This is a genomic window from Alteromonas gilva (genome assembly GCF_028595265.1).
GTDB lineage: Bacteria > Pseudomonadota > Gammaproteobacteria > Enterobacterales > Alteromonadaceae > Alteromonas > Alteromonas gilva.
Genome location: NZ_JAQQXP010000002.1, coordinates 288,358 through 403,700 on the forward strand (window position 1 = coordinate 288,358; position 115,343 = coordinate 403,700).

Annotated in this window: 104 protein-coding genes, 1 tRNA gene and 1 CRISPR repeat array (1 of these 106 running past the window's edge); of the genes, 49 read left to right on the forward strand and 56 right to left on the reverse strand. The window is 48.8% G+C overall.

Going from position 1 to position 115,343, the window contains the following annotated elements:
* Positions 1-307 precede the first annotated feature (307 nt).
* The 12 genes from OIK42_RS14920 to rpsQ all read left to right on the forward strand — a co-directional run bounded on the left by OIK42_RS14920 (position 308) and on the right by rpsQ (position 6,674).
* A complete protein-coding gene (locus OIK42_RS14920) occupies positions 308-1,267 on the forward strand; it encodes a rhomboid family intramembrane serine protease (RefSeq protein WP_273641833.1) in 960 nt (319 codons plus the stop codon).
* Positions 1,268-1,736: 469 nt separating this feature from the next.
* Positions 1,737-2,048 carry a 30S ribosomal protein S10 gene (gene rpsJ, locus OIK42_RS14925; protein ID WP_006012796.1) on the forward strand — a complete coding sequence of 104 codons (312 nt, stop codon included), beginning with the start codon at positions 1,737-1,739 and terminating at the stop codon, positions 2,046-2,048.
* Positions 2,049-2,066: 18 nt separating this feature from the next.
* A complete protein-coding gene (gene rplC / locus OIK42_RS14930; RefSeq protein ID WP_273641835.1) occupies positions 2,067-2,705 on the forward strand; it encodes a 50S ribosomal protein L3 in 639 nt (212 codons plus the stop codon).
* Positions 2,706-2,723: 18 nt separating this feature from the next.
* Positions 2,724-3,329 (forward strand): 50S ribosomal protein L4, encoded by a 606-nt coding sequence (rplD, locus tag OIK42_RS14935; protein WP_273641836.1) that lies wholly within the window; start codon positions 2,724-2,726, stop codon positions 3,327-3,329.
* Positions 3,326-3,625: a 50S ribosomal protein L23 gene (gene rplW, locus OIK42_RS14940; protein WP_273641837.1), complete on the forward strand. Its 300-nt coding sequence runs from the start codon at positions 3,326-3,328 to the stop codon at positions 3,623-3,625. Before rplD ends, rplW begins: the two co-directional genes overlap by 4 nt.
* Positions 3,626-3,639: 14 nt before the next feature.
* On the forward strand, positions 3,640-4,464 hold the full coding sequence (gene rplB, locus OIK42_RS14945) for a 50S ribosomal protein L2 (protein WP_273641838.1): 825 nt from the start codon (positions 3,640-3,642) through the stop codon (positions 4,462-4,464).
* 15 nt (positions 4,465-4,479) lie between these two features.
* On the forward strand, positions 4,480-4,755 hold the full coding sequence (gene rpsS, locus OIK42_RS14950; RefSeq protein WP_273641839.1) for a 30S ribosomal protein S19: 276 nt from the start codon (positions 4,480-4,482) through the stop codon (positions 4,753-4,755).
* Between the two features lie 11 nt (positions 4,756-4,766).
* Positions 4,767-5,099: a 50S ribosomal protein L22 gene (gene rplV, locus OIK42_RS14955; protein ID WP_273641840.1), complete on the forward strand. Its 333-nt coding sequence runs from the start codon at positions 4,767-4,769 to the stop codon at positions 5,097-5,099.
* Between the two features lie 9 nt (positions 5,100-5,108).
* The gene (gene rpsC, locus OIK42_RS14960) at positions 5,109-5,813 is read left to right on the forward strand and encodes a 30S ribosomal protein S3 (protein WP_273641841.1); all 705 of its coding nucleotides are present in this window, start codon (positions 5,109-5,111) and stop codon (positions 5,811-5,813) included.
* Positions 5,814-5,815: 2 nt separating this feature from the next.
* Positions 5,816-6,226, forward strand: a complete 411-nt coding sequence (gene rplP, locus OIK42_RS14965; protein WP_273641842.1) for a 50S ribosomal protein L16 — start codon at positions 5,816-5,818, stop codon at positions 6,224-6,226.
* A complete protein-coding gene (gene rpmC, locus OIK42_RS14970) occupies positions 6,226-6,417 on the forward strand; it encodes a 50S ribosomal protein L29 (protein ID WP_273641843.1) in 192 nt (63 codons plus the stop codon). The genes rplP and rpmC overlap by 1 nt, the downstream gene beginning before the upstream one ends.
* On the forward strand, positions 6,417-6,674 hold the full coding sequence (gene rpsQ / locus OIK42_RS14975) for a 30S ribosomal protein S17 (protein ID WP_273641844.1): 258 nt from the start codon (positions 6,417-6,419) through the stop codon (positions 6,672-6,674). Before rpmC ends, rpsQ begins: the two co-directional genes overlap by 1 nt.
* Before the next feature lie 588 nt (positions 6,675-7,262).
* Here the strand turns inward: rpsQ and OIK42_RS14980 are convergent.
* Complete coding sequence (locus tag OIK42_RS14980; RefSeq protein ID WP_273641845.1) at positions 7,263-8,249, reverse strand: proline iminopeptidase-family hydrolase; 987 nt, start codon at positions 8,247-8,249, stop codon at positions 7,263-7,265.
* 287 nt (positions 8,250-8,536) lie between these two features.
* Here OIK42_RS14980 and OIK42_RS14985 point away from each other — a divergent pair, with 287 nt between their 5' ends.
* From OIK42_RS14985 to OIK42_RS14995, 3 genes are read left to right on the forward strand one after another with little or no spacing between them, the layout of a single operon-like run.
* On the forward strand, positions 8,537-10,102 hold the full coding sequence (locus OIK42_RS14985; protein ID WP_273641846.1) for a type IV secretory system conjugative DNA transfer family protein: 1,566 nt from the start codon (positions 8,537-8,539) through the stop codon (positions 10,100-10,102).
* A 12-nt stretch (positions 10,103-10,114) separates the two neighbouring features.
* On the forward strand, positions 10,115-11,257 hold the full coding sequence (locus OIK42_RS14990) for a Card1-like endonuclease domain-containing protein (RefSeq protein WP_273641847.1): 1,143 nt from the start codon (positions 10,115-10,117) through the stop codon (positions 11,255-11,257).
* Positions 11,254-11,580 carry an STIV orfB116 family protein gene (locus tag OIK42_RS14995; RefSeq protein WP_273641848.1) on the forward strand — a complete coding sequence of 109 codons (327 nt, stop codon included), beginning with the start codon at positions 11,254-11,256 and terminating at the stop codon, positions 11,578-11,580. Before OIK42_RS14990 ends, OIK42_RS14995 begins: the two co-directional genes overlap by 4 nt.
* A gap of 118 nt (positions 11,581-11,698) precedes the next feature.
* Positions 11,699-12,348: a CRISPR direct-repeat array (repeat unit 35 nt; unit sequence GTCTCTACAGCTTTAATCAGCTGGGTATTTCTCAC).
* Between the two features lie 256 nt (positions 12,349-12,604).
* Here the strand turns inward: OIK42_RS14995 and cas2 are convergent.
* Entirely contained in the window at positions 12,605-12,898 is a 294-nt protein-coding gene (gene cas2, locus OIK42_RS15000; RefSeq protein WP_273641849.1) for a CRISPR-associated endonuclease Cas2, read from the reverse strand.
* Positions 12,883-15,891 (reverse strand): CRISPR-associated endonuclease Cas1, encoded by a 3,009-nt coding sequence (gene cas1 / locus OIK42_RS15005; RefSeq protein WP_273641850.1) that lies wholly within the window; start codon positions 15,889-15,891, stop codon positions 12,883-12,885. Before cas1 ends, cas2 begins: the two co-directional genes overlap by 16 nt.
* Positions 15,892-16,058: 167 nt before the next feature.
* On the opposite strand from cas1, the gene OIK42_RS15010 reads away from it, so the two are divergent.
* Genes OIK42_RS15010 through cmr6 form a run of 7 tightly spaced genes read left to right on the forward strand, consistent with a single transcriptional unit; the run spans position 16,059 to position 25,110 of the window.
* A complete protein-coding gene (locus OIK42_RS15010; RefSeq protein ID WP_273641851.1) occupies positions 16,059-17,840 on the forward strand; it encodes a hypothetical protein in 1,782 nt (593 codons plus the stop codon).
* A gap of 44 nt (positions 17,841-17,884) precedes the next feature.
* Entirely contained in the window at positions 17,885-19,189 is a 1,305-nt protein-coding gene (gene cmr1 / locus OIK42_RS15015; protein WP_273641852.1) for a type III-B CRISPR module RAMP protein Cmr1, read from the forward strand.
* 1 nt (position 19,190) lies between these two features.
* A complete protein-coding gene (gene cas10 / locus OIK42_RS15020) occupies positions 19,191-21,515 on the forward strand; it encodes a type III-B CRISPR-associated protein Cas10/Cmr2 (protein ID WP_273641853.1) in 2,325 nt (774 codons plus the stop codon).
* On the forward strand, positions 21,512-22,843 hold the full coding sequence (locus OIK42_RS15025) for a type III-B CRISPR module-associated Cmr3 family protein (RefSeq protein ID WP_273641854.1): 1,332 nt from the start codon (positions 21,512-21,514) through the stop codon (positions 22,841-22,843). The genes cas10 and OIK42_RS15025 overlap by 4 nt, the downstream gene beginning before the upstream one ends.
* 1 nt (position 22,844) lies before the next feature.
* On the forward strand, positions 22,845-23,744 hold the full coding sequence (gene cmr4, locus OIK42_RS15030) for a type III-B CRISPR module RAMP protein Cmr4 (protein WP_273641856.1): 900 nt from the start codon (positions 22,845-22,847) through the stop codon (positions 23,742-23,744).
* The gene (gene cmr5, locus OIK42_RS15035) at positions 23,734-24,159 is read left to right on the forward strand and encodes a type III-B CRISPR module-associated protein Cmr5 (RefSeq protein WP_273641858.1); all 426 of its coding nucleotides are present in this window, start codon (positions 23,734-23,736) and stop codon (positions 24,157-24,159) included. Before cmr4 ends, cmr5 begins: the two co-directional genes overlap by 11 nt.
* 12 nt (positions 24,160-24,171) lie before the next feature.
* The gene (gene cmr6, locus OIK42_RS15040) at positions 24,172-25,110 is read left to right on the forward strand and encodes a type III-B CRISPR module RAMP protein Cmr6 (RefSeq protein ID WP_273641860.1); all 939 of its coding nucleotides are present in this window, start codon (positions 24,172-24,174) and stop codon (positions 25,108-25,110) included.
* A 39-nt stretch (positions 25,111-25,149) separates the two neighbouring features.
* On the opposite strand, the gene OIK42_RS15045 is transcribed toward cmr6, so the two are convergent.
* The gene (locus OIK42_RS15045; RefSeq protein WP_273641861.1) at positions 25,150-26,229 is read right to left on the reverse strand and encodes a glycosyltransferase; all 1,080 of its coding nucleotides are present in this window, start codon (positions 26,227-26,229) and stop codon (positions 25,150-25,152) included.
* Positions 26,229-27,266 (reverse strand): lipopolysaccharide heptosyltransferase II, encoded by a 1,038-nt coding sequence (gene waaF / locus OIK42_RS15050; RefSeq protein ID WP_273641862.1) that lies wholly within the window; start codon positions 27,264-27,266, stop codon positions 26,229-26,231. The genes OIK42_RS15045 and waaF overlap by 1 nt, the downstream gene beginning before the upstream one ends.
* A gap of 94 nt (positions 27,267-27,360) precedes the next feature.
* Here waaF and waaA point away from each other — a divergent pair, with 94 nt between their 5' ends.
* The gene (waaA, locus tag OIK42_RS15055; RefSeq protein WP_273641863.1) at positions 27,361-28,662 is read left to right on the forward strand and encodes a lipid IV(A) 3-deoxy-D-manno-octulosonic acid transferase; all 1,302 of its coding nucleotides are present in this window, start codon (positions 27,361-27,363) and stop codon (positions 28,660-28,662) included.
* 294 nt (positions 28,663-28,956) lie between these two features.
* Here waaA and OIK42_RS15060 read toward each other — a convergent pair whose 3' ends face one another.
* The gene (locus OIK42_RS15060; RefSeq protein WP_273641865.1) at positions 28,957-30,780 is read right to left on the reverse strand and encodes a cation:proton antiporter; all 1,824 of its coding nucleotides are present in this window, start codon (positions 30,778-30,780) and stop codon (positions 28,957-28,959) included.
* A gap of 309 nt (positions 30,781-31,089) precedes the next feature.
* Between OIK42_RS15060 and OIK42_RS15065 the strand changes: the two genes are divergently transcribed.
* Positions 31,090-31,989, forward strand: a complete 900-nt coding sequence (locus OIK42_RS15065; RefSeq protein WP_273641867.1) for a hypothetical protein — start codon at positions 31,090-31,092, stop codon at positions 31,987-31,989.
* Positions 31,990-32,057: 68 nt separating this feature from the next.
* Here OIK42_RS15065 and OIK42_RS15070 read toward each other — a convergent pair whose 3' ends face one another.
* From OIK42_RS15070 to thpR, 3 genes are all read right to left on the reverse strand, one after another.
* Positions 32,058-34,232 carry a M3 family metallopeptidase gene (locus tag OIK42_RS15070; protein ID WP_273641868.1) on the reverse strand — a complete coding sequence of 725 codons (2,175 nt, stop codon included), beginning with the start codon at positions 34,230-34,232 and terminating at the stop codon, positions 32,058-32,060.
* 126 nt (positions 34,233-34,358) lie between these two features.
* Positions 34,359-35,213, reverse strand: a complete 855-nt coding sequence (purU, locus tag OIK42_RS15075; protein ID WP_273641869.1) for a formyltetrahydrofolate deformylase — start codon at positions 35,211-35,213, stop codon at positions 34,359-34,361.
* A 69-nt stretch (positions 35,214-35,282) separates the two neighbouring features.
* A complete protein-coding gene (gene thpR, locus OIK42_RS15080; protein ID WP_273641870.1) occupies positions 35,283-35,882 on the reverse strand; it encodes an RNA 2',3'-cyclic phosphodiesterase in 600 nt (199 codons plus the stop codon).
* A 232-nt stretch (positions 35,883-36,114) separates the two neighbouring features.
* On the opposite strand from thpR, the gene hrpB reads away from it, so the two are divergent.
* Positions 36,115-38,598 (forward strand): ATP-dependent helicase HrpB, encoded by a 2,484-nt coding sequence (gene hrpB, locus OIK42_RS15085; RefSeq protein ID WP_273641871.1) that lies wholly within the window; start codon positions 36,115-36,117, stop codon positions 38,596-38,598.
* A gap of 161 nt (positions 38,599-38,759) precedes the next feature.
* Positions 38,760-39,482 carry an acetoacetyl-CoA reductase gene (phbB, locus tag OIK42_RS15090; RefSeq protein WP_273641872.1) on the forward strand — a complete coding sequence of 241 codons (723 nt, stop codon included), beginning with the start codon at positions 38,760-38,762 and terminating at the stop codon, positions 39,480-39,482.
* A gap of 87 nt (positions 39,483-39,569) precedes the next feature.
* On the opposite strand, the gene OIK42_RS15095 is transcribed toward phbB, so the two are convergent.
* The 7 genes from OIK42_RS15095 to OIK42_RS15125 form a co-directional block, all read right to left on the reverse strand.
* Entirely contained in the window at positions 39,570-40,871 is a 1,302-nt protein-coding gene (locus OIK42_RS15095; RefSeq protein WP_273641873.1) for a lytic murein transglycosylase, read from the reverse strand.
* Positions 40,872-40,934: 63 nt separating this feature from the next.
* Positions 40,935-42,152 carry a polyhydroxyalkanoate depolymerase gene (locus OIK42_RS15100; protein WP_273641874.1) on the reverse strand — a complete coding sequence of 406 codons (1,218 nt, stop codon included), beginning with the start codon at positions 42,150-42,152 and terminating at the stop codon, positions 40,935-40,937.
* Positions 42,153-42,352: 200 nt separating this feature from the next.
* Complete coding sequence (locus OIK42_RS15105; protein ID WP_273641875.1) at positions 42,353-42,691, reverse strand: phasin family protein; 339 nt, start codon at positions 42,689-42,691, stop codon at positions 42,353-42,355.
* Positions 42,692-42,717: 26 nt separating this feature from the next.
* Positions 42,718-43,335 (reverse strand): phasin family protein, encoded by a 618-nt coding sequence (locus OIK42_RS15110; protein ID WP_273641876.1) that lies wholly within the window; start codon positions 43,333-43,335, stop codon positions 42,718-42,720.
* Between the two features lie 167 nt (positions 43,336-43,502).
* On the reverse strand, positions 43,503-43,931 hold the full coding sequence (phaR, locus tag OIK42_RS15115) for a polyhydroxyalkanoate synthesis repressor PhaR (protein ID WP_273641877.1): 429 nt from the start codon (positions 43,929-43,931) through the stop codon (positions 43,503-43,505).
* 133 nt (positions 43,932-44,064) lie between these two features.
* A complete protein-coding gene (locus tag OIK42_RS15120; RefSeq protein WP_273641878.1) occupies positions 44,065-45,849 on the reverse strand; it encodes a PHA/PHB synthase family protein in 1,785 nt (594 codons plus the stop codon).
* Between the two features lie 18 nt (positions 45,850-45,867).
* A complete protein-coding gene (locus OIK42_RS15125) occupies positions 45,868-46,110 on the reverse strand; it encodes a DUF6489 family protein (protein WP_273641879.1) in 243 nt (80 codons plus the stop codon).
* 200 nt (positions 46,111-46,310) lie between these two features.
* Here OIK42_RS15125 and mrcB point away from each other — a divergent pair, with 200 nt between their 5' ends.
* Positions 46,311-48,638, forward strand: coding sequence for a penicillin-binding protein 1B (gene mrcB / locus OIK42_RS15130; protein ID WP_273641880.1), 2,328 nt, complete (start codon positions 46,311-46,313; stop codon positions 48,636-48,638).
* Between the two features lie 552 nt (positions 48,639-49,190).
* Here mrcB and OIK42_RS15135 read toward each other — a convergent pair.
* Both OIK42_RS15135 and OIK42_RS15140 read right to left on the reverse strand, forming a co-directional pair.
* Positions 49,191-50,105: a DUF808 domain-containing protein gene (locus OIK42_RS15135; protein ID WP_273641881.1), complete on the reverse strand. Its 915-nt coding sequence runs from the start codon at positions 50,103-50,105 to the stop codon at positions 49,191-49,193.
* 11 nt (positions 50,106-50,116) lie between these two features.
* Positions 50,117-50,833 (reverse strand): hypothetical protein, encoded by a 717-nt coding sequence (locus tag OIK42_RS15140; RefSeq protein WP_273641882.1) that lies wholly within the window; start codon positions 50,831-50,833, stop codon positions 50,117-50,119.
* 255 nt (positions 50,834-51,088) lie between these two features.
* Here OIK42_RS15140 and glnK point away from each other — a divergent pair, with 255 nt between their 5' ends.
* From glnK to OIK42_RS15160, 4 genes are all read left to right on the forward strand, one after another.
* Positions 51,089-51,427 carry a P-II family nitrogen regulator gene (glnK, locus tag OIK42_RS15145; protein ID WP_273641883.1) on the forward strand — a complete coding sequence of 113 codons (339 nt, stop codon included), beginning with the start codon at positions 51,089-51,091 and terminating at the stop codon, positions 51,425-51,427.
* A gap of 36 nt (positions 51,428-51,463) precedes the next feature.
* Positions 51,464-52,708 (forward strand): ammonium transporter AmtB, encoded by a 1,245-nt coding sequence (gene amtB / locus OIK42_RS15150; protein ID WP_273641884.1) that lies wholly within the window; start codon positions 51,464-51,466, stop codon positions 52,706-52,708.
* Positions 52,709-52,921: 213 nt separating this feature from the next.
* Positions 52,922-54,610 (forward strand): gamma-glutamyltransferase, encoded by a 1,689-nt coding sequence (gene ggt, locus OIK42_RS15155; RefSeq protein ID WP_273641885.1) that lies wholly within the window; start codon positions 52,922-52,924, stop codon positions 54,608-54,610.
* Positions 54,611-54,640: 30 nt separating this feature from the next.
* Entirely contained in the window at positions 54,641-55,573 is a 933-nt protein-coding gene (locus tag OIK42_RS15160) for a Dyp-type peroxidase (protein ID WP_273641886.1), read from the forward strand.
* 11 nt (positions 55,574-55,584) lie between these two features.
* On the opposite strand, the gene OIK42_RS15165 is transcribed toward OIK42_RS15160, so the two are convergent.
* From OIK42_RS15165 to OIK42_RS15175, 3 genes are all read right to left on the reverse strand, one after another.
* Positions 55,585-55,797 carry a hypothetical protein gene (locus OIK42_RS15165; protein ID WP_273641888.1) on the reverse strand — a complete coding sequence of 71 codons (213 nt, stop codon included), beginning with the start codon at positions 55,795-55,797 and terminating at the stop codon, positions 55,585-55,587.
* 71 nt (positions 55,798-55,868) lie between these two features.
* Entirely contained in the window at positions 55,869-57,149 is a 1,281-nt protein-coding gene (gene hemL, locus OIK42_RS15170) for a glutamate-1-semialdehyde 2,1-aminomutase (RefSeq protein ID WP_273641890.1), read from the reverse strand.
* Between the two features lie 7 nt (positions 57,150-57,156).
* Positions 57,157-58,167: an aspartate carbamoyltransferase gene (locus OIK42_RS15175; RefSeq protein WP_273641891.1), complete on the reverse strand. Its 1,011-nt coding sequence runs from the start codon at positions 58,165-58,167 to the stop codon at positions 57,157-57,159.
* Between the two features lie 513 nt (positions 58,168-58,680).
* Between OIK42_RS15175 and OIK42_RS15180 the strand changes: the two genes are divergently transcribed.
* Positions 58,681-59,370 carry a DUF2982 domain-containing protein gene (locus OIK42_RS15180; protein ID WP_273641892.1) on the forward strand — a complete coding sequence of 230 codons (690 nt, stop codon included), beginning with the start codon at positions 58,681-58,683 and terminating at the stop codon, positions 59,368-59,370.
* Here the strand turns inward: OIK42_RS15180 and OIK42_RS15185 are convergent.
* The gene (locus OIK42_RS15185) at positions 59,353-62,505 is read right to left on the reverse strand and encodes a hybrid sensor histidine kinase/response regulator (protein ID WP_273641893.1); all 3,153 of its coding nucleotides are present in this window, start codon (positions 62,503-62,505) and stop codon (positions 59,353-59,355) included. The genes OIK42_RS15180 and OIK42_RS15185 overlap by 18 nt on opposite strands.
* A gap of 252 nt (positions 62,506-62,757) precedes the next feature.
* Here OIK42_RS15185 and parC point away from each other — a divergent pair, with 252 nt between their 5' ends.
* Positions 62,758-65,007: a DNA topoisomerase IV subunit A gene (gene parC / locus OIK42_RS15190; protein WP_273641894.1), complete on the forward strand. Its 2,250-nt coding sequence runs from the start codon at positions 62,758-62,760 to the stop codon at positions 65,005-65,007.
* Positions 65,008-65,179: 172 nt separating this feature from the next.
* Here the strand turns inward: parC and OIK42_RS15195 are convergent, their stop codons facing one another.
* From OIK42_RS15195 to rpe, 8 genes are all read right to left on the reverse strand, one after another.
* Positions 65,180-65,986, reverse strand: coding sequence for a DUF1338 domain-containing protein (locus OIK42_RS15195; protein ID WP_273641895.1), 807 nt, complete (start codon positions 65,984-65,986; stop codon positions 65,180-65,182).
* A gap of 97 nt (positions 65,987-66,083) precedes the next feature.
* Positions 66,084-67,556 (reverse strand): succinylglutamate-semialdehyde dehydrogenase, encoded by a 1,473-nt coding sequence (gene astD, locus OIK42_RS15200; RefSeq protein WP_273641896.1) that lies wholly within the window; start codon positions 67,554-67,556, stop codon positions 66,084-66,086.
* A gap of 53 nt (positions 67,557-67,609) precedes the next feature.
* On the reverse strand, positions 67,610-68,647 hold the full coding sequence (gene astA / locus OIK42_RS15205; RefSeq protein ID WP_273641897.1) for an arginine N-succinyltransferase: 1,038 nt from the start codon (positions 68,645-68,647) through the stop codon (positions 67,610-67,612).
* 17 nt (positions 68,648-68,664) lie between these two features.
* Complete coding sequence (locus OIK42_RS15210; protein WP_273641899.1) at positions 68,665-69,873, reverse strand: aspartate aminotransferase family protein; 1,209 nt, start codon at positions 69,871-69,873, stop codon at positions 68,665-68,667.
* Positions 69,874-70,221: 348 nt separating this feature from the next.
* Entirely contained in the window at positions 70,222-71,382 is a 1,161-nt protein-coding gene (locus OIK42_RS15215; protein WP_273641900.1) for an HDOD domain-containing protein, read from the reverse strand.
* 102 nt (positions 71,383-71,484) lie between these two features.
* Entirely contained in the window at positions 71,485-72,135 is a 651-nt protein-coding gene (locus OIK42_RS15220; protein WP_273641901.1) for an anthranilate synthase component II, read from the reverse strand.
* Between the two features lie 17 nt (positions 72,136-72,152).
* Complete coding sequence (gene trpS, locus OIK42_RS15225) at positions 72,153-73,160, reverse strand: tryptophan--tRNA ligase (protein WP_273641903.1); 1,008 nt, start codon at positions 73,158-73,160, stop codon at positions 72,153-72,155.
* 10 nt (positions 73,161-73,170) lie between these two features.
* A complete protein-coding gene (rpe, locus tag OIK42_RS15230) occupies positions 73,171-73,866 on the reverse strand; it encodes a ribulose-phosphate 3-epimerase (protein ID WP_273641904.1) in 696 nt (231 codons plus the stop codon).
* 409 nt (positions 73,867-74,275) lie between these two features.
* On the opposite strand from rpe, the gene OIK42_RS15235 reads away from it, so the two are divergent.
* The 3 genes from OIK42_RS15235 (at position 74,276) to OIK42_RS15245 (ending at position 75,607) form a co-directional block, all read left to right on the forward strand.
* Positions 74,276-74,992 (forward strand): TorF family putative porin, encoded by a 717-nt coding sequence (locus OIK42_RS15235; protein WP_273641905.1) that lies wholly within the window; start codon positions 74,276-74,278, stop codon positions 74,990-74,992.
* A gap of 156 nt (positions 74,993-75,148) precedes the next feature.
* Positions 75,149-75,394 carry a hypothetical protein gene (locus OIK42_RS15240; RefSeq protein WP_273641906.1) on the forward strand — a complete coding sequence of 82 codons (246 nt, stop codon included), beginning with the start codon at positions 75,149-75,151 and terminating at the stop codon, positions 75,392-75,394.
* A gap of 18 nt (positions 75,395-75,412) precedes the next feature.
* On the forward strand, positions 75,413-75,607 hold the full coding sequence (locus OIK42_RS15245; protein ID WP_273641907.1) for a DUF2970 domain-containing protein: 195 nt from the start codon (positions 75,413-75,415) through the stop codon (positions 75,605-75,607).
* Here OIK42_RS15245 and OIK42_RS15250 read toward each other — a convergent pair.
* The 9 genes from OIK42_RS15250 to pilM form a co-directional block, all read right to left on the reverse strand.
* Positions 75,604-76,449 (reverse strand): Dam family site-specific DNA-(adenine-N6)-methyltransferase, encoded by an 846-nt coding sequence (locus OIK42_RS15250; RefSeq protein ID WP_273641908.1) that lies wholly within the window; start codon positions 76,447-76,449, stop codon positions 75,604-75,606. The genes OIK42_RS15245 and OIK42_RS15250 overlap by 4 nt on opposite strands.
* A gap of 257 nt (positions 76,450-76,706) precedes the next feature.
* Positions 76,707-78,152, reverse strand: coding sequence for an SPOR domain-containing protein (locus OIK42_RS15255; protein WP_273641909.1), 1,446 nt, complete (start codon positions 78,150-78,152; stop codon positions 76,707-76,709).
* A 46-nt stretch (positions 78,153-78,198) separates the two neighbouring features.
* Positions 78,199-79,266: a 3-dehydroquinate synthase gene (gene aroB, locus OIK42_RS15260; RefSeq protein ID WP_273641910.1), complete on the reverse strand. Its 1,068-nt coding sequence runs from the start codon at positions 79,264-79,266 to the stop codon at positions 78,199-78,201.
* A gap of 22 nt (positions 79,267-79,288) precedes the next feature.
* Positions 79,289-79,804: a shikimate kinase AroK gene (gene aroK / locus OIK42_RS15265; protein ID WP_273641911.1), complete on the reverse strand. Its 516-nt coding sequence runs from the start codon at positions 79,802-79,804 to the stop codon at positions 79,289-79,291.
* Between the two features lie 299 nt (positions 79,805-80,103).
* A complete protein-coding gene (locus OIK42_RS15270; protein WP_273641913.1) occupies positions 80,104-81,870 on the reverse strand; it encodes a type IV pilus secretin PilQ in 1,767 nt (588 codons plus the stop codon).
* A 15-nt stretch (positions 81,871-81,885) separates the two neighbouring features.
* Complete coding sequence (locus OIK42_RS15275; RefSeq protein ID WP_273641914.1) at positions 81,886-82,410, reverse strand: pilus assembly protein PilP; 525 nt, start codon at positions 82,408-82,410, stop codon at positions 81,886-81,888.
* Positions 82,407-83,018, reverse strand: coding sequence for a type IV pilus inner membrane component PilO (locus OIK42_RS15280; protein ID WP_273641915.1), 612 nt, complete (start codon positions 83,016-83,018; stop codon positions 82,407-82,409). Before OIK42_RS15280 ends, OIK42_RS15275 begins: the two co-directional genes overlap by 4 nt.
* Positions 83,015-83,596, reverse strand: coding sequence for a PilN domain-containing protein (locus tag OIK42_RS15285; protein ID WP_273641916.1), 582 nt, complete (start codon positions 83,594-83,596; stop codon positions 83,015-83,017). The genes OIK42_RS15280 and OIK42_RS15285 overlap by 4 nt, the downstream gene beginning before the upstream one ends.
* Positions 83,584-84,654: a type IV pilus biogenesis protein PilM gene (gene pilM, locus OIK42_RS15290; protein ID WP_273641917.1), complete on the reverse strand. Its 1,071-nt coding sequence runs from the start codon at positions 84,652-84,654 to the stop codon at positions 83,584-83,586. The genes OIK42_RS15285 and pilM overlap by 13 nt, the downstream gene beginning before the upstream one ends.
* 140 nt (positions 84,655-84,794) lie before the next feature.
* Here pilM and OIK42_RS15295 point away from each other — a divergent pair, with 140 nt between their 5' ends.
* Together OIK42_RS15295 and OIK42_RS15300 are read left to right on the forward strand one after the other, a co-directional pair.
* Complete coding sequence (locus tag OIK42_RS15295; RefSeq protein ID WP_273641918.1) at positions 84,795-87,467, forward strand: penicillin-binding protein 1A; 2,673 nt, start codon at positions 84,795-84,797, stop codon at positions 87,465-87,467.
* Positions 87,468-87,638: 171 nt separating this feature from the next.
* Positions 87,639-89,330: an NAD-dependent malic enzyme gene (locus tag OIK42_RS15300; protein ID WP_273641919.1), complete on the forward strand. Its 1,692-nt coding sequence runs from the start codon at positions 87,639-87,641 to the stop codon at positions 89,328-89,330.
* A gap of 125 nt (positions 89,331-89,455) precedes the next feature.
* Here OIK42_RS15300 and OIK42_RS15305 read toward each other — a convergent pair whose 3' ends face one another.
* From OIK42_RS15305 to argC, 7 genes are all read right to left on the reverse strand, one after another.
* The gene (locus tag OIK42_RS15305; protein ID WP_273641920.1) at positions 89,456-90,346 is read right to left on the reverse strand and encodes an alpha/beta hydrolase family protein; all 891 of its coding nucleotides are present in this window, start codon (positions 90,344-90,346) and stop codon (positions 89,456-89,458) included.
* Positions 90,347-90,486: 140 nt separating this feature from the next.
* Complete coding sequence (argA, locus tag OIK42_RS15310) at positions 90,487-91,797, reverse strand: amino-acid N-acetyltransferase (RefSeq protein ID WP_273641921.1); 1,311 nt, start codon at positions 91,795-91,797, stop codon at positions 90,487-90,489.
* A 5-nt stretch (positions 91,798-91,802) separates the two neighbouring features.
* The gene (argH, locus tag OIK42_RS15315) at positions 91,803-93,185 is read right to left on the reverse strand and encodes an argininosuccinate lyase (protein ID WP_273641923.1); all 1,383 of its coding nucleotides are present in this window, start codon (positions 93,183-93,185) and stop codon (positions 91,803-91,805) included.
* On the reverse strand, positions 93,185-94,396 hold the full coding sequence (locus OIK42_RS15320; RefSeq protein WP_273641924.1) for an argininosuccinate synthase: 1,212 nt from the start codon (positions 94,394-94,396) through the stop codon (positions 93,185-93,187). Before OIK42_RS15320 ends, argH begins: the two co-directional genes overlap by 1 nt.
* 13 nt (positions 94,397-94,409) lie before the next feature.
* Positions 94,410-95,321, reverse strand: coding sequence for an ornithine carbamoyltransferase (locus OIK42_RS15325; RefSeq protein ID WP_273641925.1), 912 nt, complete (start codon positions 95,319-95,321; stop codon positions 94,410-94,412).
* Position 95,322: 1 nt separating this feature from the next.
* Positions 95,323-96,114 (reverse strand): acetylglutamate kinase, encoded by a 792-nt coding sequence (argB, locus tag OIK42_RS15330; RefSeq protein WP_273641926.1) that lies wholly within the window; start codon positions 96,112-96,114, stop codon positions 95,323-95,325.
* Entirely contained in the window at positions 96,107-97,126 is a 1,020-nt protein-coding gene (gene argC / locus OIK42_RS15335; protein WP_273641927.1) for an N-acetyl-gamma-glutamyl-phosphate reductase, read from the reverse strand. The genes argB and argC overlap by 8 nt, the downstream gene beginning before the upstream one ends.
* 495 nt (positions 97,127-97,621) lie before the next feature.
* Between argC and OIK42_RS15340 the strand changes: the two genes are divergently transcribed.
* The 4 genes from OIK42_RS15340 (at position 97,622) to OIK42_RS15355 (ending at position 100,110) form a co-directional block, all read left to right on the forward strand.
* Positions 97,622-98,038 (forward strand): methylglyoxal synthase, encoded by a 417-nt coding sequence (locus OIK42_RS15340; protein WP_273641928.1) that lies wholly within the window; start codon positions 97,622-97,624, stop codon positions 98,036-98,038.
* Positions 98,039-98,107: 69 nt separating this feature from the next.
* Entirely contained in the window at positions 98,108-99,085 is a 978-nt protein-coding gene (locus OIK42_RS15345) for an alpha/beta fold hydrolase (RefSeq protein WP_273641929.1), read from the forward strand.
* A gap of 94 nt (positions 99,086-99,179) precedes the next feature.
* The gene (gene trmL / locus OIK42_RS15350) at positions 99,180-99,644 is read left to right on the forward strand and encodes a tRNA (uridine(34)/cytosine(34)/5-carboxymethylaminomethyluridine(34)-2'-O)-methyltransferase TrmL (RefSeq protein ID WP_273641931.1); all 465 of its coding nucleotides are present in this window, start codon (positions 99,180-99,182) and stop codon (positions 99,642-99,644) included.
* Positions 99,645-99,888: 244 nt separating this feature from the next.
* Positions 99,889-100,110, forward strand: a complete 222-nt coding sequence (locus tag OIK42_RS15355; protein WP_273641932.1) for a DUF2061 domain-containing protein — start codon at positions 99,889-99,891, stop codon at positions 100,108-100,110.
* 62 nt (positions 100,111-100,172) lie between these two features.
* On the opposite strand, the gene gpsA is transcribed toward OIK42_RS15355, so the two are convergent.
* From gpsA to OIK42_RS15375, 4 genes are read right to left on the reverse strand one after another with little or no spacing between them, the layout of a single operon-like run.
* On the reverse strand, positions 100,173-101,174 hold the full coding sequence (gene gpsA, locus OIK42_RS15360; RefSeq protein ID WP_273641933.1) for an NAD(P)H-dependent glycerol-3-phosphate dehydrogenase: 1,002 nt from the start codon (positions 101,172-101,174) through the stop codon (positions 100,173-100,175).
* Positions 101,175-101,182: 8 nt separating this feature from the next.
* Positions 101,183-101,692, reverse strand: a complete 510-nt coding sequence (gene secB, locus OIK42_RS15365) for a protein-export chaperone SecB (protein WP_273641934.1) — start codon at positions 101,690-101,692, stop codon at positions 101,183-101,185.
* A gap of 34 nt (positions 101,693-101,726) precedes the next feature.
* Positions 101,727-101,984: a glutaredoxin 3 gene (gene grxC, locus OIK42_RS15370; protein WP_273641935.1), complete on the reverse strand. Its 258-nt coding sequence runs from the start codon at positions 101,982-101,984 to the stop codon at positions 101,727-101,729.
* 20 nt (positions 101,985-102,004) lie between these two features.
* Positions 102,005-102,430, reverse strand: coding sequence for a rhodanese-like domain-containing protein (locus OIK42_RS15375; RefSeq protein ID WP_273641936.1), 426 nt, complete (start codon positions 102,428-102,430; stop codon positions 102,005-102,007).
* 371 nt (positions 102,431-102,801) lie between these two features.
* On the opposite strand from OIK42_RS15375, the gene gpmM reads away from it, so the two are divergent.
* The 4 genes from gpmM to OIK42_RS15395 all read left to right on the forward strand — a co-directional run bounded on the left by gpmM (position 102,802) and on the right by OIK42_RS15395 (position 107,008).
* Positions 102,802-104,337, forward strand: a complete 1,536-nt coding sequence (gene gpmM / locus OIK42_RS15380) for a 2,3-bisphosphoglycerate-independent phosphoglycerate mutase (protein ID WP_273641937.1) — start codon at positions 102,802-102,804, stop codon at positions 104,335-104,337.
* A 9-nt stretch (positions 104,338-104,346) separates the two neighbouring features.
* Positions 104,347-105,504, forward strand: a complete 1,158-nt coding sequence (locus tag OIK42_RS15385) for a murein hydrolase activator EnvC family protein (protein ID WP_273641938.1) — start codon at positions 104,347-104,349, stop codon at positions 105,502-105,504.
* A 102-nt stretch (positions 105,505-105,606) separates the two neighbouring features.
* Positions 105,607-106,434 carry a divergent polysaccharide deacetylase family protein gene (locus OIK42_RS15390; RefSeq protein WP_273641939.1) on the forward strand — a complete coding sequence of 276 codons (828 nt, stop codon included), beginning with the start codon at positions 105,607-105,609 and terminating at the stop codon, positions 106,432-106,434.
* A 157-nt stretch (positions 106,435-106,591) separates the two neighbouring features.
* Entirely contained in the window at positions 106,592-107,008 is a 417-nt protein-coding gene (locus tag OIK42_RS15395) for a MerC domain-containing protein (RefSeq protein ID WP_273641940.1), read from the forward strand.
* A gap of 30 nt (positions 107,009-107,038) precedes the next feature.
* Here OIK42_RS15395 and OIK42_RS15400 read toward each other — a convergent pair whose 3' ends face one another.
* From OIK42_RS15400 to rsgA, 4 genes are all read right to left on the reverse strand, one after another.
* Entirely contained in the window at positions 107,039-107,737 is a 699-nt protein-coding gene (locus OIK42_RS15400) for a glycerophosphodiester phosphodiesterase (RefSeq protein WP_273641941.1), read from the reverse strand.
* Between the two features lie 5 nt (positions 107,738-107,742).
* Entirely contained in the window at positions 107,743-108,618 is an 876-nt protein-coding gene (locus OIK42_RS15405; RefSeq protein WP_273641942.1) for a DMT family transporter, read from the reverse strand.
* Entirely contained in the window at positions 108,618-109,484 is an 867-nt protein-coding gene (gene asd, locus OIK42_RS15410) for an archaetidylserine decarboxylase (protein ID WP_273641943.1), read from the reverse strand. Before asd ends, OIK42_RS15405 begins: the two co-directional genes overlap by 1 nt.
* A 107-nt stretch (positions 109,485-109,591) precedes the next feature.
* Positions 109,592-110,641, reverse strand: coding sequence for a small ribosomal subunit biogenesis GTPase RsgA (gene rsgA, locus OIK42_RS15415; protein WP_273641944.1), 1,050 nt, complete (start codon positions 110,639-110,641; stop codon positions 109,592-109,594).
* An 88-nt stretch (positions 110,642-110,729) separates the two neighbouring features.
* Between rsgA and orn the strand changes: the two genes are divergently transcribed.
* Together orn and OIK42_RS15425 are read left to right on the forward strand one after the other, a co-directional pair.
* Positions 110,730-111,275 (forward strand): oligoribonuclease, encoded by a 546-nt coding sequence (gene orn, locus OIK42_RS15420; protein WP_273641945.1) that lies wholly within the window; start codon positions 110,730-110,732, stop codon positions 111,273-111,275.
* A 99-nt stretch (positions 111,276-111,374) separates the two neighbouring features.
* A tRNA-Gly gene (locus tag OIK42_RS15425) sits at positions 111,375-111,450 on the forward strand.
* 373 nt (positions 111,451-111,823) lie between these two features.
* Here OIK42_RS15425 and OIK42_RS15430 read toward each other — a convergent pair.
* Both OIK42_RS15430 and OIK42_RS15435 read right to left on the reverse strand, forming a co-directional pair.
* Positions 111,824-112,981, reverse strand: coding sequence for a hypothetical protein (locus tag OIK42_RS15430; protein WP_273641946.1), 1,158 nt, complete (start codon positions 112,979-112,981; stop codon positions 111,824-111,826).
* A gap of 555 nt (positions 112,982-113,536) precedes the next feature.
* A complete protein-coding gene (locus OIK42_RS15435; RefSeq protein WP_273641947.1) occupies positions 113,537-114,706 on the reverse strand; it encodes a hypothetical protein in 1,170 nt (389 codons plus the stop codon).
* A gap of 410 nt (positions 114,707-115,116) precedes the next feature.
* Between OIK42_RS15435 and OIK42_RS15440 the strand changes: the two genes are divergently transcribed.
* Positions 115,117-115,343, forward strand: the 5' portion of a protein-coding gene (locus tag OIK42_RS15440; RefSeq protein ID WP_273641948.1) for a hotdog fold domain-containing protein. The gene runs 250 nt beyond the window's last position; the window shows 227 of its 477 coding nt (coding positions 1-227); the start codon lies at positions 115,117-115,119; its stop codon lies off the right edge, out of view.

Genomic DNA, 115,343 nt, shown 5'->3' on the forward strand with positions numbered 1-115,343 from the left:
AACAGGCCCTAGAACTTGTCTTACCGTTAACCATACTGCTAAACAAGGGCTTCGCTACCTACACCTTATACGCTGCGGGTCATTGCAGCAATACTGTAAAAGTAAGGTTTGCGCAGCAAATTAAAATTAACACCGCGATCTTGCAAGTATCAGCAGCTTAAAGGCGCCCCGGCACCGATAAACCCTTTCTTCGGTCAGTTACCGGCAGGTTGTTCTTTGCGTAACCTTAAGTTTGATTCACAGTCTTTTGCCGCAGCACGTCGCTACTTTGGGTGTCGTGCTACTGCCTCTTGAGTGTTGAAAGAATATGAGAATAATGCAGCCCGGTTCTTCGCCCGTTGATATTAAAAACGATGCGCAATTCATTAAAAAATGGCGGCCCCTAGAGGGGTGGTTAGTTGCTGACGGCGATGATTTTGTGTTGCCGACGCACCACCCTGTATTCGCGCGACAGTTTTACGCGTCATACTGCAGAAAGGCGCATCGGGACATTATTGTTACTATTATTTTTTTCGTTTTGATACTGTCGTTGCTGGTAACAAAGCCTGTCGAAGCTTCATCAATGTACCTGGTGGTTTTTGGCCTTTTATTTTTGTTTGCCGTGATCGATAAAAAGATGAGCACAATGTCTCTGCATAACTGTCAGCAAAAAGTAGAATTTCTGTACAATACTAAAACAGCTGTAAAGCATATGGCCGTCGCCTTATTGCCCTGCTTTATCGCACTCTTCGCAGTGCAAGTTTGGATGACGCATTATTTCGATGGGTATGAAAACCTTATTGTCCACGCAGGCAACTATTATCCTAACGTCAGTTTGATATCGTCGTGGCGATTCATTACCGGACCATTGATTCATGCAGATAGCCAGCACCTGATCATCAATGCAGTGTTGAGCGTGTTATTTGCTTCAATGATTCCGCGCGCAACCAGGAGAAACGTATTATCCCTTTTAATAGCGGGCGCAGTTGTATCTCATTTTTCAACATACTTATTTGCGCAGTATTTCCACTCATCCTTTGACGCCTTGTTGGGCATATCTGGTGGGTCGTTCGCACTGCTTGCCTGTGCCATTATTTGCTACTTGCGAATGCAACGTATTAACACGGCGCTCTCGCTGCTCGCTATTTTTGTGTTAAGTGAATTAAGCCTGGGGTTATTGTCGAATAATGTAAGCCATGTCGCTCATCTAAGTGGATTTTTGCTGGGAATAACAGTGGCGATTGGGGTATCGCCAGTTGAGAGCAGGCAGGTACGAATCAAAAGCTAACCGGGCAGGGGTGATTGCCAACCAATAAACCCTGGGCGCCCCCCTGTTGGTGCATACCCAGCGAAGTTGTTAAGCTGGTTTTGTACATACAAAGGAAATATACATTCGCTGGAGTTAAAGCCACTGACTAGCAGAAATCCACCCAAAAGATGGTTTAGGTGGTTAATATGCCGTGTAATGCAAAATAACCGCGATTAAAGCTTGCGCAGGGCGGGTAAATCTGTATAATTCGCGCCCACTTGCCCATCATAATACTTGCTGGAGCATGGTTTTCGACCGCAGCCACACTGCTTTTAGGGTGGCAGCCAAAGCTACAATAACGAACTAAAAAACGTAAGCGTAGCGGGCGTGTTAAAAACACAAACAAGATTCCGATTGGGAATCACTAGTTTATAAGCACATCTTTTCATCCCGGAAAAATTGGGAGTGAGAAGATGATTTTTTTGTTCTTTCGATTGGAGCTTAATCGATGCCAAATCAAAGAATTCGTATTCGTTTAAAAGCGTTTGATCACAAGTTGATCGATCAGTCTACGGCTGAAATCGTTGAAACGGCGAAACGTACTGGTGCTCAGGTCAGCGGTCCTATTCCACTGCCTACTCGCAAAGAACGCTATACAGTATTGACATCTCCACACGTAAATAAAGATGCGCGTGACCAATATGAGATTCGTACTCACAAGCGTTTAGTAGACATCATTGAGCCAACTGACAAGACTGTTGACGCTCTGATGCGTTTGGACTTGGCTGCTGGTGTTGATGTTCAAATCAGCCTGGGCTAACAAGAGAGGGTAATAACAATGGCGATTGGTCTAGTCGGTCGTAAAGTGGGTATGACTCGCATCTTCACTGAAGATGGTACGTCTATCCCTGTGACTGTTATTGAAGCGACCCCAAACCGTGTTACTCAGTTACGCACTGAAGAAACTGACGGTTATCGCGCGCTGCAAGTTACTGCAGGTACCAAAAAAGCGAACCGTGTAAACAAAGCTTCAGCAGGTCACTTTGCTAAAGCAGGTGTTGACGCTGGTCGTGGTCTTTGGGAATTCCGCCTGGAAGATAACGAAGGTGGCGAAATTGAAGTAGGCAGTGAAATCACTGTTGAAATCTTCAATGACACCAAAAAAATTGACGTAACTGGTACGTCTAAAGGTAAAGGTTTTGCCGGTGCTATCAAACGTTGGAACTTTAGTTCACAGCGTATGACTCACGGTAACTCTTTGTCTCACCGTGCACCAGGTTCAATTGGTCAGAACCAATCACCTGGTAAAGTATTCAAAGGCAAGAAAATGGCTGGTCAGCTTGGTAACAAGCAAGTGACTACGCAGTCTTTGGAAGTAGTACGTGTAGACGTAGAAAACAACCTGATTCTGGTTAAAGGTGCCGTACCTGGCGCAACTGGCGGCGACGTTGTCGTAAAGCCAGCTGTTAAAGCGTAACGTCTGGGGAGTGAACTGATGGAATTAACATTGAAAGATGCGCAAAGCGCTCTTGAAGTATCCGATGCGACCTTTGGACGTGAATTCAACGAAGCCCTGGTTCACCAGGTAGTTGTAGCTTACGGTGCAGGTTCTCGTCAGGGTACAAAAGCGCAGAAAACTCGCGCTGAAGTTCGTGGTGGTGGTAAGAAGCCATGGCGTCAAAAGGGTACTGGTCGTGCCCGTGCCGGTACAATCCGCAGCCCAATCTGGGTTGGTGGTGGCCGTGCGTTTGCTGCTAAGCCGCGTGACTTTGACCAAAAAGTTAACAAAAAAATGTATCGCGGTGCGATCAAAAGCATTTTGTCTGAACTGATTCGTCAGGACCGTCTGGTTGTGGTTGAGAAGTTCGGTGTTGATACACCTAAGACAAAAGCGCTGGTTGCTAAGCTGAACGAACTGGAACTGAACGATGTACTTATCGTGACGCCAGAAGTTGAAGAGAATCTGTTCCTGGCGGCACGCAACTTGTACAAAGTTGACGTACGCGACGTTGCAGGTCTTGATCCGGTCAGCCTGATTGCATTCGAAAAAGTGTTAATCACTGCCGATGCAGTGAAACAACTTGAGGAGGCGTTAGCATGAACGAAGAACGTCTACTGAAGGTGCTTAAAGCACCACATGTTTCAGAAAAGTCTACGCTGACTGCTGAAACAGGCAACACGGTTGTATTTAAAGTAGCTAAAGACGCGAACAAAGCTGAAATCAAAGCAGCAGTTGAGAAACTGTTCGAGGTTGAAGTGGATTCAGTTCGTACTGTAAACGTTAAGGGTAAAACCAAGCGTCACGGTATGTCTTTCGGTAAACGCAGCGACTGGAAAAAGGCCTACGTGGCACTTAAAGAAGGTCAGGACATCGACTTTGTCGGTGGTGCTGAGTAAGAAGGGGATTAGAAATGCCATTAATGAAAGCTAAGCCAACTTCTGCCGGTCGTCGTCACGTCGTTCAGGTTGTTAATCACGATCTGCACAAAGGTGCACCTTATGCACCGCTGCTGGAAAAAAACAGCAAGTCTGGCGGCCGTAACAACAACGGTCGTATTACGACACGTCATATCGGTGGTGGTCACAAGCAACACTACCGTATTATTGACTTTAAGCGTAATAAAGACGGCATCCCAGCAAAAGTTGAGCGTTTAGAATATGATCCTAACCGTTCTGCAAACATCGCATTAGTGCTGTATGCTGACGGTGAGCGTAAGTACATTTTGGCACCTAAGGGTATCCAAGCTGGTGATGCTATCCAGTCTGGTACAAACGCGCCGATCAAAGCGGGTAACGCTATGCCTATGCGCAACATGCCTGTAGGTACAACTGTACACGCGATTGAAATGAAGCCTGGTAAAGGTGCACAGATTGCACGTTCTGCCGGTGCCAACGCTCAGATCCTGGCCCGTGACGGTAACTACGTTACCTTACGTCTGCGCTCTGGCGAAATGCGCAAAGTATTATCTGATTGCCGTGCCACCATTGGTGAAGTCGGTAACGCGGAACATATGCTTCGTTCATTAGGTAAAGCAGGTGCGAGCCGCTGGCGCGGTGTACGTCCTACCGTTCGTGGTGTTGCCATGAACCCGGTTGATCACCCACACGGTGGTGGTGAAGGTCGTACGTCAGGTGGTCGTCACCCAGTAACTCCTTGGGGTACTCCTACCAAAGGTAAGAAGACCCGAAGTAACAAGCGTACCGATAAGCTTATCGTACGTCGTCGTAATAAATAATAGCGAGGATTCACCATGCCACGTTCTCTCAAGAAAGGTCCATTTATCGACCTTCACTTGCTGAAGAAGGTAGAGGCTGCAGTGGAAAAGAACGATCGTAAACCAATTAAAACCTGGTCACGTCGTTCTATCATCATCCCAGATATGATTGGGTTGACCATTGCAGTCCATAACGGCCGCCAACACATTCCTGTTCTGGTTTCAGACGAAATGGTCGGCCACAAGTTGGGCGAATTTGCGCCAACGCGTACTTACCGCGGCCATGTCGCGGATAAGAAAGCTAAACGTTAAGGGGTAGGAAGATGGAAGCATTAGCTAAACACCGTTTTGCCCGCACGTCGGCTCAAAAAGCACGCTTGGTAGCGGATCAGGTTCGCGGATTGCACGTAGAAAAAGCACTAGAACTGCTTACGTACAGCCCTAAGAAAAGTGCTGCGCTGGTTAAGAAAGTTTTGGAATCAGCAATCGCTAACGCAGAACATAACGAAGGCGCAGACATTGATGAACTGCGCGTCGCTAAGATCTTCGTTGACGAAGGCCCAACTATGAAGCGTATCAAGCCACGTGCCAAAGGCCGTGCGGATCGTATCTTTAAGCGCAGCAGTCACATTACTGTGGTTGTAGCGGATAACTAGGAGAAGATAATGGGACAGAAGGTACATCCTACAGGTATACGCCTGGGTATCAGTAAACCATGGACTTCAACCTGGTACGCTAATACCGCAGATTATGCAGATAACCTGTACAACGATCACCAGGTACGTCAGTACCTGACTAAACAACTTAAAAACGCTTCACTGTCTAAGATCGTGATTGAGCGTCCTGCTAAGAGCATTCGTGTGACTATTCACACTGCTCGTCCAGGCGTCGTTATCGGTAAGAAAGGTGAAGACGTTGAAAAGCTGCGTAACTATGTGTCTAAGCTGGCCGGCGTGCCTGCGCAGATTAACATTGCCGAAGTACGCAAGCCTGAGCTGGATGGTCAGTTAGTTGCTGATAGCATTTCCAGCCAGCTGGAACGCCGTGTTATGTTCCGTCGCGCCATGAAGCGTGCGGTTCAAAACGCAATGCGCCTTGGCGCAAAAGGTATCAAAGTAGAAGTTAGCGGCCGTTTGGGCGGTGCAGAGATTGCACGTTCTGAATGGTACCGTGAAGGTCGCGTACCACTGCACACTTTCCGTGCAGATATCGATTACGCGACATCTGAAGCGTCTACTACTTACGGTATCATCGGCGTTAAAGTATGGATCTTCAAAGGTGAGGTTCTAGGCGGTCTGCCTACAAACCAAGAGCCGGCTGCGCCAGCTCAACCTAAGAAGAAAGGCCGCAACGCTAAGCGAGAGGGCTAATCATGTTACAACCAAAACGCATGAAATTCCGTAAAATGCACAAAGGTCGCAACCGCGGCATGGCTGCGGGAAGCAGTGTAGCCTTTGGTACTTACGGACTTAAAGCGACTGGCCGTGGTCGTATGACTGCACGCCAAATTGAGGCTGCTCGTCGTGCTATGACTCGTCACGTTAAGCGTCAAGGTAAAATCTGGATTCGGGTTTTCCCTGACAAGCCAATTACTGAGAAGCCTCTTGAGGTTCGTCAAGGTAAAGGTAAAGGTAACGTTGAGTACTGGGTATGCCAAATTCAACCAGGTCGTGTTTTATACGAGATGGAAGGGGTTCCTGAGTCTCTGGCACGCGAAGCGTTTGAATTGGCAGCGGCTAAACTGCCATTTAAGACAACCTTTGTAACTCGGACGGTGATGTAATGAAAGCAGCTGAACTGAAAGAAAAAAGCGTAGAAGAGCTGAATGCAGAGTTATTAAACCTGCTACGCGAACAGTTCAACTTACGCATGCAGCACTCAACTGGCCAGCTTGAAAAATCAGACCAGTTGAAGAAAGTGCGTCGTAACATCGCGCGTGTTAAAACCATCCTGACTCAAAAGGCTGATGCGTAATGACTGAACAAAATATTCGTACAGTACAAGGTCGTGTGGTTAGCAACAAAGGTGATAAGTCTATCACTGTTGTTGTAGAGCGTTTCGTTAAACACCCTATCTACGGGAAGTTCATCAAGCGTACTACTAAGCTACACGCTCACGACGAAAGCAACGTGTGCAACGAAGGCGATACAGTAACTATTCGCGAATGTGCACCAATCTCTAAGACTAAGTCCTGGATGTTGGTTGACGTTGTAGAAAAAGCCGGCGTTTAATCGCTAGTTTTTACTAATCGTTATATAAAAGCCGCTCTTTTGAGCGGCTTTTTTGTAGCCCTCTACCGGCACCCATACCCGCCAAACCTGCTAACTTCAACCACTATCACCATCGCCATCGCGCAGCCACTATTCGCTATAAATTAATCAATACCAGTTATCGTAATGAGATTGGTAAAATAGATAAAAACTGCCATTAAGCAGGATAAGCGCTGTAATTTTGTTTGAACTACTTAAATATAGCGAATGGTTAGTTTAAGTAATTGATTGAACGCTCTATTAAAAATTAAGTTCTGCATAAAGGTGACTGTGTTAGGCCTTGTTTTACTCACTTAGCCTGTTAATTCGGATACTTCGATTATTCCGCCGTAATAAAAGCGTGCTGACTAAGTTGCTGTCACCCGCTGAACCAAGGGTTATCAGATGGATTTATGTAACGTATTGATTAATAATAAATAAATTCAAAAAGATCGGCGTTTGCCTGGTTGGTTCAAAAATAAACAGTTACTCAGTTTTCTATTGAACATGCAGTAATGCTATCACCGCCGTGGTGAATGCGCTCAAAAACGCATTCACCCTTTTACTGACCTATTTAACATCATGGCGGCGTAACCAGTCTCTGAGTATCGCTTCTGTAACCAGCGGCCGGTCACTGTAAAAACCATGGGCACCGCCGGGTACTACCGCGAGCTCAGCCCCCGGTGTTAATGACAGGTAGTCCTGAACCGTATCAATACGGGCTGAGTCGTACTGACCAATCATGAACAATGTGGTAGCCGGGTTAATATCGGCTAATAAGTGCGTCGCATCATAGTGTTGTAATACGCCGGTAGATGAAAACTCACTTGGGCCCCACATTTTTTTGTAAATAAGAGGGTTAAAGCCGTTACCGCCTACGCTTTCATAATAAGCCTGGGCGGCCTCAGAGCGGGTAGCAGGTTGGTAATGCTCAGAATACAGTACGGTGTACGCATTGCTGCATTCCTCGTCATCCGGCGGGGTGTCAGACTCGCATTTAACCAGGGTGTCCTGTACAGCCTGCGGTGCCGCTTTGACAAGCAGCTTTGCATCCATTATCCAGTGAGGCGTAGAAATAAAGGTACCGCCTAAAACGGTTGATACCACTTTGTCTGGATACTGCGCGGTATATTCCAGTGCCAGCGCTGAACCCCAGCTATGCCCCACTACGTGCCAGCGATCAATGCTGAGGGTTTGGCGAATTGTTTCCAATGACTCAACAAAGCGCTCAACGCGCCAGTTAGCCGGATTGTTAGGTTGATCTGATTTACCGCTGTCGAGCTGATCGTACATGATTACCATGCGTTCAGTGGCCAGCCCAAGCATACTCGCAAAGCCATTATGGGTGCCGCCTGGGCCGCCGTGTACAAAGATAACCGGCGGCTTTTGCTTGTGGCTGATGCCGTTTATACGCACATACACCTTGCCGCCTTCCACCGGCACCATTAACTCTTTCTCTGGTGGTGCAAAGGGGGCAGTTGCGCCGCTACTCAAACGGGGTAACGTAGCGGTAATGGTAATAAATAATGCGGTAAGTAAAGTTCGATTAAGAATCAACAGTAAAAGCCCTTAAGTCGGTGTTTAGTTAACGAGTATAAAAGTGTTTAAGGCAGGACTCCAGCGTACACTGCACCCCGCACTTCTTCCTGCAATCGCCCCCATATTAGCGCTGATATATTGTGAGGTTGATTCAGCGTCATATTCACTAGCCGTTATATTGGTAAACGTTAATATCTGCAGGGATGAAATACTCAAGGTGAGTAATTGTTAACCAGTGTGATTACTATTATAGTAATAATATAACTGAATTTTATTAAGCTACACAATTGTTTAGGGAAGAACATATGGCTGTAACCAAAACAGCACCGAAAGCCATAAGTCAGGATAGCCTGTTATTGTCGTGGTCTTTGGAGCAAGACCATCCACGCCAACCAATAGGTTTTACTTTTGACTCTGAGAAAACCGAAGACACACTCAGTAAACGCAAACTCGATCCAATATTATTAAGCGCGGGCGGTCACGTTGCTACCATCGCGCCTACCGGCACGGGTAAAGGAGTAAGTTGTATTATTCCTAACTTACTCAACTATAGTGGCCAAACACTGGTTGTTGATCCCAAGGGCGAAAACTACGCGGTAACCGCTGAATTCAGACGGTCGTTAGGGCATCGCATTGTAAAGCTAGACCCGTTTAACGTTACCCAAACTGGCGACGGCGATTCGCTAAATGCACTTGATCTTATCCCGGTTGATAAACCGGGGATGGCAAGTTTGCCAGATGAGTGCTTATCGCTGGCAAGGGTGTTGATTGAATTAGAAGGCAAAGATAAATTTTGGGACAGCAGCGCGCAATCGCTAATTGCCGTTATGATTGGTTTAACCGCAATAGAACATACCGACAATCGCAATTTATTGTCGGTGACGAAAGGATTGGGGGCAACATCCAAATCACTGTTTCATAAGTTTAGTGACTTTAACCAACGCACAAACTCACTATTTTCTGCATTAATTGCACCGTTGTTAAGCGCACCGCCAAATACGTTAGGCAGTATTCTTACCGTGGCACGGCATCAAATGAGTGCGTTTAACCATGGTGCTGCCAGCCAGTGTATAGAGCGAAGCAGTTTTTCACTGTTGGATTACATTGCCGGTAAACCTATGACGATTTACCTTATTTTGCCGCCGGATAAATTGCACTCGCACCGAAAATTGCTGCGCCTGTGGATTTCAACCTTTATAAAATTAGCATTAAAGCGTCAGGGCGCTCTGCCGCAACCCACGTTGATGATGGTTGATGAAACGGCGCAACTTGGCACGCTCGATGAGCTCGCCCAGGCTATTACCCTGCTCAGAGGGTATGGGGTGCAGCTATGGACATTCTGGCAGGATCTCGACCAGCTCAAACACTTGTACCCCGATCAATGGCGCACCTTGCTGAATAATTGCAAAGCGATCCAGGCGTTTGGTTTGCCCAATCGCATGGCGTGTGAGCAGGTAACGGCGATTACCGGTAAACCTGCCATTGCTGATGTACTCGATTTAGATCGCGACGAAATGCTGCTGCAGTTAGCCGGCGATGATGCCGTAGTAGCACAAAAGCCAAACTATTTAGCCGATGCGACGTTTGCAGGCAGGTTTAACCCCAATCCTTATCATACTGAGCATAATGCGAAAGGCTTTTTACCGGTAAACCCTCAGCGTATCTATGTCAGGAAACCTACCGGAGAACTGCCACCAGGCGTTAAAGCCTTGCCCGAACCATCGGCTAGTTTGTTTGCCACGGAGACTGAACCAGCCAAAAAAAGAACGGGCGGAGTACTAAAGCGGCGCTTACCTACTACAACAGACATAAAAGACGGGCAAACAGACGATGCCAGCAAAAATACCCCCTCAGACTCTGGCACTAAATAAGACGTTGCAAGTATGAGCCAGGTAATACATGTATGCATAGTAGGCAATGATCCAATTAGCGTACTTACCCCCATTATTGACACATCGATCCCCAGCGATCATGTTGTGCTGGCATTTCGAGAACATGACAGAGCCGCGTTTAATATAGTAAAGCGGGTAGCCGGTTCGCGTGGCTATAAGGTAACAGAATGGCAACTACCGGATTCGCACGATACCGCAGAGGCCAGCTTCAGCTTTCAGACATTGTTTGACCGATTCTGTGACGGTACTGCAACCGTGTGGTTTAACGCCTCAACCGGCAGTCGCCATCAAGTGCTGGCGGCGGTTGAAGTCGCCAGAGCGTATGCCGTAGATATTTACGTAATAGAGCCCGCGCTAGATAAGCTATTTTGGTTATCGCCCATGGACAGACCGTCGGTACCCGTAAAAGATAAACTTACACTCAAAGAGTTTTTCCAGCTTTATGGGTGCCGGGTTGAAAGCAGTCACAACCAGGGCTTGCCTCATGAATACGAGCAGGTAGTGTATGAATGGGCGGCCCGCGGTAACCTCCTTAAAGACGGGCTAAGTAGCCTCAACTACCTCGCCACACGGGCAAGTGGCAGCAATTTTGAATCGCCCGTATTAAACGCCAGAATGCACAAAAACCAGGCGCTGCAGTATCTCATTGGCACGCTCGAACAGGTAGGGCTGGTAACGTACCACAATAATGCCCTGCAGTTTTTAACAACCGAAACACAGCGCTTTGCCAATGGTGCGTGGTTAGAGTATTTGGTATTCGCGCAGTTGCGCGAGTTAAAAAAGACTCTGCCGGCGCTTCAGGATATTGGCCATGGCATTGAAGTGAGCCGAACGATTAACGGGCAAAAGGTGCAAAACGAACTGGATGGACTGGCACTGCATAACAATACCTTGCACATTATAGAGGTAAAAACCCGCCGCTTTGACCGCACAGAAGCTAACAAAACCTTGTATAAGTTATCGTCGCTCAGTGACCGACTAGGTGGCCTCAAGTCGCACTGTGCGTTGATCTCCTATTACCCGCTGCGGCACAGTGAGCTGGCCAGGGCTCACGACCTAGGCATACAGGTAATTGCCGATGGCGCCATACGGCACTTAAAACAAGCACTACAACAATGGATGGAGCAGCAATGACACTGTACGTGCTAAACAGCCCGGTATTAACCGATTACGGCAATTACACTTTTATCGGGCCAGTATCAGTGCCGCAAGCACAAGACTTGTTGCTTAAGCACGAGTTTGTGTCGGCCATTGGCCATCAGGCAACAGCTGACTTATTAAGTGCCATTTTAAACGTAGCCATTCCTCATAACCGCGTACATATAAAAATGAAACCGGGTGATCAGGCCTTGGTATTCCGGTTACTGAGCCGCATGCCAGACGGCGTAATACTCGATCAACATACCATTAATGAACAGCAATACGAGTTAGCAATACTCACCAGAACACTCGATTAGTGACAGCGTATTGTTGTAACAATAACTAATCGCCAACACTACGTGGGCCAAACAAACTACAGCTTTAATCAGCTGGGTATTTCCACAATTCTCTCGAACCATATTGAAGTTGGCAGTCGTCTCTACAGCTTTAATCAGCTGGGTATTTCTCACACGTTTTAGCTACAACTTACCCTGTAGATTGTAGTCTCTACAGCTTTAATCAGCTGGGTATTTCTCACACTATCAATTCTACTTCTAAAAAAACTGTGGTAAGTCTCTACAGCTTTAATCAGCTGGGTATTTCTCACTATTTAGCAGAAAATACGTTTGGTGAGTTATTCGGTCTCTACAGCTTTAATCAGCTGGGTATTTCTCACCTTCACCTGCCAAAGCTGACCTATCTTCGGGTGAGTCTCTACAGCTTTAATCAGCTGGGTATTTCTCACCTTCACCTGCCAAAGCTGACCTATCTTCGGGTGAGTCTCTACAGCTTTAATCAGCTGGGTATTTCTCACGCCTTATATTTTCCCTAAAGATGGATTCATAAGGTCTCTACAGCTTTAATCAGCTGGGTATTTCTCACAACCAAAGCACAAGGTAATGCGAGCAAGCAGATAGTCTCTACAGCTTTAATCAGCTGGGTATTTCTCACTTAGTGGTTGTTTTATGCTCGGGCTGCTCTGGTCTCTACAGCTTTAATCAGCTGGGTATTTCTCACGAAGGATAAAGAATGCTTATTTTTAATAAGTGTGTCTCTACAGCTTTAATCAGCTGGGTATTTCTCACAGCACCCTTTCGGGGCCAAATAAAACAACGCGCAAAGCGACACATTCGGCAAACCTACCTCTCAGTTTCATTGTTTATCCTTCTGTAAGGTCAATGTAAAGCAAAAAATGCGCTAACTCTTTGTTTTATAAGAGTGGCAAACCTTTAGCGCATAATTTTACTTTACCAGCCGTTTAATCGTTTGAAAAGGTTGAATTTCGTACTACTTCGGTGATGCCCTGGCGATGAGTGGCACAAAGGTTTGCCATGTGCGTACTTAGCTGACTAAAATTGCCGCAGGCCATTGCCCAATCTGAGCACCTGACAATGACTGTGATGCGCTTCGACAGCTTCGGCAAAGGCGGTAAAAACGAATATCGTCGCCCTCTTCCATAAAGGGTTTAAGGCAGCTTATTAAATCCTGTAACTGACTGACTCGTTTAAAGGCAACCTCAAAAACAGAGTATTGTACTCTGTCACCGTATTCTAATAAGGCCTTGCCTACATTACGCCGGCTTCTATCGTCGCTGATGTCAAAACACACTGCGTAGATAATCATCGGGTTCGCCATACATTAAATTCACCTTTAGCAAAACATTGCTGAACCAGCGACAACGCTTGCTGGTACAAGTGCTGGTGGATCGATGCGGGCTGCTGCGAAGCCAATGACTTCACAGGTGTCTCCAGTATGTTGAGTAACTCTGCTAAAAACAACGCCTTTGCTTTTTGAGACATACGACAACCATTATCGGTATGAGTAAAGTCAGCATCACTGAGCTGGCGTCGATTCACCAATTTAAGTACACAACGTTCAACTAAATGCCGAAACGGTTCCATCAAATCTGATGCAAGCGCGGCGTGGCTGCCTTTGGGTTGGTGGTAAACCCCTTGCCAGGGCAACAGTCTGACACTGCGCAAAATACTATCACTGTAACCGTATAGCAGAGTGTAACCGAGAGATAGCAACGCATTAGCAGGGTCTGGCGGCGGTTGGCGCTGCCGACGTTGAAAGCCCATCCATTCTGGTAATATATCGCGTAACGCGGCGAAATAAATCTGTCCTGAGGCGCCTTCGTATCCTCTTAACGTTGCAATACTGCTGGCGTGTTGGATCTGATAAGTACGATCAGCCAGTAACTTGCCAGAGGGGTGCTTTTGTTTACGCAACAGATTCTGACAATGGCGAACCCTGGCCATTACCAGCTGCCGGGCAATGTGCAGCTTTACGTCATCACTGAGGCATTGCTGGTAGTGCCACAGCGTTTGGTCGGCACTATTGGTGTCGGCAGCCTGACTCACGCCAAGGTATCGCCCCATTGCAGTGGCATAATGCACCGCGATGTTGTTTTCAAGTAAGTGATGTAAACAGTAACTGGTAACTTGATGGTGACCAAACAATATTATGCTGGCAATGCCGCTAAAAGGCTGATTAACGATTTGTTCGCTCTCTCTGTGCACGATCAGGCGCCGTTGCTGACTGTGCAAAACACAAGCACTACCAGTAACACATAAAACCGTTCCGAGTGACGTTCGCTCTCCGGTGCTATTCGTAAACGCTAAATCAGGCGCAACAGCGCTGGCGAATTTCATAGCTATAGGCGTTTTTGCAGCAACTACGCTTACCGGCGCGGGATCGGAGGTAGAAACTGGTTTGTATTCTGAATCATGCTTATGAGCTACAAGCGGTGCCTTATTGTCGTGCGTATTGCAGTCAGGTTTAACCGGTATACTCGTTTTGCGTTTGTTAACCTCTTGCTGTGCATAATAGCTGGCAAGCCACGAATCGGGGGCGATTGCTGGCCCTGAGCCATATGATTTCGTTTTACTTTCAAGCGCGAGTTCACCAACAAATAAATAACCAAGAAAGTGAAAGCCCTTATCCAGATGTGTGATTGCTGTTTTATTTTTATTTAATGTCAGGCCATGCTCAGCCAACGACTCGGCAGCTGCAGCTTGGGCTAAATGCGCCCGTTGCTCGTTTTTGCACAATACAATAAAGTCATCAGCATAGCGTACTAACCTAAACCCTTTGCTTTGCATATCGTTGTCGAAATCATCCAGTACCAAATTAGCCAGCAAAGGGCTTATAGGACTGCCCTGAGGAAGACCTTTGTCACGGACAATCCGTTGACCATAGTAGTCAACGGGTGCAGCCACCCACGCCATAATAGTTTTTACTAAATCAGAGTCCTGATAAACGCCCATGAGTCGCCTGGCAATATGCCGATGATTAACTGAATCAAAGTAACTGTTAATGTCAGACTCAAACACCCATTTATAGCCTTGTTGATATGCTTTACGGATATCTAAAATGGCATTTAAACGCGAGCGATTTGGCCGGTATCCATAGCTACAGTCATACATTATGGCTTCCAGGCTGTGCAATAAGCCTTGTTGCACCACGCGCTGCAGTACTTTATCGCGCAAAGGCGGAACGGCTAATGGCCGGTACTTTATATTTTCTGCATCAGCCCCTGCTGCTTTTTCTATTACACGGCCTTGCAAGGCGGGAACAGAGTATGTGCCACTGCCAAGTGTTGAAAGGTCGTATTGCACTTGCTCAGCGCTCGGTAGAGTCTCTAGCTTGGTTGCGTGGCTTTTTTGTAACGCTTGGTGGATTAGTCGGGGGGCCTGTAAGTGCTCAAGCCAGCTTTTGGCTGGTGAAGGCCGTGGCGGCAATATTAGCGCTTCGGTTAGCAAGCAGAATCGCCCTAGCCCAAAACTGCGGTTTTGGCCAATGCCCAGCCAGGATGCCAAAACAAGATACTCTGCCCACTTTGTGTCCCACTTTTTGAATAGCAAATTAGCTTGTCCGAGCATTCCACCACAATATTTGCTGCGACCGGGTTTACTGCTGTATTGATTATCGAGCCAAAACCAGTGCTCATCATTTAGTACCACACCGGTTACCGGAGGGCAGGCAGTGCGGCCCCGTTGAGTATGTTGATGTATTAACGTATCTAACCCTGTATATACCCGCTCCAAGAGCAACTCAGCAGTTATATCCTGCGCATCACGACAAAAACGCGCCTCCCCTTTACTGTTTTGCCTCATCGCGATTGGTTTAAGTAAACGACATGGAGCACTAAAACGCCAGGTAAGTGAGTGATGTTGCCGTAGTACTAATGCGTCAGCCTGCACGTGCTCTAATGTTACAGGGCTTAAGTGTTGAGGCGATTGCACCACACGCCCTGAGAGTACGTCGGTCAACTCAGTTAGTACCAGATTATTGTTGAATGCGGCATAGTCAGGCAACACCCTAGCAGACTGAGGTAATGCCTGCAGCTGACTGAACAAGCGCGTAACCAAAGTATAGGGAGGATTGCTCAAGATAATACGTAACTGGTAATAGTCGCCTTTTTGGTATGACACACGGCTGGATTCCGGCGTATCCAGGCATAGAAAGCGCGATAATTCTTCGTCGGTTTGCAATAAATTTCGTAACCATGCATAAACCAATGGTTGATGAAACGGGGAACAGTTAACGTCTTTGAGCCATTGAAGTCGAACATCCACTACGTATAGCGGTAATAGCGCATCAAGGGGCAGTCCGTTGTCAGTCATAACGCAATCCATGTCCAATAATATTTGACAATAATGTCTATTTGTCAGTACTTTATCAACTTGTGTTGAAAAAGTGTTCAGTTTTGCCATTGTTGAACCGACATTTCATTGGCTGAATTACACTTTCATTTGGACGGAATCATAAACCAATCGTAGGGAAGCGTATAATGACGAACGTTAAGTCAACTCTCACCGAGATCGGCTTTGTTTTGTTATCAATTCTGTTAGCACTGTCAATCGGCTGGTTTTCGAAATCATTACTGCTGTTATGGTTTGGAGAGCTGGTTTCCATTGAGCCAAATAATTTAATCGATGTTTTACAGTATGCCGTCATTGGCTTACTGGTTTTTTTATTGATTAAACTTTTCAAAACTAATCAGCTTCTGCTTGATAAGAAGCGCGCCTTCGAAGAAAAACAAGGTAAAGCCTCTGGTGCCATACTCTTATATGTATCAATAGCGTTGTTTGTTGTTGCGTCAAATTGGCTAAGCGACGCAAGCTATGAAATGTTAAATGAATATTTACAAGTAAAAGTGAGTGGTTCAACATACTGGCATTGGTTAGGTTTAGCACTGGTATTGTTTGTATCAGGCCTAATTCAAAGCTGGCAAAAAGCGCCTCGTAAAAAAGCATTTTGGAAGCGACCACAGCCTTATTGCGTAGCTGCTGTAGTTCCTGTCCTAATCGGGCTTCTGGCCTTAATAGACATGTTTGTTTATTCTTTTTCAACTAATGCACAAATTACTGCTATCTATTTATTACTTGCAGTCTTTGTTGGCCTGCACGTATTTTTGCTTATTAAACAGCACAGTACACCTCGCAATTTAATTAGCAATAAAAACGCCATTGGAGATTTTAAGCACATGGTGTTGTTTATTTCGGCACCAATGCCTTTTAAAAAGTCTGAAAAATATGATTTAGCGGAGGACGATAAAGCGCTAAAAATTATTTGTGCAGCACTACTAAAGCAATCAAATATATTTGCTGATAATAAAAATAAATATAAAGACACCAGAAAGTGTATAGCTCTCCGCAAAGGTATAGTAAAGAAAACCGTTAATAACGTGCCTAAGGTTGAAGAAATTGCAGGTGTGCTGGCAATGGTTTTAGCGCTTCGATTGTGGCTTGGTGATAATGATGAGGTGGCAACGCCAGACGAGATAGATTTTGATAAAGTAGAAAAGCGCCTTAAGTCTTTAACTGATTCTGTCAATCGCGAAAATACTAAAGGTCACAATAACCCTATTTTGCTCTGTCTTTTTGTTGAGCTATTTGAGTTTATAGTCCGCCCAGCCTGCCACAACTTTACTACCAGCTTTAGTGAGCTTGTTGGTATTCATGATGAGTTAAATAAAAAGCTGGAGACTTTAGATGGTACACGGTCTGAACGCTCAGTTTGGCGCATGCCATTGCTGGCCCTCGAACAACATTTGAATAAACCTGAGTGCAAACTGGAAGCCTGTACTTTAGTCTTTTCCAAGGACCGTGAAGCACGCAACGCGCACGGTAATAAAAAAGATGGAAGCCATGTTTGGGCTCCAGAGTTTTGTGCACTCATTCAAACTTTTTTTAGTTACATGAAGCTCAGGGACGACAGGCTAGAATGGTTTTACTACCACTCCAGTGAGGAACAACAGCCAGAAGAAAAAAACCTGCAGTCATTCAGTTTTAAAGATATTAGATCTATTTATAACAATAACACCAATCGCGGCGTTGCGTTTCATGACTTACAAGATTGCCGCAACGTAATTGTGGATATTGTTAAAGAGAGTGAGTTTGACCCTAAAGCAACCGTGGTTGACTTTACCAGTGGCACAAAGGTGACATCTATTGCTGCGGTACTGGAAACTACCAGCTCGGACATTCGTTCTCAGTATGTCGATACTAATAACTATGACATCAAGCTATTTGATTTTCGCTATTACAGCCTGGAAGACTTTTTTGGTTAGTAGCAAAAAGATACTCCGGTCATTGCGTCATAAGGATATGTACTATGGAAGACACTGCAGCTAATACCAGTAAACACCCCACGCTTTTGCAACGCATCAAAGAGCGTGCTAACTGTTACAGCGCTGAATTTGAACTGACTACAACCGCTCTAATATTTGGCGGGCAAAAAGACTGTGAACTCCGGGAGCCCAGTGTAAAAGGGGTGCTGCGATTTTGGTGGCGTGCGTTGTACTGGGCAAAGGTACGCAAGTACCTTATTGACATAGAAGAGATATCCGAACCAACACATGACCAAATCCTGTGTCGGTTACATGAGCTGGAAAAGTTAATTTGGGGCAGTGCTACCGAAGACACGCAGGCTTATAGCGGTAAATCTTGTGTATCACTTAAAATACACCGCCCTCGTAGCTGGCATTACAACAACCAAATGGATTTGGAGCCAAGAGATCCGCTTGCGCACTTAATAGGGCAACAGCATGCGCCGTGGAAAAAGAACAAGAGTAAACATGAGATAGCCACACCTAATCTGGCTGGTGGGCAACAGTTTACATTGCGGCTATATGTTTATCCGAGGCGTTATCTGCAACACCCTTTGTTTAGCAAGCATTTTAGCATTGAAGAGCATATTAGCTTAGCCGTTGCCTGTTTAGGCACATTTGGTGGTATCGGTGCCAGAGCACATAATGGACTGGGGTCATTAAACTTACTCAGCTTTACTGACGCTGCTAACACCAATTGTACTGATCAGGCCATAGCTGAACTTAAATCTCACATAGAGTCAGCTCAACTGCAGATTACTGAATTGCCGCCCATTCCCGCTTTTTCGAGTTACACACAGCATAAAGGTTTTTTTGAGAGCCAGGGCGCAAACCGCAAGGCCGAAGAAGCCTTAGCCGTTTTGGCAAAAGAGTATCAATACTGCCGTCAAAGCTATCAAAATCAGGAATTGAGTGATTTTGCGAATTGGGCTGCCACGCATCAACAACCAGCGCAAATTCCCGACAGGTTTTATTTAGGACTTCCTATTGTTTGGAAGGTACCCCAAAATAGTTTTACCAGCTTAACTCAAGACTATCAAATAAAGGGGGCGTTGCCTGGTCATGACAGGCGAGCGTCTTTATACTTTCTTCATATACGCAAGCATGAAAATGGTTTTTCTCCCGCGGTGTTATTGCTGGGCTCTCAATATGGATGGGTGAGTGCCAGCCACGACACATTGAGGGCGAAATTTACGATAAATGGCCTTCCTAAAGATGTAAAACACTATGAGCCAGAATTTAGCAATGCAGATGCCTACATAGCGAATGAAACTTTTGTCAAAAACTTAATCAATCAGTTGGGTATTTAAGATGGCCGAAAAAAACAAGGAACAGTGCTTTTTCCATTTTTCTATTGGCCCTGTACATCGCTTTGTTACCCAGGCTCGGCGCACCCGTGATTACTGGGCGGGCTCATTTTTATTGTCGTGGTTAACGGCAGTTGCAATGCGAGCCGTTGAGAAGCAGGGGGGAACTTTAGTTCTACCCTTGTTGGACGAGCAATTTCGGCATGCAATGGCAAACCCGCTTGAGCCAGGACCGCGCATAGCGCGTTTACCTAATCGTTTTAGCGCCAGTTTTGAAGGTAAAGCTGAAGATAGAGTCAACGAATTTACCCAGGTTGCTACAACTGTGCGTCAAATGTGGTTGTTTTTATGTGAGCAGGTTTGGGCGCATAGTGTCTCGCCTGCATTTCAGGGCGATACACCAGTTAGCGCACAACTGGTGTGGGAACAGCAAACAAAGTCCTTTTTTGATATCCGCTGGGTTGCAACCCCTACTTTAGCTGAAGGGCATTCAGCGATGGCTGCGCGTTCCGGGTGGCGCAACAACACACTGCAAACAGGAAATACTGCCAACGGGCTACAATGTGCTTTAATTCAGGGCCTGCAGGAGCTCTCTGGTTACACCGAAAATGGCAGGCACAGCAGTCTAAAACGCAGGGCAAAAGAAGAATTCTGGCAAGTACTTCGCAACTATCGTTTTACGGATAGTGCACGCCCCATCCCTCTTACTTATGATCTTCGAGAAGGGGAGTTTTTATCTGCCATCGCGTTCATAAAACGTCGCTTTATTTATATTTTTGATGATCTGCTGTTAACGGCAGACATAGAAGAACGGCTCCAAAATCCGTCATCAGTAGGAAGCTTACGAGAATATTTATCGGGATACTGGAATAAACTGGCGAGGAAGCCCATAGAGCAGGATTCTTCGACTCCGGAACCAAGTGACTACGATATTAGTGGTTGGCGTATTCAATCTCGTATCCCGTCTCTGGCATACATTGCTGCGTCCGACTGGTTAAAGCGGGTAATTATCAAAATTGATAGCATTAATGATAACGACATTCGCCAAAAATTGCTGAGGGACTGGGCGGAACTTGCAAGAAGCTTTGGCCAAATGGTTACAGACAATGCACGAAAAGAAGATAAAAATGTTCTATGCGTATTAAACAGAACAATTGGCACTTGTAATCATCAGGATGTAAGCGATGTATTTGCAGACATCGTTGGTTTGGATGGTACGGCTTTCTATAAAACGGAGTTAGTAAATAAAAATAACTATTCTGATTTGATGCCTGAACAGTTTAATAGATTGAGTAAAGCGCCAGTCAGTAACCTAACAAACTTATACTCAGAATGGCTTACACCATCACCTTATTATGCTCTGTTAGCCATGGATGGTGATAAGTTTGGTGATTACATCACTTCCAATCTTTATAGCGCTAAATCCAAAAGTGATGAAAATATTGAAGAGTTCAACCAAAAGCTTAATGCTTTTACCCAAAAAGCAGAAGCAATAGTTGAAAGTCATCATGGCGGCTTTTTGGTATATGTGGGGGGCGAAGATATTTTAGCGCTATTACCGGCAGCTAATGCGTTAGCCTGTGCCTGTGACCTGCGCGAGCACTTCTGTCAGACTTTTAGACAGAACCAGAATCTTTCAGTTTCTGCAGCCGTGAACTTTGCCCATTTTAAAGTTCCTTTTGGAAAGATGATCCGTGAAACCGAAAGTATGCTGGGAGATGTTGCAAAAAATCAAGCCGGCCGGGACAGCCTGGCGGTTAGTCTTTGGAATCAGGGTAATTGTCAGTTTCAATGGTTTAGCCGCTGGGATTCTATACCTCAGGATGCTCAATCGGAATTATCCTATGTATACTCGCGCTCGAACTGTAATGAAACTGACTCACCAAGATCACTGATAGACAATAATTCACTGCGAATAACTCAGTTATGCGACCAAATAAGGGAATTGAAAATAAGCCGTCGAGGGCTTTATCAGGCGATTCGGAGGCTCGAAAACAGTAATAGCATTACAAAAAGACCGTTTGGCATATCCCGTGAAGAACTGCTCGCGCCCAATATTACGCCACACAATCAGAAACTGGATGCCAACATACTTAACAGCCTAATCGAAAATGATTTTGCACGAGATGCAGAAGGCGCTGATCGTTTGGCACTTAAGGGGTTTGCCAAGGCTTTAATTGATTTTAGTCAATGTCGTATTGGAGTAGAAATAGTAAATAACGATAAAACAAAAAGCTTAACAACTCGAATCTGCCAAGGGTATCTCAATCCTGAGGCCATTAAGTTTTTATTATTTGTGCTAAGCGATTATAAAGAGGTAGAAGCATGATTCACCGCCAGATTAGCCTTACCCCCTTAGACAGTTGGTTTTTTCGTGATGGCAGAAACCACGAAGAGCTTGGCGGTTTAGAAATCAATAGTCTGCCTTTACCAAGTCAACGCACGCTATATGGCGCATTACGCGCAAAACTGTGGGATGCCGTACCCGAAGAGTTGCGTTCAGGATCGCTTTTTGATCCAACAGAAGCATTTAACCAGCAAGTATTAATTGGGCCTGCAACACTACGATTTACTGATACAGGCCCGCTGTATTGGCCTTGCCCGATTGATTTAATTCAATTTAAGACTACAAAGTCAAAATACGTTTATAGTTTTGCTAAGTGGTATCAAGAAAAAAAGCAACTCAATAAAAGGCTGCAGAAAAAATTAAAGCTACAAGCGGAGCAAGCATACCTTACTACCATATCTGATCTTGGACCTGTGCCTTTCTTACATGCAAAACCAAATGACGATAGTGACAAACGGTGTGCTCATCAAGGGCAAATGCTCAAATCAATAACACTTAGCAAGGAGTGGTTTACTTCTGACGCGAGAGGTTTGAAACCTGACAATTTTGAGAGTTTGGCAATGTTTATCGAGCGGGAACTCAGATTAGGGATTGAGCTTAAAAATCGAGTAGCCGCTGACGGCCAGTTGTATGTTACTCAACATATTCGATATAACGAAATAGGTAATAAACAACAGGGTCGTAAACAATTGAAGCTGGTACTGATCATATCTTTTGCTGAGAAGGCTGTTTGTGAAGCGTTTGAAAAAAGTGTATCGCAGCAGCCGGTTATTCGATTGGGCGCTGATGGGCGGGGTGCATACGTAGACACTTCCGAAGTTAATAACGACCTTTGGCCTTCATTGCCTGACCCTGCTGTTTCCTCAGAGCCCTCCAGAGCAAAAGGTAAAGGAAAGAACAGCAAAAATAACACTAATTCTTCTCAGCAGCTTATGGTGACCTTACTAAGCCCGGGTACCTGGCAATGTGATGCCGGTTATGGTTTCTTGCCCGGAACCGAATCGAATATTGGCGGCGGTGTTTGGCAAGGCTCCTGCTCAGTTCGGATGGATAACCACCTCGAAGAAAAGACGTCGCTGGATTTTACATTATTGAGTGCTCTGGTCGATAAGCCTTTTTACGAAGGGGGCTGGGATATGAGCGGAAAAGGAAAACCCAGAGCAACCAGAATGTTTTACCCCGCAGGCAGTTGCTTTCTGATTGAAGCCAATCCAGAAAGTTGGAGTACGCTTCAAGGTGGTTTTATTGGGGATTTAAATCACATGGGCTATGGCAAAATTGCAATCAAGCCCTTTAAGCAAGGACAGTAACATGAATCAGTTTATTACCCTTTTTGCCGAAACCTATATACACGCTGGCGCTGGCATAGGAGCGGGCTTTGTTGATTTACCCATTATGCGCGAAGCTCATACCGATTGGCCGTGCATATTTGGTAGCGCCATAAAAGGAGCGTGGCGTGCTCATGCCGTAAACAAGCTTAAAATGAGCGATGGCGGCGAGCTTAATGATGACCTGATAAATGATTTGTTTGGGCGTGAAGATGCAACGGCAGCAGGCAATATGCTGGTGTCAGATGCCAGGCTACTCTGGTTACCGGTACGAAGCCTGACAACCCACACGCTTTGGATAACCTGTCCCGCAATATTGCGGCGTTTTAAGCGTGACTTATGCCGGGCAAGTGATAGCGAGTTAAATTTTACCGAGCCCTCTGTTTTTGAGCCGGATAGTGTCATTGTTTCAGAGGAACTGGCTAATCGCGCGGATCAAAACATGCTGTATATAGAAGAACATGGTTTTAAGTGCAAGAACGATCAATTGTCACTCTTTAAAAGTTTGACTGAGATGCCAGAACTAAAACAATTCAAAGATGAAATAGAGCGAAAGTTAGTAATATTGAGCGACGATGTATTTGCACACTTTTGTCGTACTGCTACGCCAGTAACGCCCCATATCAAAGTAGGTAAGTACGACCCGGATGCTCAGAAGCGCCATGACAATAACCTTTGGTACGAAGAAACATTACCACCTGAAACTATGATGTATCTCACACTTAGTTTAATGAACAAAGAAAATGATACAGAATTAAACACGCTGCTGGAAAGCTCTTCATACTTGCAAGTTGGTGGGAATGCAACAGTTGGCATGGGTTGGTTTAACGTTTCTACTGCTGAAGATGAAAGCGCTGGTCGAGGAGCACATCATGACAATTGATAATCGCCAGCAAAAACTAGCCAGACACGTATGGGAATGGTTGGAGGGCAAGAAAGTAGATACTGGTAAAATTTCAAACACCGCTAATGGTCTCCCTGCCATGTTGCAGAACGGCGGATTAATTCAGACTATTGCTTATCTTCGTTCTAAACACCCTTATGTGAAGGGGGCAAACGTCGACAAAGGGGATAAAAAACACTTCCTACAACTCGCTACTTTTTTGCTTGTGCAAACAAAGTCGCCCGAGGTGTTGGGCGAGCAAGAGTGGAGCGAGGAGAACTTTAAAGAATTGTTTTCATTAGATTTTAATCAATTACGTATTCGCGAAGCGTACGCCCGAAGTTATCTCGACTGGATTAAACAGCTGGCTAGATCAACAGCTAACAGTGACACTACATCGGCCAAAGCACAATAAGGATGTTTGAACATGTCTTCAGGAAATGCCATGGAACTGAAAAACTCGGCGGATATCGATAGCTACAACGACTTAGCTAAACGCGCCCATCCGGGCCTGATTTTCGATAAAATTTTTCCAGTATCTATATCAATACATGATAAACAGGGCAAAGTTAACAACCGAAGTGAAAAAGGCGTTCTTTTTAACGCGCTTGCGGATGCGAACTCCAACGCAGAAGTATTCAATAATGAATTACTGATTTTGCCGGCTTCACTCAAGCAGGCGTTGCAAGCAAAACCCTCGAAACTTGATAATAGCAGTGCTACAGGCGATGCGATAAAACGCCAGGTAAAACTTGTTAACTCTTTGCGGGGAAAAACATTTCAGGTGAAATCCAATTGGCGGTTTATCACAGGCACGGGAAATGCACATCGCTCAGAATTAGGTATGACTTTTCATCATCAATTAGGCGCGCCCTACTTGCCGGGTTCTGGTGTAAAAGGGATGCTGCGCGCCTACCTGGAAACACTGGCAGAAGAGTTCGAAGATGAAGATAGTAATGAGTTATTTTCATTAATAGACAAAGTGTTTGGTAAAGCAAATAGCGACAGTGATGACACGCAACCAGGGTGTGTGTGTTTCTTTGACGCACTACCTACGAAACGTCCTAAATTATGCGTGGACGTAATGACACCGCACTTTGATAAATGGTACGAAAAGGGCGGAAATGAAACTCACGCACTTTCCAATACACCTAATGAATGGAGTGATCCTCTTCCAGTACAATTTTTGTCAGTGAGCGATATTACGTTACAGTTTGCTATTGCACCTTCCCCAAATACGACTGAACAGGTGTCTGATGATGAACTTGTGTTTTTAGTTGAGATGCTCAAAATGGCTTTGTCAGAGTATGGTGCAGGCGCTAAATCATCTGTCGGGTATGGTTTTTTTGAGGCTTGCAGTATTTAACCGTTTTAGAAAAGTTAAATTATTTTGCCTGCAAATGATTCAGTTCTTTAGCTCGTTATAAAGCTCGATGTATTCCCTGGCCATCGCTGCTGTAGAGAAGTGAGTGCTGACATGGTCATATAAATTCTGGCCGTATTGTTGGCGTAATTCAGCTGAATTAAGCGCATTAGCAATCGTATCGCCCAGGAGTTGCGAATTCCCTGCCGGTGTTAACCAGCCGGTTTGCCGATCAATAATAATCTCTGGAATACCACCCGACGGACTGGCAATCACGGGTACTTTGCAGGCTCCGGCTTGCAATAGTATTACGCCGAGCCCTTCGGCATGGGCCGGGTGTACCAGTAAGTCGATATTGGGCAGTATTTTAGCCACCTCGTTAGTGAACCCACATAATCGCACGTGTTGCTGTAGTCCTGCACGGTCTACCTGGCGCTGGTATTCAGAGTGCATCTTGCCTTTACCAAACAGTAAACACAGGGTGTTGGGGTGATGTTTTACAACCTCCTGCATGGCGCTAATTAGCTCGCTTTGCCCTTTACGGGTAATAAGCTGGGCAAAATTGGCAATCACCTTAACTCCGCTCGGAATATCAAATTTGTGGTAAAACCACGCTTTATCGGCACTATAGTTAAATTCAGCCAAATCAACCGCAGAATGAATGACCTGCTGATGCACCGTGGCCGGGCAGCGGGTTGAAACAACCTTTTTAACCCCTTCAGAAATACTGATCACCGCCTTGTACTGTGCATATTTAAACTTGCTCAGTGCGCCCTCAACATTATCAACCCGCCGCGTACACACTGCCGGAATATTGCAATTGCGCGCCACTAACGCGCCCCATACATCGGCGCCTCTGCGGCTGTGAGTGTGAAAAATGTCGGGCTTGTGGTTGCGGATAAGCGCTGAGAGTCGCCACACCAGGGAAATATCCGCTTCACCGGCGTAAGGCAGTGGTATCACGTTGCAACCCGGCAAATCGAGCCCGGCGATATCGCTGCCAGCGGCGCACACCAGCAGTTGCTCGGCGTTACTTTGCTGATGAATAGCGTTGATCAGGTATTCAACCTGTTTGGCCCCACCATATAAATGGCGGCCCAGTTCCAGGTGTAAAATACGCATTAGCGCAGAAGCTCCGTGGCAGTGTGGATTACACGTTGGGGCGTTAATTGTTGCATGCAGTCGTACCTGCCATGGCATACCGGATGACGTTTACATGGTGCGCATGCCATTTCGGTATACAGCACTCGGGTGGTGGTAGTGTGAGTCCGGGTGTAGGGGCGGGTAGAGCCAAACAACGCGACAGCCGGGCGGTTAAGTGCAATAGCCATATGGGTCAGGCCGGTATCCACGCCAACTAAAAGGCGGGAGCGTTCAATCGCGGCGGCACTGCCTGTCATACTCAACTGGCCAGCCAGGGCATAACAGCGGTCATAGTCACTACACAGCCGTTCTGCCTCGGCTTTATCCTGAGGCCCGCCAAGTATTACAACCGTGTACTCTTGCTCGAGAAATTGCTTAATAAGGCAATGCCAGTGGGCGTTCGTCCAGTGTTTTTGCGGACGGGTGGTATACGGCGCAATACTGATAACATTACCGTTAATGCCGTGCTTGCTGAATGCCTTGTCTACCTCATTGCGATCCTGCACGGTTAGCGGCATAACCAATGTATAAGGCATATCACTAAACCTCGCACCCAAGTAAACATATTCACTGCTGATTTGACTGGATAAAGGTTTGTTATGCGACTCGGTGAGCAGCCAGTGACTATACTCTTTGCTTTTAAAGCCGATGCGTTTGCGGGCACCGGTCAGCCACGCCAGCAGTGCGCTTTTTAGCAGGCCCTGGGCATCGATTACCAGGTCGAACCGGTACGCGCGAAGCTGCTTTCGAAAGGCGATTATCGACTTTACTAAGGTAACATAATGGCGCAGCCTGAGCAGTTGGCGCCAGTGTTGTTTTGGCCAGCATATAACCCCATTTACGTCGGGATGGTTTTCCACCAGCCCTTTATAGGGCGATTCCACCATCCAGATAAGCTGAATGTCAGTGGTAAAGTGCTTTTTTATAGTGGACGGCAGACCTGAGGCCATTACAATATCGCCCATTGCACTTAGCCTGATAATGAGCACGGCGGGTTTGGCACACGGTTCTGACATAATAACGTAAACTAACAGACTCTATACTTAGTTGACGCTATTTAAGCAGGCAAACACGACACTTTAATGACGACGCGGCGAGTTGTGAGGCAGTATGAGTAAACACGCGACAGATTATTCCCCTAAGTGGTACCAGGATGCCTTTCGTTGGTTCTATTCATTGCTGCTGGTACTGATTATCCCCTTTGCCTTTGTTAATTTGGTCCGGCGTGGCTCAACCCGCTCACAGGAGTACAACCGACGCCGTTTCGAGCGGTTTGGTTTTGTGGCTCACGCGCCCAAACCTGATGGCTATTTATTTCACTGTGTATCGGTAGGGGAAGTGGTGGCCGCCTCTGTGTTGATCAAGCGGATCATGGCTGAGCAACCCGAACGGCAAATTACGGTAACCACCACCACACCAACCGGTTCAGCGCGGGTGCGGTCAATTTTTGGTGATACCGTGCACCATTTTTACTTACCCTACGATTTACATATGGCCATGGCTGGCATGCTAAAGCGCATTGAGCCCAGGGCTGTATTCATTACCGAAGTAGAGCTCTGGCCCAACTTTATTCATGCCTGCTGGAAACGTGATATTCCGGTGATGGTGGTGAATGCGCGCATGACCGACCGCTCAGCCAGTCGTTACCATAAATTCCCCATACTGTTTGAGCCGATGCTATGTAAACTCAGCCATGTTTGCGCACAGGGCGAACGGGACTATGCTAACTACCGGTTTTTGGGGATGCCAGAGACTAAGCTTACACTCACTAACAACATTAAGTTTGATCAGGCCTCAGCACAGGGTTCAGCGCCGACTGGATTCCTGCAGTTAGAGCACAGCCAACGCAAAATTGTGGTTGCTGGCAGCACCCACGATCCAGAGGAAACGCTGTTGTTAGGCGCTTATCAGACACTTAAACGGCAGCATCCGACATTGTTGCTGGTGCTCGTGCCTCGCCACCCTGAGCGCTTCGAGCAGGTAGCACGGCTGATCGGTAAAACGGGGCTTTCCTTTACTCAAAGTGCGCAGGCGAACGAGGTGAGCAGCAATTGTGATGTGTTACTGGTAAATGAGATGGGTAAACTCAACGCCGTGTATTCAGTGGCCGATATGGCATTTGTCGGCGGCAGTATAGCCGATCGTGGCGGTCACAATGCCCTCGAGCCTGCGGCCTATAAACTGCCGGTAATCATGGGGCCGAATACCTATAATAACCCGGTGATTTGTGCCAGGTTAGCAGAGGCCGGTGCGTTGCACATTGTTGATAGCCAGCAAGCCATAGAAGCATTACTGGGTAATTGGCTAACCAACCCCCAGGCGGCGCGAACCGCGGGTGATGCCGGGTTCCACGAACTCAGCAAAAACAGTGGGGCACTGAATAAAACCATGAACGTTATAAACCGGCTGTAAGGGCTTTTAAGCGATACCCTCCTGACGCTGAATCAAAATGGTGCATGGCGATATAAATGTGCGCCATAATGGGCAATCGCGACTTTTCATTGTTAATGGATTTGTAAAATAGTATACGAAAATCGTTTATAAACAGGGTTTTAAAATTTCTGCTGCAGTTGGCCTGTTGTTTGCTTAGTTAGACGCGACGTTGTAATTGAGTATAACAATAATAATTACGGTTGCACCTAACGGCCACTTGATTCCTCGTTTTCCAGGGAGAGGCGCCCTGTCAGTGACAGGGCGCTGTTTTTGTTAGTTTTCTGCTGCACCCGCGACTTTTTCTTCATCCAGCATTTCCGGTTCCACCAAACTAATCACCTTGCTTCCTGCATGGGGGATGGTTTCATCAGAGCTTAGCATCACGTGCATGTGATTATTCTCATCAATACACATCAGCGGCGTGGCTTTATCGCCATACTTACGCATGTAATCTTTAAAGGTAAATTGCGGTGTCAGAGGCGTGGTTTTGATTTGTGCGCCTCTGTTTACCGCGCTGGCGAGAAAGCCATAGGTGACACCCTCATCAAACAGCGAGAGCTTTTTTGCGTAATCCTTTGACACCTGATGGCTTGGCCGGGTTGAGAGCTCGTTGCTGGTCAACCCCCACACCTTGTCCTTGCCCAGGGTGTGTTCAAAATGATAGCCCACCATGGGGTTTAATTGCTTGTAGGGCGACAACAGCAGTACCGTGCCTATGCTGTTTAGCTCTAAGTGTATGGCCGCATGTTCAGACATAGGGTTGCCAAAGTAGACTGGAATGTCCTGCATTCTCGCTTCCCGGATTGCGTCCCAGTTGGTGTCGGCTACCCGCACCGATACATCATGACGAATGAGCTCTTTAGCCAGCATACGGCTAAACTGACTGGCACCAAATAACAAAAATCCATTGGGCACGGGCGCGCGGACTTTGAGTAATGCCGCGACTGACTTCGCGGTTAATCCCTGCACCACAACGGTAGCAATAATCACCAGAAATACCAGTGGTACCATAATCTCTACGCCGTCGTAGCCGAGCTCCTCCAGTTTTAGCGAAAATAGCGCTGATACCGCAGCAGCGACGATTCCCCGCGGCGCCAACCAGCTCAGTAAGGCAAGTTCGCGAAGGTTTAAGTTGGTTCCGATAGACGATATAAAAACGGCCAACGGGCGGGCAACAAACATAATCGATACCAGCACTATCGCAGCGGCCCAACCCACATCAATCACCGCGCCAAGATCCAACCGTGTCGCCAGTAATATAAACAGACCAGAAATGAGCAGTACGCTGAGGGTCTCTTTAAACTCCAGAATATCTGATACATCGACATTGCGCATGTTTGTCAGCATAAAGCCAGCTACGGTAACCGTTAACAGGCCGGATTCGTGAGCGAAATAGTTAGAACCGGCAAAGGCCGCCAGGATAATGGTTAACACGGCAGTGTTGCGTAAATAATGCGGCACCAGGTTGTGCCGCAGTGTGACGCCAAGAAAATAGCCCACGGCCAGACCAAAACCTAAGCCGATACCAATGGTTTTACCAAAGGCGAATAAGGTGTTAGACATGGCGCTTTGCGATGAAACAATATATTCGTATACCAATACGGCCAGCAATGCCCCGATAGGATCAATGATGATACCTTCCCAGCGCAAAATGTTGCCCAGGTTTGTTGTGGGCCGCACGGTTCTTAACATAGGAACAATCACGGTGGGGCCTGTCACGGTAACGATTGCACCAAATAAAAAAGCCAGCTGCCAGGAAATATCCAGCGCATAATGGGCAACAGTGGCCGCGATGAGTCCGGTAACCAGAACGCCCACGGTACAGAGGTTACGAACCATGTTGCCATGACCTGCTATGTCCTGATACTTAAGCGTTAACGCGCCCTCAAATAAAATGATGGCAACGGATAAGGAAACGATAGGGAAAAGCAGATCGCCAAATAATGAATCGGCGTCGAGCACGTTAAACACCGGACCAACTAAAATCCCTACAACCAGTAGCGGTAAAATGGCGGGTAAACGGATCTTGTAAGCGAGGTATTGGCAGCTTATGGAGAGTAACCCAACGGAAACAAGAGCAATGGTGGGATCTGACACTAGCACTTCCTTATTAGTTTGGCGGACTATTCCGGTAAGAACATTAATTCTGGTTCAAACCAATTATGTACGCTGAAGTCGTCAATATTGTTCATATCAACAACGAGCGTTATTTTTTGAGTCTGTATCTGTTATAACATGGTTACGCTGAATAACTAATAATGATAGCGTGAGTTAGTGGTATTGTAAGCTTCGTCATTCTCCCGCGTTAAAGGCTAAGTTACACTTTTTGGGCCCGCGGCTTTATTGTTTTCAATTGCTGTTTTTCTCACAAGGAAGTCAATGTTTTATCAATACAAGGTAGTCTCAATGACTCAACTCATCTCCACGATAGGTAAACTTATCCTGCTTTTTCCGGCGCTATGCCTGCTTTCTTGCAGCGCTGCGGCGCTTTCGCCTACCGACACTGCAGAGGTGCTGGCTGAATATGAATTAGCACCTCAGCTCAGCGAAACATCCGGCTTGTTTTGTAATCAAAACGGTCAGTTTACGATTAACGACTCTGGTAATGAGCCGGTGATTTATCAGCTTGATCAACAGGGCGGTGTCACCCGGCAACATGAATTATCGGTGTTAAACAGAGACTGGGAGGCCATCACCGGTGACCAGGACTACCTGTATATCGGTGACTTTGGTAATAATCGGGGCAAGCGGAAGTGGCTGCAAATTTATAAGGTTGCTTACGATAAGTGGTCAGAAACCGCAAAGCTTGTATTTGGTTATAGCGATAATGTCGTTGCTGAAAATATCATGTATGAGCATGACTTTGACGCTGAGGCGATGGTGGCAAGAGAAGATAAGCTCGTTTTATTTTCAAAAAGCTGGCAAACCCAGGTGCTAAAGGTTTATCACATTGATAAAAACGAGAAAAAACAGTTGCTGTCGCAACCGGCCAGTGAAGTTGGTGGACTACCCGGTGTGATAACCGGCGCCGACTGGGATAGTGCTAACCGGCAATACGTATTGGTTGGCTACGGCACCGGCTTATTTGGTATTACTCACCCTTTTATCGCAACTTTGTCAGAGACTTACGAGCTACAGCGTGTTGTTAAGCTGGTAGGGTATGGACAGGTAGAAGGTATATGCGCAATGCCCGATAACGAACTGTGGCTGACTCAGGAAGGCTCTTCACTGGCAGCGGCCAGGTTAATTAAGCTTAAGTTGCTCAATTCAGACAGCGCCGGTAATAAGACCTCTGCTAACCACTAACCTGCGCGGGTGTTGTTCTCTAACCTCACAAGCAAGGAGGTTAGAGAACGTGGGTATTTAATGACCCTTTAGTTATCTTCTGAAGTTACCGGGAAACCGCGGTCACGCATCAGCGCTTCAACGTTTGCGTCGCGACCACGGAACTTACGATACGCTTCGGCTGGGTCCATGGCATTTCGTACCGAGAACAGGTATTTCACCAATCGCTCCGAAACTTCTTCGTCATAAAAACCACCGGGTGCATTTTCAAAGGCTTCGGCGGCATCGGCAGTAAGCACTTCTGCCCACATGTAGCCGTAATAACCTGCCGAATAACCTTCACCAGAGAAAATGTGCCCAAAGTGCGGGGTGCGATGGCGCATTACAATTTCTTCAGGCATACCCAGCGCCTTGAGTTGTTCACGCTCAAAAGTATCAGGCTCAATGTTGGCTGGATCGGTGGTGTGATACAGCAAGTCCATAATGGCTGACGCCATATACTCGGTGGTTTTAAAACCTTCATTAAATGTTGAGGCCTTTTTGATTTTGGCAATCAGGCTAGCCGGGATTGGCTCACCGGTTTCATAATGCACAAGGTATTGGTTAATCACTTCATCAGTGGTTAGCCAGCGCTCCAGTAATTGCGACTGAAACTCCGTATAGTCTCTAACACCTGAGTGAGAGGTTGGATATTTAACCGACGCTGAAAGGAAGTGCAGTGCATGGCCAAACTCGTGGAAATACGTCTCCGCATCATCCCAGGATATTAGCGTAGGTTCACCGTCCGGGCCTTTCACAAAGTTAGAGTTATTTGACGACAACACATTCTTGTCACCGTCAAAAGTGGTATGGCTGCGATAGGTGGTGGCCCAGGCGCCGGAACGTTTGCCTTGTCGGGCGAAAGGATCGAGGTACCACAAACCTATCAACTCACCGGAATCTTTATCGGCCACTTCCCACACTTTCACGTCAGGGTGGAACACAGGCACACTGCCAGCCGGCACGGGTGTAAAGTCGAAGTTGAACAAACGCCCGGCAACATAGAACATGGCTTCGCGCAGCTTATCTAACTGCAGGTATTGCTTAACTTCATTGGAGTCCAGGTCATACTTGGCAATGCGCACCTTCTCGGCATAATAGCGGTAATCCCAGGGCTTAATAGTAATATCATCACCCAGCCCATCGGCAATGGCCTGCATATCCGCCACTTCTTCTTCTACCCGGGCCAGCGCCGCCGGCCAGACCTTCATCATTAAGTCCATGGCGTTTTCGGGATTTTTGGCCATGCGGTCTTCTAAGCGCCACTGGGCGTAGTTGTCATAACCCAACAACTTAATGCGTTCATGGCGCAAGGTAAGAATTTGCTTAATGATGGCGTTATTGTCAAACTCATCACCATTGTCGCCACGGCCGTAATACGTGCGCCACACGGTTTCACGCAGATCCCGGTGGGTTGAATAAGTTAAAAACGGGTCCATCGACGAGCGCGTGTTGGTAATCGCGTACTGGCCTTCTTTCCCACGCTGCGCGGCTGCAGCAGCAGCGGCCTTTACAAAAGTATCCGGCAGACCATCGAGCTGGTCTTTACTAATGTAAGTGACGTAGTTCTCTTCATCGGCCAGGACGTTATTGGAGAACTGCGTGTGCAAGCTGGCCAGTTCTTTGTTGATTTCGGCGTAACGGGCTTTTGCTTCACCTTCAAGGGTGGCGCCATTGCGCGCAAAACTATTATAAATCAACCAGGTTATACGCTGCTCTTCAGCAGTCAGCGTTGCCAGTTCATCACTTTCGTAAACGGCTTTAATACGCTCAAATAATTGCGTGTTTTGATTTATCTGGGAGCGATAGGCAGATAATTTCGGGCTCAATTCACGTTGAATATCGCGAAATTCCGGGCTCGATACATTGGAGCTCCAGATACCATAATAGGTATAGACCCGGCCAATGGTGTCGCCTGCCTTTTCGTAGGCAACAATGGTATTGGCAAAGGTGGGGGCTTCTTCATTGGTGGCGATCGCGTCAATTTCGCGTAAGTGTTCTGCCATTGCGGCTTCCATGGCTGGCATTAATAGTTCCAGTTGCATGGACTCAAAAGCCGGAACGCCGCCATAAGGCCCTTTGAAAGGCTCAAGTAAAACGTTGTCAGAGGTGGGCGCTACAGCTGCTGGCTGTGGGGTCGGTTCGGTCGCAGTCGGTGCTTCACTGCAGCCTGCCAACGCCAGCACTATGGCTGACGCAGTCAGGGTTTTTTTTATAGTTAGCATAGAGTTTCCTGTCGTTTATCGATATTTTATAAGCCAAAGTAAGTTTACGCAGCAACACCAACCAGCAAAAGGTTGCTGGTCGGTCAGAATTATCCACAGAACGCGTATGTAGCGGTGGCTCTCAGATTAGGCGAAAACCACGGTCTTGTTCTGATGAATGATAACCCGGTCTTCCAGGTGACAACGTACGCCGTTGGCCAGTGCGTTTACTTCGCAGTCTTTACCTTTACGTACCATGTCGGCCACTGTATCACTATGGCTGATGCGTTTTACGCTCTGTTCAATGATGGGACCTTCATCAAGATCGCTGGTCACATAATGACAGGTTGCGCCAATTAACTTTACACCGCGATCGTAGGCTTGTTGGTAGGGGCGTGCACCGGCAAAAGAAGGTAAAAAGCTATGGTGAATATTGATAGCCTGCCCGGCCAGCTTGCGGCACAGTGCATCAGGCAGAATTTGCATAAAGCGGGCGAGTACCGTGAGATCGATGGCATACTCATCAAGCAGTACTTCAATTTGTTTAAACGCGTTCTCCTTGCCGAGACTCTTAAAATCCACCCAGTGGAACGGCACCTTATACCAGTCGGCAAACTGTTTCATTTGTGGGTGGTTGCCGATAATACAGGGAATATCGCACTTTAACTCGCCAGTATGCCAGCGATGCAAAATGTCGACTAAACAATGGGACTCGACGCTGGTTAACAAGGCTACCCGTCGACGTTGGTTAGAATCGGTGAGTTTCCATTGCATTTGAAATTCGTTAGCCAGCGGTGTGAACGCCTCGAGAAAGTGCTCGTAGGAAAGGGTCAGCGAATCGGTGCTAATCTCATGACGCATAAAGAAACGCCCGGTTTGAACATCGGTATGGTGGCTGGCTTCCAGGATAGAGGCTTTGTGATCAGCTAAGAACTGAGCAACACCGGCGACCAGACCTACCTGGTCCGGACAATCTATAATAAGTCTGAAGGTTTGATGCATGGTACTGTGAAAAAATTAAGTGATGTGCCTTTTTACCGAGCAGTGACGGTGCTGTAAAGGGGCAATTGACTAAAAATGCCCATGGAGCAGCTTTTCTCTGACCGAATTGCCCGCCGAAAGTGACCAACTGCAGCGAATAGGATAATGCACACCTGAATTTCCCGACACCGATTCGAACAGGTGAAACTGGCTAAACCGGCAGGTTAGCTGAGGTACAAACAGTGGCGCTGGAAAGTCGCTTTTAACGTTTCTGATCAAGGTGACGTGTGGCCGGTATTCACGACGCTCGACTCCAATACCGGCACGCCGTGCCACCGAGTGGGTCTGACTGGCAAGGTGGGTGAGTGGTTCAGGTATTACCGAGGGGGCAACGTGAAATATCTTTGGGCCCGACCAATATCCGGTGTTGTCGAAGGTCAGTTCAAAGGGCGCTGCCGTAACGTCATCGAGCAGCTGACAGGTTTTTTCAAGCTGGCGCGGCGATATCGAACCTAAAAAACACAAGGTGACATGATAGTTCGCGGGGGGCACCGGACGTAAGTGTCGCTCGGGTTGCTTCGATTTGGCAGGTGGCTTGTTGTACGGCATTTCCGGCAGGCTCTTGTCACGCCAGTTTTCTAAAGCAAGTTTGTCAGCGGGGGATAAGTCGAGTCCGATAAAATAACGCATGGCGGCTCCGCAATGTCGGTGAATACTGGTAAGAACAAGTGAATGTGGGTACGCCTTGCTACCCAACGTACGCTTGTCCTGCTAACTGTTTGGTTAACTTCTGGTTTAAGTCTAACCTGCTGCTGGCTATACTGCTGACCAGTTTGCACTGTCTTTCAATACTGTAGCAAACTATCACGGTTATAAATCTAAGAATAATAATTCTTAATCAATAAGGTACGTTCTCTTCGTTATGGCATCATTACCCGTTGAAAGCATTATTCCGGCGCTGCTTACGCATCTTAATAACACTGATGTGTTACTGAGTGCCCCGCCGGGCGCGGGTAAGTCGACCGCAGTACCTATGGCACTGCTGGCGGCAGGTTCGGGACGCCCTGAAAGTAAAATAGTATTGCTGCAACCACGCCGGGTTGTGGTAAAACAACTTGCCCATTATCTGGCAACCCAATTGGGTGAAACCGTTGGTCAAACCGTCGGGTTTCGTATTCGCGGTGAGCAAAAAGTCAGCCCGCAAACCCGACTGGAGATTATTACCGAAGGCATTTTAACCCGCCGATTGCAGCAGGATCCCGAAATTGCTGACGTGGGTATTATCTTATTTGATGAGTTTCACGAACGCAGTTTACACAGCGACTTTAGCCTGGCGCTTGCCATTGAAGTGCGCCAAGCCCTGCGGGACGACTTACGGTTAGTGGTGATGTCGGCAACGCTGGATATTACCCCGCTGCAAAAAATACTGCCTGATGCCGCCGTACTCAGCAGTGCCGGCAGGCGCTTTCCGGTCAGCGAGGTGTATCTTGGCGCGTGTCAGACTCAGGCGTTGAGCGCTACCGTCGCCACGACAATCACACGGGTACTCGCCGAGGAAGAGGGCGATATCCTGGTATTCCTGCCTACGGTAAAGCATATCCATCAGGTGCAGCAGCGATTAACGCCAGCGGGTAATGAATTACTTATTTGTCCGTTGTACGGCGCCTTGCCCCTTAGTGAGCAACAAAAGGCTATTCAGCCTGCGCGGGATAATAAAAGAAAGGTCATTCTTGCTACCAATATCGCTGAAACCAGTTTAACCATTGAAGGCATTAAACTGGTTATTGATAGCGGCCGGGAACAGGTAGCCGACTATCACCCGGGCACCAGAATGACTGAGCTGTCGCTAAAAATGATTTCTCAGGCGTCCGCTGAGCAGCGTAAAGGGCGTGCCGGCAGGGTCGCCTCCGGCATTTGCTATCGTCTGTGGGGACAAGAAGCCCATGCCCGCCTGGCAGAGTTTAGTACCCCGGCGATCCGCAGTCAGGATATTGCGCCCATTGCATTGCACGCCGCTGCGTGGGGTACGCCCATTCCAGCGCTGCCACTGTTAGAAATGCCCAGCGGTGCACAGTTGAGTGCGGCACACGAGGAGTTATCGGGCCTTGGCTTAATCAGCCCCGATCAGCAAATCACCCGCTTAGGTAGTGCAGCAATACAATTGCCGGTAGAACCTAAATTTGCCAGTATGCTGTTGCGCCTGCAGGAGGAGGCCGCGCTAACTGACGATACCGGTGTGTTGCTGGCGGGCTGCCTGGTCGCTGCGCTGGCTGAGGAGTCACCTAAAACTGAGCAGTGGGTGGTGAGTGACATTATACGTACTTTGCCAGAGCCGGTGCGCCGCGCAGTCAGCCGGCAAGCTCTGCGTTATGCGTCCTTGTTAGACATCAAAACCAGCGCTGATGCATTATTCTCGGTATCGCCCTCAGCCATTGCACTGGCCATTGCCATGGCGCAGCCTGCCTGGCTGGCGAAGGCTAAAAATGACCGCGAATTTAAACTTGCGATGGGAACGGGTGCAGAGCTTGGTGCCGATGAGCGGCATAACCATGCGTGGCTAGCGGTACTAAACGGCCAGCGCCGGGGCACGAACCTGATAATCAGGTTAGCCGAGCCAATCCGTGAAGCACTCATCCGCAGCCACTTTAGTGAGCAGATTTCGCATCAGGAATGGCTCAGTTACGATCCGGATACAGACAGCATTCGCGCCGAGAAAAGACAATATTTTCAACACGTTTTACTCTCCAGTCAGCCTCTTTCGCGTTTGCGTGGTGAGCAGTTGGTTCGCTGTTGGCAAGACTGGTTACAACCCCAGGAAATTCAAGACTGGCCGTTCTTTGGTGAAATTGAGGACATTTTACAACGCGTAGCCATGGCCAGAAGGCTAAAGCTCGAAGCGAGTGGCTATGCGGCGGAAACCACTGAGTGGCCAGACATTACAAGCCAGTGGCTACTGCAAAGTGATGCGGTACACGCTGGATTGGCCCAGTGTCGTACCCGCGCACAGCTTATCAGGCTCAATTGGCCTGAGTTAATTTTGCAATCGCTGACCTGGCCCCAGCGTCAGACGCTCGAACAACAGTTACCCGGTAAAATCAAAGTGCCCAGTGGCAGTCAGCGGCCGTTGCGTTATGAGTCTGCTGAGCGGGTTGTGTTGTCGGTAAAAATGCAGGAAATGTATGGCAGCAGCCAGCCGATAACCGTTGCCAACGGGCGCCAGCCTGTCACCGTAGAATTACTGTCCCCGGCCGGACGTCCGATTCAAACCACGAATGATCTGCCGCGCTTTTGGCAAGGCAGTTACACGGAAGTGCGTAAGGATATGAAAGGCCGCTACCCCAAACATTACTGGCCGGAAGATCCGACCACTGCTTTGCCTTCTACCAAAACAACCAAGAATAAATAACTGAATACTATAGTTAAACTGCCATATAACCTGCATAGCATAGTGCTTAATAATCGCAGTATTTGATCCAGATCTTATTTTCCGGGTGGCATAAAGCGTTTAGAGATGATTATATAGTATTTGGTTGTTAATTGAGCAACTGCAATGAAGAAGGAAAACACATGAGCAGAGTAGCACTTGTTACAGGTGGCACACGAGGAATCGGTGAAGCAATTTGTACGACACTGAAGGATGCAGGGTATACCGTCGTCGCCAACTATGGTGGCAACGATGAGGCAGCAAAAGCGTTCACTGAGAGAACAGGCATTGCTGCGATGAAGTTTGATGTATCGGACTTTGATAAAACAAAAGCTGCTATAGAGCAAATTGAGTCAGACTTTGGTCCGGTTGACGTGCTGATCAACAACGCGGGTATAACGCGGGACGGCACCATGCATCGCATGTCGTTTGAGCAGTGGAATGCGGTTATTCAAACCAACCTGGCGTCGTGTTTTAACACGTGCAGAGCGGTGATTGAAGGCATGCGTGAACGCGCATTTGGTCGTATCGTTAATATCGGTTCAATCAATGGTCAGGCCGGTCAGTACGGACAAGTTAATTATGCGGCAGCCAAGTCAGGTATTCATGGCTTTACTAAAGCTCTCGCGCAGGAAGGTGCAGGCAAGGGCATTACCGTAAATGCCATTGCCCCCGGCTACATCGATACCGATATGGTGCGGGCCGTCCCCGAAGACGTGTTAAAAAAGATTGTCGCGAGAATACCGGTGGGTCGGTTAGGCAAACCTGAAGATATCGCTGATGGCGTATTGTTTTTGGTAAAAGATGAATCAAGCTTTATTACTGGCTCGACGTTGTCAATTAACGGCGGCCAACATATGTATTAATAGCGCAAGTCTTGCCGTATGGTAGGACACGCTGCATTAAAAATGCCGGGCTAAGCCCGGCATTTTTAATGCCTGAAATATTGCCAGCTAGGCCGCTGGCGCGATATTGATGCCGAGTGCTTCCATCACAGCCAGTGAGGGAAATCCGTCGGCGACCATGTCGTTACGGCGCTGAAATTCACGAATGCCTTCACGGGTTGCAGGGCCTAAAATACCGTCTGCACCGCCCACTTCTATGCCCTGACTGTTGAGGGTTTGCTGAAGTGCCTTGATATCGTCGCGACGATAGTTAGGCAGCGGCGGCAGCTCAGCAACCAAACCGGTATCGCCGGCAATGCGATCGGCGAGCCGGCCCACAGCAATGGCGTAAAACTCCGAATTGTTCCAGCGCATGATGACCCGAAAATTCGGGTAGGCTAAAAACGTCGGCCCCTGATGACCGGCTGGCATAACCAGATACGCGCTCATATCGCTGTTACCTAACGACTCGCCGTTAGCGCGCATAACGCCCAGCTCGTGCCAGGCGGTTACTGACTGTCGGTTACTATAACCCAACTGTGAAAAATCAAACCCGGCTGGTAGCTTTACTTCACGGCCCCAGCGAAAACCGGGTTGCCAGCCTAACTGTGATAAAAAGTTAGCGGCAGAGGTCAGCGCGTCGGCTTCACTGTCCCACAGGTTGATTTGTCCGTCACCGTCGCCGTCTACCGCGTAATTGGCATACGCTGAGGGCATAAACTGGGTATGGCCCATGGCACCGGCCCAGGAGCCGACCATTTTGTCCTGATCAAGGGACTGCTGGTCGAGCAATTCAACAGCGGTGAGTAATTCTTTGGTAAAAAAGGTGCTGCGACGTGGATCGCAGGCCAGGGTGGCCAGGGAGTCAAGCACGCGCATTGTGCCCTTGTAACCACCGAAATTGGTTTCCAGGCCCCAAAACGCCAGTAAATACTGGGCCGGGATACCGTAGGTTTTGACCAGCTCAGATAACAGTTCCTGATGCTCTACGGCATACTGACGGCCTTTATTAATACGCCAGTCGTTAACCCGTTTAGTGAAATAGCCAGGAAATGTCTGCACAAATTCAGGCTGACTGCGGTCCAGTTCGACCACCCGAGGCTGATAGTTAATTTTGGCAAATACAGCCTTTGCTACATCGGCTGGGATGCCTTTATCTATGGCGGCTTGTTGCAGGGTGTCTTTGCACTGCATAAACGCTTGCAATGCTTCAGGTTGCGAAGTCGTTTCGGCCCGCGCTGGTGAGCTCAATAGCCCTATTGCCAGAACACCTGCGAGAGGCAATGCCAGACTGCCATTGAAAAAAGAATTGCGCTCTTTACCGGCTAATTTTGCACGGTCGGTAGATCGGCGGCGGGGAATAAGCTGCATGTACATCTCCCTGAATTATTTTCGCCCATGCTAACCCAAAGTGCTGGCATGGGCGAGATATCATCAGGCGTATTTGTGAATAAAATCGGTAATTAGCGGTCGGATGTGTTTGCGGAACTGCGAACCACTAAAAATACCATAATGCCCTGCACCTGGCTGAACATGGTGAATACGTTTTGACTTAGGAATATTTTTGCATAAATGCTGAGCAGCCTCGGTTTGACCCAAGCCACAAATATCGTCATTGGCGCCTTCTACCGTCATCAGTGGCGTATTTTCGATGGCCTCAAAGTTAACCGGCTCGCCTTTATAGGTAATGGCACCGCGGGCCACTTCGTTATCTTTGAAGATCCGCTCAATAGTTTCAAGGTAAAACTCGGCGGGCATATCCAGTACCGCAAGATATTCATCGTAAAACGCACGGAAACGATCGGCATCTTCTTCTTCGCCGTAAATCAGATTCTGATAAAAATCCATGTACTTTTGCATATGAGACTGCTGGTTCATGCTAATAAAACCGCCCAATTGCATAAAGCCAGGGTATACCTTACGCCCTTCTCCCGGGTAACCGTGCGGTACGGTCATGATTGCCACGTTTCTAAACCACGACATCGGGCGCTTGCGGGAAAACTCATTCACGCGCGTAGGATTTTTACTGGTATCAATGGGACCGGCCATCAGCGTCAGCGTGTGGGGCACCGCCGGGCTCTTTTTTTCAGCCATGACAGCAGTGGCAATCAACGCCTGCACGGTAGGTTGGCAAATGGCAATTAAATGGGTATTCGGACCCAGGTATTCCATAAAGTTGATCAGATATTCCACATAGCAATCGAAGCTGAAGGGGCCTTCATCAAGGGGGACCTCGCGGGCGTCAGCCCAGTCGGTAATGTACACCTCATGGTCAGGAAGCAGGGCCTCAACGGTGCCTTTCAGGAGTGTCGCAAAGTGACCCGACAAGGGCGCAACCAGTAATACCTTGTGATCGTCACGAACACCCACCCGGTTAAAATGCACCAGGTCACAAAATGGCATGCTAAGCGCAACTTCTTCCTTGACCGCGTGATATTTACCGTCAATGGTAATTTCATCGATATTAAAACCTACTTTCTCATAGCGGCGTGTGAGGCGCATTGCGGTCTCCAGACCTGCTTTGCTTATTCTGCCAGAGATAGTATGGGAAAAAGGGTTGGATGGGTGGCTTGCTATGTCGTTTAGCAGACTAAACCCTTCGTGCATGATTTGTGCACCGCGAGCCATGTAGTCATATGCTTGGTAATTCATTCCGTCACTCCCGAAGGTACTACTTAATTGAGTGATAGGTGGACCTGCTTAATTTCAAAACGTTCCACGAAGGTTCCACATATATCATAAAATGTAATACGTTTAATAAAAAAGGGCCATTAAATAACAGCCCTTTTTTGCTGGCTCTGATGCGCAGGGCTGACATTCAACCCTCGCGCACTAAGCCTTGATGTTGGAGTTTACTTTGCAGTAAATTTCGCTGTCATTTCTTCGCTCATGCCTTTGAGCATATCACCTGCTTTCTGCTGGGTTTCGCTGATCAAAGTGTAGCTACTTTTTGCCGATTCAGTCATCTTTTCCTGAACGCCTTCAAAATAGGACTTTTGCATTTCAGCCAGGCTCATCAGATCTTTTTGCTGACTTGCACTCTCAACAAAAGACATGCCATCAGACATTAAAGAAGAAAACAGTGAATTTTGCTTTTCAGCTAATTCCTGCATGGTGTTCATGTTCAATGTTGCCAATTCAGTTACCGGCTTCATTGCAGTTTGAAATTTTTCAGTCATTTGCTCAAGCATTTGTCTCTCCTTAAAAGAGTCGTTAATTAATTAGTTGATTTTGTTGCCGCTGCCTTGGTAGACGCCGGCTTTTTCGCTGTTGATGTTGTTTTCCGTGTACCTGTTGACCGTTTTGCCGCGGTTTTGGCGGCCGGTTTTGCCTCAGAAGCTTTTACTTCTTCAGGAGCGGCCGGTGCCGGTGTTTCTTTTGCGGCGGCAGGTGCTGCTTTTTCCGGAGCCTTGGGCGCTGCCTTGGCGGCGGGTTTCTTAGCCGCCGTTGGTTTGGCTGCCGGAGCCGGTTTTTCTGCGGCTTTGGTGACTTCCCTGGTGACCTCTTTAGCCGCTACAGCGGTGTCTTCTATCGATGACTTAACAACATCTTTCATCTCTGTCTGCACGTGGCTGAGCGTTGAGTAAGCCCCTTTTGAGGCCACTGCAAAGCGATCTCTCATCGCTTCGGCAAGTTCAGAATTCGCCGCAAATACACCTTTCACCCCGGTTTGTACCGACACTGTTTCGATGTATTTAACGCTGTCACTTAGTAAGCCGGTGAATAACTCGGTTTGATTTTGCGACAAGTCTTCCATCAGCTTGGCATTCATTGCCATCCAGGAATTCACTGGCTTTGAAGACTGCTTAAATTGTTCTGAGAATTTGCCAAACATATAACACTCCCGTGCGAAGTTTATACTTGCTGCGTTGCAGCATTCGTTGGTTATATATTAGACAGTTGAAGGCGGGTAGGTCAAGTGCATTTTGTTGCAATGCAGCAAAATGCCTAGAACATAATCGAATAACGATACATCTTTTTATGCTGCGATGCAGCAAGTGGTTATTTCTTGGTGTCTTTCGAGGCTTTGGTCCAGGCGTCGATGTTCTGCTCCATGATTTTACTGAACATGCCAAGCGGGCTGGTATCGACCATGTTTTTCATCATTCCCTGCAAATTATCCTGCTGCTCCATAAAACTGATGAGGCTCTGTTCGAGATACTCGCGCAAAAACAGCTGCATGTCTGAATCGTAAAAACGTATTAGCTGTTTAAGCAGCTTGTTAGTCAGTAGTGACTGGTGCTCGTTAGTTTCTGACTCACTGATTATCTGCAGTAAGATAGTTTTGGTTACATCGTCGCCGGTTTTCGAGTCCACCACGTTAAACTCGGTGCGTTCGTTGACCAGAGTTTTAATATATTCCATGTTGACGTACTGGCTCTTCGAGGTGTCGTACAGCCTGCGGTTAGGATATTTTTTGATGGTAACCATGGTTTAACTCGTTGTGCTTTTTTTGCAATGTAGCGCACAAAGGGTCGTCAGAGCAAATCAGGCTGGGCGGCTGAAGCGAGTATCAGCCGCCTGTGATTAAAAGGGCAGGGGGGAGTCCTGCGTTAAACCGCAATTATCCCAGACGGCGCTTAACGTAACTGCCCGGGGCCGCCTCGATTGCCGGGTAGGCTTTAAGCTTGCCGGGTTTTGGCGCCGTCACCTGTTTGGCATTGTGCGACTGCAGCCAGTTGTGCCAATCCGGCCACCATGAGCCCTCATGTTGGCTTGCGCCATCAAACCATGCTGCGGCGTCGGCGGGTAGCTCGGTATTGATCCAGTGTGGATACTTGCCTTTGGCTGGTGGATTAATAACGCCGGCTAAATGGCCAGACCCGGCGAGTACAAAACGGGTATCGCCACTGACTAGCTGAGTGCCTTTGTAGGCCGCTTGCCACAGCACAATATGATCAGCGATGGTCGACAAAAAGTATACCGGTACGTCAATGTTCGACAAATCAATCGGCACGCCGTCGATCACTATCCCGCCCGGCTCTCGCAGCTTGTTTTCCCAGTACATAGTGCGCACATATTGTTTAAAGCAGGCGGCGGTGATGTTCGTGGCATCACTATTCCAATATAAAATATCAAAGGCAGCAGGGTCTTCGCCCTTCAGGTAATTATTAATGAAATACGACCAGAACAGGTTGTTTTCACGCAGCAAACTAAAGCTCAGGCCCAAAATTCGGCCATCGTAAACGCCCTTGATGTCGGCGTTTTGTTCCATAGCATTAAGACTTTCTTCGGTAAGGTAGTTACCGATTTCACCGGGCTCGCTAAAATCCAGCAACGTGGTGAGCAGAGTAAGTGATAACAGGCGCTCGTCTCCCTGGGCCCTTAAAAACGCCGCGGTCATCGACGCCAGGGTACCACCCACGCAAAAGCCGACCATGTTAATCTTGGGTTGTTTAGTGATATTGCCAACAACCTCAAGAGCGGCGAGGGGACCATGCTTCATATAACTCACCAGATCGTGGTCAGCCAGTGACTTATCCGGGTTCACCCAGGAAATCATAAAAACACTAAAACCACTGTCGAGTAAGCCCTTCACAACCGATTTTCTTTCATCCAGGTCGAGAATGTAATACTTGTTGATAAACGGCGGCACAAACAAAATGGGTGGCGCAAAGGTTTTAGCCTTTCTGGGGGTATAATGAATGAGCTGTATCAGGTCGTTCTGATAGACGACCTTACCGTCGGTGGTTGCCAGGTTTTCGCCCAGTTCAAAGGCTGACATGTCGGTCTGGGTAATCTTAAACGCTTCCAACGGGCTTTGTTCAAGATCGCTCATGAAATTCTCAATGCCTTTGATCATGCTCTGACCTTTGGATTTAAGTATTTCTTCGCACACTTCAGGGTTAGAGAATAAGTAATTAGTGGGCGCCACAGAATTAATATACTGGCGTGTGTAAAACTTCACCTGCTCAGCCGATTTCGGATCGGCAAAAGTCATGGAGTCCATCATGCCCTGAAGCATTTTTGAATTAATCAGGTACGCTTGTTTTAAGTAGTTAAATACCGGGTTTTCATTCCAGTCGGTATGACTGAAACGCTTATCGCCGGAAGTTTCCGTTGCCACGACGGCGGCTTTCTCGCCAAACATCGACTTGGTTGCCTGCTGCCAGAGTTCAGTCTGCTGGCGCATAAATTCCATTTGGTTCTCAACCAGTTTACCGGTGTCTACCTCAACATTATCGGCAAGCTTAGTGGTTAACAACTGCTGTAAGTGCTGCGGGTCAAACATGGCGGCCGAATCACTGGCGTCAGCCTGACGGGTAAGAATTTTCTGAACCATAGTATTAAATTGCTCGGCATACTGGTTCAGCGTGTGCAAAATTTCGTCTTTGTCCTGTTGCTCCACAAGTGCTCCTTGGTACGATTATTTTTTGCCAGAGGCAGCGCTGGTTGCGATGCCTTCCATCATTTTCTGGTAAAATGAGAATGCTTGCTGACTGCCATCCAGGTAGGGTTTCAGCATACTCATCATGGCTTCCTGATTGCCGTTTTTAAGCTGTTCAGTAAACATAGAAATGGTTGTTTCGTGCACTTTTGTCATATCTGGCCAGCCCAATAACTCACGCGCTTCAGATGGCGACAGATCAATATCGACAGAAATTTTCATGGTAAACTCCTTACATTGGGCAGTATTATGTTGCCCTGGCGAATAGCGCAAAGGGCAAGCGGCAGCGCGAAGACACCCCGGTCACTACAGAGTAAAAAGTGAACAATCACTTGTCCAGTCTGATGAGCCGAAAGTCTGATATAAGTTAACGCTACTGCAATCGAGCCAGTTATACCAGCAGTGTATCTACAGGAAGCAATGTGACAGCAAAAAAAACCAAGCAAGCCAACACTCCTACCCGTAAATCCTGGCTTTGGAATCTGTTCTGGAAGTTATCGCTACTGTTTCTAGTGTTGCTGGCCGCTTACGTGATTTACCTCGATGCGCAAATCAAACAGCATTTTTCAGGTAATAAATGGCAGGTGCCGGCACAAATCTATGCCCGGCCGCTGCAATTAGTCCAGGACCAGGAAATTACCCGTAAAGAAGTACTCGATGAGCTTAAGTTGCTGGGCTATCGTCAGGTTTCGGCTATTTCGGGCAGCGGCGAATACAGTGTAGGTAAGGGCGTAATAAACGTGTACCGGCGCGCCTTTCACTTTCCTGACGGTTTTCAACCGTTGCGGCAAATCCGTTTGCGCTGGCAAGGTTCACGGATAGTCTCCATCACCGATTTGCAAACCGAAGAAACCCTCAGTCAGATTCGGCTGGAGTCGTGGCTGGTTACACGCTTAGCCAGTAGTAGCCGTGAAGATCGCATGTTAATTACACTGGATGACGTGCCGCCGCTGCTAGTGACAGCACTGACGTTGGTTGAAGACCGCGACTTTTATCAGCACCACGGTGTGGCACCGCTGTCTATCCTGCGGGCATTACTTGCCAATATTGCCGCCGGACGCACAGTGCAAGGCGGCAGCACGCTTACTCAACAATTGGTCAAGAACCTCTATCTTACCCGTGAGCGCTCGCTGGAACGGAAAGTAAAAGAGGCACTGATGGCAATCATTATTGATGCCCGTTACGGCAAAGATGAGATCATTCAGGCCTATCTCAACGAAGTGTTTCTGGGCCAAAGTGGCGACCTTGCCGTGCATGGCTTTGGTCTGGCGAGTTATTTTTATTTTGACCGGCCCATCAATGAACTGGACGAAACTGAAATTGCCCTGCTGGTGGGCATGATTAAAGGGCCATCGTATTACAATCCACGCAAGTATACTGACCGTACCATCGAACGGCGCAACCTGGTACTACGGGTACTGCTGGAAGCCAATGAGCTTACCCCTGAGCAATACGAAATGGCGGTTTCCCGTCCGCTGGGGATAGCCACTGGCGACAGTCTGGCTACGGGCAAGCATCCGGCCTTTATGGCGCAGGTGCGTAAAGAGCTGCAAACCATTTTGGCCGATCCTAATATTCGCGAGTCTGGCGTAAAAGTATTTACCACCCTGGATATCTACGCGCAGCGCCGGGCAGAGCAAGCTCTCACTACAACGCTGACACGCTTACAACAGCAGCGCAGCACTGAACTGGAGGCTGCAATGGTGATCTCGGATATCAGTAGCGGTGAGGTGCGGGCGTTAGTGGGCGGTAAGCAAGTAGGCTTTGCTGGCTTTAACCGGGCTCTGGATGCGGTGCGCCCGATTGGTTCGCTGGTAAAGCCGGCGGTATATTTAACCGCCCTTTCACAACCGGCATCATATAATCTGGCTACCCCACTAGAGGATAAGCCGCTGGCACTGGATGATGAACAAGGCGATACCTGGCGGCCGCAGAATTTTGATAAAACCTATCGTGGTACAGTGCCGTTAATCGACGCTTTGAGCTTATCGCTTAACGTGCCGACGGTGAATCTGGGGCTGGAAGTGGGCATCGATAATGTGGCCGCAACGCTGCGTGATTTAGGCGTAAAAAGAACAATCCCTCACGTGCCGGCACTTACCTTGGGGGCACTGGCACTGACCCCTTTTGAAACCAATCAGATGTACCAGACTATTGCTAATAACGGCGCATACCGACCGCTACACACGGTGGATGCCATTGTGAGTGTTAATAATCGGCTGATGTGGCAGCAGGAAGAATACGGTGAGCAACGGGTCAGCGAAGAATCTGCTTATTTGCTTAACTACGCGCTGTATAAGGTGGCTACCGAAGGCACCGCGAAAGCAATTGGCGCTAAGTTCAAAACGATTAATATGGCCGGTAAAACCGGCACCACGGATGATTACCGTGACAGTTGGTTTGCTGGCTTTGATCGCAATAATCTGGCCACAGTATGGGTGGGTAATGACGATAATGGCTCAACCGGGCTAACCGGTTCAACGGGAGCCCTGCCAGTATTTATGGCGTATCAGGCGCTGCAAGAGCCCAAATCATTATCACGCCGGTTTCCTGCTGGTCTGGGTATAGCTCATTTTGATGCAACAAGCGGTGTGGCCGTACGACCGGGTTGTCCGGACAGTGTAAGTGTACCGGCGGTTTTAGATGCGTTGCCCGTAGCCCAGCAGGACTGTACGGGGCCACGAACCAATCGATCTGAACAAACCAAAAAGAAAAAAACCTGGTGGGATCGACTTTTCGGGGGCGAATAAAAAAACTCAGGAGATTGCACCTTTGGTGCAATTCCTGAGAAGGGCACTACGGGAGTGTCCAGGGTACTAAAACCGTGCTACGTGAACGGGTGATTGCATCGCTAGTTAAGTAGCGAGTCACTGGTAAACAAATAACGAATACCGTTGATAATGCCTAAGGCAACAACGTAGGCCAGCACTGGGCCTAGCAATAACCAAATTAAGAAACTGTATGTGATCATAATCGTGAACCTCGCTGTTCATTTCGGGACACCAGAAAGCGGCGACAACTTTCCACCCTGTATCCAGTAAACGCTTGAAGCACTGATGTGTTTTGCGGCACTTCGAAGCTTGCTGTATTACTAAGTCGCTATAGGCTTAGCGATAGTTGTGCCAATCTCAAAATAAATTTTAAGTCATTGATTTTAAGTTATTTATCTTTTTTTGTGAGAGGAGAGAGGAAATGTTGTTGGAGTTCAATGACTATTATTTAGTGAAATTTGCAGTTTAGTGGCGAAAATAGCCACACTGCAGATAGTGCCTGCCGTGTGGCTGTGCTGACTTAAACGTGAGTTATTTGCGAAGCTTTGCTATGGCGGTCACTGCCAGCGCTACAATAACACCGGCGATTAATCCGGCGATACCGTCAAAGGCGATGCTCGCGAGCAAAGAGACCCCCGGGAGCCAGGCAATGACGCTCGCGGCCATATGATGTAAAAAACCAATACTGTGAGTAAGAATACCGCCACCGACCAAAAACATGGCAATCGTCCCTACCACTGACAGGACTTTCATAAGAATCGGCGCTGCCGACAACAAAAAGCGCCCGATCAGACGTTGTGCACTGTTATAGGAGCCGGTCAGCGATTTGCGCAATAAATACAACCCTAAGTCGTCCATTTTGACAATGCCTGCCACCAACCCGTAAACACCAACGGTGAAGGCAATACTTAAGCCGCTTAATACCAGGATTTGAGTGGTTAAATCGGCGCCCTGCAAACTGCCCAGAGTAATAACCACAATTTCGGCTGACAGGATAAAGTCGGTGCGGATTGCCCCTTTAATTTTGTCCTTTTCGAGTTGCACAATATCAACCGACGGGTCCGACAGGGTATCAAGTCTTGCAGCGGCGTCTGCGCTGGAGTCGGCGTGAGGAATAAAACGGTGAAGCAGCTTTTCGGCGCCCTCAAAGCACAGATAAAGGCCGCCTAACACTAATAAAATCGTAATCAGTACAGGCACAAAGGCACTGATAACCAGTGCTGCCGGTACCAGTATCAGCTTGTTAATGAATGACCCTTTGGCGACCGCCAGCACAACCGGAATTTCCCGATCGGGCTTGACCCCCTGCACCTGGTTCGCATTGAGAGCAAGATCGTCACCGAGTACGCCGGCGGTTTTCTTGGCGGCCATTTTCGACATCATAGCGACGTCGTCGAGCAAGGTGGCAATATCATCAATGAGTGCTAGTAAGTTGGCTCCGGCCACGGTCTGCTCCCTTATTGTTTAGGCTTATGCTGACGTTTATCGATGAACTGTTGAAATTCATTGCGTTGACTGCACTTTACATTGCCTCCTATTAGGCCCGCAACCATTGCCAGCTTACTATTGATACCTTTATCACAATTTATCTGGTATTCGCCAATTTGAGGTTCGGGTGGTACGTACTCACCAATGCGCAAATCCGGTGAGCTTATCTCAGTACGCCGTTGCCTGGCCTCCTCGGCCGCAAGGCTATTGAGTAAACGTTGTTGCTGGCGGGTGACCGCGGCGGCCACAGATTGTGTAATTGAGCGGCTGCTGGGGGCCGGGCTGTCTTCTGCCTGGGTCAGAATAGCGCCGGAAGAAATGGGTGTGGTGGGTTGTACTTGAGGCGTCGACTCGCTCTGCGTTGCAGTAGGGGGAACAGCATCCGGTGTTGCCGCATCGTTCGCTGGTGGAGTAGCTTGCCCGGCTGGCGCTGGTGCAACTGATGCGGGTTCAGAGGCTTGTGCTGGTTGCGGCGTGATGACTTTGGGCGTATATAAAATTGCCTGTACCGGGGCCTGAGTGACAACCTGTTCGGGCGGCGCAGGAAAGGCCAGCAGTGCAATGACCACGGCGTGCAACAGGGCTGAAATCACCACCATGCCAGCCAGATACTTGCGTTGTTGCGTTGTTCGCCTGGCAGGGGCGAAGAGCGGAGGCCCGGAAAAGGTTAAATCCATTTTTTTCATGCCAGATAGACTCACCGGCTAAAAAATAGTTCCCTGCGATAAATAGCCCAACTTTATAGATGAAATTAACTGGCACCAAGTTGGTGCAATATGTTGTGAGTGCATTTTTATGGTGCGAAAAAATGTAAGAAAATGCTACGAAAAACTTGTTACTTGTTGTTTATAAAGGGTTTTAACTTTTGGCACAGGTCTTGTTCTATTTACACTCGCATAACATGAACACTGGTAAGCAAACCACTATTTTGGGAGCAACACATGAAACTAGTCACAGCAATCATCAAGCCGTTTAAGCTGGATGATGTTCGTGAAGCCATTTCTGAGATCGGTATCGACGGTTTGACCGTGACCGAGGTGAAAGGCTTTGGACGTCAAAAAGGACATACCGAATTATACCGTGGAGCCGAATATCAAGTCGACTTCCTGCCTAAAGTTAAACTGGAGATTGCCGTTCAGGATGACCAGGTAGAACGTTTGGTTGAAGCCATCGTAGGTGCTGCGAAAACGGGCAAAATTGGTGACGGAAAGGTTTTTGTTTATGACCTTGAAGGTGCCGTTCGGATTCGCACAGGCGAAACAGATACCGACGCACTTTAATTAGCCGTCGACGAGAAATTTGCGGAGATAAGCATAATGGAAACAACTTTTGAATTAGGGTACGCATTAGATACCTTTTACTTTTTGATCTGTGGCGCACTGGTAATGTGGATGGCTGCAGGTTTTGCCATGCTGGAAGCAGGCCTTGTTCGTGCTAAAAACACCACTGAAATTCTGACCAAAAACATCGCTTTGTTCGCGATTGCCTGCACCATGTATATGATTTGTGGTTACGGCATCATGTATGGCGGCGGTGACTGGGCACCTTTCCTGGGCGGCATCATGGCTGACGGCGCAACAGGTGTTGCTGAAGATCCGGCAACTTATGCACCATCGGCTGACTTTTTCTTCCAGGTAGTATTCGTTGCCACGGCAATGTCTATTGTCTCGGGCGCAGTGGCTGAGCGTATGAAACTGTGGGCTTTCCTGGCCTTTGCAGTTGTTATGACCGGTTTCATCTACCCAATGGAAGGTGCCTGGACCTGGGGCGGTGCGTCTGTCTTTGGTATGTACACGCTGGGCGACCTGGGCTTCTCTGACTTTGCCGGTTCGGGTATCGTTCACATGGCCGGTGCGGCAGCTGCGTTAGCGGGTGTGCTGGTACTGGGCCCTCGTAAAGGTAAATACACTGCCGACGGTAAAATTAACGCGATTCCTGGCGCAAACCTGCCACTTGCTACACTGGGTACATTTATCCTGTGGATGGGTTGGTTTGGTTTCAACGGTGGTTCTGTGCTGGCGACAGCAACAGTGGAAAGCGCCAACTCAGTGGCAGTGGTCTTCATGAACACTAACGCTGCGGCAGCCGGTGGTTGTATTGCGGCACTGATTGTTGCTCGCATCATGTTTGGCAAAGCTGACCTGACCATGGCCCTTAACGGTGCACTGGCTGGTTTGGTTGCCATTACTGCCGAACCTTCTACACCAGAACCGCTGACAGCAACCTTATTCGGTGGCCTGGGTGGTATCCTGGTAGTATTCAGCATCGTTACGCTTGATAAGCTGAAAATCGATGATCCGGTAGGCGCGATTTCTGTTCACGGCGTGGTTGGTTTGTTAGGTCTGTTACTGGTACCAATCACTGGTGGCGCGACCTTTATGGGTCAAATCTACGGTGCACTGACCATCTTCGTATGGGTATTTGTTACCAGCCTGGTTGCCTGGTTAATCATCAAAGCAATTATCGGTGTACGGGTAACGGAAGAAGAAGAATTTGAAGGTGTTGACGTGAGCGAGTGTGGCCTTGAAGCCTATCCTGACTTCACCGGCGGCCGTTCATAATTCTTGAAGGTAAATTAATGATTAGGCAGCGATAACAATTTTAATAAGCCTATATCACTTCAACTCAGACCCCGCTTTGGCGGGGTTTTTTATATCTGTCATTTCATCGCCGTAAAAGTTGCCGGCCAACGGCGACTGCTGTGCACAATACTTCTCACTGCGATGAATAGCAGGTATGCTGGTACTTAAATTAAACAGGCAAAAAGACCAACAATGAAAATAGTCTGTAACGTATTGCTGCTCTTAGTATGCAGCACCCAATTGGCGGTAGCCTATGATCGTATTACTGGAGCGCCCTTCGCCAGCCGCTCTGAAGTGATCGCCAGCAATGGTATGGCCGCTACCAGCCAACCACTGGCCACACAGGTGGCACTGGATATTCTTAAACAAGGCGGCAATGCCGTGGATGCCGCTATCGCAGCAAATGCGATGCTTGGGTTAGTTGAGCCAACTGGCAGCGGTATCGGTGGTGACTTGTTTGCCATTGTATGGGACGCCAATACTAAGCAACTGTATGGCCTGAATGCCTCAGGGCGCTCGCCGCTATCGCTAACAAAAGATGAATTTACCCAACGCGGTCTGACTAAAATCCCCAGCTTTGGCCCTTTGCCGGTATCGGTACCAGGTGCTGTGGATGGCTGGTTTGAACTGCATAAAAAGTTTGGCAGCCTGCCAATGACCACGATATTGGCCCCTGCCATCGGTTATGCCAGAGAAGGATTTCCGATAAGTGAAGTGGTGGCGTATTACTGGCAAATGAATGTGGACAGAATTGGTCATTATCCGGGCTTTGCCGACGTATTTATGCCGGGTTGCAAGGTGCCGCGCAAAGGCGACATCTTTAAAAATCTAAGCCTTGCTGCCACCTACGAAAAAATCGCCACAGGTGGCCGGGATGCGTTTTATAAGGGTGATATTGCTCGAGCTATCGCGGCGTATATGAAAGAGCAGGGCGGCTTTTTATCGTATGACGATCTCGCGCAACACACCTCTGAGTGGGTCACGCCCGTGGCGGCTAACTATCGCGGTTACGACATATGGGAACTGCCGCCTAATGGGCAGGGCATTGCTGCACTACAAATATTAAATATCCTCGAACAATACGACATTGAGGGCATGGGCTTTGGCTCAGCCGACTATATTCACACCTTTGTTGAAGCTAAAAAACTGGCCTTTGAAGATCGCGCAAAATACTATGCCGACCCGGCCTTTAATGATATTCCGGTCACGCAGCTGATATCCAAGGAATACGCCAGTAAGCGTCGTAAGCTCATTGACCCTCAACAGGCAAGTAAACGCCTGGACGCCGGGGTTGTCGACGGTGATACTATTTATCTCACTGTGGCAGACAAAGACGGCAACATGGTGTCGTTGATTCAAAGTAATTACCGCGGCATGGGCTCAGGTATGACGCCGCCTGAATTAGGTTTTGTACTGCAAAATCGTGGCGAGCTGTTTACGCTGGAGCCGGGTCACAATAATGCGTACAAGCCCGGTAAACGCCCGTTTCATACGATTATTCCGGCCATGGTTACCCGTAACAGTAAACCCTGGCTGAGTTTTGGTGTAATGGGCGGCGCGACACAGCCACAAATGCACGCGCAAATTATTGTAAACCTGATTGATTTTGGTATGAATCTGCAGGAAGCGGGCGATGCCCCCCGGTTTATTCACGTTGGCTCGAGCAGCCCCACCGGTGGGTTAATGAAAGACGGTGGTGCCATTAGTCTGGAAAACGGCTTTGCGCCGGTACAGGTTCGCGAGCTAATGGAGAGAGGCCATCAGCTCCACAACATACTGGGCATTTACGGTGGCTATCAAGCCATTATGTATGATGCCGATAAGCAGATATACTATGGCGCATCGGAAAGTCGCAAAGATGGTCAGGCCGCGGGTTATTAACCACTACAACGACAATACAACGGGAAAATTATGCCGCAACCACAGTCACAACCGCAAAAAGGGATTTGCGCTGAGCCAAATTTGCATGCGCAGTATTTGTTGTTCAATGTGGTTGATGAAGATTGTCAGGCAGTAAGAGCAAAGTTAGGTCGGGTGCTGGAAGTACTTGACTACTACGACAACGAACACTACGAAGCCATGGTGTCGGGCGTTATTGCCATTGGTAGCCACTACTGGAGTGAGCTATATCCGGGTCCGATCCCCGTGGAACTCACGCCCTTTCCGGAGATGCAAAGCGAAGACCGGGTGGCGCCGCACACGCCGTTTGACTTGTTTATCCAGATCCGTGCCGACCGAATTGATATTTGCTACGCCATTGGCCTGGAAATAATGGAACTGTTACGCATTCATGTTGAGCTGGTGGAGCAAATTCAGGGCTTTCGCTACCTGGATGGGCGGGATCTGAACGGCTATCTCTATGCCCAGGATAATCCTCGCGGGTTACAACGGGCTAAGGTGGCCGTTATCAACGAGGAGGACAATGAATTCAATGGCGGCAGCTTTATTCATGTGCAACGTTTTCGGCACGACTTACGGCGCTGGCAGAGCTTGTCGCAACGTCAGCAGGAACAAATCATGGGCACCACGAAAGAGCATAATCTGCCCAGCGTAGAATGTAATGCATCGTCACATTCTGTCCGGATAAGTCTTAATCCGGCCGAAACCGGCAGCCAAAGCGATCTGCTAAAACAGGGCATGCCGTATGGTGACATGTCGGCCCAGGGGATGTTTTCGGTTATTTGCGCGGCAAGTTCGCAGCCATTTAAGCGCATGCTGCATAGCCAGATTTATGGCAACTCAGACGGCGAGTACGATCGCTGGCTCGACTATACTGCGGCAGAAACCGGCGGCTCTTTTTTTGCGCCTTCCATTCAATTTATCAAAGCCCACGCCAAATTCTGACAGACGCCTGATCAGGATGACTCAGACCCGGCGATGTCTGGCTTAAACAGCAGCACAAGCAAATAGACTAATGCCACTATGGGGATGATCCCGGATACCCCCAATGAGATAGCAGTCAGCAATGGCTTGCCGGTTTTCTTTTTGCCCAGATAGTAGCCCACAATGGTCAGTATAAGCATTGCTGAGAGTATGATCTGAACCAGCAAGGTTGTGTCTATATTCATAATTACAACTACTCTGATGGCTGTGAACTGAGAAAGAAGGGCAGGCTCAAAATAACCTGCCCCAAAATAGGTCAGAGGTTGGCAAATACCTTGCGGGCAGCGTCTAAGGTTGCTTCAACAATTGCCTCATCATGCAGTTTCGATACAAAACCGGCTTCGTAGGAGGCTGGTGCCAGGTAAACGCCTTCGTCCAGCATGCCATGGTAAAACTGTTTAAACTGAGCCTGATTACAGTTAATTGCCTGTTGATAATTGACCACCTTGTCGACGTCGGTAAAAAATAAACCAAACATAGAACCAGCATGATTAGTGGTAAAGGGGATGTTGTTTTCATTGGCAATCGCCTGAAACCCGTCGACCAGTGCCTTGGTATTAGCAAAGATGCTGTCGTACAACCCCGGCTGGGCTAATTGATCGAGGGCGGCTAAACCGGCTGCCATGGCAATAGGATTGCCCGAGAGAGTGCCGGCCTGATACACCGGACCAGTAGGGGCGATGTGGGTCAGAATTTTCTTTTTACCGCCAAATGCGCCAACCGGCATACCGCCACCGATCACCTTGCCCAGACAGGTCAGATCAGGAGTAATGGCGTAGCGCTCTTGTGCGCCACCGCGGCTTACACGAAACCCTGTCATTACTTCGTCAAAAATCAGTAAGGCGCCATGCTCATCACAGATATCGCGAAGGCCTTGCAGGAACCCGTCAACCGGCGGGATGCAGTTCATATTGCCCGCTACCGGCTCAACAATAATGCAGGCAATGTCATCGCCGCATTCAGCAAAGATTTGTTTGACGCTGTCGAGATTATTAAATTCAACTGTCAGCGTGTGCTTTGCCACATCATCGGGTACGCCCGGTGAACTGGGCACGCCCAGGGTTAATGCGCCTGAGCCCGCTTTGACAAGCAGAGAGTCGGCATGACCATGATAGCAGCCTTCAAACTTAACCAGCTTATTTTTACCGGTGTAGCCCCGGGCTAAACGTATTGCCGACATGGTTGCCTCGGTGCCGGAGTTCACCATGCGAACCATTTCCATGGATGGCACGAGTTCACGGACTTTTTCGGCCATGAACACTTCCGCTTCGGTGGGTGCACCAAAACTTAAGCCCGATGCGGCAGCGTCAATAACGGCCTCGCGGATACGGCTATTGTTATGACCCAATACCATTGGTCCCCACGATTGCACATAGTCGATATACCGTTTGCCATCCACATCGTAAATATACGGGCCATCTGCTTTGGCTATAAAACGTGGCGTACCGCCTACGGCCTTAAAGGCGCGTACCGGCGAATTTACACCGCCGGGGATTGAGCGTTGCGCCCGCTCAAATAACTGTTCTGATCGTTGCATAATATTTTTAGCTCTTATTGCTGTACCAAATGACGTCTTTTTCGTATTGGCTAACGAGGTTTTCTACGCCCAGCGTGAGCGCGAACAGCGCCATACGCACCAGCACACCATTGTCGGTTTGCCGGAAAATCGCCAAATTTGGATTGAGATTAAGATCGTTGTCGAGTTCGTTAGCCTCAGTACGTGAATCCCGCGGTAACGGATGCATGATCACGGTCTTAGACTGAAAATGACGTGTGTAAATGGCCTGGTTCAGGCGGAATTTTCCGCGGTATTTATTGGCTTCGTCCTGAGAGGGGAAGCGCTCTTCCTGAATGCGGGTTTGGTAACAAATGTCCGCGTCCATGTTACCTTCTAACTGATCCGTCACGTGCAGTGAGTGGCCGGCATTTTCGATAGTATCTAAAATGTAGTCGGGCATGGCCAGTTCGGTTGGCGAGATCAATGTAAAACGCACATTCTTGAATAAACATAACAGCTTGGACAACGAGTGAACGGTGCGTCCGTATCGCAGATCGCCGATCATCGCGATGTGCAAACCATCAATGGATTTTTGGTTGTACTGTAACTCGCGTTTAATGGTGAACAAATCGAGCAGTGCCTGAGTGGGATGCTCATTGGCGCCATCACCGCCATTAATCACCGGCACACGGCTACCCTCGGCAAATTCAGCGACCGAACCGGCGGCCGGATGGCGCATGGCGATGATATCTGAATAGCCACTCAGCACCCGGGCGGTATCGTACAGAGATTCGCCTTTGGCTAACGCAGAGTTAGCCATACCGGTGGTTTCTCTGACTTCACCACCCAGTAAATTAAAGGCAGTGCCAAAGCTCACCCGTGTCCGGGTGCTGGGCTCGAAAAACAAATTCCCTAGTATAGCGCCATCAAGAACAGTAGTTCTTTTTTGGCGTTTAGCGTAAGGCTCCATGCATTCGGCAACACTGAAAACCAAATCGATAGCGTCGCGGTCAAATTGGTTAACAGAAAGGATATGATTCCCGGTGAAACTAGACATAGATTAAGCGCAGACCTTGTTAACGTGCGGCTAGTGTAGCAAAAATCCCTCACTGCCGTATGCAATTTCGTTGCGCAGGATGATAGCCCTGCAACAACAGGATTGCCAATAATGTTGCCATATTCCTGCATGGATTTCATCTGCCGGCGGGCGGCTGTGTTTATCACTATCCGGCGTCTTAGCGGGGGAGTTTGTGCCCTCACGCTAAGCGCCGATAGCAGGGGAGAGAGACCGCACTGCCTCAGAGACTAACCGACCTTGCTATGCAAAACAGGCGCGTTGAATTTGCATTGTTGGTATTAAAACCGGCCGTGATAAACTGTTTACCCTGATTATCCGTTTAAGATCGTGTTGAAATGGTAAAACGTGTGGATTCGGACGCTACTGAAAAGCCATCAACAGCGCCGGGGCAAAAAGACAAAAAGCGGGCGTGGTGGTCAACCTCGTGCCCGGTGTGTCAGCGTATGCGGCTTTACGTCATATGGGCAATTTTAATGTTAGTGGTGTATTTTTATGTCTTCCAGCGATGACAACATACTGATTAAATCAACGGCTAAGCGCAATGGGTTAACCACGCTACTCATTGGCGTGGTGGCGCTGCTTATTGCTTCCATAGCGCTGTCATTCGCGCCGAAAGTGTTATTCCTGCCGCTTATATTTGCTATCAGTGGCGCCATCGTAACTATGCTCGTTGGTTGGTTTAAAATTCGCGAACCCGAGCACAGTTTGTCAATTGGTCGTGACAAGGTGAGTTATCAGCACCGTTGCGGGCAGTGGCGTTTAAACTGGGACGATATTCAACGTATCGACTGTCCCCGGGTGAGTCGTGGACTGGAAATGGATACGCTGGAACTGGTGGGTTTTAAACTCAAACGTTACGATGAGTTTTTACTGACCATATCGCCGCGCCTGGCCTCACACATTATTATTGAGCAACGCCCGTTGCTGATCCACAGCCAGAATAAAAACTGCAGTACCGGCGGTTGCTATAGCAGCAGTCTCTTTGAAGATAAGCCTTACACGCTGGAAAATGGCCAGATACTGACCGGCATAAAAGCGATATTAGCAAACCGTATGACAGCGGTGCGGGAGTCGCTGGGCTATGATGTATTTATTGCGGCCAGCGAACTGGATCGCGAACCTCACGCGTTCGTTAGCTTTTTGCGTGACTGTCAGGTGGCCAGGTTACGAGAGCCACTTTGAGTTCGACACACTGTGTTCGGTGTTGTCCTGCAAAAATTTATTGGCCTGCGCCACGACAATTTCGCCTTCCAGAACAATGGTTGGCATGAGCTCCGATGCGTCGTGATGTTTATTGCGTTTCAGCGCAGACTCCATTTCATCGGCTAATGCCTGTAATTTGGGCACACCGGTGTAGCAACAGGCACCATGAAGCTTGTGTATTTCATCCTGAACACCCTGAAAATTGCGGTTTTCCCACTCATTGCGAATGATTTCAGATGCATTGGGTAAGTGTTGAACAAAGTCACGCAGTAATTCAATGGCAAGATCGCGATTCTGGTTGGCGCGTTTTAACGCCAGCTGCCAGTCCAGGGTGGGCAGTGCCATGGCGGTGTGCTCTGCCCCGTGACACCAGCGGGCAATCATGCTGAGTAACGTGGCAAAGTCGATGGGTTTGGGTAAATAATCTTCCATACCGGACGATAGCAGCCGCTCCTGCTCTTCTTTAAAGGCATGGGCAGTGACGGCGATGATCGGTGTACCGGCGTTGAGGGGAGTTTTGCGTATTTGTCGGGTGGCCTGGAGGCCATCCATACCAGGCATTTGCACATCCATTAATATCAGATCGAACTCTTCCTTATTGCACAGGTTAATGGAGTCCTGACCGCTTGTGGATAGCGTAAGTTTGACGGGGGAATTGGCCAACCAGGTATCCAGTAATTTTAAATTCATGTCCATATCGTCAACGGCCAGAATGCGCGCCTTGGGTAAAGCGTTGAGTTTGCCTTGTAAGGGCGAGGTTTTTTCCAGCATGTTGCCGTGCAACAGCCCGTCCAGCTTGGACAAGGTCAACGGCATTCTTATTTGCGCCGCAAAGTCGGCGCTATAATCAGGGTGCTCGTTAAAGGGCTCTTCGCCGGAATACCAAAGTACGCGCTTGTCGGCGTTAAACTGTCTCAGACTCTCCAGGTAATACCTGCGCTGTGCCATTTTATAGGTAGGTAAAGTGGCAAACAGGTAATCGAACCGTCCCTCAAGGGATGTCAGGTAGTCAATTGATTCAACGCTATGTACCACAGCGCCAAGGCCAATCATCATTTGTGCGCTGGCTCGCCGACTAAAGGGGTGAGGATCGAAAATCACGACTTTCTTGTTTTTCCATTCTGGCACTGTTGCCAGCGAGTAACGTTGGCTCAGCTGGTTTGTACGCAGAATCACGGTGAACACACTGCCCTGACCCGGACTGCTTTTAAGGTTAAGGTGACCGCGCATGAGTTTGACTAACTCCTGGCAAATAACCAAACCCAGACCAGTGCCCTGATAACTGCGGTTCAGAGCGTCATCAAGTTGGGAAAACGCGCTGAACAGCTTGTTTTTATCTTTACGGCTAATGCCGATGCCGGTGTCTTCGATGACTATTTCGAGTTCATGAATACCATGTTGCAGCGACTTCCCGCGAACAGCCAGTTTAACGTACCCGGATGAGGTAAATTTAAGGGCATTACTGAGCAGGTTATTCAGTATTTGGCGAATGCGGAATACATCGCCGATCAGCTTCTCAGGCAGCGGCGCCAGTTCGTATACAAACTCCAGCCCTTTCATGTGCGCCGATTTAGACATTATCGTTACCATCTCTTCCAATAGCGAGTTGGGAGAGAACGGCTGGTTATTGATTTGCAGTTTGCCCGCTTCGATTTTGGAAAAATCCAGCACATCGTTAACGATAGTGAGCAGATTGTCGGCGGCGGTGTTAATAATGCCTACCTGCTCCATTTTATCGACCGGCAGGTTAATATTGGTGAGCTCTTTACTGAAACCAAGAATGGCATTCAGTGGGGTACGAATTTCGTGACTCATGTTGGCCAGAAACTGCGACTTAACATTGCTGGCGTTTATGGCATCTTTACGGGCGATATCCAGGCGCGCGTTTTGTTCTTCAATTAATTCCATATTGTGACGCAGCTCGTTGGTGGCCTCTGATACTTCGTTTTCCAGCTGGCTGCGACTTTTTTCCATCAGAGCAATGGAAAATAACCCCGCTTCGCAAAAAACCGCGGCCTGGAAACAGTACGTGGTAAACATATTGGAGGGCACCACGCCAACCAGGCTGAGCATTCCCACAATTGCGCCACTGGCAAGTATGCCCCAGGCAAAAATAAAGTAGCGGGCCGGCCTGTAACGTTTAAAGTAAGCCTCGAAACCGGCGGCGATATAACTGCAAATTGATAGCATCCCAATACCGTAAATCAGGTTGTGCTCCCAGGCTGGTGGCAGAACATCAATGAGAGTGGTAAGGCCCGATAACGCCTGTAACCACAGGAAACCAATGACAACAGGATGCATGGAGGGTGCATTTTTTGAGGTTTCTAAAAAAATAACCGAAAATATCCCCGAGCTAATCCCGATAAATGCGAAGATCACTGACGTATAGGGAGAAATAAGCGGTGACAGGGTGTCGGCAAAGAAAAAGTCAATATGCCCACCCCAAACAAACTGCCAAATTAACACCGTGACAATATAAGTAACGTACGCAATTAAGCTTTGCTCGCGAGAGCCGATGTAAAGCACCAGGTTATAAACAGCCAGAATAAATAAGCCGCCGTAAAATAAGCCCCATATTAAATTATCAATCTGGCTGATACGTATTTCGGACTTCTCTGACATGACGTAGATAGGGGCGATGAGACTCGATGAGTCGCTTTGTATTCTGAGTAGTAGCTCCGCTTCCTCGCCGACCGGGATTTTGGTTTCAAAAGTTGGAATGCGATACACTTGCTCCTGTTGAAGTTTGCCCTGATGGCTTTGCGCAACGACCTGATCATCGATCACTAAATAAAAATCGACTTTATCAAGCTGGCTAAAATTAAGGCTGAAGACCCAGTTGGTATTGTTTGAAACATTCGACAGGTTAGCGTGGAGCCAAAGGCCTTTATTGGTAAAACCATAATTGGGGTTGTTGTCGGCCTGATAGGTGAATTCGTGACGTCGCTTTAATATGTCAGAAATGGTGTAGGGTGAATCGGTCTCATACTGAATAGCAAAGCTATCAGCCAGCAGCTGAGTCTGCTCACCACCATAAAGGTGCACATCTGCCTGTAATGGCATTGCCACCATCGCGAGCAACGCTAACCACCATCTGTATGGGAATCTGACCATATTATAAATTACGCCCTAACTGCTCTGCTGTGACTGTCGGCTCTATTTAACCCTAACTTTCGGCTGTCTGCAAAAGCTAGATTGAAGATGCTTAACCCTGGCGGATAGTAATGACATCCTCTATTGCGCTTAGTGGCACTTTAACTCACAATGGAATTAGCAGGTCCTGGTAATGTTGAGCATGTCATAACCAGGCTTATCCGTAACACGGGCCTTGTGCGTTAATAATAAAACGAGAATAAAACAGAACCCATGAGCGATGAAATAACCATTAATCAAGACGGTGTTGAACAACTACCGATACGGCGATTTACCGAAGACGCTTATTTGAATTATTCCATGTATGTCATTATGGATCGGGCGTTACCAAACATCGGTGACGGTCTGAAACCGGTGCAGCGGCGAATCATTTATGCCATGTCAGATCTGGGCCTGAGTGCCACGGCAAAGTATAAAAAATCGGCCCGTACCGTGGGTGACGTATTAGGTAAGTTTCACCCTCATGGTGACTCCGCTTGTTACGAAGCCATGGTGTTGATGGCTCAACCATTCTCGTACCGCTATCCACTGGTCGATGGGCAGGGGAACTGGGGCGCGCCGGATGATCCGAAATCTTTCGCCGCCATGCGTTACACAGAGGCGCGCCTGTCTAAGTTCAGCGAAGTACTCCTCGCCGAACTCGGTCAGGGCACAGCCGACTGGATTCCAAATTTTGATGGCACTCTCAAAGAGCCGTTGGTATTACCAGCGCGTTTGCCGCACATATTGCTCAATGGCGTTACCGGCATCGCGGTGGGCATGGCTACCGATATTCCGCCGCATAATGTTCGCGAGGTGGCAAATGCCTGCGCCAGATTACTGGATAATAGCAAAGCCGAGTTACAGGACTTGTTGGAAGACATTCAGGGGCCCGACTACCCTACCGATGCCGAAATCATAACGCCGCGCGAGGATATCAAAAAGCTCTACGAAACCGGCCGTGGCAGCATCAAAATGCGCGCTAAATACCACGAAGAGAGCGGTGATATCGTCATTACGGCACTGCCACACCAATCCTCCGGGGCTAAAATTCTCGAGCAGATCGCAGGTCAAATGCAGGCCAAAAAGTTACCCATGGTGAGTGATTTACGTGACGAGTCTGATCATGAAAATCCAACCCGCCTGGTGGTTGTTCCGCGGTCAAACCGGGTCGACACTGAACAGCTAATGCAGCATTTGTTTGCCACCACCGATTTGGAAAAGAGCTATCGGGTTAATCTTAATATGATTGGCCTCGACGGTCGTCCTAAGGTTAAGGATCTGCGAACCATTTTATCGGAATGGTTAGTGTTCCGTAAGAATACCGTTACGCGGCGCTTGCAATACCGGTTAGATAAGGTACTCGCTCGCCTGCATATTCTTGAAGGTTTAATGATAGCCTTTTTGAATATCGATGAAGTTATTGAAATTATTCGGTACCACGACGAGCCCAAAGCTGAGTTAATGCGGCGGTTCAGCCTGAGTGACAAACAAGCCGAAGCGATTCTGGAATTAAAGTTACGTCATTTGGCCAAACTTGAGGAAATGAAAATTCGCGGCGAGCAGGATGAGCTCGCCAAAGAGCGCGATCATTTACAGCAGCTGCTGGGCTCAGAGCGTCGATTAAAAACGCTCATCAAGAAAGAAATTCTGCAGGATGCAGAAACCTATGGCGATGACCGCCGTTCGCCCATAGTGCAGCGGGTCGAAGCGAAAGCGCTCAGTGAAAAAGAGCTGGTGCCCAGTGAACCTGTGACGGTAGTGGTGTCAGAGAAAGGCTGGGCACGCTGTGCCAAAGGTCATGATATCGACCCCGGCTCATTGAGCTACAAAGCCGGTGATAGCTTTTTGGCCAGCGCGATAGGACGCAGTAACCAACCGGTGGTATTTCTTGATACCTCAGGGCGGGCGTTCTCCTGTGATGCCCATGGTTTACCTTCTGCCAGAAGCCAGGGCGAGCCATTAACCGGTCGTTTCAGCGTGGTGTCAGGTGAACAGTTTGCCCATGTGGTTATGGGGCCGGATGACGGCAAGTACCTTATGGCTTCCGATGCCGGCTACGGTTTTGTTGGCACTTTTTCTGATATGGTCAGCAAGAACAAAGCCGGTAAAGCCTATGTAAACCTGCCGACCGGGGCCAGGGTAATAGCACCTCAGCCGGTGGCTAACCTTGATTCCGACTGGTGTATGGCGATTTCCAGCGAGGGCAGAATGCTGTTGTTCCCGCTACGTGATCTGCCAAGTTTAGGTAAAGGCAAGGGTAACAAGTTGATCAGCATTCCGTCGGCAAAGGCACAGACTCATGAGGAGTACCTTAAAGTGCTTACCGTAGTGCCCGACGGTGCCGCCGTCAGGATCACAGCCGGTAAACGCAGCATGACGCTATCGGCAGACGATCTTGCCCATTATCAGGGCGAGCGCGGCCGGCGCGGAAATAAGTTACCGCGTGGATTACAGCGGGTCGATAAAGTCGAAGTTGAATAAGTGACAATCGGTGTCAGGCAATGGCGGGATAATAACGCTGTTGCTGATGACACTACATTTCACCAAAGACGCTCTCAGTGAGCCATTTATTGAAAAGCACCCATCAGGTTAGCTTAATATAAAGCCAACCTGAGGGGTTAAGGCAGGAGCTAAAGCAGATAGTTCGGCACGACTATTTACTGTTGGTACTTTCAAAAATCTTGTCAGCAGAGGCTTCGACAAACCCCTGATACAACTCGCCATTCGGTAAGTTGTAGCGCTGGGCAAACTCATAAAAACAGCTTGGAATGGTAAGTGAGCCATCGCTAAACTCGAGTTCGACCTGATCAGCCATGGTCGATGACTGTGCCAGATGTACCGACTCGCCGCCCTTAATTTCGCCGCCCGAAGTATTTAATACAAAACCGGCTTCTTTGAGAAGCGTGTTGACCTCAGCCAAACTTGTTAAGTTGCTTAAGTGATTCACACTGACTGTAAAGTGGTTAGCCCGGTAGCCCCATGCTGCCAGCCAGCTGGCATATTCTGACTCACTGGCAAGCGATTGGTACTCTTTGCTGGAAAGCTGCCAATGGCGGCCTGAATACAGAAAATTATCAGCGTCCACAATGCTGGCAGGCATTTGCTCTACCAAACCTTCAATGATGTGTTGGGTTTGGGTGGAAAACTCTGCTAGCCGCAATTCGCTAATGAACACTTTGGGCTGATCCTTATCCGGGTGCTCATAGTGCTTCGCCGTGACCTTTTTGGCTTTAAAATCGTAGTCACCTTTTGCCTCATAGCCGAGTGCCAGAAAATGTTCTGCTAAATGGTTAAGGCGGGTTTTGTCTAAGTCAAAGGTACGAAATGCCACGTGATCGTTGACAATCTGAGGGCTGTTTTCTTCGCCGGTGAGCAGTTTATGGATCCGCTTAGCACTAGGCGTGATCTGCACGTAATCCTGCCAAAGTGCAGAAAATAGGGCATCGATATTGTTATGCATGGTTAATTTCCCTCCGGGGATTCCCTGTTAACAGGTTGTTGCCGGTTGTCGTGTCATCCGGCAATACCTGCGATCTGAGTTGCGCTATCTGCGCGCCTTATAGCTTAAGGCCGGGGCTGAGCGTACCGGGTAATGTTACCTGCTCCAGCTCTACCGACGCAACCGGATAGGCACAGTAGTCAGCGGCATAGTAAGCGCTGGCACGATGATTACCGCTTTCACCAATACCACCAAAAGGTGCAGCGCTGCTGGCGCCAGTGATTGGACGGTTCCAGTTGACGATACCCGCGCGAATATGGCTAAAGAAATGCTGGTAGTCAGCTTCGCTGTCGCTGAGCAGGCCTGCTGATAACCCGAAGCGGGTATTATTGGCTTCGGCAATGGCCTCATCAAAGCTGGTGTAGCGGATGACTTTAACCAGTGGCCCAAAGTGTTCTTCATCGGGCATACTGTCAAGAATGTCGGTAACGTCAATGATGCCAGGCGATACCAGGCCGGTGTTTGTATCGAGGTGCTTTAACTCGAGCAGTGACTTGGCGCCCAGCTGTTGTAACGATTGCTGAGCCGCTACCATTCCTTTTGCTGCAGCAACACTGATCATGGCACCCATAAACGGCTGTGGGTCGGCGTCATAGTGACCCACCGAAATATTGGCGGTGGCCGCCACTAACGCATCCACTAAAGCGTCACCCGCCGGGGTGGCCGGAATAAATAAGCGGCGCGCACAGGTGCAGCGCTGGCCTGATGTCACAAAGGCTGACTGAATAATATCGTGAACCGCGGCTTTGGTATCGGCCACATCGGTCACAACGAGCGGGTTATTGCCGCCCATTTCAAGGGCCAGTATTTTGCCAGGATGACCGGCAAACTGTTCGTGCAGTAGTTTACCGGTACGTGAACTGCCGGTAAAAAACAAACCGTCGATATGCGGGTGTGCCGCCAGCGCTTTACCGGTGTCGACTTCGCCTTGCACCAGGTTTAATACGCCGTCGGGTATACCAGCCTGCTGCCAGAGCTCAACGGTTTTTTGCGCCACTGCCGGAGTGAGATCGCTGGGTTTAAACACCACTGTGTTGCCGGCGATTAATGCCGGTACGATGTGGCCATTGGGTAAATGACCAGGAAAGTTATAGGGGCCAAAAACGGCTACCACACCGTGGGGCTTATGACGAATAAAGGCCTTGCCTACCGGCATCGGGTTTTCGACAGTGCCGGTGCGTTCGTAATAGGCTTTTTCCGAAATGCCTATTTTACCGATCATGGCGCCGACTTCGGTAGCGGTTTCCCACAGCGGTTTGCCCGTTTCCTGTGCAATCAGGGCGGCAAATTCAGTTTTGTGTTCGCCAAGCAGTTCAGCAAACTTTTTAATGATGGTCAGCCGTGCTTCGACACTCATCGCTGACCAGGCTGGCAGTGCCGTACGCGCTGCGGATATGGCCTTTTCTACCTGTGCAGCAGAGGCTGCATTACCCTGCCAGAAGGTGTCATTTTTGGTGGGATCCACAGATGCTATCGCTGCACCTTCACCAGCTAACCACTGGCCATTAATAAAATGTATGGTTTGTTGCATAATATTCTGTCCTGATAATGGTGTTGTAAAGCGCAACCCGGTCATTTGCTGCGTTAGTTGCGGGGCTTGACCGACGCGTAGCGAATCGCATCGCCTTCTGCGATATTGAGTGCGGCAGCGGCTTTATGAGAGATAACCGCTAAGCCGGTTTTCTCATCGAAACTGACATCGGCGACCACTGCTCTGAAATCATTTATTTTCGTATTGATGATATAACTTAACTCACCAACCTGGGCGGCAGACTGATCGTCTAAATGAACGTTCACCCGACGACTACGCTGCGCGGTATTGATGTGGCTGAGCCGGGCCTCAACGGTGGGGCCGGCATCAAAGATATCCACATAGCCGCGACAACTAAATCCCTCTTCCTGAAGCAAACGCAATGCAGGCTCGGTTTTTTGGTGGACCTTGCCAATCACGCTTTGTGCTCGTTGACTCAGCAGATTCACATAGATGGGATATTTAGGCATTAACTCGGCAATGAACACCTTATTGCCGATACCGGTAAGGTAATCAGCCGTCGGGAAATCCATTGAGAAAAAGTGCGCCTCAAGCCATTCCCAAAAAGGCGAGCGTCCGTTTTCGTCGCTGACACCGCGCATTTCGGCGATGACAATTTCGGCGAAACGTTCCCGGTGCTCTTCCATAAACAAAAAGCGTACCTTCGACAAAAAGCGTCCATTAACGCCTTTTCTGGCGCTCTCGCGCAGAAACAGCGTACAGATTTCGCTGACCCCGGTATAGTCATTACAAAAGGTTAAAATCTCAACCGTATTGTGTATATTCAGCTCGCGTGACGCGTGGACCACTTTGCCGAGGTGGTAATGATAGAATGCATCGTCGATACCGACCGCTGCTTCGATGCCTGTGGTACCGACTACCTCGCCAGTAATGACGTCTTCCATCACAAACAAATAAGACTCGTTACCGGGCGCTGACACGTCGCGACCAAACGCGTCAATCGATTTATTGATTTTGCGTTTTAACAGTGCTTCGTTGACCGGTAGTGAGGTAAAGCCGATGCCTGACTCTTCGGCTACCGCATACAACGAGTCATAGTCACTTAATTTGATTGGGCGAATGATGTACATTACCTCTCCCCAGCGCCTTATTTGGCTGCAACGACACTAGCGATAGCGCGCTCAAAACGACTGAGCCCTTCACTGATGTCGGCCTCGGGTATAACCAGTGACGGCGCAAAACGCACCACATTGGCCCCGGCAACCAGACACATTAAATGCTCGGTGGTTGACGCGTCGAGGAACTGTCTGGCCTGGCCCGTAAAGTCATCATTGAGTGCACAGCCGAGCAACAATCCCTTACCGCGAATTTCACTAAATACGTGATGCTTGGCATTAATGGTGGCCAGAATATCGCGGAATTGCTGTTCTTTTTGCTTCACGCCTTCCAGTACAACAGGATCGTTAATGACATCAAAGGTCCGTTCGGCTACCGCACACGCCAGAGGATTACCGCCGTAAGTGCTGCCATGTGTGCCGGGTTTTAAGTGTTGAGCAATTTCTGTTGTGGTCAGCATCGCACCGATGGGGAAACCACCACCGAGTGACTTCGCCGTGGTCAGAATATCGGGTACCACATCCAGCCCCATGTACGCATACAGGTGGCCGGTTCGACCCATACCGGATTGCACTTCATCGAAAATAAGCAAGGCATTGTGCTTGGTGCATAGTTCACGAACCCCTTTTACAAAGTCCGGATCGGGCGAAATAATGCCGCCTTCACCTTGTAGAGGTTCCATCATCACTGCACAGGTGTCATCGTCGATAAGCGCCTCAAAGGCCGCTAAATCGTTATAATTGCAGTGTTCTACCGCGCCGGGCTTAGGACCAAAACCATCTGAATACGCAGGTTGTCCGCCAACGGTAACGGTAAAGAAAGTACGACCATGAAAACCCTGGGTAAAGGCAATGATTTTTTGTTTATGTTCGCCAAACTTTTCCAGCGCATACCGACGAGCCAGTTTTAACGCAGCTTCGTTTGCTTCTGCACCGGAGTTAGCAAAATACACCCGCTCAGCAAAAGTATGTTCGGTGAGCTTGCTGGCCAGACGTAACGCCGGCTCATTAGTAAACACGTTGCTCAGGTGCCATAACTTTTGACCCTGTTCGGTGAGTGCACTGACCAGTTCCGGGTGGCAGTGACCTAACGCATTCACAGCAATCCCACCGGCAAAGTCGATATACTCATTACCTGCCTGATCCCAAACGCGCGAACCAACACCACGCACCGGTACCATCTGGGCAGGGTTGTAGTTAGGCACCATGACTTGATCAAACGTTTCGCGGGTTACATGCATTTTATCACCTCAAACTGTCGGTATTAGGTGTTATTTAGGCTCGAAATAGCCATGAAATGACACCATTGATTCGTCTTAAAGCACGCCAGTATGCCACTATCCAGTGTCTTTGTCTTCTATGATAACAGCAGTAAAACATAGCAAAATCAAGGCCTGTGGCTTATATTGCATAAAAAGTGAATAACTACCCACTACAATGCATAAGGCGCTGCAGAGGGGCTCATTAGTCTGTAAAATGCCGCTCGCGGCTTATCATCCTGCCGAACCATTAAATCGCGACAATTTGTGTGATGCATGATTATGAGAGAAAAAAAACGAAAAAAATGCCGTGACGCTGTAAGCATCCGGTTACATATCGCTCAATACCTGCAGTTGCCTGAGGTCAGTGTTATCAAGTGTCAGGCGAGTTGATGGTGGTAACGCACAACCGGTCAAAAAGGTGTTGGCCTCATTATCAACAAACAAGTGATTGTCTTTGAGCATACGGTATTTCGCGTAATAGCGGCTTTGCTGTAATAGTTGCGCCGCGGGTGAAGTCTCTTCCAGTAGCAAGTCAGCAGTGAGCTGCTTAACAGGGGCGGTATAATGAAGTTGTTTGAATGCCATGTAGTCGAGCACATTGAGTGTCACCGGGATGCTGTGCTCTGTCAGCAGTGTAATGAGCGCTTTGGGATCGGGTAACAGTTGTACCAGCGCTGAGTGAAGACCGCTCAGTTTGGCTTTTTGTGCATGTGCTAAGAAGTCCAGGTGAACCTGCTCAAACAAGTTAAAGTACAGCCGGGTAATTGCGCTGCGGCCCAGCTCACTCACTAACGGCAACGTAAACGCCGCATAGCGGTCCACCTTATAACGGTCGGCGATAAGATCAGCAGTTTGCGCTGCAACCAGGGTGTATTCCCATACCGTTTGGCTGAGTAGAGGAAAGGGCTCGGTACTAAACGCCAGAGTGTGTTTATACACTAATCCGGGCAGGAGCTGTTTAAGGGTGTCAACGCCCATATAGCTCAGTGCCGTTTTAAGCGTATCCACCATAATGATGTTTCCCCTGGCATCCCGACGGCGATACCGGGGGCGGTTTACCAGTCTGATGAGCTCATCAATCAACCAGGGGATATGGGCAGCCACGGCTTCGACTTTTGAAATTGTCACAGATGGGGTTGCCAGCACGTCAAACAGTACCGTAGTGTCGTCGCCCCAATCCAGCAGCGACTCGCACACACCGGGCGTATCGGCCAGTTGCTGGTGGATTTTTTTGTTAATTATGGCGTGCAGCTGCTGGTTTATTTGCTGCACGTATTCGCTTTGTACCCGGGCTGTTTTGAGTTTTTTCTTTAACGCATCTTTTTCTACTTTTAATAGCTGGCGACGCGTATAGCTTTGTTCGGATTCAGCATAGCTCACTTCACCGGCGAGCGTCCGGCCAATCATTTTCCGGGCTAATTGCGGTGCGATCAACAAATAATCAAAGCGTTTGGCAAAGCTTGGTAATGCCAGCAATTGTTCAGCCATTGGTTGCGTGTTATCTCCTTATTAGTCCCTAATGCAACGCTTTTATTGCCGTCTTCAGTGTCTTGCATTCACCGGTATGCTTCATGACTATGCGACACTGTTTTACAACAGCTCCGGTGAACCTGCCAGTTTGTTAGCCATCAGTACACCGGGTACACCCCCTGGTTGGCGGCGCACCCTGGCGAGTTGTAAAAAATTATCCAGGATCTGATGCCCATACTCAGTGAGCAGCGACTCAGGATGATACTGTACACCCCAAATGGGCAGGGTCCTGTGGCGCAGCGCCATCAGCTCCTGTTGCTGGCCGTCGTGCGTCCAGGCTAATGCCATCAGACAGTCGGGCAACGACTCTGGCGCAATAACCAGAGAGTGATAACGGGTCACCGCAAAAGTCTCTGGTATGTTGTGAAACAGCGGATCACCGGTGTGTTGCACTGCCGACACCTTGCCATGACGAATACGCGCAGCGCCGACAACGGATGCACCAAAGGCCTGGCCAATAGCCTGATGGCCCAGACAAACCCCAAAAATAGGTATCAGCCCGGCAAACTGTTTAATTACCGCCAGGCTGACACCTGCTTCATCAGGCGTACACGGGCCCGGCGATATCACAATACCTTCTACCACAGCGGGGTCGATATCCTCGGGGCGTATGGCATCGTTACGTACTACGCTTAATTCACAACCCAGCTCGGTAAAATAGCGGGCCAGATTGTGACTAAAGGAGTCGTAGTTATCGATTAATAACAGCAATGTCTGCTCTGCACCTGTTATGGCTTGGCAATGAACCCTAGCGCTTCGTAAGTGGACTTAAGCGTTGAGCTGGCTCTGACCTGGGCTTTTTCTGCACCCTGGCGCATCACATCATCCAGATACGCGCGGTCATTGCGCAGTGCATGATAACGCTGCTGTAGAGGCTCTAAAAACGCCACTACGGCTTCTGCCACATCCGATTTTAAGTGGCCATACATTTTATCTTCGTAGGCCGGTACGAGGTCATCAACGGCAGTATTGGTAGCCAGTGACAATAATGTCAGCAAGTTGGTTACGCCAGGTTTTTCGGCCCAGTCAAAATAGATACGCGCCTGCTCATCAGAATCAGTCACCGCACGTTTTATTTTTTTCGCGACTTTTTTAGGTTCTTCCAGCAACCCGATAAAATTGTTGGGGTTGGTATCTGACTTGGACATTTTCTTATCCGGCTCTTGCAAACTCATGATTCGCGCACCGAACTTCGGAATGTGAGGCTCCGGTATGCGAAAGGTCTCGCCATAAATATTATTGAATCGGGTGGCCACATCCCTGGTCAGTTCAAGGTGTTGCTTTTGATCTTCACCCACCGGCACTTCATGGGCCTGATAAAGTAAAATATCGGCCGCCTGTAATACCGGATAGCTGTAAAGACCAACATTTATATTTGCGACGTTTTTGGCTGACTTGTCCTTAAACTGGGTCATTCGATTTAACTCACCCATCTGGGTGTAGCAATTCAGGACCCAGGCCAGCTGCGCATGTTCTGGTACCTGTGACTGCACAAACAGGGTACTTTTTTGCGGATCGATGCCACAAGCCAGATATAGCGCCAGTCCGTCCAGACAGGCTTGCTTGAGCTTTTCCGGATCCTGACGCACGGTAATCGCATGCAAGTCCACCAACATATATAAGCAGTCATGGGTGTCCTGCATCGAAACCCATTGCTTCAGCGCTCCCATATAGTTACCTATGGTTAACTGCCCGGATGGCTGACAGCCGCTCAATACGATTGGTTTTGCACTCATTTATTTTTACCTATTTTGTCACTGACTGATGGGCTGACGACACTGTCGCCAACTCATCGCGCATTTGTTGAATTACCGCTGCATAATCGGGCTGTTTAAAAATGGCAGAACCGGCAACGAACATATCGGCGCCTGCCTCAGCAATGGCTGCGATATTATCGACTTTGACACCGCCGTCAACTTCAAGGCGAATGTTTTGCCCGCTGGCTTCAATGCGTTGTTTTACCATTTTCAGCTTGGTAAGCGTCGACGGGATAAAAGACTGACCGCCAAACCCCGGGTTAACCGACATTAATAATATATGGTGGAGCCTGTCCATCACATGATCGAGATAATGCAACGGCGTGGCCGGATTCAATACCAAACCGGCTTTGCAGCCACTGTCGGCGATCAATTGTAAACTGCGGTCAATATGCTGGCTCGCCTCGGGATGAAAGCTTATGTAAGACGCACCGGCGTCGGCAAACTGAGAAATCAGGCTGTCCACCGGCGACACCATTAAATGCACGTCGATAGGGGCGCTAATGCCGTAGTCTCGTAGCGCTTTGCAAATCATCGGACCGAAGGTCAGATTTGGAACGTAATGATTATCCATTACATCAAAATGAATAACATCCGCGCCGGCTTCGATGACTTTTTCTACGTCCTCGCCCAAACGGGCAAAGTCGGCCGATAAAATGGATGGCGCAATTAGAAATGGTTGCATAGTTGCCCTTATTACTGTGTAGGGTAGATAGGCCAAACCTGTTTAGCAGCAGTCTTTTAAGCCCACTGTTATGTACAGAAAACAACAAATTAGCGTCGTATTATTCAGCCTTTATATTTTAACGGATTATACGCACAGGCAAAAGTTATAATCACGCCCCTTTATGGTGATGGCGCGCCAGATTGGTGCAAGCGTCAATCCCATTAACATTTGTTAAATATTATACGATTTTTGTTGTGCGTATAAAAACACATTTAAAACATATATTTATTTAATTTTAACTGGTAAGTGTTGGCCGTTTAATAAGTGGGCATTAGTTTTGCGTATACCGAAACCATAATAAGAAAAATGCAGACAGAAAAGTGATTTAAATAAAAACACTTACGCGATATTTATACGGAGAACACACATGAAATTTAATAAAACACTGGTAACTTTAGCTGTCGTTGGCTCTTGCCTGACTTCACAAGCCGCACTGGCCGATAGCTTTTCTGCGAATGTTAGTGTTGCTAATAACTACATCTGGCGTGGTTTAACGCAAACCACCAACGAACCTGCGGTATCTGGTGGTATTGACTACGCCAGTGACAGCGGTTTTTATGCGGGTACCTGGGCTTCAAACGTTCAGTACGGTTCAGATGATGTTTATTCTTATGAACACGACCTGTACCTTGGTTTTGCCGGTGAGTCAGGTGATATCAGCTACGATTTCGGTTACCTGTACTATAACTATGACGAAGAAGCTGGTTTCGACTTTGGCGAGATTTACGGCACAGTTGGATACGGCGGTTTCAGCGCTACTTTATACGTGCTGGCAAATGCTGAACCAGATGAAGGTGTAGATCAGGACTTCGGTTTTGGCTCAACCACTTATTTGTCGCTTGATTATGGCTTTGCGCTTGCGAGTGGCACAGAGATTGGCTTGCATGCAGGCTCACACCAGGGCGACTTTAACGAAGCCTTTAACGGCGTACCAGGCGATTATCGTGATTTCGCAGTAACGGTTTCCAACGGTGGTTTTGCATTTATGATAAGCACCACTGATTTGGATGACGCAGGTCCAGACGCCACAGATAATGATTCTGTTAAATATACAGTGTCTTACTCTGTTGATTTCGAGCTGTAAGTAAACACATTTAACCCTTACCGGGTGAACATGTTATGCACGCAAAGGCCACACTGAAAAGTGTGGCCTTTGCACATTGAACGAAAATAACATTGCTTGCAAAAGCAAACTGGTTATAATTAGCACAACGGATTTGTTTTTTCAGGATTGGATGATATGGCAAAGTTAAAGAAAAGCTTAAACTGGAGAGTGGCGATCGCTGTATGTACAGTGGTTCTGTTGACCAGTGGCTTTAACATTGCTACCAAACCTATAGCCGATGACTGCTTACCCAATGCCGTGTTCGACACCGAACAGGTGAGTTGGGTTGCATGGCTGACCGGGCGCTCCAGTTCTTACCGTTTTCACTTCTTAGACTTACTTGAATTAATGTCTCGTCATACAGCCCGGGATAGTGAGTAAGCTCGCCGTATGCGCATTATGGCATCCAAACCTGGTTTACTTCGAATAGTACAAAGTGTTATAGCCAGTGCCTTTGGCGTACAAAGCCATAAAAACTACCAGCAGGATTTTACTCAGTCCAGCGTCGTCCCTTATGTCGTTGTTGGCGTGGTGTTTGTGGTATTGCTTGTTGTGTCGTTGGTTTTGCTGGTGCGTTGGATATTGCCCGCTTAAGGCGCGATAGGGTAAACCGGTTCACCGTGAAAGAGTGCCAGTAACTCCCCCACTGGTTTTCGTGAACTCCCGTTTTGACTAATTGAACGCTTTACATTGAGTGACGTAATTTGCGCGCCCTGGTACATCTGACGGGTCAGTGGCAAGTCGTGGTTAGACACTAACACTGGTATTTGACGCTTAAAGGCTGCCCGCTGAGAGAGCGTGGCCAGTTTGTGCTGGCAACGTAAGCTGAATTGTTTGGCGCTGTAGCTGGTAAAGAGCGCAGTTTTACTCATGGGTGCATAGGGAGGATCGCAATAAATAACGCTGCCTTTACGTGCATACTGAAATACTTTCTCAAAGGGCAGGCAGGTAAATTTAGCGCGCTGGGACTTTTCGGCAAAATGGTACATCTCCCGCTCGGGAAAATAGGGCTTTTTGTAACGTCCAAACGGCACGTTAAAGCGACCTTTTAAGCTGTAGCGGCATAAGCCGTTGTAACCGTGGCGGTTAAGGTAAACAAATAGCAGCGCCCGGTAATGCGCATCCTTGGTTTGGTTAAACTCTTCGCGCAATGCGTAATAGGTGGCTTCGTTGTTATGTTGCGAGGAGAAAAAACCGCGTAAGTCACTAATTAACTCGTCAGGCCGGTTTTTCAGGCGGTTATAAAGGCTGATTAAGTCGGGGTTAATATCATTGAGTACATAGTGCGGGAAATCAGAGTTCAAAAAAACAGAACCGGCGCCAACAAAGGGCTCAATTAATTTCTTGGCCTCCGGCAAGTGCGCATTAATCTGTTCAACCAGACTGTATTTGCCTCCTGCCCATTTGAGGAAAGCCCTGTTTTTACTGACGGCCATTATGCTGGTAACTACTCACTGACGCTTTGATTATTATTGTGTAGCAGAAAAATGATAACAAGAGTCTGCCAGGATTGTGCAAACAAGATTACCCTGCTTGCTAACAACTGAAATTCCTAAGGGTATGATTGTATCTGCCAGTGCTGATCTCGACAACCAGCAATACTTATAAAAGATTAATTTTGCGCGATTAGGCGCTACCATACCCAAATGCGATGGGGATCTGGCGGGCAGGGTAGTGCACTGCTGGCGTCGGTCTAGTTTAATTCAGCGGCTATTTGCGCTTTACGCTTAATAAATGCGTTTTCACTGCCCGGAAATTCAGGCAGCGCAGCGAGGCTTTGCCGGGCAGCCTCTAATGTGGGTGCCGGGGCAGACCACAAAATTACATACCAGTCTCCGCCGTAGCGCCTGGTTTGGTAAATGATAACCTTTGCATAAAGATCATTGTCACTGAGGTAGGTGGCAGCTAGCTGAGCGTCTTGCATACCGGCCAGTTGTATCCAGTAATTAGCCCCTGCGTCTTCAATAAAGCGGCTGTCTGCAATAGGCAAGGAACCGGCGACCGCTGACGAGTTTGCTGGCGGCGGCTCAGGTGCGCTGGCGCTGGCTGGCGAAACAGGTTGCGTGGTCGCGGTGGTCGTCAGGCCCTGCTCAGTGGTGTCTTGTACAGTGTCCTGATCATTCTGCGCATTGGCTGTTACCGCTTCGTCATTGGTTGCTTTTGCTGCTCCGGTACTTTCACTGGCAGTCGTAGCACCGCTTTTGTCGCCTTTGCCTGACGCGGCGGGAATTGTCTTAATCGCATCGCTATAACTGTCGATCACTCTGGGCTGGGCCGTGACTCTGGCCGTGTCTTGCGGCGAAGCAACCGGACTGTCTGGCTCAGCCGCATCCTGTTTTACCACACTCAGCGTACGCGTTGGGGGGGCAACGGCTGTCTGTACTGTCGGCGAAGACGCCTCGCCAGTGTTGGCAGCAGTGTCGATAGGGGCAAACAGAGTTGACAGACTGGTGCCGTACTGCCAACCTAAAATGGCCACAAAACTCGACACAAAGAGTAAACAAATACCCAGCCACAGCCAGGGAGAGCGCAGGCGATTGGGGCGGGCAGATGTGGCGGTCAATGCGCCTTTATCACGGCGGTACTGTTCAAAGGAGGCGCGTTTTTCGGCCAGCATGCGGTCGAGTTCGCTGCCGTAATGCGAACCGGATACCGACTGACTGCTAATGAGCAGAGGCGTGCTGGTATTTTTGGCCGGTAGCCATTGTTTGGCTTCTTCTGCCCAGGCGGTGTCGCCAAACAATAAAACATTCAAATGTTGCTTGTTATTCGCAAACCGGCTTTGGAGCACCAGATCCCACAGTTCCTGTAAAAACGTATCGGGAATATGCTGAGCCTGCGTGATGGTTATTAATACCGGGCCTTCATGGTGGTTAAGGCCCGCTAAAAGCTCATTGAGGGGACGAACGTAGCTGCCCACAACCTGACCGAGCAACTGTTTGCACAGGGTGCCGCGGTAATCAGTAATGTTGAGAGATGGCTCTGCTGTAACAAAGGCAAGTTCGGTACTATCTGACTGTTGAAAAACAAACGACTCCAGCGTGCGTTGCTGCTCAGCAATAGTATCGCCGCTGACAAAAATCAGCTGCGAAGAGTAGTTAACCAGATATTCAAGTCTGCTGTGAAGCTCTGACGCCACCGGAGTGTCCTCATAAGTCGTAATACGCGATAAACGTTAACCCTGCTTAGCCCAACACATCGTCGAGTATCGCCTGGCTAACGTCCTTTGTGACCGTTGCTCTGCCGATACCTTGCGGGATGACAAAACGTATCTGTCCCGCCTCAACTTTTTTATCACGCGCCATGTGTCGCATGTAATCCTGACAGGTCATGCTATCGGGGCCGCGGACAGGCAATTCAAACTGCTGCATTAAGGTCGCAACACGACGGGTTTCTGACGGTGTCAGCCAATCAAGGTGTTCAGCGGTTTTACAAGCAAGTATGATACCAGCCGCAACAGCTTCACCGTGTAACCAGTTGCCGTAGCCTTGCTCAGCTTCGATAGCATGGCCAAAGGTATGGCCCAGATTGAGCAAGGCGCGAATTCCGCCTTCACGCTCATCCTGAGCGACGATCTCTGCCTTAATCTCGCAACACCGAAAAATAGCTTTTGCCAGGATCTCCGGGTTAAGTGCATTGAGCGCCTGCTGGTTGGTGTCGAGCCAGTCAAAAAATTCAGCGTCGTAGATGACACCGTATTTGATGACTTCGGCCATGCCGGCGGCAAACTCTCGTTTTGGCAAGGTATTGAGGGTGGTTATGTCGATGGCAACCAGAATAGGCTGGTAAAAAGCACCGATCATGTTTTTACCCAGCGGGTGGTTTACCGCAGTCTTACCGCCCACGGATGAGTCAACCTGAGATAGCAGGGTGGTTGGTACCTGAATAAAGGGCACGCCACGCTGGTAAGTAGCTGCTACAAATCCGCACAGATCACCAATAACACCGCCACCCAGGGCGATTAAGGTAACATCCCGTGCGGCGTTCATTTCCAGCAGGCGCGTCATTACGACTTCGTATTGTGCCAGGTTTTTATGCTGCTCCCCGTCGGGCAGCGTGATGACATCTGTTTGCTTGTCGCCGCATGCGGCAAGTACCCTGTCCAGATAAAGTGGCGCAACGGTCTCGTTGGTAACGATAACTGCACGCTGACCTTTAATATAAGGCACAAAAAAGCCGGGCTGTGATAACAGTCCGGCTTCAATCTGGATAGGATAGCTACGTTCGTCAAGTTCTACCGTTAAAGTTGACACCCGGGTAGCTCCTTAAATTAATCTATAATCCAATCTTACTGATAATCTGATTTGCCACAGCGCGTGCTGATTGATCGTCAGTCTCTACGACGTAATCGGCTACTTCTTCATAAAGTGGATTACGTAAGTCGGCGAGATCAGTTAACACCTGTTCAGGATCGCCCTTTTGTAGCAACGGACGACGCTTGTCCCGTTGGGTTCTGGCAACCTGTTTATCGATAGTGGTTTGCAGGTACACAACGATACCACGTGCTGATAAGCGATTGCGCACAGCTTTGGTTACAATTGAACCGCCTCCTGTGGCCAGCACAATGCCTTGCTTATCGGTTAAATCGTTGATGACATTTTCTTCGCGCTTGCGGAAACCTTCTTCACCTTCGAGATCAAAAATCCAAGTGATATCGGCGCCAGAACGACGTTCAATCTCCTGATCGGAATCAAAGAACTCGAGGTGTAACTCATCTGCTAAGTGACGACCAATGGTACTTTTACCGGCTCCCATTGGACCAACCAAAAAGATATTACGTTTTTCAGCCATATTTGCTTATTTCACAACTTATTTATGTTAAGGGCAGTATTCACTGTTTTCCTCAACCACCCGTTCACACGTGCTTATTTTGTCGCTAATAAGCACATACACAAAACCTCGTTAAATTTTCGAGAGCGGGATTATCTCAGTTTCTCTGACCGCTATGCAAGTTTTGTTGCAGGGATTAGGGCTAAACCTGCAAAATACGACTTGAAACAGTGTTTTAATGCGTAAAAACTGATAATCGAACAGCACAAAAAGCGAGATTTGAGGCAGCACCGACACTAAATTGGTGCTGCCAGGCTTGATTATAGCGCTTCGGTTACGATTTTGGGCGTAACAAATATGAGTAATTCACGTTTTTGATAGACCGTAGAGCTGTTTCGAAATAATCCACCAACAACGGGTAAATCGCCGAACAACGGTACTTTGCTAACATCGTTACTATTGACCTGCTGAAAAATACCGCCCAGGACAATTGTTTCGCCATTCTCGACCAATACCTGGGTTTTGATTTCCTGAGTATCGATGGCTACGGCATCACCGGTGGCGGTCTGAACGGTCTCACCGCGGGTATCCTGGGTAACCACCAAATCAAGAATAATACGATTGTCCGGCGTAATATGTGGGGTCACCTTTAAACTTAACACCGCTTTTTTAAATTCAACCGAGGTCGCGCCGCTTGAGGTCGCCTGTGAGTAGGGTATTTCGGTGCCCTGCTCAATATAAGCCTCTTGTTGATTAGCGACAGTAATACGCGGACTGGCGATGATTTCACCTTTGTTTTCTGATTCCAGTGCGGACAGTTCTAAATCGAGAATCGTGCCGTCTGCCAGACTGGCAATTTGAAAACCGATACTGCCAGCCGGGCCGCTCACCGGTAAGTTCACATTCAGCCGGTCACCCAAAGACGGCACCACGCCGGCGGCAATCCTATCGGCCCCTTCCAGGGAGCCTGAGATACCGTTATCGCTCTGCCGGTCAGAAAATCCCCAGCGCACGCCCAGCTGTTCGTCGACGTTGTCCCTTACTGTTACCATGCGTGATTCAATCAGTACTTGTTTAACCGGAATATCCAGCGAACGAATAACACGTCGCGCTTCATCTATCGACGCCTGGGTATCGCGTACCAGGATGGTGTTAGTGCGGTTATCTACCGACACCGCGCCACGCTCGGTTAATATGCCTGCGGCACCTTCTTCACTCTTGAGTATGCCAGCCAGCTCGGAGGCCTTGGCGTAATTCACCGTTATACTGGCCGAGGCCAGTGGCGCCAGCTCGGCGGCTTGCTGATCGGATTGCAACTTCTGGGTTTCACGCTGAGATAATTCGTCACTGGGGGCAATCAGCAGAATGTTACCCTCCTGACGCTTGTCCAGGCCTTTGATTTGTAAAATCATGTCCAAAGCCTGATCCCAGGGCACCCCGGTTAAGCTGATCGACACGTTACCGGAGACGGTATCAGTCGTGACTAAATTAAACCCATTTACTTTGGCAATGATTTGCAGCACCTGACGTACCGGCACATCCTGGAAATCCAGCGAGATGGGCTCGCCCTTGTACTGGCTGTTTTTTAACTTGTCGCGCTGTTCCTGGCTCATTGGCGTAATGGTGACGGTAACCGTGTTGCCATCTTTGCTGGTGTCAGTGGTAACAATGCCATTGTAATCAAACTCTATACGACTGGCCGTTTGGTCCTGAAATGTTTCAATGCTGGTGAGCTGTGTACCAAAAGATACAACGTCCAGTTCAACTAACTGATCTTCGGCCAGCGATGTACGCGGTAACGTAAGCAGCAACTTACCGTTAGCCTCAACAAATTCAGGCACTGCGTTATTATTATCAAAAGTCAGTGTAGTAACTGCGCTGCCATCGGCCCCTCGGGTAAAAGCAATATCCTGCAATTGTGACGTAAACACTAACTCTGCATCGGCGTTAGGATTGATCAGCTGTGGTGATTGTTGCGCGCTCGCATTCAGTGCGAAAACATGGCAAAAGAGCATAAAAATGCCCAGCCATGCTGGCCGTGAGGATTGCCCGTTAAGGCAGTTGTTACAGATATATCGCTTAAACATCTCGTTATCTCCTGCTCACGACTTGATCGTTAGCGTTGTTTCTTTCTGCTGCCAGCAGCCGGTGCCGTCAGGAACAAGCTCTTGAATTACAACATTATTATCGACAATGGCACTGATGCGACCGAAAAACAGTCCAACCCTGGAGCCTTTTTTAGCCTGATAGAGCAGGCCGTCGTTCGTTTTGAACAACACCCATTTATGCCCATTAGTATAAAAACTGCCAGTGAGCGACAAGGCATCAATACCATAGGTTTCCAGCGGCTCGCGCTGGCGACTCGTGTCGGGCTGCAAACAGTTTATCTTTGACTCCGTGACAATGGGTGCCTGGGCCATCTTGGGGCGTGTAAACGGACTGCGAAACTCCTGTGCGCTGTAAACGAATGCCGGTTCCTGACTAAACTTAGGATAGGGCTCGATACGCGGCTTGGTATTTTGTTTTACCTGCGCAGTAAAGCTTTTCAGATCATCCAGTTGCGGTGAACAGCCGGTGATTAGCACGCCGACAACCAGTGCGCTTGCGAGGCGGGTTACAGCGCTCATTTACCACCTCCCCGCGGCTCTGTCGCTGCCGTCCGGTAGGTTTTCGCCAACAGGCTTAAACGCAACCCGCCTTGTTCACTCAGCACGGTAAAATCATGCATGGTGACAATTCTTGGCAGTTCGGCCACTTTTGAGGCGAATTGTCCAAAACTGTGATACTTACCGGCCACTTCAATTTTGATGGGGAGTTCAGTGTAAAACTCTTTTGGAATTTCTTTTTCCCAGTTCAGTAAACGAAACGTCAGGCCAGAGCTGGTGCCAACGTAGGTAATGTCATCAAGCAATCCCGGGGTTTCATTTTGGGTGGGCAGTGATTTTAACATCGATGAAAAGTCTTCTTCGATTTGCGCCAGCTGTGCCTTGTAGGCCTCAAGATTAGCCGCCAGTCGATACTTCGCTTCAAACTGTAGTTTGAGCTCGGCTTCTTTTTTCTCTACCTGTTCCAGTTGCGGCAGTTTAGGGCTGACAATACTGGAATAGCTGATGCCGGAGACCACTAAAATTATAAAGAAAGCGATCACGATTTTTACTTCAAACGGCCAGATGGCTATCTGCTCAAAGTCGAGATCGTTAATCTCTTTTAATTTGGCAACATCAAATTTTTTCATTGGTTACCTCCACTGTTTTTTTGTTTTGCAGTGGCCGTCTGAGCCTGGATGGCAAAGGTAAGGGTAAATTCACTGACTGCATCGCTGGCACTGGTATCGGCAACAATTGACGATAGTTCGCCTGAGGTAAACACCTTCGAGGTTTCTAACTGGCGCATAAATTCGGCCAGCCGGTTATTCGATTCACTGGTGCCCCGCACCTCAATAGCTGCCCCGGTGCGCTGCAAAGACTTAAAAGACACGCCCTGGGGCACAATGCGCGCTAATTCATCGAATACCTGAGGCGCCAGATTGCGGCTACTTTGCAGTTGCTCAATCAGCGCCATGCGTTGCTCAATGGCCGCTTTACTTTCTTTTATCTTTTTAATCTCGGCTATCTGACTGTCCAGCGCCGTAATCTCCGAGGTGAGGTACTGATTACGGGCATTTTGATTACTGATTTGTTGATCAATAAACTGACCAACCAACCAGAAGAGCAAAAAGGTGATGAGCGCCACCAGGCCCAGAATAATAAGATATTGCTGCTTTTGCTTAAGGCGACGTTGCTCGCGCCATGGCAGTAAATTTATATATGCCATGGAGAAAACCCCCTGCTTGCCAAACCGGCTGCTATCGCCATCAGTGGGGCGGTTTGTTGGACCTGCTCAGCGTTGAGCTTGTCACTGATTTTTATGGTTGAGAAGGGGTTAAAAACCTCCACCTCAACGCCTAAGTCCTGTTGTAATGTCTCGGTTAAGGTTGGCAGTACGGCAGCACCACCACTGAGGACAATGCGCTGCGGGCGCTTGGCATTCATGGTGCTCATATACATTTGGATAGCCCGGTTAATCTGCTGTTGTAAATTTGCCGCAAAAACCGGCAACGTGTCGGTTACCCAGTTATCCGGTAGCGTGTTGTCGATAAGTTGTGACTCAACATCTTTACGCTCGAGCATGTGAATGAGCGCTAAATCCTGCAGCAGCGTATCGGTGCCAAAGTTATGCTCCTTGGTATAGAGCACCTCGCCCTCCTGCCATACGCAGACCTGCAGCAATGAGGCTCCCACATTGATACAGCACACCGATGAGCGCGCCTCGTCATGAGGGTAGAAGTAGTCAACGGCGTTGCCCAGCGCAAAGCTTTCAATGTCGACAACCAGTGGTTCAAAGCTCTGTTCGCGTACTAATGTTGAGCGAGAATCCACGATATCCTTGTGCGCTGCACTGAGTAACACATTGACTTTGCCGGCGTGAGTCTCGCTCATACCCAGCTCTTCAAAGTCGAGATAGACCTCCTCAAGGGGATAGGGAATAAGACTGTCGGCCTCAACCTCTATTTGTCCTTCGAGCTCGAAGTCTGACTGATCGGGCTCCATGTGCACCACTTTACTGATAACGGATGTACCGGCCACCGCGATGGCGGCAGGCTTTAATTTGTTTTTTAGCGCCAGGCGAACTTTACGCAAGGCCAGACTCACCGCGTCGTAGTCACTGATTTCACGCTCTCTGAAGGCATCTTTGATGATCGGCTCACAGGCATACGCTGTCAGCGTGTAGTCACCGGCAGCGCCTTCAAGCACCACCGCTTTGATGCAACGGGTACCAATGTCGAGTCCGACAATGGAGGGTTGCTTCTTTTTGAACAGTGATCTTACCATGTCAACCGTAGCCTTATTTCTTAGCGAACAATTTCTAACTTATGATGTTACTGAATTTTTTTCTATTAAATGGTTCTAATAAATACACTTAGGTATAAAATATAAGTCATTTTGGCAAAAAAGCCCTGTTCATTCTTATTGTGAAATATTTAAAAACCGTACTATTAGTTGGATTTGTCGCCGCGTTACTTGGCAGTGTAACGTTAACGGGTATCTATTTTTATATGAAACCTGACTTGCCCAGCGTTGCCATCCTTAAGGATGTGCGACTGCAAACCCCCATGCGTATTTATACCCATGACGGCAAGCTAATTTCACAATACGGCGTAAAAAGGCGTATTCCGGTAACCTTAGACGAAACACCGGAATTATTACAAAAAGCGATTCTGGCTACCGAAGACAGCCGGTTTTATAAACATTTCGGTATTGATCCTATCGGCATTACCCGTGCTTTCATTAATCTGGTGCTGACTGGCGAAAAAAGTCAGGGGGCCAGTACACTGACCCAGCAACTGGCGCGTGGCTTTTTTCTAACCCGCGAAAAAACCTACATCCGCAAGATTAAAGAAGTGTTTATTGCCCTGCATATGGAGGCGGAGTTAAGCAAGGATGAAATCTTTGAGCTTTACCTCAACAAAATTGAACTGGGGCATCGCTCATTTGGCTTTGGCGCTGCCGCACAAGTTTACTACGGTAAGAAATTAAACGAGTTAAGCCTGGCCCAGATTGCCACACTGGCCGGCCTGCCACAGGCACCCTCGGTGCTCAATCCGATTAGCCGCCCTGAGCGCTCTCTGGAACGGCGTCGCATTGTGTTGTTGCGTATGCTCGACGAAGGGTTTATCACTAAAGCGCAGTTTAATGAAGCAAACTCGGCCCCGGTCACCGCTAAAAAGCATGGTGCCGAAATTGAACTGGATGCGCCGTATCTGGCTGATTTGATTTATTCAGAAATGGTCAACCTGTACGGTAAAGAAGAGGCCGAAACCGGCGGTTATCAGGTGTATGCCACTGCCAGTTCAACACTGCAACAAGCCGCACAACACGCGGTTAAACAAAACTTACATGATTACGATGAACGTCACGGCTATCGTGGTGCGGTGGCGCGGTTATGGCCATTGCAGGCTAACAACGATAATGCTGCAAAGGGCGAAGCCAAAGCGGAGGAGGAATGCGCAGCTCAGCCACTCTACGTAAACTGGCCCTGTGATATTGACGAAAACGATGTGAATGATGCCTTGGCTAACATCGGTGCTTATGGGTTTGTCAGACCGGTTGTAGTGACCAGCGTTGATGAAAAAACGTTTATAACGCGCGACAGCGCGGGCACTGAGCGCACAATTGAGTGGCAGGGTATGGACTGGGCAAGACCGTATATCCATGACAGCCGCCAGGGGCAGCCACCTGACACCGCCTCTGACATTGTTGCCGCGGGTGATATTGTGTATATCCGCGAACAGGATGACCTGTGGCGGCTGGCTCAGTTGCCTGATGCCAGCGGTGCGCTGGTGGCGCTTGATCCCAATAATGGTGCGGTGCAGGCGATTGTAGGCGGGTACAGTTTTTACGAGAGCCAGTTTAATCGGGCCACGCAGGCAAAACGTCAGGTGGGCTCGAACATTAAGCCGTTTGTTTATTCGGCCGCGCTGGAAAACGGCTATACCATTGCCAGTGTGATCAACGATGCGCCCATCAACGAATGGGACGAAGCCACAGGCGTTGCCTGGCGGCCACAAAATTCACCCGCGGAATATGATGGTCCGATCCGCATGCGTATCGCCCTGGGGAAATCTAAAAACGTAGTATCAGTTCGTTTACTGCGGGGCGTCGGCCTCGACAATACCATAGAACACCTTACCCGTTTTGGTTTGGACAAAGCCGATATCTCCCGGGATGAAACCGTATCCCTGGGCTCCAGTTCTCATACACCGCTGGAAGTGGTACGTGGGATGGCCACCATCGCCAATGGTGGGTTTCTTATTCAGCCCTATTTTATTGATCGCGTCCTCGATGAAAACGGCAGGATGCTCTGGCAGCATACCCCCAGTTTGGCTTGCGATAACGTTGACTGCGACGAAGCCCGACAACAGGCATTTGCAGAGAGCAGTGGCGCGGCGAATGCCGAAGCTGATGCTGAGGCTGATGTTGAGGCTATGCTGGCCGCTGAGCTGAACCAGTCTGTCCAGTCAGAGCCTGAGAACACCCCGTTGGCGCCGCGGGTTATCTCAGCCCAGAACGCGTTTCTGGTGGCCGATATGATGCGAACCGCGGTGCGGGTTAATGGTAGTTGGACGGACTGGCGTGGTACCGGGTGGCGAGCCAGTCTGATATTAAAACGCGACGATCTGGCCGGTAAAACCGGTACCACCAATGATTCACGGGATGCCTGGTTTAGTGGCTTTAATCGTAAACTTGTCGCCACCGCTTGGGTGGGCTTTGATGACATGAACAGGCAACTCGGCCGCACCACCTATAATCAGCCGTTAGCAGCAAGAGATCCCGAACGCTTTAGCTGGATAGGAAATGCCATGATTGGTACTGAGAGCGGCGCCATGGCCGCGCAGCCAGCCTGGATTCGATTTATGCAAACGGCACTGAATGACGTACCCGAAGCGCCTATGCCAGTGCCCGCCGATATCGTCAGGGTACGCATAGATCGTACCAGTGGAAAGTTGACCCGGCGCACAGACGATACCACACTGTTTGAATACTTCCTGAGAGGAACCCAACCCACTGTCTATGTGTTGGACGATGAGCTGGACGACTCCACAGGAGAAGATAAAACGAATGTAGATGTTGATGATATATTCTAGCGTCTGCGAGATATAGCGCCTGCGTGCTATTTTTACGTTGTTGGCAGTTGTAGCTTCAGGCCCTCCGGGTCTACAACAGCCGTCTGGTTTAAATAGTAAAAAAGTGCTGAAAAAATGCATAGCAAAGGTCAGCAGACCCTCGCTAAAACGATAATAAATGGTTAAATAATAATGTCTGATGACGATAAGAGGTATTTGTACATCCCGCATGCCGGGCCGTCGCTTCTGGAAACGCCACTATTGAACAAAGGCAGTGCCTTTACGGTTAAAGAGCGCGCACGCTTTAATCTCACCGGGTTGTTGCCACCCCGCTATGAGACTATCGAAGAACAGGTTGAACGGGCCTTCATGCAATACAATACCTTTGACGATCCGCTCAATAAACACATTTACCTGCGCGCAATTCAGGATAACAACGAAACCTTATTCTACCGGCTTATTCAGTCGCACATCGAAGAGATGATGCCAATCATCTATACCCCGACGGTGGGTGATGCCTGTGAGCAATTTTCGGATATCTACCGTAGCTCCCGCGGCTTGTTTATTTCCTGGGAAGAACGCCATCAAATTGATGATATCGTTCGCAACGCCACCAAACGTAAAGTAAAGGTCATCGTGGTAACCGATGGCGAGCGCATTCTCGGTCTGGGCGACCAGGGCATCGGCGGTATGGGTATTCCGATTGGTAAGCTTTCACTCTACACCGCCTGTGGCGGAATATCGCCGGCTTACACGCTGCCGGTAATGCTGGATGTGGGCACCAACAACGAAAAGCTGCTCAACGATCCCATGTACATGGGCGCCCGTCATAAGCGTATCAGCCAGGACGAGTACGATGAGTTTCTGGATATGTTCATCAAGGCCGTCACCCGTCGTTGGCCGGATGTGCTTATTCAGTTTGAAGATTTCGCCCAACCCAATGCCATGCCATTGCTGAGTCGTTACCGCAAGGAAGTGTGCTGTTTTAACGATGATATACAGGGCACGGCCGCGGTAACGCTGGGCACTATTCTGGCCGCCTGTCGTATGAAACAGAGCAAACTGTCTGACATGAATATTGTTTTTGTCGGGGCCGGTTCGGCTGGCTGCGGGATTGCCGAGATGCTGATTCAGCAAATGTGCCATGAAGGGCTGAGCGATGCCCAGGCGCGTAAACAAATCTTCATGGTCGACCGCTACGGATTGGTCATGGAAGGGCAGGAGGGGCTGCGTGACTTCCAACAGCGTTTACAACACAACAACGACGACATCGTCGATTGGTCATACAGCGGGGAATATCCGTCGTTACTGGATGTGGTTAACTGCGCCAAACCTGAAGTCATGATTGGTGTGTCTGGTCAGCCAGGCTTGTTTACCGAACAAGTGGTAAGCGCTATGAAGCGGCATACTGAACTGCCGATTATTTTTCCGCTGAGTAACCCGTCACGTCAGGTCGAGGCCCGTCCGGAGCAGGTCATCGAATGGACTGACGGTGAAGTGGTGATTGCCACCGGCAGCCCGTTTAAACCGGTGGAATATAATGGCCGGCACTTCCCGGTAGCACAATGCAATAACAGCTATATCTTCCCTGGCATTGGCTTAGGGGTGGTGGCCTCCAAAGCGCGCTTAATCAGTGATGAGATGTTGATGGCAGCAAGTAATGCGCTGGCCTGTGCATCGCCGCTGGCGAATACGGGTAAAGGCGAACTGCTGCCGCCATTGCGTGAAATCTCTGCCCTGAGCCGACAAATTGCCTTTGATGTGGCAAAAGTCGCTATGGAGCAAGGGTTAGCGCTGGAGCAGACTGACGAAAACCTTTTGGCCAGTATTGAGAGCAATTTCTGGCGCGCCGAATACCGCCCGTATAAGCGAGTGAGTATATAAACCGAAGCGCTGTTCAGGTTGCGCTGTGTCTCAGCGTAACCTGAGCAACAAGGTTACTGAGCGCTGGCCTTGTTTGGCTGTTCAATTCCCCAGACTTACTGGTCGCACGTGGAGTTAAAGTGTGATTAGTGAGAAGCCGTAGAACATTTCTTATTAAACGAGTGGCCTAACAACCAGTCTACTATCGATTGCCAGCATGCCTGGCTGTGTTTAGAAAAAAACCGCATATGGCCGAGCTCAGCCAGTTCATAATCGCCCGGCGAGATGTGCTGCTGGGTAACACGCAGATTGTTGTACAGCGATAAAATATCATCGACGTTTTCCGGCACGACAATTTCGTCGTCAGTAGCGGTGATCCATAGCGCTGGTTGCGTCAGGCGGTCGTAAAAGTGCTGGTGAATTCGGCTGCCAAATTCTGTTTTAGCATAGCCCTGACCGTTGCACCAGCGTCGCCACTGAGCGCCCACGCCTTTGGGTAAGGGCTCGCCCATCCCCAGCCAATGAGACTGGGTTTGGCCGCACAGCAGGTTGGTCAGGGGGATAAACAGGTTCATATAAAAATGCGCTTTATATTTATAAGGCGCGGCGAAATTACGCAGGCTTCCAGAGGAACTGCCATAGGTCACAATACTGCTTAATGCCTCTGCATTGTGCATTAGTCCGGCGAGTTGTCCGCCCGCGCTATGGCCAATTAAATGTAGCGGTATTGGTGAGAATTTGTTTTGCAGGTATGCCAAAACGGCAGGCATGTCCTGCTGCCCCCAGCACTGCAATGTTGCGTTAGCCATTATCTGAGCGTGCTTAGGTGAGTCGCCGATGCCACGATTGTCGTAGGTTAGTACCGCAATACCCTGCTCAGCGAGATAGCGCGCAAAGTGGCTGTAAAAGCGCTGTTTAATGCCGGTTGCCGGGGCCAGCATAACGGCGCAAACCGGGCTTTCGCCGGGCAGATATAGCAACGCAGAGAGAGCGGTTTTGTCGGCGCAGGAAATGGTTACAGGAACAGCTGGCTGCATAATATAATCTCTGGTCTTACCAGTGGGTAGGATATTATAACGATTCCAATCTAAAGTTAAAGGGCGCGCAGAGTAAGCACCGGTCAACGACTGCAACAGTCGCTGAGCCTTTGCCCGGTGACTGTTGCATGCCGCGACGGTCAGACGTCGAGGGTAAAGACTTTTGACTTGCGCTGCAGGTTGTAGAGCTCTTTTTTAGAGCTTGGCAGCGCATCGATAGTGGCAGGCTTAAAGCCCTGATCCAAAAACCAGTGGGCGGTAACGGTGGTCAGCACAAACAGCCGTTCAATGCCCGCCGCGGCGGCACGTTCTTTGACTTCGTCAAGAATACGCTCGCCACGGTTTTTACCACGATAGTCAGCGTGGGTAGCAACACAAGCCAGTTCAGCCGAGCCATCATCAGGGTACAAATACAGCGCCGCGCACGCGATGATCATGCCGTCACGTTCGATCACAATAAACTGGTGGATTTCATTTTCCAGTCGTTCACGGGAGCGTTTAACCAGCACGCCGCTCTCTTCCAGTGGTTTAATCAGGTTGAGAATACCGCCGACGTCGTCGATGGTAGCTTCGCGCAGTTGCTCGTAATGATTCTCCATTACCAGCGAGCCGGCCCCATCGCGGGTGAATAGCTCCTGCAATAACGCGCCGTCGGTTTCGTAGCTGACACAATGGGCCCGGGCAATACCTGCTGCAACGCTGGTGGTCAGGGCGCGGATCACGGTGTCTTCAGTCATGATTTCAGCGTCGCGGTGTAACTGTTCCAACTGTGAGCGCTCAATGGTTCTCAGAAGTTTGCCGTCCTTGCGGAAGATCCCGGCATAGTTGGAAAATACGATGAGCTTATCGGCTTTCAGGGCAATGGCGGCCTGGGTGGCGACATCCTCATGCGACAAGTTAAACACTTCACCGGTAGAGGAATAGCCCATAGGCGATAACAGCACGATAGAGCCATCGTTGAGGTGATCGTTAATGCCCGTGGTGTCGATGCGGCGAACCTGTCCGGTGTTTTCAAAATCCACGCCATCGAGCACGCCCATGGGCTTAGCCACTACCAGATTGCCGGTGCACACCCGTATACGGGCGCCGTGCATGGGCGAGTTAGGCAGGCCCATGGTCAGCAGCGCTTCAATATGACAACGTACCGAACCGGCTGCGTCTTTCACGCACTCGAGGGTTTCTTTATCGGTGATGCGCATGTCGTGGCTAAAACGCGCCTCGGTTTTACGCAGCGCCACGCGCTGATCAATTTGCGGTCGCGCTCCATGCACTAACACCAGGCGAACTCCCAGGCTACTCAACAGGGCAATGTCCTGAATAATATTAGGAAAGTTTTCCTCTTCTATGGCCTCGCCACCAAACATCAGGACAAAGGTTTTCCCCCTGTGCGCATTGATGTAAGGTGCGGAACTGCGAAACAGGCCAATACTGTCGTGATGCGATAGCACCATAATGGTTATCCCAGCTTATCCAGTTCTTCCAACGCCTGATACAGTGCTTTTGTGACTGTTTCAGCACTGGTACCCCCAAGAATATTACGTTTGTCTACGCCGTACTCAAGTTGCAGCACAGGGTAAACGTCGTCGCCGATATCACCGCACACCGACTGTAGCTGTTCAAGCGACAAATCCTCAATAGGTGAGTCATGCTCAAGGGCAAGCAATACTATCTGGCCTGAAATATCGTGAGCCGTTCTGAACGGGATCCCTTTACCTACCAGGTAATCGGCCAGTTCAGTGGCATTGGAATAGCCCTGGGCAGCGGCAATGCTACAACGCTCTTCGTTGAGTGCCAGGCTGTCGAGCACTTCACAGGCAATGCATAAACAGCAGTGCCATTGATTCACTGCGTCAAAGGCGCCTTCCTTGTCTTCCTGCATATCTTTATTGTAGGCCAGCGGCAGGCCTTTCATGGTGACCAGCAGCGCCTGCAGATGACCAAACACCCGGCCACATTTGCCGCGCAGTAACTCCAGCGCATCGGGGTTTTTCTTTTGTGGCATCAGTGAGGAGCCAGAGGTGACGCTGTCGCCTAACTGTAAAAAGCCCGCTTCACCTGAGTTATAAAAAATTAAATCTTCGGCCAGGCGCGACAAGTGCATCATACTGGTGCTGGCAGTAAACAGCAGCTCCAACACAAAATCACGGTCGGATACCGCATCCAAACTGTTCAGGCAGGGGCTGGCAAACCCCAGTTGTGTGGCAATTTCCTGACGATCCACCGGGTAGGTGGTACCGGCCAGTGCGCCGGAGCCTAAGGGGCACTGATTCATACGGGTATGTAAATCATCCAAACGGCTCAGATCACGTTTAAACATTTCCACGTACGCCAGACACCAGTGGGCAAAGCGAATCGGTTGAGCACGCTGTAGGTGAGTGTAGCCCGGAATAATTGCCTGTTGATGGCGGCTAGCGGTATTGAGCAGACTGCGCATTACCTGGGTCACATCAGTTTTGAGCGATTCGATGTGGGTGCGACACCACAAACGAAAGTCGGTGGCGACCTGATCGTTACGGCTGCGACCGGTGTGCAGCTTACGCCCCACATCGCCGAGCTTATCAATCAGCGCTGCTTCCACAAAACTGTGGATATCTTCTTCGCCGCTGGCCGCAAAGTCGAGTTCACCGGCTTCGGCCTGCGCTTTTAGGTCGCTGAGAGCTGATTCAAGCTGTTGTTGCTCGTCGTCGGTTAAGACACCGGCTTTAGCCAGCGCCCGTGACCACACGATGGAGCCTTCCATGTCCTGCGCGGCCATGACCTGATCAAAGGGTAATGAGTCATTCACCTGACGGAACATGCTGCTGCTGCCGGCAGCGAACCGGCCTCCCCATAACGCCATTACTCGTCTCCCTGCTTTTTCATTGCAGCAATACGACTGGACAGGCTGTACAGGCGAATAAAGCCTTCGGCGTGTTTTTGATCGTAAACATCGTCGGCACCAAAGGTTGCAAAATCTTCTGAGTACAGGCTGTTTGGCGATTGGCGCTGGGTAACGGTCGCCTGACCCTTGTAAAGCTTAACCACGATTTCGCCGGTAACGTATTTGGCAAATGATGCTGCGCCAGCGATCAGGGAGTTACACAGCGGTGTAAACCAACGGCCATCGTACATCACGTGCGAAAATTCCAGACCCAGCTGTTCACGGTATTTCAGCGAGGCTTTATCCAGCACCATGGTTTCGAGCGCTTTATACGCTTTTAACAATACGGTTCCACCGGGAGTTTCGTAACAGCCACGTGACTTCATACCAACCAGACGGTTTTCGACAATATCGATACGACCGACACCGTGGGCGGCAGCCAGTTTATTCAGTGCAACCAGTCCTTCATAAGGCGATACGCTCTGGCCGTTAACGTGCGTTAACGCGCCTTCGTTAAACTTAAGACTGACGCGCTCGGGTGTATCAGGCGCTTCTTCCGGATCCACGGTCATGGTCCAAACCTGCTTGCTTGGTTCACACCATGGATCTTCCAGCTCGCCGCCCTCGTGAGATATGTGCCAGGCGTTTGCGTCACGGCTGTAAATTTTCGTCGCCGAGGCAGTCGTCTTGATATTACGTTCAGCCAGGTACGCCAGCAGATCTTCCCGCGAGACCATGTCCCATTCGCGCCAGGGGGCAATTACGGTTAAATCAGGGGCCAGTGCTGAGAAAGCTCCCTCAAAACGTACCTGATCGTTACCTTTACCGGTGCAACCGTGGCACAGCGCATCGGCGCCAACTTTACGGGCTATCTCTACTTGCGCTTTGGCGATGACCGGGCGCGCCATTGACGTACCTAACAGGTATTCACCTTCGTACACAGCGCCGGTGGTAATGGTCGGGAATATATATTCTTTAACGAATTCTTCTTTAAGGTCAACGATATAGCATTCGCTGGCGCCGGTAGCGATGGCTTTTTCGTAGAGCCCTTCAAGCTCTTCATCGCCCTGTCCAACATCCGCCGCAAACGCGACGACTTCGCAATCGTAGTTTTCTTTGAGCCACGGAATAATGGCTGAAGTATCTAATCCGCCTGAGTAGGCAAGCACAACTTTGTTAATTTTGCTCATAATAGTGTCCCGATTAGGCTCCTAATAAATGGGTAAGTATCGCGTTTTGCCCGTGCATGCGGTTTTCGGCCTGTTGCATCAACAGCGACGCATCGCTGTCCATCAGGCTACCGGTTATTTCCAAGTCGCGGTGGGCCGGCTGACAGTGCAACACATGTGTGGCGCCGGTCATGGTCATCAACGCTTCGTTAACCTGGTATGGCATAAACTTTTCTTTAATGGCTTCCAGTGGCGTGTCATCACCCATGGATAACCAGGTGTCGGTATAAATAACATTGGCCCCTTTGGCCGCGCTTATGTCATTCGACTGAACAATTTTGACCCCGGTCTTCGCGGCAATGGCTTCGGCCTGGGCAACAATCTCCTGATCGGCTTCATGCCCTGGTGGCGTTACCACAATCTGATGACAGCCTAGCAGCGCACCAACAATGAGTAATGAATGGGTAACATTATTGCCGTCGCCTACATAGGCCATTGTCAGGCCCTCGGTGCTGCCGAATTTTTCAAACATAGTGAGGTAATCAGCCAGTCCCTGGCAGGGATGATATTTATCGCAAAGGGCATTGATTACCGGCACCTTAGCGGCTTCTGCAAAGGTTTCCAGGGTCGAATGTGAATACACCCGGGCAACAATGGCATCGGCCCAGCAGGCGAGGTTGGCCGCCACATCGACAGAGTCCTCGCGACCTGCCAGTTTGTTGGATTGACTGTCCAGATACACCATATGGCCGCCAAGACGGTTAATGCCGATATCAAAACTTACGCGGGTGCGCAGCGATGGCTTTTCAAACAACGCCACAATTGACTTACCAGCCAATGCCTGTGCGTAGGCCGCCGGCGTTTGTTTAATTTGTACGGCCAGTGATAGCAGCGCCTGCATTTGTTCTGGTGTCCAGGTGGCAAAGGTTAAGAGATCCTGCTTCATTTTATGCTCCAGAAGTCTGGGTTGCCGGAATCACGCGGGTTCCGGACTGATTATTCAATATTGCTGTCAGCGGCGCCGACCAGTTAGCGATGGTTACCGGTTGATTAAGTTGTTGTGCTGCCTGCATAGCGGCGCTGACTTTCACCAACATACCGTCTTTAATTACGCCAAGGCTGACTTCTTCTTGCAACCGGGCCTGATCTAATTCACTGATTAACGCTTTGTGCTGATCAAGTACCCCATCGACGTTGGATAACAACAGCAGCTTACCGCCGAGCAGTTCAGCGATAACCGTGGCAGCCTGATCGGCATTGACATTCAGTAACCGGCCTTCATCGGTACAGCCGATAGAACTGATAACGGGTAAAAATCCACCTTCGAATAAGCGCGCCAGCAATGCAGGTTTGCCGGTAGCAGGAATACCTACAGCGCCATACTTTTCATCCAGTAACTGGCACTGGGTGATACCGCCATCCATCAGGGATAATCCTACCGGGTTGAGCCCGGCCGCGATGGCCATTGCGCACAAACTCTTATTGGCGCTGCCCGCTAAGGCACCACACACGTATGGCATTTGTTCATCGGGAGTCACACGCAAGCCATCGATTTTGGTGCTGGTGAGCTGCATTGCGCTGAGCATCGTTTCCACCAGCGGACCGCCGCCGTGTACTAAGACTACCGGCGTGCTTGCCTGCAAAGTTTTGATCTCAGCCAATAACTGGTTAGCAATATGCGGGCTGTCTAACAATGCGCCACCCACTTTAATAACCACCGGCGGTGTGATTTCAGCCATTAACTAATCCCTCTGTTGCGGCAAAACCCAAGGTTAAATTAGCGCACTGCATAGCCTGTGACGCTGCGCCTTTCATGACGTTATCGATGGCACTGGTTATGACTGCATAGCCAGACTGCTCATCGACTTTCCAGTGCAAATCGCAAAAGGGCGTATAAGCAACGTCATCGATTTTAGGGAAGCTGTCGCGTAAACGTACAATAGGCTGCTCACCATACACCGTGCGATAGAGATTATCCAGTTCGTCCTGACCGTTACCCGCATTGAGCTTAACCGTTATTGTGGCAAGAATCCCGCGCTTAAAATTGCCCAGATGGGGGGTAAATATCACCGGCGTGCCAAGATGTGATTCGATCTCGGGGGTATGGCGGTGGCCGAGAACCCCGTAGGCCTGCAAACTTACTTCATAAAAACTGGTGGTCAGACTGGCTTTGCGACCCGCGCCACTCACTCCTGACACCGCGTTAATGACCGGCCGCACGGATGGATCCAACATGCCGGCGTCAAACAATGGCTTGAGAGCAAGCAAAGAGGCCGTGGGGTAGCAGCCCGGTACCGCCACAATATTGGTTTGCCTGATGGCTTCACTGTTGTATTCCGCTAACCCGTATACGGCTTTGTTGAGGCATTCGGTGGCAGTATGGGCAAAGCCATAAAATTGCTCAAAAACCGCGGTATCTTTGAGTCTGAACGCACCAGACAAATCAAATACTTTAGCTGCGCCTGACGACAGTTCAGCCATCCAGTCGTGGCTTGCTTCATGCGGTGTGGCAAGAAAGATAACGTCCATACTGTTGGCTAATTCGGCCAACCGGTGCGTCGCCAGTGGCTCTAATTTGAGGTGACCTAAATGAGCCAGATTGCCATGTACATCGGCCATGCTTTTGCCGGCATCCTGGCTGTTTTCGGACACCATTACATGCTGGAGGGTCATATGTGGGTGAGTGGTAACTAAGCTCACTAACTGCGCCCCGGCATAACCGCTGGCACCTATAATTGCTACATTAAACATAATCTGATCGTTGAATTGGTTGTTTTTAAATTAAAAAAACACTTTCTACCTTTGCGTCGGTGCTTGTCAGCAGGCCGGTTAAATCCGCAAAGGCAAAAAGTGCGCTACAGCGAGTGCAATTACTTCTTAAGCGATAATACTATCCATCGTCGCCATTCACACTGCATATTGTAGCCAGCCAGGGGAGAGCTAAACTGGGCAAGTGCAACCAATCTGTAGAGACGGTTGTGTGTAATATTCATGTCCTATTCCTGTCATTTTCTTCCATCAGGGTATACCTCATTTGGCCGTATACAGCTAATGGAATGGTAATTAGGGGCAATAATACAATATAAGAATAATTATGCAATAAAAATGTATAATTATTTACATTGTTCTGGTTTAGTCGAAACCTATGCAGTGCGATAGTCAATTGAGCAAGGGGATTCGCTTGCCGTACGTGGCACTATTTGCCATAGTGCAGAAAAAATCGAATCTATAACAACAGGAATTGCCATGACCGTGAGAACCGTTGCCCTTGTTGCCCATGATCATAAAAAGCCCGAATTACTTGCCTGGGTTAAACAACACAGAGCGCTGCTTGAGCCGTTTAAATTAGTGGCCACCGGCACAACCGGTAAATTAATCAGTGACGAAACCGGCCTTGAGGTTTTGCGTTTTAAAAGCGGGCCATTGGGCGGCGATCAGCAAATTGGCGCATTGATTGCGGAAAACCAGCTCGACGCCTTGTTCTTCTTTTGGGACCCGTTGAACCCTGCGCCCCATGACCCTGATGTTAAAGCATTACTGCGCCTGTGTTCGGTGTGGAACGTGCCGGTAGCCTGTACGCCGGCCACTGCGGATCTGGTGGTAACATCGCCTTTATTCAGTGACACTGAGCACCGCCGGGCAATGCCTGATTACGGAAAATAACTGAAGCTAAAACAGCCACTGCCCACTACCTGGCGTGGGCAGCCACCATAGTTACCATTCTTATTAGCGATGAATAATCAGCCGTATTACCTTAGCAGCGAAGAACATCTGGCCACGACCTTTCGTGAGCAAATTGAGCCCTTCTGGCAGCAGCATGTAACGCAGGGCAACTTTGCGGGCGTCGCGGGTATACGGGTGAATTATGCGTATTGTATACCAAAGAACGCCGGTTATTCTGTGCTGATAAGTTCAGGACGCATTGAATCGCTGCTCAAATATAAAGAGGTGATTTACGAGTTCTATCGCAATAATGTTGCCGTGTTTATTGTTGATCACCGGGGGCAGGGATTGTCGGGCAGAATGAGCGGTAATCCCCACCATGGTTATGTCGACCACTTTGACGAGTATGTTGATGATTTATGTTGGTTTATCGATAACGTGGTGACACCGCGCCAGCGCGGTGCTCTGCATTTGCTGTGTCACTCGATGGGCGCAGCGATTGGCGCTTTGACGATACTGGCAAAGCCTGATTGCTTTGCCCGGGCTGTGTTTTGCGCGCCCATGTTTGGTATCCGTCCGGCGTTACCAGGCTGGCTGGCGGCGATCCTAATAGGACTAAGCCGCTTGTATAATTCCCTGCCCGGTACCAAAGGCTATTTTTTTGGTCAACGGGATTACCATGCCGATGCGTTTGGCTGCAATCGGCTGACGTCCAGCGAAACCCGCTACCAACTGTTCAGAACGCTGTATAGCCAACAACCCGAGATTCAGTTAGGCGGGGTTACGCCCCAGTGGCTGGCAGCCGCCAGCAATGCCATGTGGGATATCGAACATCACGCCGCAAAAATACACCTGCCGGCGCTGGTATTTAGTGCCCAAAACGACACCGTGGTGGACAATCAGCGTCAGGCCAGGGTTGCAGCGCATATGCCCGGCGCTGAATTCGTCAGTGTGGCCGGCGCCCGACATGAAATTCTTATTGAATGCGATGCCATCCGTCAGCCGGTAATACAGCGTATTTTATCGTTTTTTAGTGCAGGCCAATAGCTTGCTGATTGTGCATTAACACGCACTTTCAGGCTTTGACGAAACAATCTAATGACAGCATAATGCCCCTCCTTGCCTGCGATGAGTTGCTCACATGTTAGATATCGTTTTATACCAGCCAGAAATTCCACCGAACACCGGCAATATCATTCGTTTGTGCGCCAATACCGGCTACGCGTTGCATTTAATTGAGCCGCTGGGCTTTGAATGGGATGACAAGCGTGTTCGCCGTGCCGGGCTGGACTATCATGAATTTGCGGAGGTAAAACGCTATCCCGACTTTGCCGCCTATGTCAGTGAGCGCAAACCGGCCAGGGTATTTGCCTGTACCACCAAAGGCAAAATGTTTCACTCCGATGCCCAATATAAAAAAGGCGATGCCCTTTTATTTGGCCCTGAAACCCGCGGCTTACCGGATGACATTATTGAATCACTGCCGCCTGAACAGCGCGTGCGGATCCCGATGCTGCCGGGCAGTCGCAGTATGAATTTGTCTAACGCGGTATCGGTATTTGTGTATGAGTCGTGGCGACAATTTGGCTACGATGGGGCACGCTAGGTTAACCTGACGACTAATACCGGCCAGTTCGCTATTCAGGCATATTCAGCGCGCGCCAATATCTGCTACTTTGCGGTTAGCCAGCAGGCAATGGGTGTTGATAACCCCACGTGTTTGCGCTGCTAATTCTCGCTCTGCATGGCTGATAGTGTTTATTGATAATTCCAATCTATTAATTGAATTATAAGTTTTACATTAAATAGTTAATAGTAATCAAAGTAAATTCAATAACAGGAAATACGTTGTGAAAAAAACCATGACTTTTGCGATTATGCATTTTTCGGTCGCCTTCGCCGTGGCGTATTTACTTACTGGCAGCTTATTAATTGGCGGGTTGATGGCTCTGGTGGAGCCTGCCATCAATACCGTGGCGTTCTACTTTCATGAAAAGGTGTGGTTACGCATAGAGCGCTCCGCACACGCTAAGGCTGCTGGCAACCCACTGATCCACATTTCTCACTTGTAGCCTGAAACCGCGCGGTTATGGTTGTAGTGGTAGCTGAGTGCCACCAACAGCAATGCTGCAGACTACTCGCTTTTGAGATCGCGGCCAAGTAGCGTCAGTGCTGCCTCTTTTGGCGATTTACCTTCGTAAAGGACGGCAAAGATCTGCTCGCAAATTGGCATTTCAACGCCGACTTTACGGGCTAAAATCATGACTTCTTCGGTATTTCGATAGCCTTCAACAACCTGGCCAATTTCGACCATGGCATCATCAACTGACGTGCCTTTGCCCAGGGCTAAGCCAAAGCGACGATTGCGCGACTGATTATCGGTGCAGGTTAATACCAGATCGCCTAAGCCGGCCATGCCCATAAAGGTTTCCGGCTGGGCGCCCATTTTTACTCCCAGGCGGGTCAATTCTGCTAACCCGCGGGTTATTAATGCCGTACGTGCGTTGGCGCCAAAACCCAGACCGTCGGCCAGGCCTGCTCCAATGGCGATCACGTTTTTCACCGCGCCACCAAGTTGCACGCCGGTGAAATCAGGGTTTTTGTATACTCTGAATGACCGCGCGCAGTGCAGCTTGGCTGCCATATCATCGATAAATCCATCATCGGTAGAGGATAATGAAATAGCAGTAGGTAATCCTGCCGCCATCTCTTTGGCAAATGTTGGGCCGGACAATACGGCTAACGGGATCTCATCGCCCAGCACTTCCTGTGCAACGTCTTTTAACAGGCGCCCGCTACCCGGCTCCAGGCCTTTTGTGGCCCAGATAATGCGCTGCTGCGCGGTGAGCAGTGGTGCCAGCTGTTGCAACATATCTTTAAATGCGTGGCTTGGCACAACGACCAAAATATCCCGGCTGTGCTGTACAGCTTTATGGAGATCCGGCTCTATTTCAAGGGCCGCAGGAAAGGGCGCATCAGGCAGATATCGCTGGTTTTGGCGGCTTGACGCCATACTGGCTAATTGCTCAGTATCGCGGCCCCACAACACGGTTGGCGTGTTGTTACGGGCTAAACATATTGCCAGAGCAGTGCCATAGGACCCTGCTCCCAATACCGTGACTGATGCGTTATTCATGAAAGTACTTACGCGTCGAGCTGTTGCGATGATTGTTGCGCTTCTTGTGCACGTTTTTGCATGTACGCGGCGAAAATAGCGTCAAAGTTAACTGGCGCCAGGTTAAGCGGTGGGAAGGTACCACGGTTAACCAGGTTAGAGATTGTTTCGCGCGCATACGGGAACAACGTGTTCGGGCAGAAAGAGCCAAGCATATGGGCTTTATTTTGCTCTGGCATATCGCCAATCATAAAAATACCCGCTTGTTGAACTTCACACAGGAAAGCGGTTTCTTCACCCATTGAGGCGGTGACCGTTACCGACAATATTACCTCAAACAAATTGCCATCGAGCTTGTTGGTTGCGGTATCGATGTCCAGCTTGATTTCTGGTTTCCATTCTTTTGTGAAAATAGTCGGCGCGTTAGGTGACTCAAAAGAGATGTCTTTAGTGTAGATACGCTGAATGTTAAATTGCGGGGTCTGGGCTTGTTCGCCAGCGGCTGCATTTTCTTGGTTAGTTTGATTTTCGTCAGACATGATTTTACCTAATTATAATATTGTAATTTTGAAACTATTGGGCCAGCAACGGATCGAGTTTTTGCTGTCTTTCCAGCGCTAACATATCGTCACAGCCGCCAATGTGCTGGTCGTTGATAAATATTTGCGGCACGGTGTAACCCCCGTTGGCGCGTTTTATCATCACATCACGTAATGCCGGTTCAGCATCTATGGCGTATTCTGTGAACTCTACCCCTTTATTATTGAGCAGCGCTTTAGCGCGAACACAAAAAGGACAATAGGCTTTAGTATATATTTCTACTTTACTCACAATGGTGGCCTCGCTTGTAATTATTTGGCGACTGGCAGTCCGGCCTGTGTCCAGGCATTCATGCCGCCTTTTAACACGTGGACTTTGCTGAACCCGTCTTTGGTCATCGCCGCGGCAGCACTGCGGGCGCTGTTGCCCATGGCACAAACCACTATAATGGGCGTGTCTTTGTGTTTTTCAAGCTTGGTAAAGTCCTTTTCTCGCAGCTCTTCGGGTTTAATTTGTCGCGCGCCGGTGATGTGACCTGCTTTGAAGTCGTTGGCGGGACGAACGTCCAGAACCATCGCATCTTCACGGTTTATAAGCAGTGTCATCTCATGCACACTGACTTCTTTCACCGGCGAAATGAGGCCATTTACGTAGCTGTAAATGAGCATGATGACCAGCGCCATCCATATACCAGCCAGTAAGAAGTTATTGCTGGCAAATTCGATGATTTGATCCATTACGTCTTCCCAATGCATCGGTTTAAAAAAAGAGTGCAAAGTATATAGAAAAAAACAACAGAAACCAGCTTTGCTGCGATTTGCCCGAAATGTTCACAATAAGTAATTGGCGTAAAAAGAAAACCTGCGGTGGCTGAGGATTAGGGTATAGTTGTTTTTTGAACGAAAAAGCCGATGGTAACGATTGGTGTATTTTTCTACTTTATGTACTTCAATCCACCCGCGGGTTTGATAAGATAGCACCATGCCTCGCCCTACGGAACAATCCAAAGCCCGGGATAAGTGGTAATAATATAAAACATCGGGACGTTGGAATCTTAACCCGAGCAGGAATACCTGCTGCGGGCAATGACATTTTTACAGGAGAACCCATGACTCAACCCAAAAAAACACTGGCTTTAATCATTATGGATGGCTGGGGATATCGTGAGGATCCAGATCAGAACGCAATTCTGGCGGCCAATACGCCGAATCTGGATGCATTAACGAAAAGCTATCCGAATACACTTGTTAGTGGTTCAGGCCTGGATGTGGGATTACCTGACGGCCAAATGGGGAATTCCGAGGTAGGTCACGTAAATCTTGGGGCCGGACGCGTGGTGTATCAGGATTTTACCAAGGTCACCAAATCCATCGCCGACGGCGAATTTGAACATAACCCGGCATTGAGCAAAGCTATCGATGACGCCGTAAGTCAGGACAAAGCTGTACATATCATGGGACTGCTGTCTCCAGGTGGTGTACACAGTCATGAAGATCATATTTTTGCGGCGATAAAAATGGCTGCAGCGCGCGGTGCCAAAAAGATATATTTACACGCATTTCTGGATGGCCGTGATACGCCTCCACGCAGCGCCGAAGCGTCGCTGAAAAAGGCCGATGCGGTATTTGAGGAAATCGGCTGTGGTAAAACGGCAACCATCATTGGTCGTTATTTTGCGATGGACCGTGACAAGCGTTGGGATCGCGTGAAAAAAGCCTACGACCTGATCACCCAGGGCAAAGGCGAAGGGCAGGCCGACACAGCAGTTGCAGGCCTGCAAGCCGCTTACGATGCTGATAAAAATGATGAGTTTGTACCCGCTACGGTTATCGGCGACAGTGTTGCGGTTGAAGATGGCGACGCTATTTTGTTTATGAATTTCCGTGCAGACCGGGCACGTCAAATTACCCAGGTATTCGTAGACAAAGAGTTTGACGGTTTTGAACTGGCTGTTAAGCCTGAGTTATCTGGCTTCGTTATGCTTACCGAATACTCTGCTGATTTTGATGCACCGGTAGCGTTTCCGTCTGAGAAGTTGGTTAACGTGCTGGGCGAATGGTTAGAGAAACAGGGTAAAACCCAATTACGTATTTCTGAAACCGAAAAGTATGCGCATGTCACCTTTTTCTTCAGCGGCGGCGTTGAGAAAGAGTTTAAGGGCGAAGAGCGTATTCTGATCCCATCGCCAGACGTAGCAACCTATGATTTACAGCCCGAAATGAACTCAGAAAAGCTTACCGACGAATTGGTAGGTGCCATTGAGTCGGGCAAGTTTGACGTGATCATTTGTAATTACCCGAATGGCGACATGGTTGGCCACAGCGGCAATTTCGATGCTGCAGTTAAAGCCTGTGAAGCGGTCGATACCTGCATTGGCCGGGTCGTCGAAGCACTCAGGAAAGTCGGTGGTGAATGTTTAATTACCGCTGATCACGGTAATGCCGAGCAGATGGTAGATAACAGTACTGGCCAGGCTCATACGGCGCACACCAGCGAACCGGTGCCGTTTATTTACTTTGGACGCCATGCAGAAGCGCGGACCGGCGGTACATTAAGTGATGTTGCACCAACCATGCTGCACCTACTGGGTATAGAGCAACCCAAGGAAATGACCGGCAAGACGATTATGACGCTTAAGTCCTGATGTATATACATGGGTAAAGTGGTTTGTTTTCGCTCTTATGCCACCAGCGTCCTGCTGGTGGCATTGTTGTATGGGGTGGTCATGCCTTGCGGCACCGCTGTTGCCCAAAGTGAAGATGCTGAGCTGGAATTGCAGGCACTGCAGGACGAGTTGAAAGCGCGTCAGGCAGCGCTGCAAGACAGCCGGACCGATGCCGAAGCGCTGCAAAAGGTGTTGGCAGAGTCGGAAAAACAAATCGGCGCGGTAGCGCGTAAATTAAATGCTATTAGCACGTCGTTGGACGATACCCGCCAACAACAGCAAGCGCTCAATGCGCGGCGCAAAGAGTTAGAAACGGCCATCGAGCAGCAGCAATCGCTGCTGAGCGGGCAGCTAAAATCAGCCTTCATTTCGGGTAATTTTGACTACGCCAAAATGGTTTTTTACCAGGAAGATGCAGCTCGCTTCGAGCGAATTCTGACGTATTACAAATACCTTAATGAGGCGCGCCAAAAAGAAATCACCAAATTTAAAAGCAGCGTCGATGAGCTCGAGCAGGTTAACGCCCAGTTACTGGTTAAAGCGCAGGAACTCACGCAGCTTCTGGCCCGCCAGGAACAACAGCAAAGTGAGTTGTTAGCCCGTCAGCAAGACCGTCAGCAAACCTTGCGTAAACTGGAAAGCAAGATAGCCAGTGACGAAAGCCGCATCGCGCAGTTACGAGAGGCTGAGCAAGCGCTGGTAGAAGCCATTGAAAAAGCCCAGCGCGAAAGTCAGCTGCCCCAGGAACTGACCGGTTTAACCGCGGATAAGGGGAAGCTCCTTAAGCCCGCTGATGGCAGTTTACGCAAACTGTTTGGTAAGCGTCGCCAGGGTCAGGTGCGCTGGAAAGGCATTATGATTGATGGTCAGGAAGGCAGTGCGGTAAAAGCCGTTGCCCACGGCCGGGTTATCTATGCAGACTGGCTACGGGGTTTTGGGCTGGTCACGATCATCGAGCACGGCGATGGGTTTATGTCGGTGTATGGTCATAATCAGGCATTACTGCGCTCTGCCGGTGACTCTGTCACCCGAGGTGAGACAGTTGCGTTACTTGGTCAGAGCGGCGGCCAGTCGTCGCCCAATTTGTATTTTGAAATCCGCCATAAAGGGAAAGCGCTCAATCCATTGCAGTGGTTAGAAATTTAATCGCCAATTGGCGCAGACACCTACAATCGGTGTGACCAGCAGTTGGTGTTTACCAGCATGGCTGGTATGCTAGCAACAACAATAATAATGATACTGTGCGCTTTGAAACAACTATCTACAGGGTTGCTGCTGTGGCTGGTGCTGTTCATTGCCTGCCTGCCGCAGGGAGTGAAAGGCGCGGCTGGGGAGGCGACACCGGCTAACCCGCCGGCAGAAATTTACATCATCATCGATGACATGGGATATCGGCCAACCGATGTCGCCGCTTTCGCGCTGCCTGCGGCTGTCACCTTCGCAATATTACCGCATACCCCCCAGGGAAGTATTTTCGCAGAGCAGGCTCATGCCCAGGCCCGTGATGTGATGCTGCATTTACCCATGCAGGCAAGATCCGACAAACTGCTTGGGCCCGGCGCTATCACCGCTGACATGTTTGCCGAAGATATCGCCCGCACCATTGATGATGCCCTCGCGGCAGTGCCTTATGCAATCGGCGTGAATAACCATATGGGCAGTCAACTCACGGCGTCGGGGCGCGCCATGCAAAATGTTATGCACAGTTTAAAGCAAACTGGCTTGTTCTTTGTGGATAGCCGCACGACTGCCAATACCGTGGCTCAGCAGGTTGCGCGGCAATACCGGGTACCCAACGCACGGCGTCATGTGTTTTTAGATCATGAACACAATAGCGCATTTATGAACGCTCAGTGGCAACGGATGCTGCGAATAGCGCAGCGCCATGGCAAAGTTATTGCCATTGCTCATCCGCATCCCAGCTCCATTGCATTTTTAAAAAGTAAGCTTGCCAGCCTGCCGGCCGACATTGCTACCTTGCGCCCCATGCGCGACTACTTCAGGCAAGCCGTCTCTTATGAGGCTGAATATGCAGGCTCAGCCACCGCCGTTACGTCAGCGTCAGCGCCACAATAAACGCGATCACTGTTATTAGTGTCGATATAACCTATATTAACTGCCCGCGCCTGATGAACCATACAAAAGCAAAAACAACGCCTAAGTAAAACCTGTGACTTTACTTGAAAAAAACTACAAATGTTATATTATAACATTCACTAGAGGTAAGGTACTTATGCAAACACCCATCGACAATCCAACGTTTTTAGACCGGCTCGGGATCTGGATCTCCGGGCTTTGTGCGTTGCATTGTCTGGCAATCCCGGTGTTGCCGCTGCTGGCATCGAGTGTGTTTGGCCAAACCTGGTTTGAGCGCACGATATTAAGTTTGTCGATACTGATTGGCAGCGTTGCGTTAATTGCTGGTGCGGTTAAATACCACGGTAAGGTATATCCTTTGTTGTTGTTGCTGAGTGGCGGCGCAATATACTGGTTTAAGGATATGTTTGGTGAGTCAGGCGAGCCTTTCACCATCGCGGTAGGTGCTGCACTGATTATTATCGGGCACTGGCTGAACATGCGTTTGTGCCGCAAATGTCGTTGCTGTAAGGGCAAGGTGGTATCGCAACATCTGGCAGATAGCCGCCGCTAACGGTGGTCAGCAACAGCTTGCTCATCACCGTTACTCATCGCAGAGCAATGTGCGCCGCGCCAGATCCGGTACGTTAGTAAAAATCCCATCGACTCCCCAAGCCTGCAGCATTAACATATCATCAGGATAATCAACGGTATATACCAACACCTTGAGGCCAGCCTGGCGCGCCTCTCTGACGTAGTATTCATCCACCACATCCAGTGCCATATGCAATGAGTAGGCATCAAGATCGTTAGCAAAGCCAAGGCCGTTTTCAGGATACGTTGCGGTAAGCGCACCAATTTTTACCTCTGGCCAGGCCCCTTTGATATGCCTCAGCCAGCGGTGATTGAATGACGATACAATGACATTTTCAGTTGGAAACCCGCTGCTGCTCAGGTCGTTGTGAATGGCACTCAGCCATAGCGAGATGTCAGTGAGATGCTTAATCTCAACGTTAATGATGGCGTGGGGCGGCATCAATGTAAAAACTTCGCCCAGCAGCGGTATTACTTCGCCATGCCCTGCATCAAGTTTGCGTAACTGAGACAGAGAGTGACTGGTGACCATGCCTTTGCCGTTGGTCGTGCGATTAAGCCAGCGATCGTGGATAACCACGTTATTGTTCTCAACCTGATAAGTGTCAAGTTCTACGCCGGTAGCGAGCTGAGACATCGCCAGCGAAAATGCGGCCAGCGTATTTTCGGGAGCCGCGGCACTGGCGCCGCGATGACCAAGGATCCACATAGCGATTACTCATTGGTGGCTGATGCAGTTTTATGGGTAGTTACTGTTTCATATATTGATGCTGAGGTCACTAAAATTCCGCCCAGCAGGGTTTGCCAGTTCGGCGATTCGTTAAGCAGAATAATGGCAAAAATAACCCCGTAAAAAGGTTGCATACAGGCAATTAACGAAAAGGTTTTGGCGCGTAAATGGGCCAGGCTGTTAGCGACTAACGCATGGGGGAGGGCCGTAAACAGTGTGCCCAGTGCCAGCAATAGCAGCCACACGCTAAGCGGGGCAGGGGCTACCGGTAAGTCACTGAAAGGCAGTAAACACAGCACGATCACCAGTGTTTGCCAGGCCATTGATTGCGCCCCGCCATAATGGGAAAAGTACTTACGCAACGACAAATTACGCAGTGCGTAGAGTACAGCAGAGATAACGCCGACGCCCACACCAAGGGTAATGTCGTTTTGCCAGGACACTTCGGGCACGATTAGCACAATACCAATGATCACAACCAGGGCGCTGAGCAAATCCTGCCACGCGAGGCGGGTTTTCTCAAAAAAGGGTTCCAGTAAGACGGTAATGACCGGAAACGTAAACATCGCAATCATACCTACCGACACACCAGCATATTGCATGGAGGCAAAATAAGTCACCCAGTGGGCCGCCATCAAACCGCCTAAGCCCAGCGCAATCAGGTAATCCTTGCCGTTATTCAGCTGGAGTGATTCTTTCCCCAGCTTAACAAACAGGCCCAATGCCAGGCACGCAAACAGGCTGCGGCCCAGGGTTATATCGGTAGCGCTGAGTGGGATTATTTTTGAAAAGAGTCCGGTACCGCCTAGCAACACCACTGCGAAGTGCAGCGATACCAAACTCTTTTTAACCGGATCCATCAAGTGTCGGTTGGCATGATTTTTTGGGCGAAAGGCTCGCCCAGGCGAGTCTCCTGAGCAATAGCCAAATCGGCAAATTCAACTCTGTCACTCTCGAAGCAAACCACGATGGTTGACCCCAGTTTGAATTGGCCTAACTCTTCACCTTTTGCCAGTGTTACCGCCTCATCACCTTCGTAGCGCCAGTGCGTGACGTTTTTACCTGCCGGTGGGGTAACCGTGCCAGCCCAAACGGTATCAATACTGGCAACAATGGTGGCGCCTACCAGCACGATAGCGACTTTGCCAACGGGTGTATCATAAAGGGTGACTACCCGCTCGTTGCGGGCAAATAAGCCGGGCACATTTTCGGTTGTTAACGGATTAACCGAAAATAACTCACCCGGTACATACACCATATCAGTGAGTGTGCCTTCTATCGGCATATGTATACGGTGATAATCTTTGGGTGATAAATAAATGGTCGCAAATTTACCGCCTTTAAAGGGCTTGGCCAAATCAGGATTTCCGCCAAGCAGGGCGGACAATGTGTATTTATGGCCTTTGGCCTGGATCAGATCTTCACCAAGAATATCGCCAAACTGACTCACTTTACCGTCAACGGCATGACACAGCGTATTGTCATCTTCTACGATGGGGCGCACACCGGGTTTTAGTGCCCGGGTAAAAAAGTCATTAAAGGTGCGGTAGTCTTTTGGCTGCGAATACATGGCTTCGTCCATATTCACCTTATACTGCTTTATAAACAGCTTTATTAACCAGGTAGTGAATGACCCCGCGTCGGCACTGGCAAGTTTGCCAATGAGTCGCGAAATAAGGTGTTTTGGCAGTACATATTGAAAGTTAACTTTAAACCAGTTCAACAAGGTGAAAGCTCCTAATCTTGCATACCTGCATGAGTTATTTATTTTGTTGCAGCACTATTATGATGGGTATTGTAGCCGATTATCCGGCCAAACATAGCACTATAAGGTTATGGTTCATCAGGGTTTGATATAAGCCGATTAGCAAAGCCCGGCCGCTGGTCGGCCATAGCGTTAATGATCTTATGATAATTATCAAAACGCTGTTGGTTAATTTTGCCCGCTTCGACGGCTTCACGAATTATACAACCGGGGTCATTAAGGTGTTTGCAATCACGAAACTTACAGCCACCCAGGTAATCACGAAATTCAATGAATCCCCAGGTGATACGTTCCTGTGGTAAGTGCCAGAGCGCAAATTCACGCACGCCGGGGGAGTCGATGAGTTCACCTCCGGAGGGAATGGGCAGTAGTTTTGCCGCTGTGGTGGTGTGTTTACCCAGACCGGAGTTTTGCGAAATTTCGCCCACCAGTTCGTCTGCATCGGGTAACACCTGATTAATAATACTCGACTTGCCTACCCCTGACTGACCCACAAACACACTGGTGGTATTGCGCAGGCGTTCATGTAACGCGTCGATGCCTTCACCACTTTTACAACTGCATAACAGCAGCGGGTAGCCTAATTCCTCGTAAACCGCTAACGACGCAAGCACGTCTTCACGTTCACTGTCGCTGAGTAATTCTACTTTATTGAGCACCAGCAGAGGTTTAATGCCGGTATCTTCACAGGCCACCAGGTAACGGTCGATGATATTCAGCGACAGTTCCGGTTTAACCGATGACACCACAATAATTTGATCAATATTGGCAGCAATGGGTTTTACACCATCGTAATAATCGGGGCGGGTAAGTACGGTACGGCGATCCTGTACAATTTCAATCACGCCGCCTATATTTTCATCAGGCACTTCGGTTCGGGCAAACAACACCTCATCACCACAAACAACCGAGTCGATGGTGCGGCGGATATGACAGCGAACAATTTCCCCCTGGGTATCCTGCACATCAGCCTGCTTGCCGAAGCGGCCAACAACCCGCCCAGCCACCAATGACGATAAATCCGGGGAGGATTGCTGTTGTTTACCGGACAATCGTTTTTGGCGATTAGCCGCTACCTGCCGCTTTTGTCGATGGGATAACTTGGGTTTTTTGGCCACGCCGTTCTCGTTCTTTGCGTTTTAGGCTGTGCATGATACCTTTTGTGCACTTTGTGTGTCACCACTTCATAGAAAATAGGCAAGATCAATGGCAAAAAATAATGACAATCTGGTATGGATAGACATGGAAATGACCGGTTTGGATCCAGAAACCTGCACTGTACTGGAAATTGCCACTATCGTAACGGATGCACAACTAAATGTGTTGGCCGAAGGGCCGGTGATTGCGATACATCAGAGTGACGCTGTGCTTGATGGCATGGACGAGTGGTGCACGCGGGTGCATGGCGAAAGCGGCCTTACCCAGCGTTGTCGCGACAGTAAAATTGATGAAGCCACGGCAGCGCAGCAAACCATCGCGTTTTTATCTGACTACGTGGATGCGGGTAAATCGCCGCTGTGCGGCAATACCATTGGTCAGGATCGCCGTTTTATGGTGAAGTACATGCCCGAGCTTGAAGCGTACTTTCACTACCGCAATATTGATGTGAGTACAATAAAAGAACTGGTACGTCGCTGGCAGCCAGACATTCTTGATGGTTTCACCAAGCAGGGAACCCACCAGGCACTCGACGATATTCGCGAATCTATTGCCGAAATGCAGTTTTACCGTGAAAAAGTGTTTAATATTTAGGCGTTTGACACAAATTTTAGAAATATTTGCAAATAGGTGTTGCGTTAACAAAATAATTTTGTAAAATGCGCACCACTTCAAACGAAGTAACACTCCTAAGCGGGAATAGCTCAGCTGGTAGAGCACAACCTTGCCAAGGTTGGGGTCGCGAGTTCGAATCTCGTTTCCCGCTCCAATTTCTCTTTTCAGAGAAAGGTATAATCAAAAAGTCACACAAGCGCGAATCGCGACCCTAAGGGGCCAGCGACAATGTGATTGCCAATTCGCATCTGTTTCCCGCTCCTATTTCTCTCTTTCAGAGAAAGGTAAAATCAAAAAAGTAAATAAGCGCGAATCGCGACCCCAAGGGGCCAGCGAAAACTAACGCTGTGTATTTATTTGGAAGAGTAGCACGCAGCGGAATTAGTTATAGTAATGCTACTTCAATAATTGCCTTCACACATACTATGAACCACCTTATTAGACTCAACAAATTAACGAGGCCAAAACTCAACGTCAGTGGCCCCATATATATTAATTACTAATACTGTTTCTCTGTACAACCTTGTTCAATTTACGTGGTTCGGATTACTCGTCGCACAGGTAATCTCGCTACCCCAAATCGGTGTGCTTCCGATCACTTCAACAGCTGATACGTAGCTTGAGCCGTCTGGATTGGTGACAGTTGTTACCAAATAATCGACGTTTCTACCTATGAGCTTCGATGTTTGTTGACAAAAACCCCAATTACCAAATAGGGCTCTTGCCTCACCGCCTGAAACTATTGTGGATTGATTACTCGAGATGCCTGACGGACCGTTTAGATCAAAGTATACCTGAAAGCTAGATTTATCCGCTGTATGACTCTCATCATTATCCACTGCTATACCTGGGCCTGTGCTTGTGGCTGTCACTGTGAGCACAAGCTTGGAGCCGTCATTAAACTCAAATTCTGCAGGTATTTTCGCAAAGTTGCTGGTATCAAAAGATATAGTTACGTTGCGTAGCGCGAAACTCAAAGAGGCTTGCAAATTATTTAGTAAAGTAATGCTGCTGTTATTCTGGTGAACAGAATGAATCAGGTTATTAATTAGAGATGTACATGAACTACTCACTCGATACGCGATGGCAGACGGGCAGGCTGCGCTGGTGGCATTATTTGTATAGGCTGACGGCTGTCCGGCCACTTGGTTAATATTCTCGTTATTGTTGTTAACAAACTGACCTAACGACACTTCGTTGAAGGATAGCTCATCAAGTAAAAGCCGGTGTAAAGCGTCTAGTTGGGCAATATCGTCCGCTATTTCGCCGATACTCGATGGTGTTGATGTCGGGGTTACTGAAACATTGTCTAATGTATCTCTGGTGGCAATGTAATACTCTGCTGCACCAGATTGAGCGTTAATGACTGCAATGCCAACCGAATTTGCTGTAGGTGTTGTGCCGCCGCAACTGGGATCTGTAGGGTTCTGATCACATTCGGAGTTGTCCTGCGGGCCAATTAGTAAATCAGCAACGCCGGCAATGTAAGCTGTGTCGTAATCACTACAAGCTGCGTCACCGCTTTTAATAACAGAATTACACATAAATATCTGGTTATGGGATGGTTGCGGGTTAGCAGCAGCGTTTGCACTCAGTAATAAACTAAATAACAAGCTACAAATGAGAGGCACCGAGTATATTAAGCTATAAGTGCGACTATTTCTGAGTGTAATTTTTTTATACATCTTAATTTCTTCCTGAAATTGGTATTTAATGTAGAAATAAAATCTGGAAATCGATTATTAATAATTGATTTCTCAGCTGTTTTGCTACTTTTGTAGCGAAGCCAAAACTAACTTGCCTTGTCAAACAAAAAGTCGCAGGTCGTTTAGGAACTGTATAATATTTTGGGAGGGGTGACTAAAACACTAACTTAATATTTCTTCCGTCGCACCTATATTCAACCTGTTATTAGATACTTCTTTTTCCTTGTATATTACATCAAAAGTAGCGTCTGTTGATGCTGCATTCAGGTATCTGCGGGTAATACTTGCTAAGTGATGCAGGAATGCGTAACTTTATCTGCTCTAACTAGTTGGTGTGGCGTTAACGATTCCGGAGCAATACCTTGTTGACAATGTGATTGCCAATTCGCATCTGTTTCCCGCTCCAATTTCTCTTTTTCAGAGAAAGGTAAAATCAAAAAAGTAAAAAAGCGCGAATCGCGACCCCAAGGGGCCAGCGACAATGCTCGTGTTCACGTGCTACTGCTGTCAGTTGTTGACTTAACCCCGATGGTTTTACGTATTGTTGTGCAATGATTGCCGTGCTGGCATCGTCATGCAGGTCGTCTTGCCGCTGGGATCCGGCGTGCTGTTAGTTATCTCATAGGCGGATACGTAGGATGCCCTGTCTGGTTGAGTTTTGAATGTCACCAGATATTCTTTGTCCTTTGCTAAAGTTTGCGCCACCTTCTGGCACCAGGCCCAATTTCCAAATAAGGCGCTTGCTTCACCACCTGAAACTCTTGTGGAACCATTACTGGCGATGCCTGAAGGTCCGTTGTCTCTAAAGTATTCTTTAAAGGTAGTTTTATTAACGGTATAACTCTCTATTTCATCTACTTCAATACCTGGGCCTGTGCTTGTGGCTGTCACTGTGAGCACAAGCTTTGAGCCGTCATTAAATCTAAAAACTGCAGGTATTTTCGTAAAGTTGCTGGTATCAAAAGATATCGTTACATTTAAGAGCGAAGTACTTAGAGAAGTTATCGCACTATGTAATGCGTTGATGTTGCTGTTATTTTGGTGAACGGAATGAATAAGATTATTGAAAAGTGAACCACATGCATCAACCGTTCGATACGCGATGGCAGACGGGCAGGCTGCGCTGGTGGCATTATTTGTATAGGCTGACGGCTGTCCGGCCACTTGGTTAATATGCTCGTTGTTGTTGTTAACAAACTGGCCTAACGACGCTTCGTCCAAGGTTAATTCATCAAGTAAAACCCGGTGTAAAGCGTCTATTTGGGCAATATCGTCCGCTATTTCACCGATAGTCGATGGTGTTGATGTCGGGGTTACTGAAACATTGTCTAATGTATCTCTGGTGGCAATGTAATACTCTGCTGCACCAGATTGAGCGTTAATGACTGCGATGCCAACCGAATTTGCTGTTGGTGTTGTGCCGCCGCAACTGGGATCTGTAGGGTTCTGATCACATTCGGAGTTGTCTTGCGGGCCAATTAGTAAATCAGCAACGCCGGTAATGTAAGCTGTGTCGTAATCACTACAAGCTGCGTCACCGCTTTTAATAACAGAATTACACATAAATATCTGGTTATGGGATGGTTGCGGGTTAGCAGCAGCGTTTGCACTCAGTAATAAACTAAATAACAAGCTACAAATGAGAGGCACCGAGAATATAAAACCGGAAGTGCGATTGAGCCAGCGTGTATTTTTTTTATCCATTTTATCTTTTCCTTAAATTAATATCTAATTTGAAACAGAAATCGAGATATCAAGTTTCCTTTATTTGAGCCGAAAGGCTGTTTCGCTACTTTTGAATAGTAGCGCGGTTTAACCTAACTTGCCTTGCCTTGCCTTGCCTTGCCTTGCCTTGCCTTGTCAAATTGAACGTAGGTTTGTTGTGTAGATTTCCCCCCGATAAGCGCAATCAAGCTGCTAAGCATTCGACGTATCGGTAATACTTGATAAGTGATGCAAGAATGCGTAATCTGGTCAAACCAGTTGAGCAAGGCTGTTTGTGTAACAGTAATAGTATTTTGCTTAAAACGTGCATACAAACAGGGTTACCGTTGTAATAACAATCACCCAGACCGCCATTTTTACAATAACTATACAGAACAATAAGACTCGATATGGCCGATAATTACTTATTGAAGATCTACGCTAAATTTTTAAAGCTTCCGTTAGGGAGAAAACTGTTTAGCTGGTACTCAGCACGCAGAGCGCCTTACTTTTCAACGGTATCGCCCCTTATTACAGAGCTCAGGCCCAATTACTGTGAAGTGCTGATCAAAAAGCGCAAAGGTTTGCAAAACCACATTGGTACCGTGCACGTTATTGCTATTTGCAATGGTCTCGA

Excerpts from the sequence above, each read along its gene's own strand:
- OIK42_RS14920 (WP_273641833.1), top strand. The coding sequence starts at position 308 with ATGAGAATAATGCAGCCCGGTTCTTCGCCCGTTGATATTAAAAACGAT.
- rpsJ (WP_006012796.1), top strand. The coding sequence starts at position 1,737 with ATGCCAAATCAAAGAATTCGTATTCGTTTAAAAGCGTTTGATCACAAG.
- rplC (WP_273641835.1), top strand. The coding sequence starts at position 2,067 with ATGGCGATTGGTCTAGTCGGTCGTAAAGTGGGTATGACTCGCATCTTC.
- rplD (WP_273641836.1), top strand. The coding sequence starts at position 2,724 with ATGGAATTAACATTGAAAGATGCGCAAAGCGCTCTTGAAGTATCCGAT.
- rplW (WP_273641837.1), top strand. The coding sequence starts at position 3,326 with ATGAACGAAGAACGTCTACTGAAGGTGCTTAAAGCACCACATGTTTCA.
- rplB (WP_273641838.1), top strand. The coding sequence starts at position 3,640 with ATGCCATTAATGAAAGCTAAGCCAACTTCTGCCGGTCGTCGTCACGTC.
- rpsS (WP_273641839.1), top strand. The coding sequence starts at position 4,480 with ATGCCACGTTCTCTCAAGAAAGGTCCATTTATCGACCTTCACTTGCTG.
- rplV (WP_273641840.1), top strand. The coding sequence starts at position 4,767 with ATGGAAGCATTAGCTAAACACCGTTTTGCCCGCACGTCGGCTCAAAAA.
- rpsC (WP_273641841.1), top strand. The coding sequence starts at position 5,109 with ATGGGACAGAAGGTACATCCTACAGGTATACGCCTGGGTATCAGTAAA.
- rplP (WP_273641842.1), top strand. The coding sequence starts at position 5,816 with ATGTTACAACCAAAACGCATGAAATTCCGTAAAATGCACAAAGGTCGC.
- rpmC (WP_273641843.1), top strand. The coding sequence starts at position 6,226 with ATGAAAGCAGCTGAACTGAAAGAAAAAAGCGTAGAAGAGCTGAATGCA.
- rpsQ (WP_273641844.1), top strand. The coding sequence starts at position 6,417 with ATGACTGAACAAAATATTCGTACAGTACAAGGTCGTGTGGTTAGCAAC.
- OIK42_RS14985 (WP_273641846.1), top strand. The coding sequence starts at position 8,537 with ATGGCTGTAACCAAAACAGCACCGAAAGCCATAAGTCAGGATAGCCTG.
- OIK42_RS14990 (WP_273641847.1), top strand. The coding sequence starts at position 10,115 with ATGAGCCAGGTAATACATGTATGCATAGTAGGCAATGATCCAATTAGC.
- OIK42_RS14995 (WP_273641848.1), top strand. The coding sequence starts at position 11,254 with ATGACACTGTACGTGCTAAACAGCCCGGTATTAACCGATTACGGCAAT.
- cas2 (WP_273641849.1), bottom strand. The coding sequence starts at position 12,898 with ATGGCGAACCCGATGATTATCTACGCAGTGTGTTTTGACATCAGCGAC.
- cas1 (WP_273641850.1), bottom strand. The coding sequence starts at position 15,891 with ATGACTGACAACGGACTGCCCCTTGATGCGCTATTACCGCTATACGTA.
- OIK42_RS15010 (WP_273641851.1), top strand. The coding sequence starts at position 16,059 with ATGACGAACGTTAAGTCAACTCTCACCGAGATCGGCTTTGTTTTGTTA.
- cmr1 (WP_273641852.1), top strand. The coding sequence starts at position 17,885 with ATGGAAGACACTGCAGCTAATACCAGTAAACACCCCACGCTTTTGCAA.
- cas10 (WP_273641853.1), top strand. The coding sequence starts at position 19,191 with ATGGCCGAAAAAAACAAGGAACAGTGCTTTTTCCATTTTTCTATTGGC.
- OIK42_RS15025 (WP_273641854.1), top strand. The coding sequence starts at position 21,512 with ATGATTCACCGCCAGATTAGCCTTACCCCCTTAGACAGTTGGTTTTTT.
- cmr4 (WP_273641856.1), top strand. The coding sequence starts at position 22,845 with ATGAATCAGTTTATTACCCTTTTTGCCGAAACCTATATACACGCTGGC.
- cmr5 (WP_273641858.1), top strand. The coding sequence starts at position 23,734 with ATGACAATTGATAATCGCCAGCAAAAACTAGCCAGACACGTATGGGAA.
- cmr6 (WP_273641860.1), top strand. The coding sequence starts at position 24,172 with ATGTCTTCAGGAAATGCCATGGAACTGAAAAACTCGGCGGATATCGAT.
- OIK42_RS15045 (WP_273641861.1), bottom strand. The coding sequence starts at position 26,229 with ATGCGTATTTTACACCTGGAACTGGGCCGCCATTTATATGGTGGGGCC.
- waaF (WP_273641862.1), bottom strand. The coding sequence starts at position 27,266 with ATGTCAGAACCGTGTGCCAAACCCGCCGTGCTCATTATCAGGCTAAGT.
- waaA (WP_273641863.1), top strand. The coding sequence starts at position 27,361 with ATGAGTAAACACGCGACAGATTATTCCCCTAAGTGGTACCAGGATGCC.
- OIK42_RS15065 (WP_273641867.1), top strand. The coding sequence starts at position 31,090 with ATGACTCAACTCATCTCCACGATAGGTAAACTTATCCTGCTTTTTCCG.
- OIK42_RS15070 (WP_273641868.1), bottom strand. The coding sequence starts at position 34,232 with ATGCTAACTATAAAAAAAACCCTGACTGCGTCAGCCATAGTGCTGGCG.
- purU (WP_273641869.1), bottom strand. The coding sequence starts at position 35,213 with ATGCATCAAACCTTCAGACTTATTATAGATTGTCCGGACCAGGTAGGT.
- thpR (WP_273641870.1), bottom strand. The coding sequence starts at position 35,882 with ATGCGTTATTTTATCGGACTCGACTTATCCCCCGCTGACAAACTTGCT.
- hrpB (WP_273641871.1), top strand. The coding sequence starts at position 36,115 with ATGGCATCATTACCCGTTGAAAGCATTATTCCGGCGCTGCTTACGCAT.
- phbB (WP_273641872.1), top strand. The coding sequence starts at position 38,760 with ATGAGCAGAGTAGCACTTGTTACAGGTGGCACACGAGGAATCGGTGAA.
- OIK42_RS15095 (WP_273641873.1), bottom strand. The coding sequence starts at position 40,871 with ATGCAGCTTATTCCCCGCCGCCGATCTACCGACCGTGCAAAATTAGCC.
- OIK42_RS15100 (WP_273641874.1), bottom strand. The coding sequence starts at position 42,152 with ATGAATTACCAAGCATATGACTACATGGCTCGCGGTGCACAAATCATG.
- OIK42_RS15105 (WP_273641875.1), bottom strand. The coding sequence starts at position 42,691 with ATGCTTGAGCAAATGACTGAAAAATTTCAAACTGCAATGAAGCCGGTA.
- OIK42_RS15110 (WP_273641876.1), bottom strand. The coding sequence starts at position 43,335 with ATGTTTGGCAAATTCTCAGAACAATTTAAGCAGTCTTCAAAGCCAGTG.
- phaR (WP_273641877.1), bottom strand. The coding sequence starts at position 43,931 with ATGGTTACCATCAAAAAATATCCTAACCGCAGGCTGTACGACACCTCG.
- OIK42_RS15125 (WP_273641879.1), bottom strand. The coding sequence starts at position 46,110 with ATGAAAATTTCTGTCGATATTGATCTGTCGCCATCTGAAGCGCGTGAG.
- OIK42_RS15140 (WP_273641882.1), bottom strand. The coding sequence starts at position 50,833 with ATGAAAAAAATGGATTTAACCTTTTCCGGGCCTCCGCTCTTCGCCCCT.
- glnK (WP_273641883.1), top strand. The coding sequence starts at position 51,089 with ATGAAACTAGTCACAGCAATCATCAAGCCGTTTAAGCTGGATGATGTT.
- amtB (WP_273641884.1), top strand. The coding sequence starts at position 51,464 with ATGGAAACAACTTTTGAATTAGGGTACGCATTAGATACCTTTTACTTT.
- ggt (WP_273641885.1), top strand. The coding sequence starts at position 52,922 with ATGAAAATAGTCTGTAACGTATTGCTGCTCTTAGTATGCAGCACCCAA.
- OIK42_RS15160 (WP_273641886.1), top strand. The coding sequence starts at position 54,641 with ATGCCGCAACCACAGTCACAACCGCAAAAAGGGATTTGCGCTGAGCCA.
- OIK42_RS15165 (WP_273641888.1), bottom strand. The coding sequence starts at position 55,797 with ATGAATATAGACACAACCTTGCTGGTTCAGATCATACTCTCAGCAATG.
- hemL (WP_273641890.1), bottom strand. The coding sequence starts at position 57,149 with ATGCAACGATCAGAACAGTTATTTGAGCGGGCGCAACGCTCAATCCCC.
- OIK42_RS15175 (WP_273641891.1), bottom strand. The coding sequence starts at position 58,167 with ATGTCTAGTTTCACCGGGAATCATATCCTTTCTGTTAACCAATTTGAC.
- OIK42_RS15180 (WP_273641892.1), top strand. The coding sequence starts at position 58,681 with ATGTCTTCCAGCGATGACAACATACTGATTAAATCAACGGCTAAGCGC.
- OIK42_RS15185 (WP_273641893.1), bottom strand. The coding sequence starts at position 62,505 with ATGGTCAGATTCCCATACAGATGGTGGTTAGCGTTGCTCGCGATGGTG.
- parC (WP_273641894.1), top strand. The coding sequence starts at position 62,758 with ATGAGCGATGAAATAACCATTAATCAAGACGGTGTTGAACAACTACCG.
- OIK42_RS15195 (WP_273641895.1), bottom strand. The coding sequence starts at position 65,986 with ATGCATAACAATATCGATGCCCTATTTTCTGCACTTTGGCAGGATTAC.
- astD (WP_273641896.1), bottom strand. The coding sequence starts at position 67,556 with ATGCAACAAACCATACATTTTATTAATGGCCAGTGGTTAGCTGGTGAA.
- astA (WP_273641897.1), bottom strand. The coding sequence starts at position 68,647 with ATGTACATCATTCGCCCAATCAAATTAAGTGACTATGACTCGTTGTAT.
- OIK42_RS15210 (WP_273641899.1), bottom strand. The coding sequence starts at position 69,873 with ATGCATGTAACCCGCGAAACGTTTGATCAAGTCATGGTGCCTAACTAC.
- OIK42_RS15215 (WP_273641900.1), bottom strand. The coding sequence starts at position 71,382 with ATGGCTGAACAATTGCTGGCATTACCAAGCTTTGCCAAACGCTTTGAT.
- trpS (WP_273641903.1), bottom strand. The coding sequence starts at position 73,160 with ATGAGTGCAAAACCAATCGTATTGAGCGGCTGTCAGCCATCCGGGCAG.
- rpe (WP_273641904.1), bottom strand. The coding sequence starts at position 73,866 with ATGCAACCATTTCTAATTGCGCCATCCATTTTATCGGCCGACTTTGCC.
- OIK42_RS15235 (WP_273641905.1), top strand. The coding sequence starts at position 74,276 with ATGAAATTTAATAAAACACTGGTAACTTTAGCTGTCGTTGGCTCTTGC.
- OIK42_RS15240 (WP_273641906.1), top strand. The coding sequence starts at position 75,149 with ATGGCAAAGTTAAAGAAAAGCTTAAACTGGAGAGTGGCGATCGCTGTA.
- OIK42_RS15245 (WP_273641907.1), top strand. The coding sequence starts at position 75,413 with ATGGCATCCAAACCTGGTTTACTTCGAATAGTACAAAGTGTTATAGCC.
- OIK42_RS15250 (WP_273641908.1), bottom strand. The coding sequence starts at position 76,449 with ATGGCCGTCAGTAAAAACAGGGCTTTCCTCAAATGGGCAGGAGGCAAA.
- aroK (WP_273641911.1), bottom strand. The coding sequence starts at position 79,804 with ATGGCTGAAAAACGTAATATCTTTTTGGTTGGTCCAATGGGAGCCGGT.
- OIK42_RS15270 (WP_273641913.1), bottom strand. The coding sequence starts at position 81,870 with ATGTTTAAGCGATATATCTGTAACAACTGCCTTAACGGGCAATCCTCA.
- OIK42_RS15275 (WP_273641914.1), bottom strand. The coding sequence starts at position 82,410 with ATGAGCGCTGTAACCCGCCTCGCAAGCGCACTGGTTGTCGGCGTGCTA.
- OIK42_RS15280 (WP_273641915.1), bottom strand. The coding sequence starts at position 83,018 with ATGAAAAAATTTGATGTTGCCAAATTAAAAGAGATTAACGATCTCGAC.
- OIK42_RS15285 (WP_273641916.1), bottom strand. The coding sequence starts at position 83,596 with ATGGCATATATAAATTTACTGCCATGGCGCGAGCAACGTCGCCTTAAG.
- pilM (WP_273641917.1), bottom strand. The coding sequence starts at position 84,654 with ATGGTAAGATCACTGTTCAAAAAGAAGCAACCCTCCATTGTCGGACTC.
- OIK42_RS15300 (WP_273641919.1), top strand. The coding sequence starts at position 87,639 with ATGTCTGATGACGATAAGAGGTATTTGTACATCCCGCATGCCGGGCCG.
- OIK42_RS15305 (WP_273641920.1), bottom strand. The coding sequence starts at position 90,346 with ATGCAGCCAGCTGTTCCTGTAACCATTTCCTGCGCCGACAAAACCGCT.
- argA (WP_273641921.1), bottom strand. The coding sequence starts at position 91,797 with ATGGTGCTATCGCATCACGACAGTATTGGCCTGTTTCGCAGTTCCGCA.
- argH (WP_273641923.1), bottom strand. The coding sequence starts at position 93,185 with ATGGCGTTATGGGGAGGCCGGTTCGCTGCCGGCAGCAGCAGCATGTTC.
- OIK42_RS15320 (WP_273641924.1), bottom strand. The coding sequence starts at position 94,396 with ATGAGCAAAATTAACAAAGTTGTGCTTGCCTACTCAGGCGGATTAGAT.
- OIK42_RS15325 (WP_273641925.1), bottom strand. The coding sequence starts at position 95,321 with ATGAAGCAGGATCTCTTAACCTTTGCCACCTGGACACCAGAACAAATG.
- argB (WP_273641926.1), bottom strand. The coding sequence starts at position 96,114 with ATGGCTGAAATCACACCGCCGGTGGTTATTAAAGTGGGTGGCGCATTG.
- argC (WP_273641927.1), bottom strand. The coding sequence starts at position 97,126 with ATGTTTAATGTAGCAATTATAGGTGCCAGCGGTTATGCCGGGGCGCAG.
- OIK42_RS15340 (WP_273641928.1), top strand. The coding sequence starts at position 97,622 with ATGACCGTGAGAACCGTTGCCCTTGTTGCCCATGATCATAAAAAGCCC.
- OIK42_RS15345 (WP_273641929.1), top strand. The coding sequence starts at position 98,108 with ATGAATAATCAGCCGTATTACCTTAGCAGCGAAGAACATCTGGCCACG.
- trmL (WP_273641931.1), top strand. The coding sequence starts at position 99,180 with ATGTTAGATATCGTTTTATACCAGCCAGAAATTCCACCGAACACCGGC.
- gpsA (WP_273641933.1), bottom strand. The coding sequence starts at position 101,174 with ATGAATAACGCATCAGTCACGGTATTGGGAGCAGGGTCCTATGGCACT.
- secB (WP_273641934.1), bottom strand. The coding sequence starts at position 101,692 with ATGTCTGACGAAAATCAAACTAACCAAGAAAATGCAGCCGCTGGCGAA.
- OIK42_RS15375 (WP_273641936.1), bottom strand. The coding sequence starts at position 102,430 with ATGGATCAAATCATCGAATTTGCCAGCAATAACTTCTTACTGGCTGGT.
- gpmM (WP_273641937.1), top strand. The coding sequence starts at position 102,802 with ATGACTCAACCCAAAAAAACACTGGCTTTAATCATTATGGATGGCTGG.
- OIK42_RS15385 (WP_273641938.1), top strand. The coding sequence starts at position 104,347 with ATGGGTAAAGTGGTTTGTTTTCGCTCTTATGCCACCAGCGTCCTGCTG.
- OIK42_RS15395 (WP_273641940.1), top strand. The coding sequence starts at position 106,592 with ATGCAAACACCCATCGACAATCCAACGTTTTTAGACCGGCTCGGGATC.
- OIK42_RS15400 (WP_273641941.1), bottom strand. The coding sequence starts at position 107,737 with ATGTGGATCCTTGGTCATCGCGGCGCCAGTGCCGCGGCTCCCGAAAAT.
- OIK42_RS15405 (WP_273641942.1), bottom strand. The coding sequence starts at position 108,618 with ATGGATCCGGTTAAAAAGAGTTTGGTATCGCTGCACTTCGCAGTGGTG.
- orn (WP_273641945.1), top strand. The coding sequence starts at position 110,730 with ATGGCAAAAAATAATGACAATCTGGTATGGATAGACATGGAAATGACC.
- OIK42_RS15430 (WP_273641946.1), bottom strand. The coding sequence starts at position 112,981 with ATGTATAAAAAAATTACACTCAGAAATAGTCGCACTTATAGCTTAATA.
- OIK42_RS15435 (WP_273641947.1), bottom strand. The coding sequence starts at position 114,706 with ATGGATAAAAAAAATACACGCTGGCTCAATCGCACTTCCGGTTTTATA.